Genomic DNA, 115,343 nt, shown 5'->3' with positions numbered 1-115,343 from the left:
TGATGAAGCGTATGCCTTACCTGAATACGAAGGCGATGAAAGTTCTGAATCAAGAAGTGAAGTAAATACTGATGATTTTGACCAGTTACTTCCGGAAGCAGCGCGGTTAATAATCACCCATCAGCAGGGAAGTACGTCACTCATCCAACGAAAAATGAAACTGGGTTATAACCGTGCCGGCCGTATTATGGATCAGCTGGAATTAATCGGCGTTGTTGGTCCATTTACGGGCAGCAAAGCTAGAGACGTTATGTTCCACGATTTAAGCCAGCTGGACGATCACATGAGGTCCATGGGTATCAGCGGATAAATTGACACAAATAAGAAAAATGACTTTTGGTATCGTGTTGAAACGCATGTATATCAAAAGTCGTTTTTGTTTTAATGGTAATATTAAATTTTATACCTAAAAGGAGTAATATCAGTAAACAATCTCCATTGTATACTTTTGATCGGATAGCTTCATACTGTATTCCTAACCGATAAATACTTGATGCAAAATAAATTCTGTCTGACTGTGTTTTTATTTTCAATAAGTATTTTGTCTTTTGGGCAAAATAAAGAATCTCATCTCCCTGATGCTCTCACCCTGAATAACGGTACCAAAGTCACATCTGTAAAACAATGGAATGATCGGAGAGAAGAATTACTTCAGATTTTTCGTACCGGGATGTATGGAATTTCTCCCGGGCAGCCAAAAGACATGCATTTTGAGGTTTTTGATCATGACAAAAATGCCTTAGGCGGAAAAGCAACCAGAAAACAGATAACCGTTCATATCAGGGAAAATGGAAAGGAAGCGAAATTTGATATACTTCTTTACATACCGAATAAAGCCAAACATCCAGTTCCGGCCATCATTGGAATAAATTTTAGTGGAAATCACGCGATCAATGCCGACCCTAAAATAAAACTCAGCGAATCCTGGGTGGAAAGTAGTAAAAATTCGCCCTGCACGGAAAACGGAAAAGCTACTGACGCGTGTCGTGGTACAAATTCAAGTCAATGGCCCATTGACAGTATTATTGATGCCGGTTTTGCTCTGGCAACGATTTACAGGGAAGAAATTGCGTCGGATCGAAAAGAAGAATCTTTTAAAACGGGCGTCCATACTTTGTATCCTGAACTTCAAAACCAGGAAGATAATTTCAGTACCGTAGCTGCCTGGGCATGGGGTTTGAGTCGAGGAATGGATTATTTGGAAACGGATAAGGATATTAATTCAAAAAAAGTTGCTGTATTTGGCTTTTCAAGATTAGGTAAAGCCGCGCTTTGGGCTGGTGCAAATGATACCCGTTTTGCCATGGTGATCAGCAACGAATCCGGTGCAGGCGGAGCGAAATTATTTCATCGCGGTATAGGAGAAAACATCAGGAGATTGAACACCGTTTTTCCACACTGGTATGCCAAAAGTTTCAGGAAATATATGGATAAGGACACCTTACTTCCTTTTGATCAGCATCTTGTCATAGATTTAATAGCTCCGCGTCCCGTATATATAGCAAGCGCGGAAGGAGACAAAAACTCTGATCCGGAAGGTGAATTTGCTTCGGCGGTAGAAGCGGATAAAGTGTATCGTTTTTTAAAAACAGATGGCCTGCCAGTGAAGGAAATTCCGGAATTAAACAAGTCAGTAATGGGGCAAATTGCCTATCACATCCGGACAGGCGGGCATGACGTTACAAGTTTTGATTGGCATCAGTTTCTAATTTTCTCTAACTTACACCTCCAAAAATAAAAACATCTAAACAACTAATCTTACAATAAATAAAAAATGAGCTCAATTTCTTCGTCTGGTAGCGAACTTACCAAGGCTAAATTTACAGAAAGCCGATTTCTTGTCACCATCACCTTTGTAACATCGCTCTTCATGTTATGGGGGATTGCGATCACGATGGGAGACGTTTTAAACAAACATTTTCAACATACTTTAAGTCTTACAAAGACAGAATCTGCTTTCGTTCAATTTGCCATTTTTGGAGCTTATTTCGTCATGGGGATTCCTGCGGGTTTGTTCATGAAACGTTTCGGTTATAAAAACGGAGTACTTCTTGGACTTTCTCTTTTTGCGCTCGGTTCATTTTTGTTTGTACCGGCAGCCAATGTTGGCTCATTTATCCTTTTTGTATCTGCATTATTCATTCTGGGCTGTGGATTATCCACCCTTGAAACTGTTGCGCATCCATTTGTAGCTTCTTTGGGAGATCAGCGTACGAGTGACCAGCGTATCAACTTTGCACAGGCTTTTAACGCCTTGGGAGCAATTATCGGACCTGCAATCGGTTCATACTTTTTGCTTCGTAACAATGTGGAAGGGAGCACGGATCTGACGTCGGTGAAAGTTTTGTATATGGTCATTGGTGGTGTTATTGCTACAATTGCTATTTGTTTCTCTTTCGTGAAAGTGCCACCCTTAACAGACCCTCATGTTGAGGCCCTGGACCCGGATGCAGTTAACATCGATGTAAAACAAGGGAAAAAACTGATAGAGCACAGGCATTTTGTGTGGGCTGTAATTGCTCAGTTTTTTAACGTGGCGGCTCAGTCCGGTACCTGGGCATTTTTCATTAATTACGGTCATGAGAAAATGGGCTTCACAGATGAAGTTGCAGGTAATTACATGGTTCTTTTTATGGCGATGTTATTGGTTGGCCGTTTTGTAGGGACATTTTTAATGCGTTATATTAAACCTCATACATTACTGGCCATTTTTGCGATCGGAAATGCGATAATGTGTTTGATCATTACACAAAGTCTTGGCTGGCCGTCGTTTATCGCGCTGCTCATGCTGAATTTCTTCATGAGTATCATGTTCCCAACCATATTCAGTCTTGGATTAAAAAATCTTGGTTCACATACGCAGCAGGCTTCTTCATTCATCTCGATGGGCGTTGTAGGCGGGGCTCTTTTCCCGTTCGCTATGGGAATGCTCGCAGATCAAAATGTAGCAACAGCATATTACTTGCCGATCATCTGCTATTTTGTAATATTTTTGTTTGGTTATAAATTTTACAAAGTTCAATAGTATTAATGAAACTCTGGGGAATAGATTTAGGAGGTACAAAAATAGAATGTGCCGTATTGGATTCGGAAAATGATCTGGCCGTTGTCATCCGTAAAAGGCTGCCAACAGAGTCTGATAAGGGATATGAGCATATTTTATCTCAAATAAAAAAACTGATAGACTTAGTATCCGAAGAAATAGGAGAGCGGCCGCTTAAAATCGGTTTTGCCACACCTGGTGTTTCCGAGCCGGATACCAATCTGATGAAAAACTCAAATACAACCTGTCTGAATGGTAAACCAATGCAGAAAGACCTGGAAGATATCCTTGGCATTCCTGTAAAACTTGCCAATGATGCTAACTGTTTCGCATTAGCAGAAGCCTTGATGGGTGCCGGGAAAGACTATCCGGATGCCGAGGTTGTATTTGGTGTGATCATGGGAACAGGCGTTGGCGGAGGATTGGTTGTCAATAAAAAGATCATCGGCGGCCATCACGGAATTGGTGGTGAATGGGGTCATAATATTCTGGAAGAAAATGGCCAGGCTTGCTACTGCGGTAAAAAAGGTTGTGTGGAACAGGTTATTTCCGGGCCGGCATTGGAGAGATTCTACGAGCGTGAAAGCGGCGAAAAATTATCCCTGAAAACCATTCTAGAAAAATATCATGCAGGAACCGACGGTCACGCAACTTCAACGATCGATCGTTTGCTGGAATATTACGGACGTGCAATTTCTACACTGATCAATGTTCTGGATCCGGGTTTGATCGTCATCGGCGGTGGTGTTGGAAACATTGATCTGCTGTATAACGAAGGTTACGAAAGGATCAAAAAATACATTTTTAATAATGGTGTGATTACAACGCCGATACTCAAACCAAATTTGGGAGATAGTGCCGGTGTTTTTGGTGCTGCATTATTGTAAAGTTAATAAAAGAAAAAAGTCCTGACCGTATTGTTCAAAAGCCGTAAGGCCGAACATGCAGTCAGGACTTTGCTTGTAAATTTAAACCATTCTCTCACATCTTTGTCTAAATTTGCGTACCGTATAAACCTGGCATACTTTTTAGAGAACCTAGTTAGAATTAAATTATTCATTATGAAAAAATCAGGAATTATCTCATTAGCATTATCAGTCGTTTTGTTTTCTACGACAATATTCAACTCAGCGCAAGCGCAGGGGGATAAAAAATCAACTGCGATTCTGGATGCTATGAGTAATAAATATCAGAAGATAAAATCATTCAAAGCTATTTTCACCTATACGCCAGACGGCGGGAAACCATTAAAAGGTGACGCTACTGTGAAAGGAACCAAGTTTCGTTTGAAAATGGCCGGACAGGAGATCTTCAATGATGGAAAACTGATGGCGACTTACATCAAAGAAACGAATGAGGTAAACCTTCAGGATTTTGATCCTACCGCAGGTGGCGATCTTGATCCGACACGGATTTATTCTGCTTATAAAAAAGGATTTAAATATGCGTTTTTGCAGGAGAAAAAAGAAGGTGCCCAGACTTTCGATGTTGTTGAGCTGACTTCAACTGGCAAAAATAGCCAGGTTGATAAAGTGCAGATCCAGGTTAATAAAGCTGACAACTCTATCAACAGCTGGAAAATATTTCAAAAGAACGGACAAAAAGTAACCTATAAAGTAGAGCAGTTCCAACCTGATGTGGCTGTTGCTGATAATTTTTTCACTTTTAATGCAAAACAATTTCCTGGTGTAGAGGTTGTAGATCTACGGTAATACCAGAGTATCTTGTAAAAAGAAAGAAATATTGGGAGAAGAAGGTGTTACAGCTTTCTTCTCCTTTTTGTTATCTGGAATATAACAAACTTCAATAATTTGACATTATTGAAAAGAAACATGCAACATTTGCAGCGTAACTATGTTTTAAGATAATATTACAGACGTTGAAAAATTGCTTTTCAGCTTCTTCATTTTAGTTGAGTACATGTTGTTTCTTCAAATTTCTAAAATAGTGAACCCGATTTTTTCAAAATTGGACAAATGGTTTGACCTCGGTATAGGATTCGTACCGAACATCATAATTGCTATTTTATTGCTTGTGATTTTCCGATACCTGGCGGGATATGGCGGCCGGTTAATGTCCAAAGGTCTAAGCCGGGCTTCTCAAAATGAAGCATTGGTAAGTCTGGTTTCTTCTTTGACGCGCATTATAATCTTTACAACGGGTTTATTCTTTGCGCTTGGGATTTTGGGTCTTGACAAAACGGTAACTTCTCTTGTTGCAGGTGCCGGCGTATTGGCATTGGCGATTGGTTTTGCTTTTCAGGATTTGACAACCAATTTTATTTCCGGCGCTTTTATCGCGATCCAGCGGCCAATCAAGGTTGGTGACGTTATCGAGACGAATGGATTTACGGGAAAGGTTAAATCCATTAACCTCCGGTCTGTTATTATTGACAATCTGGCCGGCCAGCAAATTGAGATTCCAAGCAAAGATATTTTTCAAAAACCAATCACCAACTTTACGTATTCTGGTGAGCGTAGAGTTCAGATAGAATGCGGGATTTCATTTAACGAGGATCTTGCGCTTATTGAAAAAATAAGTCTGCAGGCAATTCAGTCCCTTGGGTTTTTAAGTACAACCAGGCAAGTTGATTTTAGTTATACTAAATTTGGTACAACTACAATTGATTTTCAGATTCAGTTCTGGATTGATCAGGTGAAAATAGGGCCGGGATCGGCGAAAAGCGAAGCGATTAAAGCTTTGAAAGCTGCTTTTGATATTCATGGGATTATAATTCCGATTCGTCCGGCGGAAGTTGTGGGGGAAATTAAAAAAGAATAGCGGGAAGATTCTTGATTTGAAACTAATAATATCAGGCCAAGGTTATGTCACCCTTTCAGGGTTTTGCCAAATTCAGGGGTTTTGTTTCACTATAATACTGCCATCCCTTCGGGATTATTTGGTTGTAATTAAGGATATATGATTCCCACAATCCCTTCGGTTGTAATTCGAATTAGGTTTCTTATCAGCTAAAATCCCGAAGGGATGATATTATTATAGAAAAAACGTTTGATACGCCATATTTCAACCCTGAAAGGGCGGCCCGCGCAGGGCGGCCCGCGCAGGTGGCATAATAATCTCCAAAAACTCCTACCCGCCAAAATCAAAAATCCCGGCCCGAAAATAATTTCCGAGCCGGGATTTCAAGCTAAAAGCCAATCGCTGAAAGCTATTACCTAAAACAAATTAATATCTGTAAATATCTGCTTTGTAATGACCTTCCGTTGGAAATCAGTTACCCAATTTATTTGTTTCAATTCTGATAGTTACCTATCGGCGGCAATCCCGAAGGGATCACATTATTGTAGAAACCATCTAATCTTAAAGTGCTTAACCCTGAAAGGGCGGCCAGCGCAGGGTGGCATAATAATCTCCAAAAACTTCTACCCGCCAAAATCAAAAATCCCGGCCCGGAAATAATTTCCGAGCCGGGATTTCAAGCTAAAAGCAAATCGCTAAAAGCCAATACCTAAATATTAATATCTGTAAGTATCTGCTTTGTAAGGACCTTCCGTTGGAACACCGATGTAAGCAGCTTGTTCATCAGAAAGAACTTCAAGTTTCGCGCCAACGTGTGCAAGGTGGAAAGCAGCAACTTTTTCATCCAGAGCTTTTGGAAGAACGTATACTTTTTTCTCGTAAGCAGCAGTATTTGTCCAAAGTTCGATCTGAGCCAAAGTCTGGTTTGAGAACGAGCATGACATTACGAAAGATGGGTGACCCATAGCGCAACCCAGGTTCACCAAACGTCCTTCTGCAAGGATGATAATATCTTTTCCTTCTACTGAATAGATATCAACCTGTGGTTTGATCTGAGATTTTGTAGAACCATAAGCAGCGTTTAACCAAGCCATATCAATTTCGTTATCGAAGTGACCGATGTTACAAACTACTGCCTTATCACGCATTTTCAGGAAATGTCTTTCAGTGATGATACGGAAATTACCAGTTGCTGTAACGATGATGTTAGCACGCTCAACAGCTTCGTCCATAGTCACAACTTCAAAACCGTCCATTGCGGCCTGAAGCGCACAGATTGGATCTATTTCAGTAACCAAAACACGGCATCCAGCACCACGAAGAGATTCAGCAGAACCTTTTCCTACATCACCATAACCTGCTACTACTGCAACTTTACCGGCAAGCATCAAGTCAGTTGCACGACGGATCGAATCTACAAGTGATTCGCGGCAACCATATTTGTTATCAAATTTAGATTTAGTAACCGAGTCATTTACATTGATTGCAGGCAAATGAAGCGTACCATTTTTAAGACGATCGTACAAACGAAGAACACCCGTTGTAGTTTCTTCTGAAAGACCTTTAATGCCTTCGATCAATTCAGGGTATTGGTCAAAAACCATGTTGGTAAGGTCACCACCGTCATCAAGAATCATGTTCAAAGGCTGACGATCTTCACCGAAGAAAAGCGTTTGTTCGATACACCAGTTGAATTCTTCCTCGTTCATACCTTTCCAGGCATATACAGGGATACCAGCTGCCGCGATTGCCGCTGCTGCGTGATCCTGTGTTGAGAAAATGTTACATGAAGACCAGGTAACATCTGCGCCCAAAGCTGTAAGTGTTTCGATCAACACGGCAGTTTGAATTGTCATGTGAAGACAACCCGCAACACGTGCACCTTTCAAAGGTTGTGACGGACCATATTCAGCACGAATGGCCATAAGACCTGGCATTTCAGCCTCTGCCAATGTAATTTCTTTGCGACCCCATTCGGCCAGCGATATGTCTTTAACCTTGTAAGGAATGTACGTTGTTTCTGTTGACGTAGCCATTTTCTAGTTTGGATTTTGTTATCTTTTGAATGGTACAAAATTAAGTAGAAAAACCATCAGGATTGATATTTGTAGATGTTTATTGGGGTTTTGATTTAAAAATCAGATATTCTATCTATAAAAAGAAGGGATTGATAGATTTTAAAGCAATTGATGTGGTTTGAATCTGTAAGTGTAGATATTTTGTCTACTGTTCGATAATATTCAGAAACTGATAATTTATGTTAACAGCCAATAATTATGACTTTACAGGCTGAATATTATTGATAATCAGTGAAGTAACTATAAAAGTAAAGCGTCACCTTTCGGGCAACGCTTTTATATAGAAACATCAAATGGCTAGCGCCAGAATTGACGGGAAAATTAAATAAGTACGGTAAAACTTTTGAAAATCGCACCGATACGTACCGCATCAAAGATTCTCGCCTGCGTTCCACCATGATTTAGTACCGATTGTTCATGAGAAGTAACACACATTTCACAACCATTAAGTGCTGAAACAACCAGACTTAAAAGTTCAAAGAATTCTTTACCCAGCACAGGATTAACCATTATGCTCATTTTAATTCCCGCAGGAGCGTTGTTGTAAAACTCTTTGTCCATAAAGTGTCTGAAACGATAGAACACATTATTGGCATTCATCAAAGACACGCAGGCAGTAACTTCCGCAAGTTCTTTTTCGTCAGCTCCTTCTGCGATGGCAAGTTCTTCAACAGCAGAAATAAGCGCTGTGTTTTTCTCATTGATAGCAACAGAAAGAGCAATCAATAAGGCTTCCTTGCGGTTGATGTTCTGAGATTTTAAGACGTTACCTATGTTGATTTTCAGATCTTTAAGGTAACGGTGATCTAAGGCTGCCAGCTTGTTGATAAGCACGCTTTCAAATGCGGCAGGCAGATTGATTTCTTTATACAGCGAATCTTTCGTATTCCCTGTGGCTGCAAATGGATACATTTTAATGAGATTGGAAGTGGAAGATGAAGCAGTTAGTTCACATCGAAGAGTTCATCTTAGTGCTGTTTGTTACAATTTCAGCAAATAATTAAAAGATCTTTCAACCATTTGCTGAAATTGCGACTGTTCGCTAAAAGCTAAAAGCTAAAAGCTAAAAGCTATGCTAACGTAGCTTCTCCTTTAACCCAGTTGCAAGGGCAAAGTTCGTCAGTTTGCAAAGCGTCAAGTACACGAAGAACTTCGTCAACGTTACGGCCAACTGCAAGGTCATTTACAGATACCCAACGAATAATTCCTTGTGGATCAACGATGTAAGTTGCGCGGTAAGCGATTTTTTCGTTTGCTTCAAGAATTCCTAATTCTTCTGCAAGAGATTTAGATGTATCAGCAAGCATTGGGAATTGAAGATCACGAAGGTCGTCATGATTTTTTCTCCAGGCCAGGTGTACGTTTTCACTATCTGTTGAAGCACCGATAAGGATTGCATCACGGTCGGCAAAATCAGAAGTTTTTTTGTTGAATTCAGCAATTTCAGTAGGACAAACAAAAGTAAAATCTTTTGGCCACCAGAACATCACCATCCATTTCTCTGCATTGATATGATCCTCAGAAGTGATATCGTAAAATTCGTTTCCTTTTTCAAGAGATACTACCGAGATTTTTTTGAATTCGGGGAATTTCGATCCTACGGATACAATTGTATTTTTCATTGTTGTGATTATTACTGTGGTTTGTATTATTTCTGGTTACAAAACTAGTCACAACAGTAACCCAAGGCAAGATTTGGTGTAGTACAATTCCGGGCAATGCTTGAATTAAATAAATGAATTTATGTTTTCTATTGAAAATGTATTTTGTATAAATTCTGTCTATATATCTATCAATTTGTACTATATGATTATATTGACAAAATAGATAATTATACAAATCTAAGATTGCTACTGCGCCATCACACTCAAAACCGACTCCAAAGCCATTCCTCTTGATCCTTTAATCAATATTAAAGTCTCATGCTGCGGATTGTCCATCACCCAGTTATGCAGCGAAAATTTATCAGGGAAATAATAGGCTTTCGGTAATGCCGGCAGAGCGGCCTGCATATGTTTTCCGGTAAGAATTACGAGGTCAAATTTTGCGTCCGCAACCAGTTTCCCCAAAGCCAGATGTTCCTCTTCCGAAGCATCACCCAGCTCAAACATATCACCCAAAATGACCATCTTATGTTTGGCTTCCATGTTGGCAAAATTGGTAATAGCGGCAGCCATGGATGATGGGTTCGCGTTGTAGGCATCCATAATGACCGTATTTGTTCCGCGTTTCACAATTTGAGAACGGTTATTATCCGGCTGATAATTGGCCACAGCTTCATACGCGTCATCGTCGGTTACGCCAAAATGATTCCCAACCGCAATGGCCGCGCACATGTTGTCAAAATTATATTGTCCTGGAATATGCGTGGTGACGATTTTTCCTTTATTTCCTTCAAAAGTAATCACCGGACTTTCCTGAATTAATTTCGGGTTTACCGGACTGCTTTCTGTGCAGTAAAAAACAATTTCACCAAAAGCTCTGCGCTTGCTAACCATTTCCATGACAGCTTCGTTTTCTACATTGACAAATACAGTTCCTTTCTTTTTAGACAAATAATCCAGAAGTTCACCTTTGCCTTTGATAATACCCTTTACACCGCCAAAACCTTCCAGATGCGCTTTCCCGATATTTGTGATCAAACCGTGTGTGGGCTGCGCGATACTGCTCAGTAATGCAATTTCCTCCTGGTGATTTGCTCCCATTTCCACGACCGCCATTTCATACTTTGCCGCATCAATGGACAGCAGCGTTAGCGGTACACCAATGTGGTTATTAAGATTTCCTTTGGTAGCATAAGTTTTATATTTCATCGATAAAACCTTGGCGATAAGCTCCTTGGTCGTCGTTTTTCCGTTTGATCCGGTTAGTGCAATGACAGGAAAAGTAAAAGTCTTTCTGTGATGCCTTGCCAGATCCTGAAGAGCGGTTAATACGTCATCAACCAATAAGAATTTACCATCCGTTGCTATATCAGAATTATCAACAACGGCATAAGCAGCTCCTTTTTTCAGTGCTTCCGGGGCATAAGTGTTGCCATCAAAATTATCTCCTTTTAAAGCAAAAAAGATACAGCCAGGGGTGATTTGGCGCGTATCGGTACTGATTGTATGGCCTTTGAGATAAATATCGTAAAGCTGTTCAAGAGAGGTATGCATATCAATAATCTGACTTGGTAAAATCTGTAAATAAAGTTTGAAGGTTCCGCTCAATCAAATGCTTCGTAATTTCGTTACGTTTACGAGCTAATTGCTGACCGGATTGACTGACAAAATTAACAGATTATTATTCAACGATGCGTACGAAATTTACCTGCCTCTTATTCTTTATATTTTCCATACTCTTTCTTTCCGAAAGCCGGGCTCAGCAGTCGTGGTTTAAACTGGATACGGTAACGGTACTTTCGTCGGGTGGAAAAGCTTTGTTAAATCCATGGGCAGGCGGTTTGAATGCACCGCAGATAACCAAGATGGACCTGAATGGGGACGGAACTGAGGATCTGGTTGTTTTTGAAAGAACCAGTGGTGATTTGACAACTTTTCTGGCTTCAACGGACCCAGCGAATGCGCAGAAAAAGGTTTTTCTTCATGCCCCTTCCTATGAATATCTATTCCCAAAAATTGATAACTGGCTTATTTTAAACGATTATAACGGCGACGGGTTGAAAGATCTTTTCACCTACACGGCACTTGGAATTACTGTTTACAAGCAAGTGAAAAACGGCAATAATTGGTCATGGCAACTTGCAAAAGATGCTTTGTACACAGATGGATTATCCGGAAATGTAAACCTTCAGGTATCAAGTCAGGATATTCCCGGCATTACAGATATTGACGGTGACGGTGACCTGGACGTAATCACCTTTGATTATTCGGGTGTTTTCATAGAGCTGCACCAGAATATGAGCATGGAGCGGTATGGTGTGCCGGATAGTCTGGTTTATAAAAGAAATGGGCTTTGCTGGGGCAATTTTCAAAAAGGTGATGGTGAGGATTTTGTACTTGGTGGAGATTGTGGAGTTGTACGCAATCCGGATGCCAGCCGTATTTTACACCAAGGGAATTCAATTATGCTGCACGATCTTGATGGTGACGGAAAAAAAGATCTGCTGGTGGGTCATATCAGCAATGACCATATGTCTTTCCTGAAAAATACGGGCGAAAACCTGATTGCTGATTTTTCAAGTTTCACGCATATTTATCCACCGGCTGAGCCTGTTGTTTTTTATATTTTCCCTTCGGCTTATTATGAAGATGTTGATTTTGACGGGGTTAAAGATTTGATCGCCGCGCCCAATGTGTCGAATAATGACGGAAACCTGATGGACTTCAAATCGTCCAACTGGTATTATCACAATGCCGGTACGAGCGATAACGCAAATTTCAAACTGGTACAAAAAAACTTCCTTCAGGATCAGATGCTGGATGTGGGCGAAAATGCCACACCTTCTTTTTATGACATTGATGGCGACGGTGATCTTGATATGATCGTTGGAACCGGCGGAACGCGAGACGGGAATAATTTCAGGGGAAGATTATGGCTTTTGAAAAATACCGGAACGAAACAATCGCCTGCTTTTGAAATTTCTTCGGACAATTTCCTGAATATTCCGGCAACGCTGGATATGTACAATCTGAAAACCCAGTGGGCAGATTTTAATAGTGATGGAGTTCCTGATCTGGGATTTGCCGGAACAACGACCAAAGGTCTGGAATATCATTACATTCCAAACAAAGGCGGGCAAGGTCAGGCTGCGCAGTTGAATGTGGAAGATATGGTCGCGATCACGATGCCCGCTGAATCGCAAATTACCGATTACCCGTTTTTTTACGATACCGATGGGGATGGTGATCTGGACTTAATTGTGGGAAAACCGCAGGGAAATATCATTTATTATCAGAACACAGGATCGGGCAAACAACCGGTTTTGACATTGGTTACAGAAGCATTTGCCGGTATCACTTTAAATTATGAAGGCAGAAATGTTCAGCCGTCGGTCGCTGATATTGATCTGGACGGGAAACCGGATTTAGTAACAGTAGACTTTTCAGGAAAACTGAAAATTTTTCACAGTGCCGAATGGGGAAAATGGACTCAACGCGAAACGCTCCTTGTTGATCATAACGGTATTGCGACTGATCCTTTGTTTGGTGGATATTTATATGCTTCCGTTGCAGATTATAACGGTGACGGAAAACCGGATGTAGCGATTGGAAACAGTACTGGTGGAATTCGTTTGCTTCAGAATGTTTTGCCAATCAGTATTACGCCGGTTGAACCGCCTATCGAGCAAAGTGTAAAAGTTTTCCCAAATCCTGCCGGTGAGTATATTAAAGTACTTTCAACAGAAAATGCATCAATCACAGTATTCAATGTGGCAGGCCAGACTATTCAATCCAATATTATCATAAGAGCGAATATTGAAAAGGAAATTGTAACCTCAAAATGGACGCCGGGACTCTATGTTTTTGAATTTCAAACCAGTCGGGCAAGAGTTACCAAGAAAATTGTGATTCGCTGATTGTTTCAACTTTGGATTAAATTATTACCGGACAAATCACTAAAAATTATAAAATTGCTCTGGTAAGAGTAAATACTATCCCTCAATTACTTAGGAGTTAGTGTCCGCGGAATTATTTAATTTATAATTCGAAAAGACGTATTTCAGGCAGTACGGTACAGGATGCGCTATTTCTGTACGCATGGCAACTTACAGGTTAAATATACAATCGGCTATTTAACCACTGAACATTAAACCCTAAAACCTCATGCAGGCACTTCTTGGTGTACTTTTTCATTTCATTGGCGGTTTTGCTTCCGGCAGTTTTTATATCCCTTACAAGAAAGTAAAAGGTTGGGCCTGGGAAACTTACTGGATCGTAGGTGGTTTGTTTTCGTGGTTAATTGTTCCGCCACTTGCTGCTTATCTTACCATTCCAAATTATACTGAAATTATTGCGCATACGGATGGTAGTGTATTATTTTTAACTTATTTCTTTGGCGTACTCTGGGGTATTGGCGGTTTGACTTATGGCCTGGGTGTAAGGTATCTGGGTGTTTCACTGGGTAGTTCGATCATCTTGGGTTTATGCTCTGTTTTTGGTGCGCTGATCCCTTCGGTATATTACGAATTTAATCCTAAAACAGGTAAAGATGCCATTTCAGATCTGATCAATAGCAGCTGGGGACAAATGGTTTTGCTTGGATTGCTGGTTTGTGTGATTGGTATTATTATATGTGGAAAAGCAGGTGCGATGAAAGATAATGACCTGAAAAAAAGCGGAATCATTTCAGAAAGTAACACCGAATTTAAAATAGGACTTGGGTTGACCGTTTCTATTATTTCAGGTATCCTCAGTGCCTGTTTTGCCTTTGGAATTGATGCCGGAAAAGTAATGGCAGAAGAGGCAAATGCGACCTGGCAGGCGGCAAATCCGGGTCAGGGAAATTTTCTTTTCCAAAACAATGTAACCTACATCGTGATTTTGCTTGGCGGTTTGACAACCAATTTTATCTGGTGTATGCTGCTGAATGCCCGTAACAAAACTTTCTATAACTACACAGACAAAAGCACGCCGCTGCTTTCAAATTACATTTTTTCAGCCCTTGCCGGTACTACCTGGTTTCTTCAGTTTTTCTTTTATGGTATGGGAGAAAGTAAATTGGGCAATGGTGCAAGCTCCTGGATACTGCATATGGCCTTTATCATTTTAATTGCCAATACCTGGGGTTTGGTTTTGAACGAATGGAAAGGTGTTGCTAAAAAAACGCTGACGACCATTGTTGCCGGTATTTTGGTTATAGTGCTGTCTGTTCTGATTGTGGGTTATGGTAATTATTTGCATGAATAAGTTGAGCGCATGAAATAAAAATAAAAACATTCCTGAACCACCTGATAATCTGAAAATATGAATTACATCAAATATGCTCAATTGTTTTGTTTCGCCCAGATTTTACTGGCAGGAAGTTTTGTAGCCGAGGCGCAAAAAAAAGTTTCCGGCGGAGTTTTCAAAAAGTATGAGGTAACACCTGATTTCATAGCCGAAGGCGCGGCTATTGGGGATGTGAATAAGGATGGTAAAAAAGATATTCTTGCCGGGGCATTCTGGTTTGAAGCGCCAAACTGGACGAAACACGAGATTATGCCTGTAAAAGCTTTTTCATGGAAAGACGGTTACAGTGACTCATTTCTGGATTTCAGTTCCGATGTAAACCAGGATGGCTGGGTTGATCTGATCAGGATTGATATTGCCGGAAATCCGGCGGTCTGGTATGAAAACCCTAAAAACAAAGCCGGACATTGGACGGCAAGAGCAATTCACCCATCGATCGGGAATGAGTCGCCGGTTTTTGTTGATATGGACGGAGACGGACGTTTGGATCTTTTGGCCAATGATCCGCAGAAAAAACAGGTTATCTGGCTAAGTCCGCCAAAGAAAAAGGGTGATACGGAATGGGAGAATCACATCATCAGCAGCGATGAGAAAATTGCTACCGATAAATATACCCATGGTCTGGGTTATGGAGATATTAATGGCGATGGGAAACCTGACGTTCTGGTCAAAGATGGCTGGTGGGAGGGAACAGCTGATCCTAAAAAACCGGACTGGAAATTTCATCCGGCCAAATTGAGCCAGGATTGTGCGCAAATGTATGTGTATGATTTTAATCAGGATGGATTAAATGATGTTATCAGCTCTTCGGCGCATAACTATGGAATATGGTGGCATGAACAAGGAAAAGACGGATCGTGGACGGAACATGAAATTGCCAGAGATTTTTCCCAATCACACGGTCTGGGTTTTAAAGATATCAATGGTGACGGATTTCCTGACCTGGTTACCGGGAAACGCTGGTATGCGCATAATGGCGGAGATCCGGGAGCAGAGGATGCGGCTGTGACGTACTGGTATGAATTTAAACCTGGAAAAACGCCGACCTGGATTGCACATAAAGTTGATAATGAGGCCGGAGGCGGTTTGCATGTCGAAATTGAAGATATGAACAAGGACGGTCTGCCTGATTTTGTGATGGGGGATAAAAAAGGAGTCCATTATTTTGAACAACAAAAGCAGTAATTTCGCTTACCTTTAATACGCACTTTCAATCATCCATTCATGAAATTCGGTATCAATACCTATTTATTTTCCTCTCCCTTCACCAACGAGAGCATAAGCTTTTTTCCAAAGTTTAAAGAATGGGGTTTTGATTTTGTTGAAATTGCTGTGGAAGATCCTTCCAATATTAATGCTGTTTTGATTAAAAAAGCATTGGATGATCATGGTCTGGAATGCCGGTCGGTATGTGCCGCAACAGGGCCGGGGCGCGACTTACGTGGAAACAGAAAAGAACAGGTTGTGGCATTGGAATATGTTAAACAACTGATCGATATAGCACCCGTTTTAGGAAGTTCGTTGGTGGCCGGTCCGATTTATTCTGCTGTTGGCAGAGCAGATTTGGTTCCTGAAGATGAAAAAACAAAGCAGTGGATTACCGTTGTGAAAAGTCTTCAGATACTTGCTGCTGATGCTGAAAAAGCGAATATTAAACTAGCCATTGAACCGCTAAACCGATACGAAACGGATTTGATCAATACCTGCGAACAGGCGATGAATCTGATTAAGGATGTTGGAAGTGATGCACTTCGGATTCATCTGGATGCGTTTCATATGAATATTGAAGAAAAAGATCCTGCTTTGGCTATACTTAAAGCCGGAAGCAAATTAGCACTATTACATGCATCCGGCAGTGACAGAGGTACACCTGGCGGTGATCAGATCAACTGGGAAAGAATTTTCGTCGCACTTGACAAAATTGATTATGCCGGTGATATCGTGATAGAATCTTTTACACCGGATGTGAAAATTATTGCCAAAGCAGCTTCAATTTGGCGGAAAATGGAACCTTCGAAAGAAGCAATTGCCGTAGACGGACTCAAATTTCTTCGATCTTTAAACCTGTAATCACCGTCCGAAATTATCTTTTGAAAAAAAATAAAAGATAATACTTGCACAGGAAAAAAATATAATACAACTTTGTCTATCAAAATAGTAGATTTATAAAGAACGAAGGGAGAGGTTAGGCTCAATGATCTTCTGGCAACCTATGACTAATAAGGTGCCCCAACCTAATTCTAATGATAAATCTTTAGAATCCACTGAGTAAAAATTGTTGCCCGAGATATTACGTTGAGGGAATTTGTTGTCTTACTCTGAAAAAGAGTGATTTATTTGAATTTTTAATTTATCGGTCTAGTTAACTGGTAGAGAATATATACTTTATATTATTTAGATTTAACTCCTATGAAAATGAATCGTTTTTTATTTGCAATTTTTTTCTTGACAACCGTCGCTATTTCTGCGGAAGCACAGACCAGACAACTTAAAGAAGGTATCTGGCGGGGCGTGTTCAAGGTGGGCGAAACGGATGTCCCTTTTAATTTTGAAGTAAAGAAGAAAGAAGGAAACCAACTTGTGCTAACAGCAATCAATGGCGACCGGCGTGATGATTTTAACGCAAAATACTATTCGACAGATTCGTTGCAGGTAACGATGAATACTTTTGAAGCGGCATTTTTTGCAAAAATACAAAACGACGGAAGTCTGACCGGTGTGCATAAAAGTCTGGTGCCAGGTGTGAACAGAGCAATTCCTTTTACAGCTCAGCCTAATAAAAATTACCGGTTTGTGGAACCTGGCAAAGAAATTAAACCAGGTGCTGATATTACTGGAAAATGGCTTGTGAAAATCCAGTCGGATAAACCTGTTGCTGACCGTGTGGCTGTATTTGAGCAAAAAGGAAATAAATTGAATGGTATTATATTATCCATAACCGGCGACAGTCGTGAATTGCAGGGAAATGTGCAGGGAGAAGAATTTTTGCTTTCAGGTTTTACCGGATCAAGTCCTTCCTATGTTACCGGAAAAATTATAGATGGAAAATCAATTGAAGGTGCTATTGGTTTTGGTCCGAACGCTACGAAGTTTAAAGCTGTAAAAGACGACAATGCTGCTTTGGCCGATGCTTATTCACTTACTTTCCTGAAACCGGGTTATGACAAACTTGATTTTACGTTCCCGGATCTTAACGGGAAACAGGTTTCATTAAGCGATGATAAATACAAAGGTAAGGTGGTGATCATTGAATTAATGGGAAGCTGGTGCCCGAATTGTATCGATCAGGTATCTTTCATGGCACCGTGGTACAAGGAAAATAAAAGCAAAGGTGTCGAGATTATCGGTTTGGCTTTTGAAGCTAAAGATGATTACGAATTTGCAAAACGCACCCTGACAAAATTGAAAACACGTTACGATGTGCAGTATGATCTGCTTTTTGCCGGCAAAAATGATAAGGATGAAGTAGCCCGAAAACTGGTTGCGCTCAAAGAATTCATCGCCTTTCCAACGACGATCATTGTTGGCCGTGACGGAAAAGTGAAAGAAATCCATACCGGTTTTTCGGGAAAAGGAACAGGACAGTTTTATGATGAGTATGTCAAAAAATGGAATGCAGATCTTGCTAAACTGATTGCTGAGCCCTTACCGTAACTTCTTCTTCAATTAAAAGATAACAGACTAAAATTTAAATTATGGAAATTTATTGTGATAGCGCTGCAACGACGGCCATTGATCCTGAGGTAATTGAAGCAATTTTGCCTTATCTGACAACCAATTTTGGAAATCCTTCATCCAGCCATTGGGCAGGCAGGAAAGTCCGGGAAATGATTGACAATTCCCGTAATACCATTGCCAGATTACTGGGTGTAACGGCTGAGGAAATATTTTTCGTCTCAGGTGCTACGGAAGCCAACAATCTTGCTTTGTCAGAATCGATCAGGGAATATGAGTTGACGCACGCCATCACAAGTAAAATCGAACATAAAGCGGTTTTGCAGCCTTTACTGAAGCGTGAAAAGGAGGGTGATATCGAGATCAGTTATGTAAAACTGGATAAAAAGGGAAATGTCGATCTTGAACATCTTGAACGTTTATTAGCAGCCAATCCGCAGACGCTGATCAGTTTGATGCACGCTAATAATGAAATTGGTAATATCACCGACATTGAAGCCATCAGCAGATTGGCGAAAAAATATAATGCCATTTTTCACACCGATACCACACAAACGATTGGTAAGGTAAAAATTGATCTGAATGAATTTCCGGTTGATTTCCTGGTGGGATCTTCCCATAAGTTTCACGGTCCAAAAGGCGTTGGATTTATTTATATCAATAAAAAACATAAGTTAAAACCGCAGATTTTAGGCGGAGCGCAGGAAAAAGGGCAAAGAGGAGGGACGGAAAATGCGATTGGTATCGTAGGTCTTGCCAAGGCACTTGAAGTTGCATACCGCGACTTTGACAGTATACATGAAAAAACCGCAGCGCTTAAACAACGATTGATTTCCCAGCTTGAAAATCGCGGTATTGCGGAAATTGGTTTTAATGGCGAAAGTAAATCTGAAACAAAAAGTTTGAGTTCTATCGTGAATGTTTCTTTTCCTTGTTTGCAATCTGGAAGTCTGGTTAATAGTCTGGATACATTCGGTATAGCGGTATCCGGTGGGAGTGCCTGTTCGAATTTGGGTAATGGTGGCTCTCATGTGATTTCGGCGATTCAACATGAAAGTAATAGGGAAAATGTTCGTTTTTCTTTCAGCAAATTTAATACGACCGAAGAAATAGACCATATTGTCAACACGATTGTAAAGATATATGAAGTTGATAATAGCATAGCCGAGGATACTGCTAGCGCCCAACATTCTTTTAGCCTGGCGCTGTGACCGGGCCTGATTGCGGTTTAATGTTGTAATACCTTTGATATTCACCGTTTTAGTTAATAAATATTAAAACTTTTCTAAAACGGTGAATATCCGGTTTTGAGTTTTGATTGATTTAATATATTGCTTACATTGTATGAGGTATTTGTTTAAGTATCAATGCAATAGTGTTTTAGATAATGATGACGGTAAACATGATTTCAAATGAAAGCCACGTACCAGATTAAAATTGCATATCGCAAAAACCTTAGTCTACATAAAATAACTTCGCTGATCGAATCGGTGAAAGGTGTGAAAATTAAACATCTCAATCTGATCAGCAAAGGAAAGAGTTTTGTTGGTGTGCTTGCATTGGAAGTTTCACAAATAGTTGACCTCGATTCAGTGGTTACACTCATTCGTAAAAATCGTGATGTATCTAATGTTGAAAAGATAAATCCTGTTCACTTATCTTTTAAGACTGACCTTTCTTTATCAATTTAATTATCCTGAAAACAATTCTTTCCAGGGTTCCCAATAAAGTGTCTGCTCTCTGATCAATTTTACAATTCCTTTTATTTAATTTCTGTCGAATCTGTTTGTAAGAATATTTCTGATGTTTTGCAATTATGTAGTCAACTACATATATTTGTTGATAAAAAAGAAATATATGATAAACCGACCTCAAATTGCTCCAATAGGAAATTCACATGCTGCACAGGTTATAGATCTGATACTTCCCATTCAGCAGATAGAATTTGGTGTTCCTATCACTTTGAAAGACCAGCCGGATCTTCTTGATATAGAAACCAGTTATCATGCAACGGGAGGTAATTTCTGGGGCGTGATTTACGATGAAAAAGTAATCGGAACTATCGCTTTGATCGGTATAGGAAACGGGCAGGGTGTCATCCGGAAGATGTTTGTCAACAAAGATTTTCGGGGTAAAGAATTTGGTCTTGCCAAGCAATTGCTTGACAATCTGATTGAATACTGCAAGTCAGAAAACATTACAGATCTTTATCTGGGAACAGTTGATCTATTGAAAGCTGCGATGCGTTTTTATGAAAGAAACCATTTTATGAAAATTGAAAAGAAAAACCTGCCGGCTGCTTTCCCGATCATGTCGGCCGACAATGTTTTTTATCATTTAGAGATTGAAAAGTTATGATGAATAGTATCGATCAATCCGGAATTCTAGCCATTTCCACGCGATTGCAACGGATTAGCGATCGTTTAAGGAAGGACGGATTACAAATCTATAAAGAAAACGGCATTGAGTTTGAGCCCAAGTGGTTTCCGGTTATATATACTTTACAACAAAAAAACGCGCTCAGTATCGGCGAACTTGCAACTGAAATAGGATATGCCCATCCGTCAACGATTAGTTTGTTAAAAGAACTCGAAAAGGAAAAACTGATTATTTCAACAAAAGATAAATCGGATGACCGCCGAAGACTGATTTCATTGACGCCAAAAGCCGAAGAATTGATTGGTAAAATGAAACCTGTCTGGGAAATCATGGTAGCCGCCATAACCGAGCTGACTGATACGACTAATAACATCATGCTGGCTATTATTGAAGTTGAAGCGGCTTTTAAAAGAAAGAGCTTTTTGGAAAGAGCACTCAGCATTATGGAAGAAAATAAAGACGCAAAAGTATCTGAAAATAAAATTGAAGTAGTAAAAATTTCAAATCCCGAAGATCTGAAAACGGCATTCGCTATCAGACGCCAGGTATTTGTGATCGGTCAAAATGTGGATGCGGTGGCAGAAGAAGATGGAAATGATATAGCGACGCATTATCTGGCCAAAGTAAATGATTTGCCTGCCGGAACGGCAAGATGGCGAAAAACTGAAAATGGATATAAACTCGAACGGTTTGCAGTGCTAAATGCGTATCGTGGAAGTGGGGTAGGTGGTGCGCTTGTACAGGCCTTGCTATCAGATTTGCCGGAAGGCGCGCGGGCATATTTACATGCGCAGGTCAGAGCTGCTAAATTTTATGAAAAAAACGGGTTCTCAAAGTTCGGTGAATTGTTTGTGGAACAGAATATTGAACACGTGAAAATGGAGTTGTTTAAATAAATTTGGCGGTTAGCCAGTCAGTTTATACCAACTGGCTAACCGCCAAAAGCTAACCGCTATTTACAGTGTAAAGGAAACTCTGGCGAACAGAAATCTTCCATTAAAACCGAATTGCTGTCCGGTTCTTGAATAAGGAAAATAACCGGCTCCGGTATTTCCGCCAATCGTTTTGTCAGGATAAATATCCAGCAAGTTATTAGCCCCAAGTGTAAAACGGACACTGCTGGCAATGTCATAACTTATTGCAAGATCGGTAATGACCTTACCACCAAAAGTCTGAGCATCGGCATCTACGTTGGTCGCAGCATCAACCGGGCCGAAGTACACATTCCTAAAAAACACACCGAATTTATTAATATTATAACTTAGCGTCAGATTACTTTTAATACGTGGCACCGCAGATTCAAAATAGGTTCTGCTTGCTTTGTCGAAATAAATATTTTCTTTTCCAATAAGTAAAGGTGATGCCTTGATTGGTCCCACCACATTTGTTTTAACAAAAGTACCGGACAAGTCTGCACGGAAACGTCCTTTTCCTACACGTTCCGAATAGGTAATTACAGCGTCAATTCCTTTGGTTTCGGTATCAATGGCGTTTGCAAAAAAACGTGCAGTTTGTGCATTTGCCTGGTCCAGTAACTGGTAAATTTCTTTATCCTGAGCAGATGCTGTCGCACTATTGCTGCCTGTGAAATTTCCGGTATAAATAACCCGGTTATTAATTCTTACATAATATCCGTCAACAGTCAGTTTGAAATTTCCGAAACTGCCCGTTACACCCAAACTATAATTTTTAGAAGTTTCCTGTTTCAATGCCGGAATTCCAAGCAATTGCGCAGGTCGGCTGTCATTTGTAAAAGTACCGGACTGAATGATTTGTCCATCAACAAACAAACTTGACGTAGCACTAAAATAACGTTGGTGCAAAGATGGAGCACGGAAACCCGTACTGGCAGCTCCACGAATGGCCCAGGTTTCGCCAAGTTTGTAACGTGTAGACACTTTCCAGTTTAAAGTCGATCCAAAATCAGAATAGTTCTCAAATCTTAACGCACCATCTACAAGCCATTTTTCTGTAAAATTCAGTTCAAGATCCGTATAAGCAGCAACAGAAGTTCTAGAAACGTTGACAGCATTTTCCGGACGGAAACCTGGAAAGGCTTGCGCACCTCCGCCATACGGGCTGCCATTTTGAGCTCTGCGAACCTGCAAATTTCCGGTGATGTCCGGAATCAGAATATCTTTGCCTGCTCCATCGGTTCCTACTTTGATCGCGCGGCCATAATCTGCATAAGAATTTTCTTCACCTTCCACAATTTTGTAGTTTTCAAAACGATGCTCACCACCAAATGCGACGTTTAGGCCACTAAGTACATTCTCGAATTTCCGGTTTAAATCTATATTCGTTGTATTTTGTGCAAACCGGTAACCTCCATCTGTAAAGCTGGTTGGTGAGGCTTTAAGTAAAGATGCATTCAGAGAATTTGTTGTTGTAAAATCAATTTGATTCCGGCCAAAAGTATTACTAAAATCAGCATTCCATTTTCCAACTTTTCCTCTGATACCGGTTGCAAAAGACTGGTCATAATTATCAGTACCGATCAAAGGCAGATATCCCAGTGGATAAATTTCCTGGATATTCTGCGTGATCTGAGCCGGTTGGCGACGGAAAGCTGCCGATTCCCCGCTTCTGTAATTTAATCCGCCAAAAGCATAAAATTCGGCTCCTTCGCTTAAAGGAATAATACTATTGAACATAAATGAACCGCCGCGACCGGATGCCTGGCCTATACGGGAATTGAAATCAGAACGGGTCATCCCACGTCTTTGCAATTCAGCATTGGTAATATCAACGCCGGTTGGATTTGGGTAAAGTGAAGGATTGTTATAATCACTAAAAATCACACCGGTGAATTCTTTCATACGGTTTGTTGGATTCCTGAAATCAAAAGATCCCGCCAGATTTAAAAAACCTCCTTTGGCCCCCAACGCCAACCCATAGTTCAGATTTGCCTGAACATTTTCTCCGTCGATGGTGCCTTCCGAATTTTTTGATACATAACCACCCGTTGTAATATTGGCACGTAACTCATTGACATTATCTTCCAAAATGATGTTTATTACCCCGGCGATTGCATCGGAACCATATTGAGCCGCAGCACCATCTCTCAAAATTTCAATTTTCTTGATGGCCGAAGTTGGAATCGCATTTAAATCAGTACCAACAGATCCTTTCCCGAAAGTCCCGTTTATATTGACCAGCGAGGTAGTATGCCTGCGTTTTCCGTTGATCAAAACCAAAACCTGATCCGGGCCTAAACCGCGAAGTGAAGCCGGATCAATATGATCCGTTCCGTCGCCCAGCACCTGCGTATTGGAGTTGAAGGAAGGCGCAACATAATTTAAAATCTGGTTTAGTGAAACCTGACCAACATCTTTGACGATTCTTTGTACGTCAATTACATCCACCGGCACAGGCGTATCGAGTTGCGAGCGTGGTTCTCCGCGAGAACCCAATACAACAAGTTCATTCAGGGAAGTAATTTGTAAATCAAAATCCAGTTCAAGTGTTTGTCCGCTTGTGAGCGTAACCACTTTCTGATTGGGAGCAAAGCCGGTAAAACTTGCAGTGATAGTGTAAGTCCCCGCCGATAAAGATAATTTATAAAAACCTTGGGCATCGGTAATTACACCGGAACCTTGGCCCTGAATATATACAGATGCTCCCGGCAATAAATCCTGTCCATCTTTCACGCTGCCCTGGATTACGGACTGGGCAAAAGTTATATTGGCAGTCAGAAAAAACAGAAAAATAGTGGCTTTCAGATTTTTTAGAAGTAATGTAATTTTCATAATGGTAATTGTTTGATGAATAATAAATGGTTTGCAAACGCAAATCACCATGGCGGCGTCAAACGCTTGTAAAAAGTAGATTCCGGAACGAGAAAACTGATTTAATTTTAAAGTTAGAATTAGACTTTTAAGAATGGCAAAAGAAGAGATTCATCGTTCAGGAAGCATGCCAGTTAGCGATACTAATCAGGTTTAAATTGTAACATCAGGTTAACAGTATAAACCTCAATATTCTCTACTAATCTGGTAGACAAAAGTAATTTAGTTTTTGTTAAGTCCAAATGCTGTTTAAATCAGCTACCCGCAGCTTACAGGTTTTTCGCATTCTTTTCATTTAAGTATTGATATGATAGTGAGCCTTTTAACTCTCTATTTATTATAAATATACTATTTGTAATAAATATAATATTTATCCATAAAAAAATAAAAGTTATGATTTAGTAGCATGAAGATTGGCATATCTCATATTTGAATATCCCTTAAATGTATTAGGAGTAACTAAGGTATTGAGCATACTTAAATGTGACTTAAATTCTCCCGGGCACTTTTTAATGTACTGTTAATGAACTAATTTTAGGGTTCCTGACCAAAGTTTATATTTTAAAAAGCTCTCACCGTCAACGTTAAATGGTAAAATTATATCTCCTCAGATTTATTCTGATGTTTAGAAGGAGAGGTATTATCGTCATGGCGATATTGGCGTTGTGCTGTTTAAATGCCTGTGAAAACTCAGATTTAATTAAAACGGATCACACCGCCTATGTAGATTCGATCCGTGAGCAAGCTAAGCGTATCATGGATAAAGGAGAAAACAAAAAGGCACTGGCTTTTTTTGATTCTGCTTATCAGGTTATCAGTAATCCCGGAATTGGAGACGAAGTCAGGAAATTGAGCTTTAAAGGCCAGGATTATTTTCCGAAAACGGGAGATAATTATAAAGGAATCGTACAGCTCGATAGCATATTTTTTCTATTATCTACCGAAGAATTAAGGAAAAAATACATCCGGGAATACTCCACGGCTCTTTTTCAAAAAGGAGATCTTCTTTTTAAAATCAAACGTTATAGTGACGCGTATCAGTTTTATTACCGCGGAAAACTAATTGCGCAAACCATCATGGACCCATGCGCGGTCAGCGAATATACCTATCGGCTCGGAATGGTAAGTTATAAACAGTCCAAATATTCTGAGGCTGTGAACAATTTCAGGCAGTGTTTTGAAGATGCCGCTTTCTGCATACATGATTTCCGGAATTTAGCCTTTCGGCAGGAGTTACTTGCCAATATTGCGTTGAGTTATAGTAAGTATAACATGACGGATAGCTCACTATTTTATAGTAACAAAGCCCTGGTTTTTCTCAATGAGGAAGGTAAGAAATTTCCTGAACGTAAGGATTATATCAAAATGGCGGAAGCGGTAATTTATGGAAATCAGGCTGGGGAATATTATAAAAAGGGGGATACACTTGCTGCTGAGAATTTATTAAAGAAAAGTATCGCTACGAACCGCAATAAAGGATTTGACATTGCAGATTCTCAGGTTTCGATGGTAAAGCTGGGAGAGTTGTATATAGAAAAACGAAGACTGGAAGACTCACATGAAATAGCCGCACAGTTAAAATCTTCACTTGATTCAAATTATAATCTGTATGCTGAAATTGGTTTGAATAAGCTGAACTGGAAGTATTATGATAAAACCGGCGAAACGGAAAAGGCATACGTTTCTTTGCAGCATTATATGTTTTTGAAAGATTCGCTGGACCGTGAAAATAAAAATCTGGTTACCGCGGATGTGGACAGAGAGTTTCAAAGTCTGGAACAGCAATACAATTATTCGTTGCTTAGCAAAGAAAATGATCTGAAAAAAAATTACTTGTACGTAACGCTGCTTTTTTCGCTGATGGCGATTGCCATTTTGTTATTGTTATTTCAAAACTGGAAAAGCTCCAAATTAAATGTTTCTGCACTTACAAATCTGAACAAGCAAATAACATTTCAGAATAAACAACTGGAACAGACCCTGGACGATCTCAGGCAGAGCAATAAGGATAAGGACAGGATTTTAAAAGTAGTGGCGCACGATTTAAGAAATCCGCTTGGTGCAATATCTTCCATTGCTTCTCTTTTACTCGAAGAAGTTGACTTTTCACAAGAGCACATGGAATTTGCGAGATTGATGAAAACATCAAGCCTGCATTCCATGGAAATGATTAATGATTTGCTGGCGGCAAATTTTAACTACCGGCCGGAAGAGATGAAAAAGGATGTAGTAGACATGCGAATGCTGCTTCGTGAATGCATTGAACAATTAAAATTCAAAGCTGACGAAAAGGATCAGAAAATAAAGCTGGAAATTACCGCAGATATTGTGGTATTAGCCGATAAAGAAAAAATATGGCGGGTTTTAAGTAACCTGATCGTTAATGCTATCAAATTCAGTCCGTCAGGATCTGTCATTGATGTGAAATTAATTGAGCGCAATCAGAAAATGGAATTATCAATTAAAGATCAGGGAATAGGTATTCCGGACGAACTAAAGGATAAGATCTTTGATGCCTTTACGGATGCAAAAAGAAAAGGAACTTCCGGTGAGCAGCCATTTGGATTGGGGCTTTCAATTTCAAAACAGATCATAGAAGCACATGGGGGTAAAATATGGTTTGATAGTATCGTGAATAAAGGAACAACATTTTACCTGGAATTACCGGCTGCCAAAGAAAAGTCTGCATTTGCTATGTCTCCTACCTTAACAGATTAATGTTTTGGTATATCAATAAAGGAAAAAGCAGATTATAGAAATAATCTGCTTTTTCCTTTATAACGATATTGAATTCCTTTATGCCAGTATTTCCTGTTCTTTTTTTGAAGCACTTAGTTTTAAAACCTGAGTAGTTCTTTCACGGGTTTTGGCTGCAAGTTTAACATCCTCCGCTAATGAACTTCCAAAAGATGGGATCAGTTTTTGTAATTGTTGCTTCCATTCCGCCGTAGCAGCCTGATCTTTAAAACAACGCTGAATCAGTTCAAGCATGATGGAAACCGACGTAGATGCTCCCGGAGATGCACCCAGCAAAGCTGCCAGCGAACCATCCGAAGCCGTTACCATTTCTGTTCCAAATTCCAGGACACCACCTTCTTTTTTATCTTTTTTGATAACCTGCACACGCTGACCGGCTTTTTCAAGTTCCCAGTCTTCCATACGTGCCTGTGGCATGTAATCTCTCAGTGCCGCAAGTCTGTCTTCAGGCGATTGTCTAACCTGATCAATCAAGTATTTGGTCAACGGTATGTTATGAATACCAGCGGCCAGCATAGGCTTGATATTGTTAAATTTAATGGAACGCGGAAGATCCAGGTAAGATCCGTTTTTCAGGAATTTTGTGGAAAAACCTGCGTATGGACCAAATAATAATGCTTTTTTTCCGTCTATTACACGTGTGTCCAAATGTGGAACTGACATAGGAGGAGAACCAACCGCTGCTTTTCCGTAGACTTTTGCCTGATGGCGTTCTATAATTTCCGGGTTATTGCAAACCAGCCATTGACCGCTTACCGGAAAACCTCCAAATCCTTTTCCTTCTGGTATATCTGATTTTTCTAAAAGTGGCAAAGAACCGCCGCCTGCTCCGATAAACACAAAAGGCGTACGCACTTTCTGTGTCTTGCGTGTTGACAAATCTTTAACATCGATTGTCCATGAACCATCGGATTCATGTTTGAAATCGTCAACTTCATGATTCAGGTAAAGATTAACACCTTCCTGAGTTTCCAGATAATTAAATATGGTTCTGGTTAAGGCCCCGAAATTCACATCCGTACCCAAATCCATGCGGGTCGCAGCAACGGCCTCAGACGGATCTCTGCCATCCATAATTAAGGGTACCCAGTTTTCAATTTCAGCAGAATTTTCAGAATATTTCATACCCTGAAACAAATGATGTTTTGTCAGCGCATCAAATCTTTTTTTCAAATAGTCAACATTGTCCTCACCCCAGACAAAACTCATGTGAGGGATATGGCGAATGAATTCTTCCGGCGCCCCGGTAATTTTATTTTCTACCAGATATGACCAGAATTCCTTTGACACTTCAAATGATTCAGCAATTTTAATCGCTTTATCAATAGCAACGGAACCATCTTCTTTTTGTGGCGTATAATTCAATTCACAAAAAGCCGAATGACCGGTTCCTGCATTGTTCCATGCATCAGAACTTTCAGCAGTCACCCTGTCCAGTCTTTCAAAAATAGAAATTGTAAAAGCAGGATTCAGCTTTTTAAGCAAAATCCCAAGCGTTGCACTCATGATACCTGCGCCAATCAGCACGATATCGGGAGTACTTGTTTTTATAGACTTTTTGGTACTCATTGTGTAAGAAAGAATTATAGTTCATTAGGCCATCAGCCCGGAAAAATCCAAAATCTCTATAATGAACAATAGTGCTTGTACTAATTGTTTCCAAAATAAGCCAATTGAAAAAATAAATGCACCAAAAAACTGAAAGTTCTTTTTATCGCCCAACAAAAACCTCGTTTCGTGCTATTAATTTAGATGTTTAAAGAATAAGAATTTTATTATCAGTGGAAATAAAAAATGTTGCCAGAACGAATCCGGCAACATTTTCTATTTTTCAGATTTATAAGTCACCAAATATCTATAAAGTTGAGACTTACTTTTTCACAATTTTAAAAGTTTCTGTATTAACCCGGATAACATATAATCCGGCAGGGAATCTGCTCATATCTACTTCTAATGAATTCTGCTTCACCACATTGGATTGTAATTTTACGCCAGCTGAATTTATTATTTCAACTAAGTTTATTTCAATTTCAGATTGAATAGTCATTTGATCTGAAACAGGGTTCGGGAAAATACGAACGGATAATTTATCATTGATTTTTACACTAATTACCCGGCTATAATGGAATGAATCGTCCAGATCAACCTGTTTCAAACGATAGTAATAGATACCTGCCGGTATTGAAATATCCTGAAAGTTATAACGTTCGGTGGTTGTAGAGTTTCCGGCAGCAAGTTGTTTGGTAATTGTCCTGAAATGAATTGCATCTGTGCTGCGCTCCAACTCAAAATACGCAGAATTTGTTTCTGCACTCGTTTCCCATTCCAAAGCCGCGGCTGAACCTTCCTGATTCCCTTTAAAATATGTCAAAGTAACTGGCAGTGCTGTGTTGGAAGTTCCCAGAAAAAATCCTCCTGTATTGGTCATATCGAAACTGACTTCCCAGCTGTTCAAAGTCGTATTCCAGACAATGGATGACGGCGTAATTTGTGTACGGCTTCCACTATAACTATTTTGAGCACCAGTATTTCCGGTAGAACTTCCACTAATCTGATAGACACGTAAATTATTTTTACCGTTTTGATCGGATGGATTGCTTGGAATATCAGTACTGCTGACCTGATTGAATGCGTCAAAATCGCTTTGAAGGAAAAATAAAGTGATCCTGGCAGCAGGATTAGTACTCGCAGCATTCAGACTAATATCAAAATGTCGCTGCACATAAGGAGCATTCTGATAGGTTTGAACAGTTCCGTCTACATAAGTTTTTGCTGACAAAGTCTGACTGATCATTGTAGAATTTGCAGCAGGCGTTATTTTTCCAAGAATCCGGCAGTCGTTAATAAGCAGATTATTAGCGGTGTTGGTAATAATCTGCTGGCTTACATCCAGATTTTTGGCAATTGAGGCAGGGGAAATGCTTGATGGCACTCTGATTATTGGAGATAAAACAACGTTATCAAAATTATCTGTCGCTTTCAAACGATAGTCGCCAGAAGCAATAGTCCATTGCTGACTGCTTGCAATACTGTTATTACAATTGTCGCTCGAAAGCCAGTTGTAGGTTTTCGCACCCGACGGCGCCTGTAAAGTCACATCGGCAGTTTCTGTCCGGGAAACCGTAATGTTTGGTGGTGGTGTAGCTAAATATGGTGTAGAATTTGTAAAAAAATCGGTATCCATTTTCTTAGTCCACCATCCGGCCAGGGCTAACAGGCCGTTTCCTGTAAAGTGCACCTGATCAGCATTTCGATAATTAGTATCGTAAAAATCATCTGTTTCCGGACCGGGAAATACATTAGCCAATTTGTAATTTAAATCGTTACCGTGACTTCCTAAACCAATTACATCATTTTGTGCGTCAATAACAGGCTGCCAAGTCCGTGTGCTTCCGTTTACGTTAAAGCGCGAAGCTCTTGATACTACCCACGCCAGATTAGCTTTTCCTGACAAATCACGTGTTGCATTGATCACATCCCTGATGTCAGATAAATAAGCTTCCCGGGTGCGGCTCGCCAAATTGTCGGTTTCGCCCTGATGCCACAAAACAGCCCGCACACCCAATTGGGCTATGTAGTTGTTCAGTGTAATTCTCATGTGTCCGAAGGGTAATCCGGCAGGAAACTGAAAACCAAAATCACTTACTGTCAAGGCATTTCCCGGAATGGATTCTTTCCAGTTTCGTATCCCTGTACTTGACCAGCCGGCATTAAAAATCATAACCGGGACCTGTATTTTTTTTACCAGGCTATCTCCAAAAGCGCCCCAGCACCACGCATAATTTCCAAACGGGGATGTTTTTGTGAGTGCATCAAGGTGAACAAATTCAGGACAAGGCAATTTGATATCAGCATAAGCTGCAATGGAAGGCGTGTTGGCAGCATTATAATTCTGAAAGTCTACACTGCTGACCCTGTCGTCGTTAGCACCTGGCCCGTTGGTGTTGCCATCTCCGCCGGTTGCGTTGGATTGGCCTGCCACAACAAAAACTTCACCAACGCCAACACGCTCAACGGTGGTAGTGACCGTTGCTGCGTTGTCTACAATAACCCTTACTTCAAGTTTATACCAGCCTCCGGTAACGGTCATGGAACCATAAAAGTTACCGCTTCGAGGATTTTCCTGAACCGTTGCCCAGCCGCCGCCGGCAGGGGCAGCTACACCTTGTCCGGTCGCTCTTGGAACAAAACGAGCCTCGATCCGGTCTGCGCAACCGGCAAAATAACCTGCGATAACGACAGAAGCATGATTGGCATTATCACGCTGAAAAACGATTCTATTAGCTGGATAAGTAACTGTTACCTGGGCAGAACAAACTGTTGCAAATAGGATAAAAAAAATAATAACTCGTAGAGATTGTTTTCTCATAAAGTATAGTAGAAAGATGAAATGATAGAGAGGTATAAATCTGAAATATGTGAAAATTCAGAATATAGGACAAAACTAAGAAATTTTGCGTTAATATGGAAGTATATTAACGTTAACTTATTTAATGGACAAAGACTTGTAATGAAATATTATTGACTACTAGTTACTTATAAGAAGTTAAAATTGGATTTATAGGTGATGGGAAAGAGGTGCAGCCTTTCTCCATCACATTGGCCTTGCCATATCCTCCTGTTGAAACCACGGCTTTACGGATTTCTGAGTAGGGGCCGGGACAAACAATCAGGTTGTGACTATCGGTTAATGATTGTGAAAGTTGAGCGTACCCGGCCTGGCTAAGTTTGGCAATTCCTTTGGGAATGAAAATTCGGTTTTTGAAGTTATTTGTCAGATTTACAACGTTTGTGAGAGAGTTGGGACCCAACAATACCTTTCCTTTTTTAGAATTCAATAATAAGTTGCCAATATCTGAAATGCCGTTGTTAATGAAAATGGAATTTTTTCCTCCAAAATTAAAAACGGAAGATCCCCAGTTCATTTTGGCGTCCGGGCCATTGTTAGCTATGCAATTGTTGGTATGGTTTAGTGAAACGTCTCCTGTAAATGTTACAGATCCACAATTAATCAGTGACGCGTTTCCATTAAATTCAAGAGCGGGCAAGATGGCTGATGCTTTTTTGGCAACGACAATACTGCCTTTAAGAATTGTCAGTTTTTTGATTTTCATTTTTCCTGTAACTAACAATGTACCTCCATCCAGGATCAGTTCGTTCAGCATTCCGGTGCCTGAAAAACATCGGGTTTGCCCTCTGGTAAGAATAGAATTATCAGAAACAGGCTCGTATTTTTTTTCATTGAAGTCACTGACAGGTAGCTTCAAATGTTGTGAAACACCAGAGTATGAATTAAAAAAGCATGACAGCAATAGAAGTATAATACTTCTGGCGCACAGAGATTTCATAGACCGCTTGAATAGAAGATGATTTTGAAAAGGATGTAGAGAACTTATGAGTATCTCGGCCTCAACGCGTGTCTGTTAATAAATATGAGCAGGATAATTGCTTCAAGAGGTATGTACAACTCAATAGAAAAGAAAAATTACTGAGGATTGCGGATTTTATGTTATAAAAACCGCCGGATGCGAAAAATCTTTTTAAATACTTAAAAAGATTTACAAGAGTGAAGTTGTAAAATGGTTTCATTTTATTTTTGAGTAAGGAGGGTATATAAAATCTCTGCAATAATACATTTTGATTTTATTATTTACAATGAAAATCAAAATGTTATAGTGTGTGCACAGGTGAATAGAGGTGGTAGTATATTATTGTTTCCGTTATCGTCAGGATAAATATAAGCTGGCAGCCATTACACCACCAGCCGTGGTTATATGCCTAATTTTGCAAGGCTGATCGAGGAGGATTTCTTAGTTGGTAACAAAACCCGAATGATATCAATAGTTTTGCTGATATATTAACCAGGAATGTCATTTAGAAATTATTTGAAGCAGCTAAATTCAGCTTCTTAGCGATATCAAAATTAGGGGCATAAATTAAGGGAATCAATCACCCATTTTGGGGGATTTTGTAGTAGTACTTATTTTAAAACATCAAATTGACCTGAAGCTGTTTAATTTTACAGTGTCGACAACATTCGCATGATACGTGAAAAGCTGATTAATTATTTTTTGACACCTGAACTGCGAAATAAATTGCATCCGGAGTATGATCAGGTGCGTACAATCGTGAGCGGTACAATCGTAGCTACCACTTTGCTGCTTATTTTACCTATACCTTTGTTCTTTTTCCCTCCAACGCTTATTGGATATTACATTCTGGCAGGTCTGGGGATTTGTACCTTATTTTCTCTGAAAATATACGGCATCTACTGGCCTCCGTTACTTCTGGGATTGGTGACAAGTTATGTGGTCATTGTGAATGATACACTGGAAACTGGTGGAATTGATTCTCCTGCCGTAACTACCTTATATCTTTTGCTGCTGACAGGCTTCTGGTTTAATCGAAGAATTGGCCTTCTAATGATTTGTTTTAATATTCTGGCCATCATTTATTTGTTTTATTCTGTTCCGGAAGTAAATGATAAAAATCTGTATGCCGTTGTTTCTCATGTCGTTCTGACGATTTTTTTTGGTGCTTTTTTCTGGTTTGTTCAGGAGCAACATGATGCAGCACGTTTACAGATCAGGGAACAGCAGCATATCCGGATTGATTTGCTGGATAGAGCGGTGAAGGATCGTACGCAGCAATTGTCAACAATGAGGCAAAATCTGGCCAGCGATTTTCACGATGAAACAGGAAATATGTTGTCAGCCATTACCCGGCAAGCTGCTATTTTGGAATTGAAATTAAAAGATCAGCCCACAGTACTGTCGGTTGTTGACAACATCATTATGAACAGCGACAAACTATATGCCTCCAGCCGTGACTTTCTTTGGAGTGTTAATAATAACAGCGATGATCCTCAGGAGCTTTTTGCGTACCTGACTTCATTTGGCCAAGTTTTTTATAACCAGTTTGATATTGCTTTTTCTGTTAAATCAACGGTTCATACCATAGTAGAATCTGTTCAATTACAGGCATTTGCCTCTCGTCATATCATTTTTATTTTTAAAGAAGCCATGACAAATGTTGCCAAACATTCCGGTGCAAAGGAAGTCCTTATGGAAATGGCAGTTTTTAAGGATTATGTTTCCATTTCCCTGCAAGATGACGGCGCGTGGAAGGAGCCTAGTAAAGTAGAGCCTCATAACGGGCTCCATAATATGGAAAAGCGTAGTAAGGAAAATGATTTCAGATTTAAAGTTTATGGTAGTTCACAGGGAACACGGCTGCAAATAGATGCTCCGGTACATTTTACTATTGTTGCGTTAGAAAAGTGATTTATGAAAAAACGGATTATAATTGTTGAAGATAATATTTCTATCCGGGAAGGATTCAGGGCAGTACTGGAGACGATCGAAAAATATGAAGTAATGAATTTGTACAGCAATGTTGAAGAGGCCTTGGAACATCTGGATCAGGATCTGCCCGATATTGTATTGATGGATATTGAACTGCCAGGGATGGATGGTATTGCAGGCACAATCAGAATTAAAAAGCTATATCCGGACTGTATCGTTTTAATTATCACAGTTTTGGAGGACAGCGAAAAGGTTTTTCGCTCACTTTGTGCGGGTGCCGGCGGGTATATTGTCAAAAATTCCAATATTTCTGAAATTGTCCAGAATATTGATGAAGCCCTGGCTGGCGGAGCGCCCATGAGTTTATCTATCGCCAAAATGGTGGTGCAATCATTCCAGCAACAACAGAATTCTCCATTGACCGAACGGGAAACAGAGGTGCTTCAAAGTATTGCAGAAGGGAAAAGCTATTCAAAAATTGCGCTGGACTTATATGTTAGCAAGGAAACCATACGAAGCCACATCAAAAATATTTATCGGAAACTTGAAGTATCCAGCAAGGCAGATGCAATAAAAGTGGCAAATTCTAACAAGTGGGTGACGGGAAGAGCTTTGTAGACTGGGTAGTGTAATTGTTCCTGACAATAAAGAAGTCATTTATTGTCAGGTTTTGTCAAGACATAGTCATTTGATTGTGGGATTACGCTGCAATTGCCTGACGTTCTTCGAGATATTCAACCAGACTTTTAACAGTTATTATCTTTGAATAATCATCATCAGGGATAGCAATATTGAATTCCTGTTCAAGCTGCATCATCAGATCCACTGTATCCAGACTGTCAAAGCCAAGATCTTTCATGAAATTTGCGTTGTCAGAAACCGCATTTTTATCAATGCCGAAGTTGTTCAAAATTTTAATAATACGTTCTTTCATGGTCTGGCTAATATATAAGATTTACAATTTTTGAAGAATTCCGTTTTGGATAAACGAAATTTACGTAGAAATAGTACCATTAAAAAGTCCAAAACGTTCCGCCATTAGCATATATTTTATATTTACCTCATTATGAAATTGTTAAATCATATTAAAATATTTTAATATGGAATTGATGTTGGAATGTAAATTGGATTAGTGATGTTGGCGGAATCTTGGTCTATGTAATTTGTAGTGAATGGAAATATAATTATTTGATGGAGAAAAGCATATAAATATTAATGCCACTATCGTGTTACTTATGTATCAAAACACTCGTCATAGCACAAAGATGAACTGATTTATATTCAAAATAGGGCAGGTTAATATTTCAGGTTAATATTTAGTGCTATTTATATTTTATTAATTTGTAGAGATGTTGAAGTTGTTGTAATTTCAACGTTAATTTATTAGGCTGATGAATTTGGGATAACACTTTATATAGTAGTATATTAGTTGTTATAAATATTCACATGGTTTAGTGAAATTTTGAAAATTAAAATATCGTAACTATAATCTAATTTGCACTATGCACAAAAAATTTACTTTATCGATTAGGAGATTGGTCTATATCACTGCATTGACAGTTTGTGGATTAATACTGCAGGCATCAGAAACTATTGCTCAAACTTCTTGGAGTGGTGTTTATGGTAATGAATGGATTGATTATACAAAAAGGTATGTGAAAATACCTGTTGCTGTGAAAGGACTTCACAAAATTCCTTTTGCCAATCTTCCAAATGACTTTCCAAAGAATGAATCTGATTTTCAATTATGGCATAGAGGTAAGGAGGTAGCAATCATAAGTACATCCAACAATGAAATCCTGTTTTACGGTGAACCTAATGACGGAAAATCTGATGAGCTTATGTTTCGTCCTTCACCTGCTGCTCGTCTTAATCCATATGTGAGTCTATTTTCAGATTTAGGAGCATACTTCCTTACATCTAAATCAGGCACCAAACGTGCCATATCTGTGGATGGTACTTCATTAACAGGAGCAGCGGAGCAATATCATTTTCAGACTGATGTAACGAAATTTGCCAGCCAGTTTGCTTCATCTACTGAGGCTATTGCTTCACCTTTGAATCACAGTTACTATGATGAGTCAAATTCGTGGACAGGCCCTTCAATTTTTGGTGCGTTCACTACTGGTGCTAATAAAATTTCAAATAATTCTTTTCAATTAAAAAACTGGGTAAGTACGGCATCTGATCTACCTGTTTTGGAGCTATTGATTAACGGCCTGCATAATGGTAATCATGCTGTTAATATTTCGATAGGTAAGACAGATGCTGACGCTGATCAGGGTAACGTCACATTATTTAATTTTTCAGGTTTTGGAGGGCGTAAAGTATCTAATTTTAATATACCAGCAGACAAAATAAGTCCGTCGGGTACAGGTATTATCCAACTAAAATCCAATACCACTTCTGACAATACTACGGATAGATTTGCCCTAAGCTTTTATGCCATAACATATCCTCAATTAACAGATATGGCTGGATTAAATTCTGTACAATTTAATTTTAAGGCATCCAGCCAGGCAATACATTTGAGTATTTCAAATTCTCAAAGCGGTATCTCATTATACGATATATCAAATATTGATGAGCCTAAAATTATTTCTGGTAATCTTTCAGGGTCCACTTTTGAAGCCATGGTACCTCGTACAAGTGCTAGCGATGTTAAAGTATTCGCTTCACTACCGGCAGATATAAAGACAATTGCAGCTAACCAGATTACTGATGTAACGTGGACTCCTTATCACGCTTTACCGACAGTATCAAATGTGAATTCTGCAATAGACCCGGCATCATATGATTATTTGATTGTTACGAATAGTACACTAAAACTGAAAGCAATAGATTATGCTTCTTATCGCAATTCATCTGCGGGAGGTAATTATAAAACCCTGATTTATGATGTGAAAGACATATACAATCAGTTTAATTACGGAGAACCTAGTGCCGTTGCTATCAAACGTTTTGTCGATTACATGACTAAAAGTGGTATCAGGACTAAACATAATTTAGTTCTCATTGGAAATAACGTAACCTTACCAAGCAGATTACAAAAAGAGATGCCGGACGAAGTCCCAACATTTGGTGACCCTGGTTCTGACGTTTTGTTGGTAACCGGATTAAATGGATTTAATCAGGATGTTCCATCTATTCCGGTAGGACGTATTCCTGCTTTTTATGATTATCAGATTACTGCTTATCTTGAAAAAGTTAAAACATATGAGTCGGAAACCAGCGGTCTTTCCTGGAGAAAAAAAGTCTTACACATTGCAGGTGGAAAGACAGTAGATGAGCAAAATGATTTTGTAGCTATTTTAGATGATGTAGCTCCAATTGTTAAATCTGATAATTCTCGTAGCGTACAAAATTTTACAACAGCTTCGCCCAGTACGAATATAACTCCCGCAAATATTACTACAAACGTAAATAATGGTGTTGGTATGATCACATACTATGGACATGGAAGCCCAAATGAGACGTTATTGAACGTTGGATTAGTATCCAAACCTAGTGGCCCTACCAATAATTATAGTAGCACTGGTGATACATATTCAAATACCAAGTACCCAATAATGTATTTTAATGGTTGCGGTGTAGGTAATTTATTTAGTCGTAATAGTCAACAAGGTGATGTGCTTTCAAGAGATTGGTTACTGACAAGCGGAAAAGGATCCATTGCCATGATAGCAAGTTCATTCAATAGTTATGTCTCCCCGACAATCACTTATCTGGAAACTTTATATGGTCAGTTGTTTGCGCAGAAAGAGGCGACTATGAAAACAAAAACCATGGGTCAGATTCATAGGAATTCAGCTAGCTTAATTATAACAGGATCCGCTGCAGGAAGAGTATTGGCTGCTAATGACTACGATATTACAAACATACATCAAGCCAATTTAATTGGTGATCCAGCTATTGTTGTTTTAAATTCATTCAACCCCTTACCAGTAGGTTTCATTAATATAAGTGCAAAATTAAGTGGAACTAATCAGGTTACGATAGACTGGCAAACAGCTTGGGAAATAAACAATAGCCATTTTATAATTGAACGTAGCTACAATGCTAAAAACTTTGTAAGCATTGGTTCTGTTGAAGGTAAAGGTGATGTTTCGACTCAAAGTGATTATAGCTTTGTTGATAATCAGCCTCTGGAAGGTCTTAATTATTATAGAATCAGACAAGTTGATAGAAAAGATGGATCTGCTCCTTCCTCAGAAGATAGTTTTTCCAGAATTGTTTCTATTAAAACAAGTGATATTGAGCAATCAGTTGTTTATCCAAATCCAACTAAAAATGTTGTAGACATTAAATTAAACACGCCAACAACGTTGAAATCTTGGTCCATACTAAATAATTCAGGAAAAGTCCTAGGAAGCGGAACAAAGTCACATTTATCATTACAGAACTATCCAACAGGTGTCTACATTCTTGATATTGTTACTGAAAATGGAGACGTTTATCATAAAAAAATTGTAAAAGAATAACACTTAAATTATCTTGATTGGTGTCTAAACTTAAAAAAGTTTAGACACCAATATTTTAATAACATGCTATGTTGGTCAGAACTTTCCGAAAATACCTTCTCTTAAATATTTTATTACTTGGCACCGTGACATCATGTTTCGCGCAATGGAGCGGTGTTTATGGGAACGAATGGATAGATTACACAAAAAAATACGTAAAAGTGAAAGTATCTTCAAAAGGAATCCATAGGGTTCCTTTTGCATTATTACCTGATGATTTTACTAAGAGTTCAGAAAATTTACAGCTCTGGCACAGGGGAAAAGAAATTAGTATCCTAAGTACGGCCAATAATGAGGTTTTGTTTTATGCAGAACCTAATGACGGAGCGATAGACTCTTTACTGTTTAGACCTACCACTGCTAGGCTAAATCCATACATTAGCTTCTTTTCAGATTTAAGTTCTTACTTTCTTACCGTTAACACAGGTACTAACAAACGGGCAGTACTCATAGGCAATTCTCCTTTAACAGGAGAAGTTGAGCCATTTCATTTTCAAAAACTAATCAAAACATATACGACACAATTTGCTCAGTCTACCAGTGCAATTGCTGCACCCATGAACAATAGTTTTTATGAAGATATGAATTCATGGACCGGGAGCACAATATATGGACAGAGTGCAAGTGGCACAACTTCTTCAAATTCAGTTTTTACGGAGACTTTTAAACTAAAAAATTGGATAAGCAGTGCAGATAAAAAACCTCAATTTGAGTTTATGGTTAATGGATTGCACAATGGAGCTCATAACGTTCAGATATCCATTGGCAAAACATTGGATAATGCAAGTTTGCGAAATATCTCGACCGTAAATTTTGTTGGATTTGGGGGTAGAAAAGTAAGTAAAATAGAGCTTGGTGCAACTGATATATCGTCAGATGGTAATGGTGGAATTAAGGTAATTTCAAATTCCAGCGATGCTAATGATCGATTTGCATTATCTTACTATTCTATAATTTATCCTCAAAAAACGGATATGTCAGGTGATTCATCGGCATATTTCTATTTTAAAGGAACTGGATCATCTTCAAGTAGAGTGAAAATCACTGGTGTGCCAGGTGATAGCAGAATATATGATGTTACTAATGTTGATCAACCAAAAATCCTCACTTACAACATTACTGATTCTTCTGTGGAAGGAATGATTCCTCGCACAGCAAATAATGATCTGACATTATTTATATCCTCCTCTTCGAAAATCAAGACAATTTCAAATGACAATATTTCTACGGTAGATTTTACTCCTGCTTATACGAGCGATAGTAATTTTAATAAGCAAAAAGCGATTGATCCGGGTAAATTTGATTATCTGATTATAACGAATAAAAATCTGCTTGAATCTGCAAAAAAATATGCTCAGTATAGGAATTCTCTGGAAGGAGGAAATTATACATCGGTTGTTTTTGAAATAAGCAGCATCTATGATCAGTTTAATTATGGAGAACCTAGTGCGGTAGCCGTTAGGCGCTTTGTTGATTATATGTTAAAAACGGGTATCCGTGCAAAACATAATTTGTTTCTTATCGGTAAATCAATAACTCTTCCCGATAGAATAGTTAAAGAAATGCCTGGTGAAGTTCCAACCTTTGGCGATCCTGGATCTGATGTGCTGCTTGTTGCCGGGCTTCAGGGGAAAGGTGAAAATGTTCCTTCTATTCCGGTTGGACGTATCTCTGCATTGCAGCCGATCGATGTATTAAATTATCTGGCAAAGGTGCAATCGTATGAAAAACAAATAGTGAATATTGGCTGGCGCAAAAATGTTTTGCATGTAAGTGGTGGAAAGACTGCTTCTGAAATTAACCAGCTTCGTGATATCTTAAATGATTTGGTACCAGAGGTGTCTTCTGGTGAAGTTGGTGGAAAGGTTATACCATATGTCAAACAAAGTACAATTGAGGTTGAGGAGGCTAATGTTTTTCCTGATGTTAACAAGGGGGTAGGCATGATAAGTTATTTTGGCCATGGGTCTCCGACAGTGACTGATTTAGATTTAGGTTTTGTCTCTGATGCAAGCAGAGGATATTCAAATCAAGACAAATATCCTCTTATGTATTTTAATGGATGCGGAGTTGGTAATGTTTTTAGTAGAAGAGATGAAAACGTCTTAGCAACGGATTGGCTTGTTACTCCCAATAAAGGAGCAATAGCAATTATTGCAAATTCATTTAATAGCTATGTTGCTCCAACCACAACGCATTTAATCCATTTGTATGATGAAATATTCGGGCAAACTCACGAAACCCCTCCAACAATCGGGCAAATAATGCAAGCCGTTGCAAGTAAAATTTCGAGCCAAAGTAGCAATATCTATGATATAGGAAATTTACATCAATCATTAGTGCATGGAGATCCAGCCATACAAATTATTAAGCTTAAAGATTTGGATTACTCCGTGGATTCAGGGGGAGGTATCTTGCTGTATTCGGAATCAGCAGGTAAGAATATTGGAAATTCTCAAAGTCTAAGAGTAGCCACTATATTATCAAATCTGGGTAAATATGATAAAACCATTACTATTCCACTTCAGGTCAAGATATTTTATTCAGACGGCACTATTGATATAAAGAACTTAATAGTACCATCTATTGCATATCAGGACACTGTATTTGTATCTCTAACAAATAACAAAAGTATTCAAAGTATTAAAGTTGATATCGATCCTGGTGAAACTTTGAAGGAGTCAAATATAAGTAATAACACAGCTGAGCTTTTAATTGATTGGAATGTAGCAAAAGAAGAGACTGTTTATCCCAGAGGGTTACAGAAGGATTTAATTGCGCCATTACTTACTGTTACTTTTAATAACCGCATCTTAAAAAATGACGAAGTAATAAAGCCATCTCCTAAAATTCAATTATTGTTAATTGATGACAGGGCAATAGATGTGGATAGTTCATACATGAATGTGTATCTTAAATCATGTGGGGATAATAGTTGTAATTTTAAGCGTTTAGCTTATTCCAATGGCAAATTAAGGACTAGTCAGGTTTCAAATAAATCGCTCATGATTGATTATTTTGCGGATAATTTAGTTGATGGAGTCTACGAGTTAATGGTTGAAGCAAAGGATAGTTCAGGCAATTCAACTCTTCAGCCGTATACGATTAGATTTTCAATTGATAAGGAAAATGTGGAACTGCCAGTCGTAGTCAGTCCTAATCCAGCCTCATCCTTTGTTCATTTTGAAGTAAATATTGATGATGCTAAATCTTTCAAATCAATTGAATGGCTTATTTATGATTCACAAGGAAACATTCTAGAGAAGAATCAAATAGACTCTTTATTCTCGGGATTAAACGAGTGGTACTGGAAGCCTAATTCTGCTTCAGGACTGTATTTCTACAATGTAAAATTTATTAATTTAGACGGTAAAGAAAGCAGAAATACTGGTAAAATTGTTATTGTGAAATAAGGTCAATAAACAGGAATCGGATAATCAAAAACGCTTTTAGTTAATAAGATCTCTATGAGGCGTTTTATTAACTAAAAGCGTTTTTGATTATAAAAGTGTAACCAGATAGTCAAATTCATAGTTCTGTTAACAAAGAACAGCATCCTGTTATAAATATATCTTGGCTGATTTTCAGTCATAAGAAGTTTAACAGCTTGTTGAAATAATGATTTATCAACGTAATCCCATACCTGACTAGAATCTGTTAAAAAATCTCTGCCTTCTACATATAGTCTTATTGCAGCTTGCCTGGCATAAATTCCAAAAATTCCTTTATCTGTCCTTAATCTTATATTTTCTGGTAAAACTCCATTCATGGCATTCCGGAGTTGTCCGCGACCTCTTGCATTGTCAAATTTAATTTTTAACGGAATTGCTAAGTTTAATTCAAACAAGTCTTTATCATAAAAGGGATATCCTAAATTGATACCATAATGATTTCCTAAATAATATCTTTCTTCATTTATAGCAATGGCTTGATTGTAGAAAACGTCCTCAAAAGAAGATAGGTAACCGGAAGATAAGTTTCTAATAAGTGATTGAGGTGCTTGTAATAAAGATTCTTGGGCAAAGTTTAAATGTTGTACTGATTTTCTGCTAATAGATGTTGGTAGTCGAGTGGAATGGGCAATACTATTTTTTAATGAATGAGCTACTTTTCTAAGTATTGAGCCAGGTGATACATTGAAATACTTTGAAGCTGAAGAGATCAGTGATAACGATTTTAATAAGGATCTTTCATGAAGACTTTGCGCTAATTGTTTGTAAAAATAGTCAATATAAACAAATTGCTTCTTTTTATCCATGTCTAAAATAGCCCAATCTTTGCCTGCATCAACGGGCTTTCGATTAGTGGCCATGTCTTGTAGACCTTCTAGTAAAGCTATCCAATTGCGATTATCAGTAAGCTGTTGCAAATATTCAAAGCCATGACCTACAATGCTGTCACCATCCGAACCAGTCATCAATATATCACAACCAAACATTTGGGCCTCAGTCATTAAACTTGATTGAAGGGCAGAGCCAATAACCATTTGTTCTGGAAAGCCACACAGAGCGGTATGCTTTATAATTGTTTCCAGATCGTGATTAGAAGGTATTACAACGTGATGCCTTGCAGAAATACTAACAGCGGCTTCAAGAGCAAGATGTCCTTCGTTGGTAGATTCCGTAGAAGTGTCAGCATAAAACGTGTGAATGACCTTATTAGGAGCAGAGACTCTACACATGCAACTTACAGAAGAAGAGTCAAGGCCACCGCTTAAATGAGATCCGATAATAGACTTATTCCGAAGAAGGGTTCCCACTGATTTTTCAAAAAGATCCCGAAAAGCGATTCCATAGTCATCTACTGTTTTAAGATGGTTCCATTTTCCGGGATTGAAATCGACGTAAGGAGTGGAGTTAACCGATTCTTTTGAAACTTCCAGAACATGACCGGGAAGAACACTTTTAATGTTTGCATAAAATGTATTCTTATTATATGGTGAACCGTCATTCATCCATTTCAAATAACTGGATATACGGGTAATATCAATGTCGGAATACGACCTGACTTCCGGGATATTAAGTAAAAAAGTTAATTCTGTTGAAAGCGCAAAAAACTTAAAAGGAATGTGGATATAGTATAGAGGTATAAGGCCAAATAAGTCACGATTTATTTTTATTGTATCGTCGTCAGAATTGTAATATAATGATTGAATTAATCTGTTTTCTGATGCTATTTGTTTTTGAAACCTTCTCAAAGCAAAAACGGTATCAAAAGAAAAAATTTCTTTTGATACCGTTTCATTTTGACATTTTACCTCATTAATATCTAATAGACTTTCGAAAAAAAATCTGTTTTCAAGATTTTTACAGTCTTCTGATAAAACATATCCTTTTGAAAAGGAAATATGTAGGTTGCTTTTATTGTATTCTAAATTTGAAACGATATTATCGTATGAAAAGAAGATACTTATCAAGACTTATCAGATTGGATTGAAACCGCCTTCGCCGTCATTATCAGATCCAGTTTTACGAGTTAGCTTGCTAACTTTGCCTAATTTGTTCAGAACCGGCTTTTTGTACGATTTCTTCGTCTGTGTAGAGTGCAATCTAGTCATTTGCGTGTTGTTTTAATGTGTTTACGTTATATCCGATGTAAAATTAATGGGATTTTTTTAATATCCAAATCTAAAAGTGAAAGAAATTATATAAAAGTGGTCTAGCAATCGAATAATGCATAAAAGTTATAGTGATTTGGGGCCGTACTCAATAATCTTTCTGGTTTTTTTGGAGCCTGAATCTATGATTCCTTGTCCAATGCAGGCAGCCGTTGCCTGGCAATATTCATAAGAAGTTTGTTCGTCATAAATAAGTCCTACACCAATCGCGAAGCGTTTTAAGCCGAGGTTATAATCAATAACGGAAGTTGTATCTCTTATTTCAACCAAAGTTAATGTCTTATCAAAAGATAAGCTACCTAATGTAGAGGGCTGATTGATTTCTTCATAATGATAATCCTCCGCATCCAGGGTATTATACATATTTCCATTCCAGGTAATTTTTGAATCTATCGGAAAAACAAGAGGGACAGTACTTTGGTTGTCTATATTGAATATCAGCTTATCAGGAAATTGATTGATACTATACTTCTTTGTTTTGACCCAATAATCTGCGGAGGTGTTTCGTGATGAACGGGATACTATGTAGGTTGAACTACCATCTGTGTTTACTGTTACACTGCTAATTTCGTCTTTTTCCTGATAAGCCTTTATAACAGGATTCGCTTGTCCGGATGAATAGACGGCTTCGTTTACATCATAAATCATATAATGACCTACCGTTAAAGGGAAATAGTCATATGTATTTATTGGATCAGTTGTGCTGTCATTACAGGATTGAATGGCTAGCAACGGAATTATATAAAGAAATGATTTAAGTATATTCCAGTTCAATTGTATGTTTCTGGTAAAATTATATAGAGCCATTGAAGATATGATTTGTGTGTTCTTTAGATAAAATTAATTATTTGAGTACTCAATAAGTCTTTTAATTCTTTTCTTTCCGGAACTTATGACTTTGTAACCTGATAGTTCGCCATTTACCTGTAAATATTCCAAGTCTGCCTGTTGATCCAGGATCAAACCTACATTATTTGCATAATGTTTTGATGCAAAATTGTATTTTGTTAAGCCGGAAGTATCAACCCGCTCCACAACTTTTATTGTTTTATTAAAACTGTTTACTCCTGTATTAAAAGGTTCGCCAACATTTTCATAAGTGAAATCATATCCATAGCGGTTGTCCGTATTATTCAAATTTAAATACATAAATCCGTCCCATGTTGTGTTTTTATCTATTGGAAATATCATTGGAACGACAGCCTCATTATCAATATTCTGGACAATTTTATCCGGATAAAGCTCGGAGGTATATTGTTTTATTTTTTGCCAATAATCACTGGAAGTATTTCTTCGGTATGTTGATATCAGATAGGTCGAAATTCCCGCGGAATTTATACTTACTGAATTTATCTCATCTTTTTCCTGCCATTTATTTGTTACAGGATCTTTTAGACCTGCTGAATATACAACTTCTGTTATTTCATAAATAGAAAATTGTCCAACTTCCAGGGGATAATATTTATATTGATCTGCTGGTTCGGCTCCATCATGCTGGCATGATAGTAAAAAAGTAATCATCAAGAGCATTGCAGCCATGATAATTTTCAACTTAACAAGTTCTAAATAAGGCGTAAAATTTGTCATTTTTCCTTAATTATAATAAGTACACTGTAAGATGATTTACTTTACATTAATCCTCTTCTCATTTCCGCTCTTCCAGTTTCTTTTTCAAAAACCCAACCAAAACATCCAGTCCGGTATCAAAACGCGTGTTGTTATTGATGATCATATCCGCTTCTGAGCGCAATGGCAAAATGTATTTGTCATAAGTAGGTGCAACGTGATGTTCCCAACGGTAGAGTACATCGTCCAGGTCGTAACCTCTTTCGTTATTATCACGAATAATCCGACGCTTGATTTTGACATGTTCTTTCGCGTCTACAAAAATCTTAAGATCGATAAGACGGGCAATGTCCGGGAAATAAAGAACAAAAATTCCTTCTACAATGATGATCGGGCGAGGCTCAAAAACCAGAATTTCCGGCTTGATCAGCGGATTGTTGAAGGTATATTCTTTTTGATGTACTTCGCGTCCTGCACGTAACACGGCAATATGTTCAGCAAAAAGGTGATGATCTATTGTTTCAGGCAAGTCAAAATTTTCAACTCCGTTTTCATCACGTGGTATTTCATGAATCGGGCGATAATAATTATCCTGTGAAATGCGGCAAACGTCTTCCGCTTTGAAGGAATCAATCAGGCATTTCATGAAAAACGTTTTGCCTGATGCGCTTCCGCCTGTTATACCAATAATGAAAGGTGGTTTTTCGTGGGGTATCATTTTATTGTTTTTGATATTTTATCAGGTACAAAGGTATATGTCTGATTTCGATAATTGTTTATGATCAGGTTGTTTCTAATTAATGACCGCCAGTTTTCCTGCCATTTTTTCACTTCTGTCAGAGGACACAATGATAATCAGATAAATTCCACCCCTGACTCTTTTTCCTGTGTAGTCATTTAGATTCCAGGATGCTGTGCCGCCCTGTGAACGGGTTTCGTAAACGAGCCGACCGGAAAGATCTGTAAATTTAACGGTAGCGTTATTCATAAGGCCTTTAACACCCAGAACACCATCAAAATTTGGTCTGACAGGATTTGGAAAAACCGTAATCGAAGACAGATTTTCACTTGGAGCACTGGCGTCGCTGCGGTAAGAAACCATTCCGTTTGGTGTGTCAACAAATAGTAAACCAGATGCCCCTTCAAAATTTAAAGCTGATATCTTACTGGATGGTAAAGGACTATCCGACGCAGTAAACTGTCTTATCAGTTCTGTGCCATCGGTTGTAAATAGAAATAATCCGTTGTCTGTGCCGATCCACTTCCGGTTTCCGGGTTCTACGGAAATGGCGTTTGACCGCTCGCTTGAAAACAGTTTTCGTTGCCCGTAAATGGGTAATATTGCATTAACAGCTGATCCTGATAAAATGTCATCAGTAATGAAATAACCCACACCACGTTCACTGGCAAACCATATGTATCCGTCCGTATCTATTGCCAGGCTATGGATTATTGAGGATGGTAAGCCGCCATTTCCAATAGAGGTAGTAAGAATTCGCTGTTTATTGGTCTGAACATTTTTTACAGAAATTCCGCCACCCAGATAATCCGGTAATCTTGACCAGGTTAATCCATTTAAATCAGTAACGGTAGAATCTGCTCGGGGAGATATTGTAGTGTCTGCATCTACGGGACTGTAAGACCGAAATGCTCCGTCTTTATTACTTAACAATCCCTGCTTTGAATCGGCACTCCAGAAATAGGAGTTTATACGTAAAGATTCCTGAAGATTGATAAAAACCGGATTTTGATAAACGTCAGTTTTATTCGGGTTTAAAACTAAAATCCGGTCAGAAAGTGTTACCAGATTATTGTGGTCAGAGAATGAATAGGTCTGACTGGTTGATTTATATATCGCTTCCCATGCCGTATTATTCCTTTTATAAACTCCGTTTCCCGAGAATCCTGCATATAAATTCCCGTTTTGAAAAGATACCGAAATGGCGTTATAAGGTGTTGGTACGGTTTGCCAGTTGGCAAAGTATTGCTTGTTTATGGTAGAACTTAAAGATGTCGCCAGAAGTCCCCGCGAAGTCGCCGCAAATAACGAATCTTGACTAAAAGTAATATCGGTTACGGCCACTTCCAGACCGGCAGGACCAATATAACGGTATGTTTCCTCAATCTCCCGCAGTTTTGGATCCAGTTTTATAATTCCAAAATTGGTACTGAGGTATACTTTATTTTCCCGAAATGATATTTTGGAAACCTGTTTATTGGCTGGCAGATCAGTAGCATCGGCCAGAAATGGCCAGTAAATAATTTGATCTGGTTCCAGATTCTCATTCAGATATAACAGATCGAGATTGCCGCTCCGGTATGCCAGCATGATCAGATTTTCGGTAGAATCATAAGCTATAGCACTTATTCCCACTTCGCTCAAACCATTTGTTTTGGAGTAATTTACAATCTTATTATCAGATTGATCAATACTAAACAGACCATTGTGGGAAGAACAAAAGATTTTGTTCCGGACTTTGATAATATGTTTTGCTGAACGATAACTAAAATGCGATTCCCAGGAACCCAGCGGAACATTTTGTCCATGCGCAGTACTGGCCGGAATTCCCCAAAGTAAAAGCAGTATTATATTACGTATCATTTCGCTTTTACTTTGGGGTTGAAAATTATTTATCGACAGTTACAATTGCCGACCCTGTACCAATGCCTGTTCCGCAGCCACTTTTCAATGAGCTGATGGTATATTCAGTTGTGGCTGCAGGTGAAACGGTAATCAGGTATGGATTCAGAAATGTTCCGTTCACAGCCGTTCCGTCAGATAAAGTAAATGACCAGGGAGGTAATCCATTTTTAAATTTCAGCTGAATCCGGGTTGATCTTCCGGCAGCAATAAATGCTTTCCCGGTCACCTCTCCAATCGCTTTATTATTTGGAATCACTTTTATTTCTTCCACTTTACTGGATACAGCTGGCGAAGAGGAAATAATTCTGATTTTTTGTGCACGGATGGTATCTCCCGGAGAAACCGCAGAGGTGACTTTTGCCGTAAAAGTGGTTGCAGACACAGTTGTTGGCAAATCTACAAACCTTCCGTTTTTATCCGTTATCTGCACAACAAACCTATTGGTAGCAGAATATCTCCCGGCAGTTTTATATGGGATTTCGATGCTGCTTCCGGCACAAACAGTTGATTGCGGAAGCTTTTCCATGGTGATACTTGCAGGTGGCGTCGTGACACTAACCACAGCGCGACCTGAAAATTTTCCAACACCGCAAAGTCCGCCGGCGGAAGTGATCTGGAAGTTCGTATCGTAATAAGGTTTCACCGTGATTTTATGCGGAGAATCCATAATGTTATTTTCGTAAGTTCCATCAGATAAAAGCACAAACCATGGGCCCCCGCCATCAAAACGTACTGACAAGTCTCCTGAGCCATTTTCAGGTAAGTGCAGGGAATCTCTTTGAAGCGTAGCGACTGTTGGTGCTACAATCGTAATATTGGCAAACTGACTTACCAGATACGGCGCAGAAGAAGTCACACGCAGACGATAATCTCCCGGTTTGTAGGTTGAAGGAATTTGTGTAGCAATATATCCTGTTGTGTCCGGGGAGGAGATCGTTTTATAATTACCTGAATGATCCGCGATTTGTACCACAAATTTATTTCCCGCTTTAAATCTTCCAGTTGCGCTGAATGGAACCTGGAAAGGAATACCTGTACACACCCGGACCAACTTGTCAACTTCTTTCAGTTCAAGTTTTGGTTCGGGATTATCATCAACATTAATAATCGGCTCTCCAGTGCTTACACCGCTTCCACAAGCATTGGACACTCCAATAATCCGGTATGCTTTCACATGCGATGGTTTTACGGTCATGTAATAGGGATTTGACATGGTTTGAACCGTGGTGCTATCAGAAAGTCTGAAAGTCCATGGTGCACTCCCCTGTAAATTGATGCGTAATTGTGCTTCTTTTCCCGGCATAATGCGGACGGCTTGCGTACCATCAGCAACTTCAATTCTTGCAGTAGGCGTTTGAAGTAATCGAATTGGCACTTCCTGACTTTTTACAACCGGGATAGTACTTAATATCTGCAATCTGTAAACTTCTCCGCCAATTTTATATGAAGGAATAACGGCACGGATAGGGCCTTTTTTTGATGGCAAAGAAATAGGGATTGACTTGCCGGCCGGGTCAATAATGTGAACAATAAAATTATTGTCTTCATCAAAGGGACCTTCCGTAGTAAAGGGCAAAGTTATCGTAGTCCCAGGGCAGACCTGCATGTAGGACAGATCATCAGCAATGATTTTGTAAGCATAAACGGTATCTCCGGCAGCTTTTGCTGCTTTCACGACTTGCTCCTCGGCTGCTTTTTCTGTCAAAGTGTCTCCGGAGACTTCTTGCAAAGTATCCGCTACAACTTCTTTCGCTTTAATGATTTCTTTCGCGGCCTTGTTTGGTAAAAGACTATCTGATTTTGGCTTGGTCACAACCGCAGGCTTATTGATGGTTGCAGGCTTGGCGGCAGAAGACTTAGGCTTGGAAACTGTTTTTGCCTTGGAAGGACTTTTCTGTGCGTTCACCGAGGTGATGCTCAGCAGCAATCCAAAAAAAGCAATGATGAAGAACTTTGACATGTATAGTTGTTGAAACTTATTTTACAAAAATATTGAACTGGCTAGTTCATAGCTACCAGTGTTGTCCCTCTTAAAACCGGAACCACGTCATAAAGATCTTTTTGTAAACAATAAGAAATATCTTTATGAATACCCAGACGCTGTAATCTTCTTACGTGTGAAGAGTTGGAAACAGCAGAAAGTAAATTATCACTACTCTGATTATAAAGTCTTTGTGCCATCAGCGTGCCGTCTTCTCTCAACATAAACTGATCTTTCAAAGCATCGGCCAAAGCACCGGCAAATAAGGTATCTTCCAGGTTTGGTCTTCCTTTCCAGCCTGCACAAAGTACAAGCACATCATATTGTTCAGATCTCAGATGATTGGCCAATGCACCAAGATTCAAAAATGCGCCAACCATTACTTTCACAGCAGAAGCTCTTGCTTTTGCAATGGATAACGTTCCGTTGGTAGTAGTCATTGCAATTTCAGATCCAATTAATCGCTCGTTCATATAGCTGAACGGAGAATTATCCAGATCGAATCCTTCCACTTTATGTGCATCACGTTCTGCGGCGGCAATAAATCCTCTGTCCTGTAAAAGTTTACATTCTTCTACGGTGGCCACTGGTGTTATACTTTTTACGCCATAAGCAAGGCCGGTTACCATACAGGAAGTGGCGCGGAAAATATCGGCAACAACTACTATTGAATTATCAAGTTTATGTAAATGCAGCAAGTCAGGGGTAAGGCAGACGTCAAGGTGTTTCATACTTATTACTAAACAGAATTTTGGTATTACGATTTTGAGACAAAAATAGATTGCCGAACTGAGAAATCAATTCGGCAAGAAAAAGTATATCAACCTTTTACAAAAGGTAATTTTACAACCTTTGCTTTCAAAAGGCGGTCTCTCACCTTGACGAAAATTTCTGTTTCAGGTTTGCTGTATGCGGTTGGTACATAACCTAAACCAATTCCTTTTTGTAAGGTAGGAGATTGTGTTCCTGATGTAACATCACCCAACTTATTTCCTTCGGCATCACAAAGTTCGTAATGACCACGCGGAATTCCACGGTCGATCATTTCAAATCCTACGAGCTTATTTTTTAAACCAGTTTCTTTCTGACTTTTTAAATCTTCTGAATTGATAAAATCTTTCGTGAATTTGGTAACCCAGCCAAGGCCGGCTTCCAAAGGAGAAGTTTTATCATCAATATCATTTCCATATAAACAAAAGCCTTTTTCAAGACGCAAGGTATCACGTGCACCAAGTCCGACAGGCTGTATATTGTATTCTTTCCCAGCCTCAAAAATGGCTTCCCACATCTTTTTGGCTTCCTCATTTTTGATATAAATCTCAAATCCGCCTGCGCCGGTATAACCTGTGGCTGAGATAATAACGTCATCAATTCCGGCCATTTGACCAACCTGGAATGTATAATAATCCATCGCAGCCAAATCAACACTTGTCAGTTTTTGCAAAGTTGCTGTTGCGTTTGGTCCCTGAACAGCCAACAGACATAATTCATCTGAAAGGTTTTTCATTTCAACACCTTTCGTATTATGGCTCTTGATCCAGTTCCAGTCTTTTTCTATGTTGGAAGCATTGACAACCAAAAGATATTCCTCTGCACTGTAACGGTAAACAAGCAAATCATCGACCACGCCGCCGTCTGCATTTGGCAAATAGCTGTATTGTACTTTTCCATCAAAAAGAGCCGAAGCATCATTGGATGTTACTTTTTGTATCAGATCCAACGCTCCCGGACCTTTAATACTAAATTCCCCCATATGCGAAACATCAAAAACACCTACGTTATTGCGGACTGTATGATGCTCTTCCATATCAGAAGAATAGCGCACTGGCATCTCAAAACCTGCAAAGGGTACTATTTTGGCACCTAACTCAACGTGGACCTGGTGTAGGGGAACGGTTTTCATAAAATGGTTTTTGGTTCTCTGTAAACTACAAAAGTATGAAAAGCAGACCAAAGCGACGCAAAAATGTATGTTTTGAAATGCAACAGGTAATGTTTTTGAAGTATATTGTGAAAAAGTAGGCTTTATGGCCTGATCCTGGCATTGAAATTGAAAATTGATCTATGAAAAAACAAATATTATCGTTCGTTATCATTCTGCTTTTCCATTTAAAATCTAACAGCCAGACGGCTACGTTCAAGGGGGAAGTGATTGATAGTGAAATCAGCATTGGTTATGGGGTAACAACGGGTGATGTGGATGGCGATGGAAAACCTGATATTTTGCTGGCAGATAAAACTGAAGTTGTCTGGTATAAGAATCCGGGAGAAAAGTCTGGAAAATGGGTACGTTACGTGATTGCCAAAGACCTTACTGAGCAGGATAATGTCTGCATAGCTGCCAGGGATATTGATGGTGACGGAAAAGTGGAAATCGCGGTAGGTGCACAGTGGAATCCGTCAGAGACAAAAAATAACAAACAATCGGGGGCGGTATTTTATTTATCCCCAACCGAAGACAGGACCAAACTTTGGGAGCCAACACGTTTGCATCATGAAGTTACAATTCATAGAATGCAGTGGGTAAAAAGAGAAGACAATACTTTTCAGCTGATCGTATTACCGCTGCATGGCGAAGGAAACGTAAACGGAGTGGGAGCAGGCGTGAATTTGATTGCCTTTGACGTTCCTGAAAATCGTAAAGGTTTATGGGGTTATAATTTGATTGAAACAAATATGCATATGACGCATAATTTTCAACCGATGGAAGTTCCGGGAAGATTTGTTGGTTTAGCTGTGGCTAGTAAGGAAGGTGTTCAGGTTTTTTTAAACGGTGTGGATGGTTGGGCACCTTCGGGAAACTGGATGGTTCCGGGCCAGGGTGTAGGAGAGATCAGAATGGGGACTTTGGGGAAAAATCAGCTTTTTTCTGCTACGGTTGAGCCGATGCACGGAAATTCCCTGGTGGTGTATTCAAAAGACAACAGAACTGTTTTGACGGATAAAATGAAAGAAGGACATGCATTGGCATGCGCTGATTTTTTCGGACAAGGCCGGGATCAGATTGTTGTGGGCTGGCGAAATCCAAATGTTGCAGATCAGATGGGCGTGAGAATGTTTGTTGGTATGGACGCGGAAGGGAAAAAATGGCAGGAATATTCGCTGGATGATAAAATCAAAATCGCTTGTGAAGACTTAACAACAGCAGATCTTGATGGAGATGGAGATCTGGATGTTGTGGCTTCCGGTCGTTCGACTCATAATGTTGTGATTTATTGGAATCAGCGGAAGTGAGTTGAATTGATTTAAGCTACTGCAAGTCTTTGTTCCACCCAACTAATAATTTTTTCAGCTTCTTGCAGACCCATAGCTGCAATTTTGGCATTGCTTAAACCGTCATAACCCATGGATAAATGAAGTACATCGTAAACGTCGGCAAATGATCCACTGATTTTTTTATCTCGATTTGATAATTCTGACCGATACCATTCGACACTCTTTCTGGTTGATTTTTTCTTGTTGCCCAATAAAATATCCAAAGCTAATAATACACCAGTATAGGCTGTATGCCCAGCCATCTTTACATATTTTTTATCCTGATAACGGCCATCTTCCTTTTTTGCCTTTTCACTTAATATCTCTTTGGCGTTTGCAATATGGCGGCGGGCTTCTGATATTGAATCCATTGATTACTTACGAGATTTTAATTTTATAGTGGATGTTGTAAAACAAATATAACCAAACAAAAAAGAGAAGCCAACCCTTTACTAGCTGACTTCTCTCAATATTCAAACTTTGATTAAAAATCAAATTAATCTCTTCTGCCCATCAAAAGTGTTACATAATAAAGCAATGTCGCTAATGAACCGATTGCTGCAACCAGGTAAGTTCTTGCTGCCCATTTCAAGGCGTCAGCAGCCATTACATACTCTCTTTCGTTCACCACTCTGTTTTGCTGGATCCAGGCCAAAGCTCTGTTACTTGCATCATATTCAACAGGAAGTGTAATGAAAGTGAAAAGTGTAGTTACGGCAAATAAAGCAACACCAATTGTCAATGGAAGTGGCGTTGTGTTCAATAACAAAATACCACCTAAAATTACCCACTGCATGTAACGTGATGATACACTTAAAAACGGAACCATTTTTGAGCGGAATTGCAGCCATTTGTAAGCTGTGGCATGTTGGACAGCATGACCACATTCGTGGGATGCAACCGCAGCTGCCGAAACACTTCTGCCGTGAAACACGTCAGGACTCAGGTTCACCGTTTTATCCTCAGGGTTATAATGGTCCGTCAGTTGGCCTTCAACAGAAACAACGCGAACGTCATAAATTCCACTATCTCTAAGCATTTTCTCAGCGATCTCGCGGCCGCTCATTCCATTGCTTAATCCTACTTGTGAATATTCTTCAAACTTACTTTTTAACCGCCATTGCACGTAAACACTTACGAGCATGACAAGTATACCGATAACATAGGCACCCATCATATCTTTTTCTCTTTAGATTTTTATGAAAAATTAAAATTTCAATACTTAAACGGAGCTTTTGATATTGGTCACTTGTATGAAATTTTCTTTTGCTCAATATCCTTGTTTAATCTTTTCAATTACCGCAGATGTTGAATATCCTTTTACAAGTGCTATCGTTTTTACCTCTCCTCCATTAGCAAGGACAAAATCCGCGCCAGCGATATTTTCGACTGTATAATCGTCACCTTTTACCAAAATGTCAGGTTTTAGAGCCTCTATCAGCTCACTCGGGGTAGGTTCGTCGAACAAAATGACAGCATCTACAAATGACAATGCTGACATCAAACGGGCACGTGCATACTCATTTACAACGGGGCGAAGTGGGCCCTTCAAACGGCTTACAGATGCATCTGTATTAAGCCCAAGTACCAGCCTTCCGCCCAATGCATGTGCTTTTTCCAGATAATCAATATGGCCCAGATGTACAATATCAAAACAGCCGTTGGTGAAAACAACTTTCTGGCCTGCTCTTTGCCAATCTTCAATCAGCGTTTTTGCTTCATCTATACGTACGATCTTACTTTCTGTCGGATTCATTCTCAATAATATTTTGGTATAAGAAAAGATGAATTAAGGATTGGTAACTGCCGCCACAGGTTCGTCTGTTGCCTTATTCTGAACTAGTACGAACAAAAATGCCAAAGCGCCTACTACCAGCATAAATAACATTTGCGTACCATGAATAAAAGTTGCCAGCGTTATCCCATCTTTTTGGGTTAAACCATACAAAACCATCACACTCCCTACCAATAAATGATAGGCTCCGATACCTCCCTGCGTAGGTGCTGTCATACCAATTGAACCTACGACAAGCAAGGTAAGTCCTGCCAATAATCCGAGTTGAGAAGTTTCCGGAATACAAAAGAAGAGCACATAAGAAACCAGATAGTATAAGATCCAGATCATTGCAGTGCTCAGAAAGAATAAACCTGGATTTTTCAATTTTCTCACACTCAGTAAACCTTCAAGCATACCTTGTAAAAATCCGGCGATCTTTTGAATAACTGCATTCTGCATCAGTTTATCCCGCAAAGAAGCACTGCGTAAAACGACAATTACAGCAATGATTCCAACCAGGAATACAATACCTCCAATGATCAGAAAAAGATTTGGACCCGCCGCAGGCTGTCCGTTTCCAGAGATTTTACTTTGAAACATTTCTGTAAAAAAGCTACTGAGGCGGTCAAATTCCAGTATGAAGTTCAAACCAATAAGTCCTAAAAGAATGATCACATCAAAAATCCTTTCCGCAACCACTGTTCCAAAACTTAGATTTACAGGAATTTTTTCCAATCTGTAAAGTGTTCCGCAACGGGTAACTTCACCCATTCTCGGGACAATATAATTGGCAAAATATCCGGTCAATACAGAGATTGTACTGTTTAACAGATTTGGTTTATAGCCAAGCGGCTCCATAAGCATTCCCCAGCGCCAGGCCCGGGTTATGTGCGCTCCTATTAAAAGAACACAGGAAAGCGCCATCCAACGCCAATCGGCCTGAGCAAATCTTTTAAGCATATCGTCAAGATTGATATCCTTAAAAACGAACCAGATCAGACCACCCGCAAGTCCCAGCGAGATAATATAGCGAAGTGCGCTTTTCATTTTTGGAAAATTTCGTTTGTGAGTAATAAGACAATCGTCAACAGCAAAGCTAAGCTACAAGCTGGTTGTTATGATCAGGGAAAACGACAAGAGGTTTGTAAGTTTTTGCTTCTTCCGGCGTCATACTTGCATACGATATAATGATGATGATATCGCCAATCTGCACCCTTCTGGCTGCGGCGCCATTCAGGCAGATCATGCCGGTATTGCGTTCACCTTTAATAACATACGTTACAAAACGTTCGCCATTATTATTGTTGACAATATGAACTTGTTCATTTTCAAGTAATCCGGCAGCATCCATCAGATCTTCATCAATGGTGATACTCCCTACGTAATTTAATTCTGCCTGAGTCACCTTAACGCGGTGAATCTTGGACTTCATGATGGTTAGTTGCATTACTCAGCTAGATGAGTGAAATTTTATTGTGAATGCGTGGAAATTCCGCAAAGTTAAAGGAATTATACACAGCCTTCAAAACATAACCGTTTTCGGCGTAGTTCCAATTTTGAATAGTATTCGAATAAGGCATATCTCCCGGCATTTTACCACCGAATTTTTATGGTCACCATACTATTCCGGAAAATAGTAATGGTGAAATAATAGGAAATAATAGTACTATATATCCGAACGTTGTTATATTTAAGCGCTGATTGTTTCCGTTCAGTATGATTTAGTGCAAACACGCTTTTGACTATTATTAATCTTATTTAAGACCAAAACCCGATGAGTACAGAGAATAAACCGAGCGGCGTGACGCGCCGTGACTTTCTTCAGAAAACGACCGCGGCCGCAGTGGGAAGTTTTTTTATCGTTCCAAGAAACGTGCTGGGCAAAGGATTTATCGCTCCGAGTGATAAATTGAATATTGCCGGTATTGGTGTTGGCGGTAAAGGATTTTCGGATACCAACAACGCCTGGAACAAAGGCGCAGAAAATCTGGTAGCGCTTTGTGACGTTGACTGGAATCAGGCAAAAAAGAATTTTGAACTTCATCCTGATGCCAAGAAATATAAAGATTTCAGACGCATGTTCGATGAAATGGGTAAGGATATAGATGCAGTAACGGTTTCAACAACGGACCATATGCACGCGATCATCGCGATGGCGGCCATGCAAAGAGGGAAACATGTGTATGTGCAAAAGCCTTTGACGCATGATATCTACGAAGCGCGTATGCTTACCGAAGCTGCGAGAAAATATAAAGTGGTGACCCAGATGGGGAATCAGGGTGCTTCCAATCCTGCGCAAACGCAGATGAAGGAATGGTTTAACAAAGGTTTGATTGGGAATGTTCATGAGGCACACGTATGGACAAACCGTCCGGTGTGGCCGCAGGGAATTCCTGTTCCAACTGCAAAAATGCCAACGCCGGAAGGTCTGGATTGGGATCTATGGGTCGGCTCTGCTCCATGGGTTGATTATAACCCTGCTTGGCATCCATTCAAATGGCGCGGATGGTGGAACTTCGGAACTGGTGCTTTGGGCGATATGGGATGTCACCTGATTGACCCTGCTTTCAGAACATTGGGACTCGGTTATCCAACAGAACTTGAATGTAGTGTTGGACAAGTATTTATAAAGGATTGGGATGCTGAATACATTCCTGAGGGTTGTCCTCCTTCCGCAAGAGTTCAGCTGAAATTCCCGGCTAATAAAGTGAATAAATCAGAAGTTACACTGACATGGCATGATGGCGGGTTGCGTCCATTCCACCCGGATTTGATTCCTGCAAATGATCCGCTCGGAGAGCCGGACAGCAGTAACGGTGTTTTATTGATCGGAGAAAAAGGTGTAATGACTTGTGGAACTTATGGTAAAGCACCAAAAGTTTATTTGAAAAATGGTACCAAACTGGAATACAAGGAAGGTAATTTTGGAAACAAATACACGCCAATGCCGGAATTCGGTCACCATGTTTCCTGGTCTGATGCCTGCAAAGCAGGTTTTCAAAGCAAAGAACACAAAGCACTGACTTCATCGTTTGACTACGCCGGACCTCTTACTGAAACAGTAATCATGGGTAATCTGGGTATCCGTAGCTATACGCTTCGCCAGGCGAGAGCTGACGGAAAAGGTTTTGACTTCCCTGGACGTAAGAAATTGCTATGGGATGGTACCAATATGAAAATTACCAACTTTGACGAAGCGAATCAGTTTGTGAAACGCACATATCGCGGGGACTGGAAATTGGAGTAGAATCCATTTATATATAAAACAGAAAAAGCCTCGGAAGAGGCTTTTTCTGTTTTATAGCAAACCGGAATTAAAAAATGATATTGTCAATTAACCTGACCGGACCTAAAAAAGTAGCAATGCAAAGTGCCGTAGTACCGGCAGCGCCCAGCGTATGTATAGGTTGCAAGGTTTTGATATTGACAACTTCAAAATAATCAAGTTCAAAGCCGGCAAGGACCAAAAATTCGCGTTGTACGGCTTCTTTTGTTTCTTCTATATCAACTCCGCTTAAAATTTTCTCTTTCGCGTCCACGAGTATTTTGTAAATAATCGGCGCATGTGCTCTTTCTGCTTCGTTCAGTCTTCTGTTTCTTGATGACATCGCCAGGCCGTCATTTTCTCTGACAGTCGGACAAACGATTAATTCAAGATTGAAAGACAAATCTGCAACCAGTCTTTTTACAACCGTTACCTGTTGTAAGTCTTTCTGGCCAAAATAAGCTTTGTGCGGCTGAACAATATTGAAAAGTTTGGAAACTACAATTCCCACGCCGTTAAAATGCCCAGGTCTCGAAGCGCCCTCCATAACCGTTTCAAGCAAACCAAAATTCATGGTAAGCATTGTTTGCTCAGGATACATTTCATCGACCGTAGGTGCAAAAACGGCAGAGCAGCCCGCGGTTTCTAACATTTTGCAATCTTCTTCCAGCGTCCTTGGATATTTCGCCAGATCTTCCGGATTGTTGAATTGTGTAGGATTTACAAAAATGGTGCAAACGGTGATGTCATTCTCAGTGCTTGCCGTTTCAATTAATGATATGTGTCCTTCATGCAGCGCACCCATGGTTGGAATCAGTCCAATACTTTTATTTTGGAGGCGTTGAACAGAAAGGAAATTTTTAAGGCTATGAATTGAAGTAAAAACTTCCATGAAAGGTATTTATAGATGTGAAGACGCCGGATTCGTTACAGACTGACTTTTTCAGTATTGCTGGTAAAATATGCTGATTCCGGCCTTTTCGCGGGGGTTTGTAAAATATTTGGCATAAATACGGCCAAACTCTGCGCAATATTACAATTAGTTTTTAACTTCTATTGAAATCCCGGTTTTTTTTATGTAATTTTGCAAAACTTTTTTTCACAAACTGCTAAATATCTAATGGACAAACTACGAATTTTGTATGTAGCCAGTGAAATCAATCCTTTTCTCCAAACCACAGATGTTGCGGATTATGTTAGAAGATTACCGCAAGCAATGCAGGAACGTGGCGCGGAAATCAGGATTTTGGTACCTCGATTTGGTCTAATCAATGAGCGTAAAAACAGGCTTCACGAAGTAGTTCGATTGTCAGGAATTAATATTACGGTTGGCGATGAAGAAAAACCGCTGATTATCAAGGTAGCCTCCATTCCAAACGCCAAATTACAAGTTTATTTTATAGATAACGATGACTATTTTCACCGTAAATCGGTATTCTTTGATAAGGAGAATAATTTTTACGATGATAATGATGAGCGTGCGATTTTCTTTTGCAAAGGTGTTCTTGAAACTGTGAAAAAACTGGGATGGGCACCGGACGTTGTACATTGCAACGACTGGATGACTGCTTTAATCCCGATGTATCTAAAAACTACGTATCGTAACGATCCGATGTTTAAAGATACAAAAAGTGTATTTACAGTACATAACAACGCTTTTGACTATAAATTTGATGCTGATTTGATGAGCAAGGCAAAAGCAATTGATGTTAGTGATGAGGCACTTTCGCATCTTCACTCAGCAGATTTTGAAGGTTTTGTTAAAATCGGATGTGCATATGCTGATGCTGTTGTCAAAGCCGAAGAGCATTGCAGCGACAGCCTTAACCAGATTTTCAACGATGCACCAAAGCGTGTTGAACTGGATGAGGAAGACGAAAAATTCTCTGAATCTTATTACAATCTGTATACAGATTTGATGAGCTAAAATAGAAAAACGAATTGTTAGATGGCGACCAGTTTCTGGCCGCCATTTTTTTGTGCTTTAATTTTTTGATTCAGTTGACGGAAGGCCACATACAGGGAAATTTCCAGATCATCACGGAATGTTTATATACTGATTTTTTAATAAATTTTAAGATTAAATCCTTCATTATGAATAATATAGTGTGTGTTCGAACACTCTATTAAAATTGGATAATTTTTAGGATTTAGTTTGTTATCTAGTTCAGCTTCTTATTTATTTGCACTCAATACTATACATACATCCAAAATAAATTAAGAGAAAATATGTGCGGAATTGTTGCTTATGTTGGAAGCAGAGAGGCCTATCCATTAATTATTAAGGGCCTTAAACGTTTGGAATATCGTGGTTATGACAGTTCCGGCGTTGCCTTGATGGAAGATGCAGAATTGAATATTTATAAGAAAAAGGGAAAAGTGACTGATCTGGAAAGTCAGTTGAATGGCAAACAATTAAAATCAACAATCGGAATTGGGCATACGCGCTGGGCAACGCATGGTGAACCCAACGATGTCAATGCACATCCGCATTTTTCAAACGATCACAAACTTGCCATTATTCACAATGGTATCATTGAAAATTACGCTTCGATCAAACAAAATCTTTTAAGCAAAGGACATGTATTTCACAGCGCCACGGACACAGAGGTACTGATTCATTTCATTGAAGATATTCAAAAGGAAACGGGGAAATCTTTGGAAGAAGCTGTCAGACTTGCACTTTTGGAAGTTGTCGGGGCTTATGCGATTGTTATCATGTCGGTAGATTTTCCGGATCAGTTAATAGCTGCAAGAAAAGGAAGTCCTTTGGTGATCGGAATCGGAGAAGATGAATTTTTCTTTGCTTCGGATGCAACACCGATTATTGAATATACAAAAGATGTGGTTTATCTGGATGATTATGAGGTTGCTGTGATTCGTGATGGCAAACTAAGCATTCAGAATCTGGACAACACCCAGAAAGTGCCTTATATCCAAAAACTTGAAATGGAACTGGAAACCATCGAAAAAGGTGGTTATGATCATTTCATGATAAAAGAAATTTTTGAACAGCCGCGCTCCATTGCGGACAGTATGCGTGGGAGATTGAGTGCTTCCGATGCACATTTACAGCTTGGCGGTCTGGCAGATTATATTGATGAACTGGCTGCCGCAGACAGGATCGTTATTGTTGGTTGCGGAACTTCCTGGCATGCCGGCCTGGTGGCGGAATATCTTTTTGAAGAACTTGCAAGGATCAATGTAGAGGTAGAATATGCTTCTGAATTCCGTTACAGAAACCCGGTTATCAAAAAAAATGATATTGTAATAGCCATTTCTCAATCCGGTGAAACGGCTGATACCCTGGCTGCGATCGAACTGGCAAAATCAAAAGGCGCGACTATTTTCGGGGTTTGCAATGTTGTTGGTTCTTCCATTGCCCGCGCTTCGCATGCAGGTGCTTACACACATGCCGGGCCGGAAATTGGTGTGGCGAGCACAAAAGCTTTTACCGCTCAGGTAACAGTTTTGACATTAATTGCCATCGCGGTTGCTAAACGAAAAGGCACGATCTCGGAAGAAACTTATCAGCAGCTTTTGAATGAACTGGAAGGTATTCCAACGAAGGTTGAAAAGGTTTTTGAAAATGCGGCCAAGATTAAGGAGATCGCTTTTATTTTTACTTATGTCCGGAATTTCATTTATCTGGGTCGTGGATTGAATTTTCCGGTTGCGCTTGAAGGAGCATTAAAATTAAAAGAAATCTCTTACATCCATGCAGAAGGATATCCGGCTGCGGAAATGAAACATGGCCCTATTGCGCTGATTGACGAAGATATGCCGGTGGTTTTTCTGGCTACAAAAGATGGATCTTATGAAAAAATAGTTTCCAATATTCAGGAAGTGAAAGCGCGGAAAGGTCGTGTGATAGCGATTGTTACAGAAGGAGATACGTTAATTCCGGGTATGGTTGATTTTGTGATTGAAGTACCTGAAGTTCATGAAATTCTTACTCCGTTGGTTTCGGTTATTCCTTTGCAATTACTTTCATATTATATCGCGGTTATGCGTGGAAGAAATGTTGATCAGCCAAGAAATCTTGCAAAATCGGTTACGGTTGAATAGCAATAAATTGATTTTCAGTTAATTGGAATAATAAAATAAGAAGCTGTCCTGTCTGGCGGTTTCTTATTTTTGTTTTGGAATCATACGTAAAATCAGTAATCCAAAATATTGTTTAGCTCTTTTCGTTAGCTTTGCGTGCTAAATTTCTGCTGAAAGAAATCAAATAAATCAATGCAAAACCGTTTCCCTCTCATTATTATTCTTGCTTTATTTTCGTCATTTCTTGTTTCCTGTGGAAATGATCAGCAGTCTTATGTTCCAAGACCGAAAGGTTTTAACCGTATTGACTTACCGGCTCAGACTTATCAAAAGCTGACAGAAAAACATCCTTACACTTTTGAATATTCCCGATCTGCGAGAATAATGCCGGATACTTTTGCTAACGCACAAAAAGACTGGATCTATATTTATTATCCTCAATTCAAGGCCAATATTCAGCTGACTTATAAAGATATCAATAATGATCCAAAACGTTTGCAGGATTATATTAATGATTCTTTTAAATTGACAGGTAAACATCAGGTTCGCGCTTCTTCAATTCAGGCGCAAAAGCTGGTTACGACAAATGATCTGACTGCGATGATTTTCAAGATTGAAGGCGATGTCCCAAGTCCCTATCAATTCTATACGACGGATAGTACCACGCATTTTTTACGCGGTGCGATCTATTTTTCTACCGCCACTAAAAATGATTCTTTGGCTCCGGTAGTAAATTTTATTCAAAAAGATATGGTACATCTTTTGAACACATTGCAGTGGAGATAAAGTGATTTTAATCTTGTAGCGAATACAGGAAGAATGTATCTTTGAAATAAATATTAACACTTCTTCATAAAAATGGCCAGAAAGCAAATCAAAAATCAGCTCCCACTTGATTTCTCAGTTCGTGGAAATAGAATTATTCTGCATTTAGGTCAGGTGGAAAGCCAGAAATTTGCTAACCAGCTTTTTGATGGATTGGTCAACGGCGACTGGGTTATTGAGCCAGCAGGCGAGGTTGCCGATGTATCTTACGCTCAGGATATCGTTCATCAGATCGGTCATAAATTACCTTATCCCGAAGGAATTAAAATTGCTCAGTTACATAATATTGATACAACCTTCAAAGGTTTTGCCTGCATGTATCATCAAAAAGGCTGGGTATTTGTGAATGCTGCATCAGAGATTAATGAACGGAATTACCACATTCATTTATTGACGGTATCGCTTGGTCTGCATAGTATGTATTCGAGTCCGGCCTCTTTGGCAAATCGTTCGGAGCAATTGATTTTTGATGCATTGTTGCCCTACAAAGATGTTGAAAGTTTTTTCCGTGATGATATTTCCAAAATCCCGGGTTTCCTTGCTTCTGATATTGCCAACTTTTTTAAAGTGCCATTCCCTATGGTTTTGAAAAGAGCAATGCAATTAAGAATTATCACAGACGAACAATACCGCACCTTCATGACGGTTAAACCAGCTGCTTCAACAAAACCAAGAGAGCTTTTTATTTCGAAGGAAGGAAATATTGATGATCTGGAAGCGCAATTGTTTGCAGAAGGATCAGGTGAATGATTTCTCCCAGCCCTAGGTATCCAGATTGCTCAAATCCGGCAAGGGACTAACCGAAGTCCATCCGCCATCCACTATCAGACTTTGCCCGGTAATATGCCCTGATGATGGCGAAAGCAGGAATAACGCTGCATTCGCAATGTCTTCACAAATTGCAGGCCTGCCCATGGGAGTAATTCCGGACCATATTTTTGGGTAAGTCGGATCGGTTGTTAACGTTCTTTCTGTTAACGTAGCACCTGGCGCAACTGCGTTAATTGTGATTCCGTAAGGAGATAATTCCAGTACAAGATTTTTGGCAAGCATTTCCAGCCCGGCTTTCGTCATCGCATAAGCACCCAGAAATTTATGTGATTGATGACCAACAACAGACGACATCAGCAAAACCCTCCCACCTGATTTTTGGGTCCGCATTTGCCTGGCTGCTGCCTGAGTCAGTAAAAATGATCCCATCAAATTCACCTCCAAAACCTTTTGAAGATTTTCTTTTGGGTAATCGAAAAAGTCACCAAAGAGAGTAATACCTGCATTGGCAACAGCTATGGTTAACTTTCCAAAACAACTGACGGCTTCTTCCACCATTCCGTCGATGATATCAGATTGCGAAGCATCTCCTGCAAATGCAATACATTCTCCGCCCATTCCCCGAATGGTATTGGCAGCCTGAGTGGCAAGATCTGCATCAAAATCGTTTAAAATTACGCCAGCTCCTTTTAATGACAATTGTTTGGCAATCTCAAATCCAATTCCTTGTCCGGCACCTGTTACGATGGCAACCTGGTTATTAAATATGTCGGTATTCATAATTTTTGTGGGTTAGGTTTATTTGCCGGTCTGGAAAATTGATTTTATTAACCATTCCGACTTTTATAACCCGTCGGACGGCCGAAAAAGCCGTCCGACGGGTCGCTCGCTCCAAAATCAGGCTATGTGCCACCGGTACGACTGTTTTTTCTACCGTCCAACCGGGTTATAAACTATTTCAGATTCAAATAGTGATTGTACTCTATCACAGAGTTATCAATTAGTTAATCACTTCGACTTTTTATAACCCGTCGGACGGCCGAAAAAAGCCGTGCGACGGGTCGCTCGCTACAAAATCGCTATGTGCCACCGGTCCGACGGTTTTTTCTACCGTTGGACCGGTTTAAAAACTATTTAACAGCGAAAAATACAGTATCACTAAAATATCCTCTCAATCATTTCCTCAGAAAGTACCTGTCTCGATAGTTCCAAAAACTCATTCCCATCCTCTGAAATATTGAACAGCAACCAGGCCTTTTCTTGGTTACATAACTTTTCATTTCTCAGCAAAGCATATTCCTTTGCAGAACTAAATTCCCACCTTTCAATTTTCTTTACCAGACCTGCCTTCAAAGGATTTTGATGAATATAATGAAAGCATGTTTCAGCGTATAGTGGATTTTTTGTTTCCAATACCTTCGCTTTTGTGTGCTGTTGAAATAACGAACCAGTTCTGTTTTGTTGTTTATTAACAGCCTGGGAATATGAACTTAATATGATTTGAAATGCTCTGTTTATCTCCTTTTCCTCCGATTTATCTTTTGATTCAATTAAAAAATGAAAATGATTTGGCATGAGACAATAGGCTAGCAAGTCGCAATGAGGCAAAAGATATTTTTCTACTTTTTTAATGAAATAAAGATAATTACCATAGTTGAAAAATATCTTTTCCTTGTTATTGCCTCTGTTGTACACATGGTATAGTGTGTTTGGTTTAAATTCCATGAAGTGTGTTAATGTGTGTTGTGAATGAAAATTTAGCAGTTTGTATCCTGATTCTATATTTTCTGATTGTTGACACTTTTATAACCCGTCGGACGGCCGAAAAAAGCCGACCGACGGGTCGTTTGCTCCAAAATCGCTATGTGCCACCGGTCCGACGGTTTTTTCTACCGTCGGACCGGTTTAAAAACTATTTCAGATTCGAATAGTGATTGTACTCTATTACAGAGTGATCAATTAGTTAATCACTTCGACTTTTTATAACCCGTCGGACGGCCGAAAAAGCCGTCCGACGGGTCGTTTGCTCCAAAATCGCTATGTGCCACCGGTCCGACGGTTTTTTTTACCGTCGGACCGGTTTAAAAACTATTTTAGATTCGAATAGTGATTGTACTCTATTACAGAGTGATTCATTAGTTAATCACTTCGACTTTTTATAACCCGTCGGACGGCCGAAAAAGCCGTCCGACGGGTCGCTTGCTCCAAAATCGCTATGTGCCACCGGTCCGATGGTTTTTTTACCGTCGGACCGGTTTAAAAACTATTTCAGATTCATAGAATATTAAATTATATCAATGCGAATCCCTCGTCACCTTATCCCCGGAACCACCTCTCAAAAAGTCCAGATCAGCACCAACGTGCGCTTGCATGACGTGATTGATATGAAGATTAACGTAACCGCGGTTATAACCCATTTCCAGAGGTTTCCACAAAGCGCGTCGTCTTTCCAGTTCTTCATCCGATACTTCCAGATTTAACTTTCTGTTTTCGACATCCAGTTCAATATAATCGCCATCCTGCACCAATGCCAATACGCCACCCACAGCGGCTTCCGGAGAAATATGCAAAACAACAGTTCCGAAACCGGTACCGCTCATCCGGCCATCAGAAATACGGACCATATCAATGACACCTTTTGCCAGCAATTTTTTTGGTAAAGACATATTCCCAACCTCAGGCATACCTGGATATCCCTTTGGGCCTACATTTTTCAAAACCAGAATACTGTTTTCATCCACGTCCAGATTCGGGTCATCCAATCTTGCTTTGTAATCATCTATATCTTCAAAAACAACTGCTTTTCCACGGTGTTGCATAAGTTCCGGTTTCAAGGAAGCCGACGGTTTTATTACCGCTCCGTTTACACTCAGATTTCCACGAACAACAGCCAGACCTGTAAGATCCTTAACGGGTTCTTCCAGAGTCGCAATTACTTCACTATCAAAACATTCTGCGGAAGCACAGTTTTCTGCGACTGTTTTTCCATTGGCTGTAATTGCGTTTTGGTGTAACAGGGAAAGCATTTCCTTGATCACAACCGGCAGACCGCCAGCATAATAGAAATCTTCCATAAAATAACCACCAGAAGGTTGGAGGTTCAGCAGGAGCGGTATTTTTTCGCACAATGCGTTAAAGTCATCCAGAGAAAGATCGACACCAATACGACCGGCTATCGCCAGCAAATGGATCACAAAATTTGTAGAACCGCCAATGGCTGCATTCAGCATAATTGCGTTTTCAAAAGCTTCTCTGGTTAATATTTGTGAAAGACGCAGATCATCTTTCACCATCTGCACAATCCGGCGACCGGATAAATGCGCGATCACTTTTCTTCTTGAATCGGCTGCCGGAATTGCAGCGTTTTCAGGCAAAGTCAAACCAAGCGATTCAACCATACAAGCCATGGTTGAAGCTGTTCCCATTACTGCACAATGTCCCTGGCTGCGGCACATACAAGCTTCCGCCGTAGTCAGTTCTTCCTGAGTGATTTCACCTTTCCGATACATTTCGCTGAACCGCCAAACATCACTGGTACCAATCGTTTTTCCGCGGTAACGGCCTGTCAGCATAGGTCCGCCTGAAACCACAATAGTAGGAATATCCACACTTGCTGCGCCCATAACCAAAGAAGGAGTTGTTTTATCACAACCACAAAGCAATACCACTCCATCAATCGGATTGGCGCGGATCGATTCCTCAACATCCATACTGGCCAGATTTCTGTACAACATGGCCGTAGGTTTTATCAAGGTTTCACCCAGCGACATAACCGGAAATTCCAGTGGAAATCCGCCTGCTTCCCAGACACCCCTTTTCACAGATTCGGCCAGTTCACGGAAATGTCCGTTGCATGGCGTCAATTCCGAAAACGTATTACAAATACCAATTACAGGGCGTCCTTCAAATTCGTCAGCCGGATAACCCTGATTTTTCATCCATGCTCTGTATATAAATCCGTCTTTTCCTTCTTTTCCAAACCAGCCTCGGCTGCGCAATTTATTTTCTTCCATTAGTCGCCATTGTTTATATTCGATTAGTAAAGGCAGTAAGTTGTTAAATATAATTCCATCCGCCCTTTAAAAAGTAAAATATAGTATCTTCGTCTACCACGTGGCTGCTATTATACTATGATTTGTCCAGATATTTTTCGGTTGCCTTTTTCCATCCTATTAACCTGCTTATTTATCAGCGCGACAGCCCTGCCATCTATGGCTCAGATTCATAATGGGCAGTTTCTTGAAAAATTGCTGAAAAAACATTCGACTCATTTAGCCAATGTTCTGGATAATCCGGATAAATATGAGGTTCAGATTTTATATACCAAAATTGATCGTAACAATAAGAATGAGCCTCGTTTTACTACATATGGATATCATGTCAATAGCTCAAAATATTTCTATCCCGCCAGTACAGTAAAACTTCCGGCCGTGCTTTTGGCTTTGGAGAAATTAAACAAACTTGGCATTGACAAGTATACGCCGATGTTTACCGGCGCAGACAGACCGGAGCAGACTGCTGTAAGTTCTGATACAACAGCCGAAGATAAATTACCATCAGTGGCACATTACGCAAAAAAAATATTGCTGGCGAGCGACAATGATGCTTTTAACAGATTGTATGAATTTATCGGGCAAAAGGATTTTAATGATTCTCTGCATGCCAAAGGGTATAAGGATGTGAGAATTTCTCACCGGCTCGAATCTCCGGTTGGTACTGAAAATAATCGTTATACCAATCCAATCCGTTTTGAAAAAGATGGAAAACTGGTTTACGAACAGCCAGGAAAATATTCAGATCAAAAATTTATTTCACCTGATCCGATTAAAAGAGGAAAGGGGTATATCAAAAACGGAACGCTTGTTAACGAACCGTTTGACTTTACAGAAAAGAACTTTTTTGCGCTTGAAGATCAACATAAACTTTTAAAGGCACTATTCTTCCCGGAAAGTGTTCCGGCAAAGGAACGCTTTAATCTGACGAAGGAAGATTATCGTTTTGTATACCAATATATGTCACAATTTCCGGTTGAAACGGAATTTCCAGCAAATTATACGGATGATTATTACGACGGTTACGTCAAATTTTTACTGTTTGGAGGAACAAAAACACGTTTGCCCAGACATATTCGCTTATTTAATAAATGCGGTGATGCTTATGGATATTTGCTCGATAACGCTTACATCGCAGATTTTGAAAAAGGAATTGAATTCATGTTGACGGCCGTTATTTATTGTAATGAAGATCAGATTTTCAATGATAATAAATACGATTATGATGAAATCGGGTTACCTTTTATGCGTGATCTAGGAAAGGCAGTTTTTGATTATGAACTTGAAAGACATCGTACAAACCGTCCTGATCTTGGCCGTTTTGAGGTTCGGTACGACAAATAAATCAGGAGATTTTTAACTTAATCCTTGGAGCAATCTGGCAGATGTAGAGATTGATAAAATGGCCGGCAATCAATAAGATTGATCCAATATATCCCAGCCAATGAAATATATAATGCCTTCCTTCAAAAATAAGTGAGACTGCAAAGATCAATAAAGCTCCCCATAGCAGCATTTTCAATAGAATCGATTTGTGATCTTTTGTTGCAAAATATACTGCAATCCCATTGATCAGTATAAAAATATAATCAAGCGAAATAAAACCGATGTATGTGTGATGGTTATCCGTAAATGCTGTTCCCATCGCAAGGGCAGGTACGGCGATGCAATGGATTATGCACAAAACGGACCCGAGTATTCCTATATAATCTGCTTTGTTGTGTGAATGTGTCATTACTGATTTTGAATGATAGGGGTACAAAAGTAAAACTTCGCACTTTTAAATGCAACAATGTTGCAAAATATTTTGTTGATTATTTTGAAGCATAAATGAAAAGAATTTGTCTTTATGACGATTTTCGTGAACTTCGAACTTAACTTTGGCAGGAAAGGTTTTTAAGGTAGCCAATACCAGAATAGAATTTAAATTGGTACATAATGGAGCAATTGAGGGAAACATTGAAAGGTCATCATTTACGTACAACAACGTGTCGTGAGGATGTACTTTCTGCTTTTATAAATAAGAAAAATGCGCTTTCACATGGTGATCTGGAAGGAGCGTTAGGAGAAAGCTACGACCGTGTAACAATCTATCGTACTTTAAAAACTTTTCTGGAAAAAGGTATTATTCATAAAGTGCTGGATGATGAAGGCTTGCGTTATGCACTTTGTTCACAGCAATGTTCGGAAGAAAAACACCAGCACGACCACATCCATTTTAAATGCAGTGCTTGTGGTAAAACAAATTGTCTTGAAAATTTACACATCCCGAATGTTACTTTACCACAGGGATATCAGCCTGCAAGTTTCAACTTGCTTATTCAGGGTACCTGTCCTGAATGTGTTGCTGAATAAATATAAAAAGGGGAGGCCGGTAAAAAACCAGTCTCCCTTTCTCATTACTTCCACCTATTTCACTTTCAGATTAAAATCAAGGTTTACATCATCGCTGCCAGGTGTGATGGTTCCGTTTTTAGCATTTGGCTGATGACGAAGCTGCACTTTTAGTGTACCTGTGCCGGCTGCTCCCGCTATGGCAGTACCAGTTAATCCAATCGGATAGCCATTTGTATCCTTATCTCCGTAAGTATAAGTCAAAAGTGTTGTAGGATTTGGCGTATAAACCAATAAATGCTCAAATGCTTTTTCCTTGATTTCTGCTGTGATATCGTCAACCGGCGTTTTACTTTCATCCAGGAATGCGGGTGTCAAAGTATAACTTGTATTTGCTTTCAATGAAATAGTATCAAATTTGGTTGGCGCATTTCCACCATCTCCATCAGGATCTTTGTAAGCAAAAGTGGTTACCGTTCCGGTCCCAACTTCGGTAAATGTGAGCGTAACGGATGTGATCAGCTCATTTTCATCATCGGCTTTCACCTCATCGCCTGAGTCTTTACACTGCGTGAATAATGTGGTAATGCCAAAAAGTAACATCCAGGTTAATTTACGATTCATGTTCATTTATTGTTTTGTTAAATAAAAAAAGGATAAGATCTTTTCAGGCTCCGAATGTCCATTTGAGGCGTAGCGAAGCATTTCGGCCAATGTCGTCAGCATAATAGCGGAAGCGGTTCATGTAATCCCGGTATACGGTGTTGAATAAGTTTTGAACAGAAAGTCCGATTTCCAGTTGTTGTTTATTGGACAAATGGATGGTGCCGCCGGCCTGAATATTCCAAAGTGAATAAGCCGCAGGCGGGGGCATAAAATCACTGTTCGGTGGAACAAGTTTCTGGCGCGCTACCCACAGATTTCCAACAGAAAAAAAGACATTATGAAAGTTTGCCAATAAAGGAATTTCATATTTTAACTGATTATCCAACCGGTTTGCAGGAATCATCACCAGATAATCATCATTGCGGGTATCGTAAGCTTTCAGGTAACTTAGCTTGCTGGTTACGGTGATGTTTTTGACAAACTGCCAGGCAGCAGAAACATCAATCCCCTTAAAGGATGCATCTGTTTGTGTGTATTTGAAATAGGGGAAAGCACCTCTCACCGTCAAAATCGGTTCTGGCTGAGGTTTCAGATAAATAAAATCCTTGATATAATTAAAATAACCACCGATTTCAATCGTAAGTTTTTCACTTGCGTATTTTATACTGGCAATCGAGTTGAAAGCTTTTTCAGGATGTAAAGTAGAATCTCCTTTTTCATAAGCCGCGGCTCCATGATGCACACCGTCGCTGAACAATTCACTTACGTTTGGTGCGCGCCAGGTACTGCCGGCGTTGAGACGTGCCGATAAATTTTGTGTTAAATTCCTGGTTGCTCCCACAGTCCCGGAGGCATTGTGGAAATCAAAATAATTTGAAATTTTCTGGCGGCTCGCAATCCTGTGCGTACTCAAGGTGCGGTAATCATAGCGAACACCGGCTTCAAATTCCCAGTCATTTTTGATATACCTTTCAATCCAGAAAACGCCGATATTAAATTGGTTGAAATTCGGGATCAGCGGCCGGCCCGTCATCAGATTATACTGGTATAATGTACTCAAACCAATTTGTCCCGAGATTTTTCCGGCGATTGGTTTATGATCCCAGATCACATCATTCGTCAGTGTATTAAGTTTGAAAGTTAATTCCGGATGATTCAATGCCGCTATCGAATCATTTCTCGGGACGTGTAAATCATATTCATTCCGGTTGTTGACCTGTTGCGCAATGGTCCATTGCAAACGGTTTCCATCCTGAAAATTATAATGCGCTTCTGCTTTGAGCAGATCATGCGTTACGTTTTGATCGGGCCTTCCGATCTTGTAGCTAAATCCTGATTTAACGAAAGGTTCGCCATTTTTTATCACGTTAAGTAAATCGGTCACACTGCCAATATGTGAGCCTGAGAAGATGCCGATTTTTGTATCAAAACGGCTGTAAAAAAGATCAATTCCAAAACCTTTGTGACGGTAGCCGGCACCAAGAGAAAAATTCTTTTCACTGATTCCGGTGTTATCAAGGAAATAATTCGGCGTACGAATATTTCCACCGCGTTTGATAGTACCCTGTGCACGCCATCCAAAACCGGATAATCCTTTTATTCCTCCCTGTATAGTCGAAGAAACAACACCTTGCCGACCGTTTGTAAAACCAACGAGATTCACTTCACCGCTTAACGGTTTGTTAAAAGGCAATTCCTCCGGTTCAACCAGAATCACACCACCAATAGCATCCGAGCCATACCGCACTCCGGCTGCGCCTTTAATAACAGAAAGGCGTGTTGCAACAAAAGGATCGATTTCCGGTGCATGTTCAGAACCCCATTGCTGACCTTCCTGCCTGACGCCATTGTTCAGGATCAAAATCCGGTTGCTATGCAAACCATGTATAACCGGTTTTGAAATCGATGACCCGGTTTGCATGGAAGTCACACCGGAAATCCCTTTTAAACTTTCACCTAATGTTTGTCCTCTGGTTTGTTCAAGATCATTTCCAGAAATCATGGTCAGCGGCTGCGATGATGGTGCATCTGTCCGTTGTGCTGTGATCTCCACATCTTTTAAATGAACTTCCTGTTCCAGAAGTGTGAAATTCTCTTCGTGCCCGGTTTTCAGATCGATGGATTGTTTATAAACACTATATCCTACAATCCGCGCTTCGAGTGTGTAAGCTCCGGGGCATAAATCCTTGATTTCGTATCGTCCTTTATCGTTCGTAAAAACACCATTCGTTGTACCTGTCAACAAAACAGTTGCTCCTGCAATGGGCTGGCCGCTATGCTGGTCGCGAACAAATCCTTTGATAAAACAGGTACAAGAAGGGTTTTGTCCATGGCTAATAGATGAATTAATAAGGATCAGGAATAAGAAAAAATAACTTTTCATCTGTTATTAAAAAGGAAGTATGTCATGAAGAGCTGATTTCAGAATGAAAAATTTCTTCACCAACATTCACCGGATTATGTTCAAGATTAGGAGTGACGAGTCAATAAACGGAATTTGTTTTTGCCACAACGTTGCAAAAGTATTATATATGCAACTATGTTGCAATATAAATTCTGATTTTTCTTCCCGGCTTTTATTTTTTAGCTTGTAAATTTGGGAACTGAATGTTGTCAAAAAGCCCTCAGCTAACCGTAAATCCAGATAAAGTGCCGGATCTTCTACTGATTAAAATTTTATTAATGCCACCGCTAATCGCTGGTGTGACACTTTCCGTGCGAAAATGGGGAGAGGGATTTGGTGGCTGGGTGGGAGGATTTCCCTGGATTGCAGGCCCGATTTCGATTTTTATAGCCCTTGAAAACGGCGCAGATTTTGCGGCTTCCACAGTACCATCCGCTTTGATGGGATCAATCGGTACTACCTTTTTTGCTTTAATTTATTCTATTGCAGCACCAAGAATGCATTGGCTTCCGGCATTGTTACTCAGTTATCTGGCATTTTTTATTGTTGCACTGGCGTCATTGGGACGAACACCTTCGCTACCTTTTGCAGCCGTTTTAAATTTGATTGTGCTGACAGGCGTCTTGTATATTTTTCCAAAACCAAAGGACAAGCCAGAATATAAAAAACACCCTTTTTATGATATTCCGTTGAGAATGTTTGTAGCAACATTATTTGTGGTTTTATTAACCCAGCTTGCAGAAAAGCTAGGTCCTACATGGAGCGGAATTCTGACGCCATTTCCAATTATGACCTCGACACTTGCCGTTTTTACGCATATACAACAAGGTCCACAAGCCACAGCCAGAATTCTTTTTGGATTACTCTCTGCAAGTTACGGTTTTGTACTTTTCCTTATCGGTGTATGGTGGCTCGTACCGGTAATGCCGGTTGCAATTGCATACGGTATCCTGGCTATACTGACAATGGCGGTAAATGCGTTGGCTATAAGATTGATAAAGAAACAGGATCAGTTGGCATCTTAAACACGTTCCAGTTTCACCGGATATGTTTTCTTCGCATTCCACTGGCAAACGTAAATGTTTTTGTCCTGATCTATACAAACGTCATGACAGTGCATAAATATTGGTTTGTCCTGAACCATAAGCTGCAATTTTCCATTGACATACTCCGGTTTAGTACCCCCGGGATTGGATATTACTTTGTTGTTTTTGTCAAGAATTGTAACAAAACCCGAATCTGGTGTCTGGTTTAAATAGCGCAGACGAGACCAGCAAACACCGGAATATAATGTGTCGCCATCGAATACCGGACGACATACATATGCACCCGGCAAAAAGATCGTCGATAAATATTTCCCGTCTAATGTGAAACGTTTGAATGCGTTATGGGCGCGGGAAGTGATCAACAGAGTAGGATTGGCTTTGTCACGCGTGTCAATCGCGATACCGTGTGCCGTAGAAAACTGACTGTCTTCGTCGCCCGGGCCGCCAAATTTATCTATGAATTCACCTTTTGGTGTATATCTCAAAATCCATTGCGAACCATATCCGTCCGCAATATAGATTGTCCCATCAGGGCCAATTGCCGTTTCGGTTGGTTTAAAAGCATCTGCTTCTTTATACGCTCCAACTTTTGAAGGATGCTCAATAGTCATCAGGATTTTCCCTTTCAGATCTGTTTTAAAAACTTTTCCTATATTAGGATCACATATAAAAAGGAATTCCTCTCCATTGGCATTCCAAAGCGTGAGCCCATGTCCGCCAGGGAAATCGTGGCCCCAGCTATCCAGTAATTTACCGGAACGATCATAGATCAATATATTATTCTTCACCTCGTCGCCCACCATAATCAAACGCCCTTTGCTGTCTTCAACCATTTCATGGCAGTTGTTAACCGGAAATTTGGACGCATCCAGATTCCCCCAACCCTGATGTACCCGGTAGCGGTGTGTTCCATGACCGATTATTTCTCCGTCTGCTTTTGGTTTGGCGTTAAGGATATAAAATGGTTTGAAAGTAAGTGCGGCGGCGGTTACGGCTGCAACTTTGGCGAATTGACGGCGGGATTGATTATCGTTCATGAAAAGAGGTTTTTCAAGAAAAGACGGAGAATCTGATTTTCTATCTATTTTCTATAAAAAAGACCTTGCAATTTGTGTTTGCAAGGTCCTGGATTCTTTGGTAAATGTAATGAATTTGGGAGAAATTATTATGTCACCCTTTCAGGGTTGGTTTATGGCTAAGTCAGCCTCCTCTATAAAAATGTCATCCTTTCAGGATTGGTGGAAATTAGAGATCTTTTATAAAAACTTGATTATGAATTTCCTGAATAACGCTTTCCGTAACGGTTTAGCCAATCCATCAATTTATTCACGTCCTGCATTTTAAATAATTCACTACCCGAATTCATTGTAGCGGCTGATCCGCAGGCAACGCCCATTCTTACGGCTTCACGCAGAGATTTTCCTTGTGAAAGTGTCCAGACAATGCCAGCTACCATACTATCCCCAGCACCAACAGCACTTTTTTTCTTAACGGGTGGTGCGGGAATATGTTCAACCTGATCTTCTGTAACAAGCATGGCCCCCATAGCACCCATAGAAACCACAACCACTTCACATTGATTACGGATAATGAGCGCACGTGCCGCATCATCCACATCATCCATTTCCAGTTTGTCAACGCCAACGAGCTGGCTTAACTCTGTAATATTTGGTTTTAACAAATAAACACCTGCTTCCGTCGCGGATTTGAGTGCGTCACCTGAGGCATCTGCAATAAACCGGGCACCTTGTTTGTGCGCAATCTTTGCAATTTGTCCGTAAAAATCATCAGGGGCACCAGGCGGCAAACTACCGCTGGCTATGATATAAGAAGGTTTGGGATCAAATTCTTCTATGGTTTCCAGAATAGAGCGGACTTCGGTTGGCATCAATTCCGACCCCGGAACACCAAAACGATATTGAAAACCAGTACTGGTTTCTAAAACATGGAAATTTTCACGTGTCCATTGTTTTGTTTCAATGACCAAAGTTTCTACGCCTTCGCTTTTTACCAGTTTGTGCAAACGTTGTCCGGTTGGACCACCAATTGTAAAAATCGCTGTTGGATTTCCACCCAGCCGGTGTATGGCTTTTGCTACATTAATACCACCTCCGCCAGCTTCAAAATTAGGCGTGTCGCAACGCAGTTTATTTTCCGGGACTATGCGATCTACGTTCGCACTTTTATCCAGAGCCGGGTTAATGGTTAGTGTTACAATAGGTCCGGTAGCCATATTTTTTGTAGTAAATTTATATTAAATAGAAACCAGTTGTTAGTAATGCATTTATATGAACCAAATTACGATAATATAAACAGAAAAGTAACCGTCAGTTCTCTCATTTTCTTTTACAAATTGTCATACAGACAATTTTAAGCATCAGCCTTCTGTCAGATTCCAGCCGCCATCAATGGTAAGTGTTTGGCCGGTTGTAAATTTGGAATAGTCCGACATGAAATACACAGCCGATCCGTCCAGATCAGCTGGCAATCCAAACCGGCCGCCATTCAGTGTTTGTTTAGCACTGATAAATTCTTCGATCTGCTGGTTTTTATTTTCCGGATTTTCAATAATAGAAGGAGCTATCACGTTGATCCGTATGTTATTTGGTGCATAAGTAGCAGCAATAGACCGGGAAAAACCAATCACCGCAGATTTTGCAGTGGCGTAAGCATGCGCAGAAAAATGTCCTGGAAAAGGAGTGAAGTCCAGTGCAGAACTCATATTTAAAATAGCACCGCCTTTTCCCATACCAAGAAATGCCTGAACGGCAGCTTGATTTGATAACATCAAAGAAGTTAAATTTAAGTCCAGCGTACTGTTCCAGCCACTTAACGTTAATTGATGTAAGGGGCCGTCACCGAATTTTTTTCCGCTGCCACCGGCAACATGATAAAGCCCGTCAAAACTACCAAACTCCCTGATGCACAATTGAATGGCTTCCAAAGAAGTATTGGCCTGGGTGGCATCTCCTTGTTTGGCGCGGGCCTGGCTTCCTAGTTGTAATTCAGCGATGAGGCAATTTTCCGGATTTCTCCCAACCACCACCACATTCGCCCCATGCTTGACAAAAGCCTTGGCAGCAGAAAATCCCAAACCCGTTGTACCTCCGATAATTACGATCGCTTTATTTGTCAGCCAGTTTTCCATACGTTCCATTTTTTATGCAAAATAGAACTATTACCATAGAATGTAAAATAAAAGCACCTCGCCGCTCTGAAAACAGAAACAACAAGGTGCTTTTATTTTGAATATAAATCCTTAGCCTAAGCTACCGAACGGAGCAAAGACATCGATGATTTGCTGAATTTTTCCTGAGCATAATCTAACGTCATCGTAAATTCCTTCACATCTTTTTGTGAGGGTAGATCAAACATGGCGTCTGTCATGATTGATTCACAAATGGCACGAAGTCCGCGGGCTCCTAACTTGCAAAGCATAGCCTGGTCTACGATGAAATCAAGCACTTCTTCAGTAAAGTGGAGTGTAATGCCTTCCATCGCAAAAAGCTTGCTGTATTGTTTTACCAATGCATTTTTTGGTTCTGTCAGAATGCGACGTAAGGTTTCACGGTCAAGCGGATCCAAATGCGTAAGCACCGGAAGGCGGCCGATCAATTCTGGAATCAAACCGAAAGATTTCAAATCCTGAGCTGTTACGTAACGCATTAAATTGCCCTTGTCAAAAATTTCGATGATCCGGTTATCTCCTGAAAATCCGATCGGGCGCGTATTGATACGTTTTGCGATATGGCGTTCAATACCATCGAATGCTCCTCCGCAAATGAAAAGAATATTTTCTGTATTAATCGTAATCATTTTCTGATCCGGATGTTTACGACCTCCTTGCGGTGGAACATTAACTGACGAACCTTCCAATAATTTCAAAAGCGCCTGCTGAACACCTTCGCCGCTTACATCACGTGTAATGGATGGATTATCCGATTTACGGGCAATTTTATCCATTTCATCGATATATACAATACCTCTTTCTGCTGCTTCAACATTATAATCAGCTGCCTGCAAAAGACGTGTCAAAATCGTTTCAACATCCTCACCAACATAACCTGCTTCCGTTACAACGGTTGCATCGGCAATGCAAAAAGGTACCTGAAGAATACGTGCGATTGATTTAGCAAGATATGTTTTACCAGTTCCGGTTTCACCTACCATGATGATATTCGATTTTTCAATCACAACGTCATCGTCAGTGACCGCCTGGTTCAGACGTTTGTAATGGTTGTAAACTGCCACAGCTAACGAACGCTTGGCATCATCCTGACCTATCACATATTGTTCAAGAAAACGTTTGATCTCTGTCGGAGGAATCGATTTGAGTTTTGGCAACTTCGTTTTCTTATCTTTTTTATCGTCTTTGGAGTTTAGCTCTTCGGTAATGACCTGATATCCCTGAGCAATGCAATGATTGCAGATGTGGGCATCAATACCTGAGAGTAAAAGTTCTACTTCATTTTTTTTGCGTCCGCAAAACGAACAACTTACTTGTGCCATCGGAGAATATATACAGTTATTGAATTACTATTTAAGCACATACCCATGTTTTGGTTATGTGAAAATCACTATAATAGAATATGGGTTTATAACAAAAGGATCAGGCGCATTGTTTCAAAAGACTGAATTACTGTTTGATGCTTTTAACAATACCGGTTTAAACATATTTAAAACAAATCGTGCCACAATGAATAAGCAGAAAAATTCGCAGTGAATAACTTAACCTTAACACATTGAAATATAATGATTCCGTAAAGTTCGGGCTTTTTAAGTTTGTTACAAAATTCAGTTTATACCATAAAAGAAAAACCACCCGTAAGTTACTTAACGGGTGGTTTTTGTAAAGAAGATATTTTGAAAACTTATTTATCGCGCGTCAAAATTTCGTCGATAAGTCCATATTCTTTTGCTTCGTAAGCACGTAACCATTTGTCGCGATCCGAATCAATACTGATCTGCTCAGCAGTTTGTCCTGTATGGTTTGCAAGGATTTCGTAAAGCTCATGACGAAGTTTTACGATTTCACGGGTTGTAATTTCAATATCAACCGAAGTTCCCTGTGCTCCGCCGGATGGCTGGTGAATCATCACACGTGCATGTGGAAGTGCTGAACGTTTTCCGGCTGCTCCACCTGCAAGTAATACAGCACCCATAGAAGCAGCAAGACTTGTACAAACCGTAGCTACGTCCGGACGAACATACTGCATGGTATCATAAATTCCCAAACCAGCATAAACAGATCCACCAGGACTGTTGATATACATCAGGATATCTTTTTTAGGATCAGCTGACTCTAAAAACAACAATTGAGCAACAATTATATTGGCTATATTATCATCAACACCTGTTCCCATAAAGATGATACGATCCGCCATTAATCTTGAAAATACATCCACTTCACGAAAGTTCATCGGACGCTCTTCAATTACCGAACGGGTCATGTTTTCAACAGTGTGGTTCATATAACCGTCAACTGTAAGGCCACTCATTCCAAGATGGTGAACGGCATATTTTCTAAATTCATTTCCGTGATTCATGAATAAACTTTAATTTAAAAATAATATGTAATGGATAGAGTACATCTTTTAAAGAACAAAAAGCCGCACTGCTTAGTTTCGAATATGAAAAAGCTGATTTCTTTCTTTGTCCTTCACAAAATTGATTATTTCCATCAATAATCCTTGTCTGTTTCGGTTATAATTTATCGAAAATTGCGAGAAGCGATTCAATGAATGCTTTTTAACTTGCATTTGTTATCAGTCAAAAGCCAATAATACGAGTAAAATTTAGTCTTTCAGAAAATCAGTATTAAAATTTATTCTGTCAATCAGACTATGAACAATACGAACAACCCATCAGAAAAAATACGGCAGCTGCGCCTGCAAAAGGATTTGTCGCAGGAAAATATGGCCGATATGCTCGGGCTTTCCACAACGGCCTATGGTGATATGGAGAGAGGAAGGACAGAACTTTCCTTTTCACGCCTTGAAAATATTGCCAAATTATTAGATGTTTCCTTACCGGAACTACTAGGTTTCGAATCAAAAACACTTTCAGAAACAGAATGGCTCCGTCAGGAAAATGAAAGATTATTATCGACCAACGCCAAACTGCAAAATGAACTGGATCTGTGGAAGCAACGGTTTGGTTCGTTGGTAACTTTGGAAATTGGAAGACAAGTACAGCAGCATCGGGAGCCGATTGGGTTTTGATGTTATGCTTTCGGCTATCAGCTTTCGGCAATCAAACCGTTAGCCCCAATTTTACGACACCAAAAAGACAATGGGAATATTTGACATTATTAAAAAGCCAAACAACGGAAGTAATCCCAAAACGGCTGAACAAAGGAAAAAGCAAACTGAAATACTTTTAAAATCTTTGAATATTACGTTCATTGACCACTTGCCTTTAATTGAAGAAGAAAGTGAAGTAATAATTAGAACAGCACAACAAATTGCTGAAAGAATTTTAATTTTAGTTTATTTAGCTTACGTTTCCGAAGTTCCTGACGAAAGAGAAAATGTAATTGAATTTTTAAAAACAAATTTGCTTTGGGACAAAGTTTCGCCAGACGAGAAAGAACTCTTTCAAAAAGAAGAACTGACAGACCAAGAGACCGCAAATATTTCTTGGCGTTCAGAAGGAGTATGGTTATTACTTTGGACAATCAACAAGGTAGACAAATTAGAATTACCGACGGAACAAGTTGAAATACCAGAAATTGTATTAAGGCTTCCTGAATTTCTAACTGCCCCAAGTGAATTTATTGAAAATGCAATTGTTAGACCAACAACAGAAATACTTGACCAATCAGACTTAATTTATAGACTACATTGGGCAACAAGAAATGCTGACTTAAATAATCAACCAATGCCTGCAAATTTGGATTTCAGCATAATAATGGAAAGACACTATGCAATAAATTGGGTAACATTTTACGCAGACGAATGGGACGAAATATCAACGGATACATAATAAAAACTGGTGCAACAAGGGTTTTGCGTCAGGCGAGCTGAAGTGCAAAAGTCAACAGCAGTTTTTCTATTGAACATTAGTAATAAAACCAGCATTTGTGCTTCGATTTCCCGCCCGAACGCAAAGCCACAAAACGTAGAAAAACCAAACGAGGTCAACTTCCGAAAAAGTTGACCTCGTTTATTATATCAAAAATGAAATACTTAAAATTTAAGCAACTTCACCTTTTGCAAGTTTTTCAAATTCAGCAACATCAATGGTCTGCTCATCCGTAGCAACCTGGCTGCGAACGATATCGATGATTTTGTTATCAAAAACCTGATTGAAAATCTGAGAATAGTTGTCACGTTCTTTGTCTGCAAGGTAACCTTGTGCAACGCGGTCGATTGTATCGCCCATGCTGTCGTCGTCACCGTACATTCCAAATTGTCCGCGAACCATTTGTTTTGTGAATTCAAGGATTTCAGGATATTCAACCTTCACACCTTGTGCATCAGCAATTTTGTTTTTGATCAAACTCAATTTCAATGATTTCTGGAAATCTTCAAATTGTTCTTCGATCTGCTCACGCGTAAATTTGCCTTCGTTGGTACGTTCCAACCAGTCTTTAAGGAAATCTCCCGGAAGATCAATCTGGATTGAATTAATTAAAGCAGTTTCAAGATCACGACGAAGCAATGCTTCTGTTTCGCGCTCGTAGTTTCCTTTAATTACTTCAGTTACTTTTTCATTGAAAACTTCCTCGCTGTCCGCAACGCCTGGTCCAAGTACTTTATCAAAAAATTCCTGGTTAACCTCTGCCGGTGCAGAACGCGTGATATCTTCAACGATCAAAGTGTAGTCACCTGAAAGCTCGCCAATATCTTCTTTTTTCTTTCCAGTAACGTGCGCAATAGCAGCCTGGTCAGCAAAAGTGTTTTGAATATCAAAAGTTACAACGTCATCTTTTTTCAAGCCGATAAATTTAGCCTGATTTTCTTCTGCAACCTGTTTTGTAGGGATGGCAGTCCGGGTTGTAAATTCAGTTGATTCCTGTTTCAATTCTCCGAAGATCATATCACCCAGTTCGCTTACTTCCGGATGAGTGCTGTCAGAGAATCTCTCACGAAGACTGTCAACCGTTTTGGTCAACTCTTTTTCGTCAGTTTCAATCGTGTAACGTTTTACAGCCGGAATCTCAGAAAGATTAACTTCGAAATCAGTAGCAACACCAAGGTCGTAGCTAAATTCAAAATCACCTGGTTTGTCCCAGTTTGCTTCTTCTGCTTTTTCACGGTTAGGAATTGGATCCCCAACAACCTGTAATTTATTTTCGCGGATATAAGTGCTTACTGCATTGCTCAAAAGACTGTTCACTTCGTCAACCAATATGCTTTTTCCATACATGCGCTGGATTACATGGGATGGTACTTTGCCAGGACGAAAGCCTTTTAAATTCACACGTTTCGAATAATCCTTGATAGACTTATCAACTTTTGGCTGATAATCATCTTTGGTTAGCGTAACTTTAAGAGAGGCCAATGTTGGCGAATTCTTCTCTAATAAAACTTCCATGCTTATTGCTATTAGTAAATGTGCTTTTTTAGGTAAAACGCAAAACAAAAATGCCCTCAAAACAGTGTCCTGAGGGCATTTGACGGGTTAATTCGGAGCAGTTCATCTTCTTATTTCAGATAGGAAACATGACGCCCCGTCAATCCCTTGTTAGTTGTACGGGCGGAGGGAATCGAACCCCCACGCCTTGCGGCACTAGATCCTAAGTCTAGCACGTCTACCAGTTCCGCCACGCCCGCTCTTATTTTTCGTCCCATCCTTCAACCCTTGTCGTTGGTTGGGAGTGCAAAGGTAGCAAAGTTTGTTTTAGATGTGCAAACTTTTAGAAAAATATTTTTGAAAAAATTATTTTGTTGAATAATCTCGCTAAAATTTGTTATTTTGGTGAAGCGTACTAATTACTATTAAGCATTGGAGCAACTCGTTGAAACCCTGAACATAGATCTGGAGCAGGAGCGTAAGGATATCCTCAAAAAATATCGCAGGTTGTTACGAACAGCCAAGCCTTTTTTGAAGGATAATGATGCGAAATTAATCAAAAAAGCCTTTTATACATCTGTCGAGGCGCATAAAGATATGCGTCGCCGGTCTGGGGAGCCGTACATTTATCATCCGCTTGCAGTAGCACAAATTGTAGTTGAGGAGATTGGATTGGGTACGACCGGCATCGTTTCCGCATTATTACATGATGTGGTGGAAGATACAGATATGCGTATTGAAGATATTGACCGGTTATTTGGGAAGAAAGTCGCAAAGATCATCGACGGACTTACCAAAATCTCCGGAAGATTTGAATACGGAACTTCGCAGCAAGCCGAGAATTTCCGGAAAATGCTGCTTACACTTTCAGATGATGTTCGTGTAATTCTGGTAAAGCTGGCCGATCGTCTGCATAATATGCGGACACTTGACAGTATGCCGCGTGACAAGCAGCTGAAAATCGCTTCGGAAACTATTTTTATTTACGCGCCGCTGGCACACAGACTTGGCCTTTACAGTATCAAGTCAGAGCTGGAAGAATTATATCTGAAATATACCGAGCCGCAGGAATACCGTGCGATTTCAAGAAAACTAAGAGAAACCAAAAGCTCTAGGGATCGTTTTATTTCCAAATTCACAGAACCAATTGCAGAAGATCTGGAAAAAGCGGGTTTAAATTATATCATCAAAGGACGTCCAAAATCGATTTATTCGATCTGGAATAAAATGCGCAAGCAGAATAAGCCTTTTGAAGAGATTTATGATTTGTTCGCGATCCGTATCGTTTTGGAATCCCCGCAGGAAGGCGACCGCGAAAAAGCACTTTGCTGGCAGGCATATTCCATCGTAACGGATCACTACAAACCCAACCCTGATCGTCTGAAAGACTTTTTAAGTACACCACGTGCGAACGGATATCAATCCCTGCACTCGACGGTTATGAGTAAAAGCGGACAATGGGTAGAGGTGCAGATCCGCACGTCACGCATGGATGAAATTGCTGAAAAGGGATATGCGGCACATTGGAAATATAAAGGAAATGATACCAAAGTTCGTGGAAATATTGAACAGTGGATCAGTCAGGTAAGGGAAACTTTGGAGACAGGTTCTGGCGATAAAACGGCTGCGATCGAGTTTCTGGATGAATTCCGCACCAATCTTTTCAATGAGGAAGTTTTTGTTTTTACACCAAAAGGAGAACTGAAAGTATTGCAGAGTGGTGCAACGGCACTGGATTTTGCTTTTGATATTCACTCGGAAGTGGGCGTGCATTGCATGGCAGCCAAAGTAGGAGGGATTCTTGTTCCGATCAGTTATGTGCTTAGCAATGGTGATCAGATTGAAATTATAACTTCAAATAAACAAAAACCAACCGAGGACTGGCTTCGTATTGTACGTACTTCAAAAGCGCGGGCAAGAATAAAAGATTTCTTAAAAGAAGATAACAAACGTTACGAAACGGATGGTCGTCAGCTGGTTGAGAAAAAACTAAAAGTGCTTGGTATTGAGCTGACAGCGGAAGTTGTGAACCAGCTTAGAGCATTTTTTGAAAGTAAAACAGCCGCCGATTTCTTTTACAAAATCGGGAAAGGATATGTACAGTTTGATGAATTAAAAAGATTCAAACGGGACAAAGAGGCGAAGGAAAGAAAAGCTGTAACGGCTGCTGTCATTCCGCCGATTGAAGGTGCTGATGGTAAAACTTATACCAAGCTTCTTAAAAATATCCATGGCGACCGCGCCGATAGCGATACGCTGCTGATCGGGGATGACATGGATAAAATTGACTACAAACTGGCTCCCTGCTGTAATCCGATTGCAGGAGATGATGTTTTTGGATTTGTGACAATCAATGAAGGGATCAAAATCCACAGAACGACCTGTCCTAATGCTGCTGAATTGATGTCCAAACACGGTAACCGCATCATCAAAGCGAAATGGGAATCAAACAAGGACGAAGCATTTTTGGCAGGTTTATACATTTCCGGAACGGATCGCGTCGGATTGATTAATGACGTGACCAGGATCATTTCCAATGAGCTGCACATCAATATGCGCGGGCTTACGATTGATACCAAAGACGGAGTTTTCAATGGCGATATCAGGCTTTACGTTCAGGATACGCGCCATTTGGACATTCTGATCAGTAAATTGGAGCAGGTCGAGGGAGTTTATAATGTACAAAGGTTTGACACGAACCTGACAGGAAGCGTTTAAATATTGAACCAATATTCGTATGACTTGTTAATCAATTGGTTCATATAATATGATTGTCCTGATAATGGGCAATACCTGAAAGCTTCAAATGACAACCGCAGCATAATTACTACTGTGATTTAAGAAAAAAAGCACGTAATTTGCGCAAGATTTTCAAAAGATATGCCACAAGCCAGCAAACCAAATTTTGAAGCCGCCAAGAAAATTCTTACGGCTTACCTTGAAAATAAAGGACTTCGCAAGACCCCTGAAAGGTTTGCGATATTGGAAGAAATCTATACCCGTGAAGATCACTTTGATGTGGATGAGCTTTACATCAGCATGAAAAACAAACGTTATCGTGTGAGTAGGGCAACGGTGTATAATACCTTAGACGTACTTGTAGATTGTGATCTGGTAACCAAACATCAGTTTGGAAAGAACCTGGCACAATTTGAAAAATCGTACGGAAACAAACAGCATGATCATTTGATTTGTACGGACTGTCACAAAGTAATGGAGTTTTGTGATCCAAGAATTCAGTCCATCCAGAATATGGTGGGTGAAATGCTGAATTTTAGCGTACTTCATCATTCCCTTATATTTTATGGCAACTGTACCAAAGAAAATTGCCAGAACAGAAAGGAGCATGCAGAAGAAGTAGCCGTTGGTCACGAAATAAGAGAATAGTATCGATGAGGCGTAACAGACATTTTATGGTTTGTTACGCCTTGTCATTTTAGCAAATAATAGTTTTTAATAACCATTTATTGGATGAAAGTTGACGTATTGCTTGGTCTCCAGTGGGGAGATGAGGGTAAAGGTAAAATCGTGGATGTACTTGCACCACGTTATCAGGTAGTAGCAAGATTCCAGGGCGGTCCTAATGCAGGGCACACTTTGGAATTTGATGGTATTAAGCATGTTTTGCACCAGATCCCATCCGGTATTTTTCGTAGTGATATTCAGAATATTATCGGAAACGGTGTTGTTTTGGATGCTATTGTTTTCAAAAGAGAGGTTGAAAATTTAGCTAAATATAATCTTGATTTAGCCGGAAATTTATTCGTTTCGAAAAAAGCATCGTTGATTTTACCAACGCATGCGTTGCTTGATGCAGCTTACGAACGCTCAAAAGGTGATTCGAAAATCGGTTCAACACTTCGTGGAATCGGACCAACTTATCAGGATAAAATTGCTCGTTTGGGACTTCGTGTTGGTGACGTTTTGTCTCCTAATTTTGCTGATAAGTATAAAAAACTTGTTGATGCCCATAAAGTTATCCTTGACTTTTATTCTTTCGATTACGCATCTGTTCTTCCTCAGGCTGAAGAAAATTTCTTTGCTGCGATTGAATTTATGAAGCAATTCACAATGGTTGACAGCGAGTATGTTATCAACGAAGCAATTGCTGAAGGAAAAACGGTTTTGGCAGAAGGAGCACAAGGTTCTTTGCTTGATATCGACTTTGGTTCATACCCTTTTGTTACGAGCTCGACAACCATGGCAGCCGGTGCTTGTACTGGTCTAGGTATTGCGCCAAGTGCGGTTGGAGAGGTTTTTGGTATTTTCAAAGCATATTGCACACGTGTAGGAAGCGGCCCTTTCCCAACAGAATTGCTTGAAGAAACGGGTGAGAAAATGAGACAGGAAGGTCGTGAATTTGGCGCTACTACCGGTCGTCCGCGTCGTTGTGGATGGTTAGATTTGCCAGCTTTGAAATATGCAATTATGATCAATGGCGTTACGCAGCTGATCATGATGAAAGTTGACGTACTTACTATTTTTGACACAATCCGTATTTGCACACAATATCGTTTGCCAGACGGAACGTTAACAGATCAGCTTCCATATGATTTGTGTGATGATACGGTTGAACCAGTTTACAAAGATTTTGCAGGATGGCAGCAATCACTCGACGGAATACGCGATTTTGATGCAATTCCTGAGCAATTGATGGCTTATGTGAAATTCCTTGAAGCTGAACTTGGATTGCCAATTACCTTCATTTCAACAGGTCCTGACCGTGAAGCATTAATTACGCGCGAAACGACGGCTCTTCTGAATTAAGATAAAAATACAGGAAAAATAAAATCCGCCTGGAACATGAAGTTTCAAGCGGTTTTTATTTTGTATGGTACTATAAAATATTTTGACAAGATTATTCTAAAAGTGACAAAACATCTTCTCGTGACAGCGATTTTATAAAACCATCTTCATTAGAAATTAAATCATCAGCCAATTGTTTTTTCGTTTTCTGTAAAGCCAGAATCTTTTCTTCAACCGAATTTTTTGTAATAAACTTATAAGTGAAAACAGTTCTGTCCTGACCAATTCTGTGTGCTCTGTCTACTGCCTGTGCTTCAATAGCCGGGTTCCACCATGGATCTAAAATAAATACATAATCCGCAGCAGTAAGATTTAGCCCCAATCCTCCGGCTTTCAGAGAAATCAGGAATATTTTAACGTTCGCATTATTCTGAAAATTTTCGACTTCGGCCTGGCGGTCCTTGGTTGAGCCATCCAGATATGCATAGGTAACATTTCCCTTATCCAGATAAGCACGGAATAAATCAAGATGTTTGATGTACTGACTGAAAATCAGAATTTTATGATTTTCACTGATGGCGGTTTCCATTTTATGGAGCACGTCTTCGAATTTACCTGAGCCATCGGTATATTCCGGGTCAACCATTTTTGGATGATTGGCCAATTGTCTCAATTTCGTTAAGCCTTGCAAAACAACGAGCTGAGATTTATTAATACCGTCAGAATCTATACTTTGTAAAATCAGGTTGCGGTAATAAGCTTTGGCTTCTTCATAACCTTTTTCCTGCTCTTCCGACATTTCACAGTATTGAATACTTTCAACCTTTGCAGGAAGATCCGTTGCTACCTGTGATTTGTGCCGGCGTAGAATAAATGGTTTGATCAGATTATACAGACGTCTGGACTTATCCTCATCACTTTTCTTTTCAATAGGAATCTGGAATTCATCCCTGAAAAAAGTTTGGCTTCCTAAAAGTCCCGGATTCACAAAGGACATCTGGGACCAGAGATCCATCGTACTGTTTTCAATCGGCGTACCAGTCAATATCAGCCTATTGGCAGAATTGAGTCTGCGGACAGCTTTTGTGATAATTGAAGACGGATTTTTAATCGCCTGTGATTCATCCAGGATTACGTAATTGAACCGGAATGACTGGATCAGATCAATATCAAGCCTTACAATTCCATAGGAGGTAAGGATCAGATCAAAACCTTCAAACTGTTTAGTATCTTTTGCCCGGTAGGTGCCGGTGTATTGCATAACTTTTAACTTCGGAGTAAATCTTTTTGCTTCAAGCGCCCAGTTGTACAAAAGCGAAGTGGGCATGATCAGCAAAGAAGGCTCTTTAATTCCAGCTTCTTTTTGAGATTGAAGTAACGCCAGCGTTTGTACCGTTTTCCCCAAACCCATATCATCCGCAAGACATCCACCAAAACGATACTGATTTAAAAATTGCAGCCAGTCGTAACCTGCTTTTTGGTAAGGACGAAGCGTTCCTTTGAAATGTTTCGGTGCTTCACTTGGATCGATCTGGTTAAAATCCCGAAGTCTTTCAAGTTTGTGGCTAATAATGGCAGTAGCCAGGCTTTCCTCTTTTAATTCCTGTACAAGCGCCAAATGGTGCATCCGTAACCTTATTCCATCGGTATCCTGATCATGTTCAGAAAAAGCAAAAAGCTCTGAATATTTTGTAAACCACCATTCCGGAATTACCGCTATTTCACCATTTGGAAGCATGAACTCCTTTTTTTGATGCAGAATATAATTCCTTAATTGAATAAACGGTATCTCAAATTCTCCAAACTGGACTTTGGCATTAATATCAAACCAATCACGTCCTTCTTCAATTGAAACATCCAGTGAAGAGTAGCCTAAGAAATATCTTTTTGCATCAGCATTATTCTGACGAAGGATAAAACCATGTTCCGATAGTGTTTTGGCTTTGCTTTGTAGCCAGCCAAACGCTTCCGATTTTGGCATCAAAACGGGCCCCTCCTTTATGGCAAGCCCCCATTCTTTCAGCTGGTTTAGATTATGCCGTTCAGCAGTCGTATCACGTTTTACTTTATAAAAAGTATATTCCTCTGCTTTTTTATCAATAAAAACACTAGATGAAACTGCAAAGCTGTCGAAGGGGAAAGTGTAGTGGCCATACTGGAAAGCCATGCCAAAGGAAACCTCACCATCTTCTGAATTAATCGGAGATGCATCATCTCCGCCTGGTTCTGCAAATAATAAAGCAGTAGCGGTTTTACCTTTTATACTTACATCTGCAATTGTGAGTATAGGTTTAGGAACGGTTGAAATATTTCTTATATCGAAACCTTTCGAAACTACATCGTAAGAAGCGATAAGGGGAGCCACAAATCGCTCATAATACTGCTCTTCCATTTTACGTGGAATAGCAATGAATTTTTTTGCGAGAAACGGCTTTATTTTTTTTCCGTCAACATTTCCTTCAAAATGGTACAAATGCCCATCAACAACCAGCCAGGCTGGTTCTTCACAAAGAATGATCGCATTTTTATATTGAAAATCAAGCTTCTGTTTATTGTGGCGAATTGTTGGGAAGTAGTGCGTATTATCTTCGTTCCGCATAAAATAAAAACGGATGGTAGCCTTTTCCTTTTCCCATTCGACATGTTTCCAAAGCGGATTCCCATCACTGCCCATAATGAAAATTTCTTTCCCCGAAAGTTTTTCAAGAATTCGCGCCTTACTGTTTTCCAGATAAGCTGTTATTGCTTCCTGAATAACTTTATCACCTTTTTGAGGGTCATATATTTTCAAGAAGAAATCGACCGGAGAAAGCTTTTTTGTGTTGAATTTCTTTAAAATAGTATCCTGCTGGATATCATCTACCAAACTTACCAATTCAAAATCCGTTGCATCAAGTCCCGCACTGAATTCCTCTATATTTTTAGAAGAGATGTTTTGTATCTGAAAGGAAAAATCGCCCTGACTGTTTAATTGAACAACAAAAGACTCGAATATGTAGCCAAGATACTCATGATCCAGAATGGAATATACAATCTTAAAGGGTTCAGAAGGAGATACTTTCATGACAGTTGTTTCACAAAACGATGATGCAGCGTTCGAAAGCTATCCATTCACGAGATAGTTCGCTCCGTTGGAATTTGAAAAATATCAAATATAGGTGAAAGAGGGGCAAAAAAAAAGTCTAGACCTGTTCGTAAAGGATCTTACGAGTCCGTAGCAGGGGATGAGTTAATAGAAATTTGTAGCTTTTAATGAAAGAATAATTTTTCATCATCTTCATAGATGACAAATACAATTTCATTTTTAGTAGTGTAACTAAAAATGAAATTGTAAAGATTTAAATGTATGTAGAAATTTGAAGCAGTCTGGGCTTTGTGAAAGAAAGATGGTGAAGACTATTTATCCGGTTGTTTTTATTACATAGTTTCCCAGCAGGCTTAATTCTGCCCCGGCATCAATCTGAATATTCCTTACTGTAACATTTTGTCCTAAGGTTACTGTATGGCCCGGATTGATCTTGACATAATCTTTTGGTCCTGGCATACATCCTGCGGACCAGATATTCCTATCGGGCCATGCTCCTGATGATACAGTCTCGATGACGTTGGAAAAAAGCGATGTAGTTTTAAAATTTTTAAATAAAATTGAATCAGTACTCGAGGATTGAGTCCCAAACCAGTCATTTAGTATATCTGAGTATATTCTTCGGAAATCGATCTGCATTTTTATGTCCTGATTGTTAACGACAGGAGTTGGTTGCAAGGGTACTAAATCATTGACTAAATCAGGATTAGATCCTACGACCTGTCTTTTGATATTTGTTCCAAAGACAAACATCGGCGCCGCAACACCGTGGTCGGTTCCGAAAGAACCATTGGAAGTGGCTCGCCTTCCAAAGTCAGAAAAGGTCATTCCTATAACCTTATCTTCTGTTCCCTGAAGTTTTAAATCATTTTGAAAAGCAGAAATACTTTCAGAAAGTCTTGTTAATAAATTAGCATGTAAACCCACAGAAGGATCAGAAGAACTGACCTGATTTGCATGGGTGTCAAATCCATACATTTCAACAAAATAAATTTTTGTTTTTAACCCTCCATGTATCAGTCTGGCCACTATTTTCAGCTGTTCGCACAAGTCATTTGCAATCGTAGCTGCCGGATATGTTGCCATATTCGTACCCGCATCGGCGGCTCTTTTTACTTCGCCTGCAAAAGCTTTATTTAAAACCTGCTGCTGCCTGCAAAACTTGATCAATTCTCCAGCATCACAACATGGGAGATCATTTAAACCTGCATAAGAATTTGCACCTAGTAAATTATAAAAACTGGTAGGATTTTCCAGGGTTATCCCCATATTTTGAGTACCTCCAGACAGAGTCGGCGAATTCATGAATCCTATTTGAAGTGCAAGCGGATCTTCCATATCTGTATTTGGGAAGTCTGAGGGATAGCCAGGATAACGGGTATTCAGATATCTTCCGGCCCAGCCGGTATCAACAGATTTATCGGAATCAACTGCTGTCATCCAGATATCGGTTGCTCTTACGTGCGACTGACTTGGATTTGGATATGAAACGGAATGTACCATAGCCAGTTTACCTTCGTCGTACAGGCTTTTCATTCCAGACATAGCCGGGTTAAATCCCGTTAAATCGTTTCCGTTAAGTTTTAGGATCTTGTTTTCTGGAATGGCAATATTGCTTCTTAATGAGTTGTAGGCGGAGTATTGATCAAGTGGAATTAATGTATTTAATCCATCATTTCCTCCGTTTAAATATATTATTACCAGAGCCCGATCGGATTCTAATGCTACCGTTTTGCTTAAAGACTGTACTAACGCCGAATTTTTGTCAAATGACCTAAACCCAAATCCGTTTACAGCAAGTGGCAGAACTATTCCGGATGCAGCCGCTAAAAAATCTCTCCTTTTCATAAGTAACAAATCAAAATATGTTATACTCGGCCATCTTTAACAGGTATGTGAAAATGTTATAGCAGCAATGTAAAGCCGCTCCGTTTGTTTGATCTTCTCTGTACCAATTCCAAAAAGTTATCCAATAACTCCGGTTACGCCCCTCCAGCATAATGGTATCTATTAAATAATCCTTTTGAGACTGACTAAGATCAACAGCGTATAGATTTTCAATGAGTGCATCCAGTACAACTTCGCATGCAACAGCGGGAGTGCCCGCTACATCGCTGAAATTAGGTTGAAGAGTTCTTACCCATGCCAAAATATCAACCCCCAATATATAGCCAGGATAGATTTCGATGTTGGGATATATAAATACATCCATATGAGAGGAACGATGCATTAACGTTGCGCCGTTAATCCAGTTTTTCGAATATCCAATTTGGTAATAAGGCGGAAAGCCAAATACTGCTGGTTGGTCTAAAAATGCCATTTGCATCGCTACCATCCCCCAATGAACAAATTCCATGTATTTTTTGTATCCCTGCGTTTGCGTGGTTACATCTGGAACCGGTTGGTTAAAGAATCGTAAAGCTCCAATCAGAAATTCAGAAGGAGCTTTCATCATAGAACCAATATTGGCGTTATCATAAAATATCTGACTGGTCAGTAATTTTTTTAATACTGGCTGGATCTGAAAATCGTTTTGAGGACTTGCGAAAAAATTGGCAAGAGGTATGATGACGTTATTTTCTATATCCTGGGTAACATCCGTATTCACATACCATCGATATAGTTTTCTGCAAATAAATTTCGGTGATTCAGGATGGGCAAGGAGCATATTTACCAGATCGGCAACTTCTGCATCACCGCCATCAGGAGTTGATCTGCCCTGGATTACTGTGTTATTATATTTGGCAGAAAATGTTTTGTTTGAAGTGTCGTGCCTGGATACAGAAAAGGTAACGCCATTTGCAGGCGGTGTTCCCACCCAGTTGGTATTCACCTGCCAACCGGTCAAAACTTTTGAGGCCGCTTTTACATCATCTTCGGTATAGTTGGCATTTCCAGCAAAGTCTTTTTGACCTACGGTAAACAATTCCTGAAGTTCTCTTGCGTAATTCTCATTGGGATGATCTTTTTCATTTTCATTACCACTTTGATATAAGAGCATCCCGGCATTTTTGGTCATGTCTACGGTCATATTTCGAAAACTTCCCAGACAACCTTTCCGGAGTAAATCAAGATATTGGAATAGTAATCTGTATTCTCCAATAGTGCTGTGCGCCACAACAAAGTGGTTTTGCCAAAATGCAGCTAATTTTTCAAGAACTGATGGTGCATTATTTTGTTGACACATTAAAGCTATCCACCAATATCTGACCATATAGCCCATCTCGAATTCCCTTTCCCGCATGTGAGGCAATTCCAAATAGGGTTGACGGTAAGTTGCGCTACCAGGGTTTAGATCGACAGGGGGTGGAGGTGATATGGTTAGGCTGACATTGCTTATCAGCAGGTCGACGGCTTGCGTTGCAGTAAGCCCCTTGAAATTCGTTATTTCCTGCTGTGTAGGGCCAAAGGTTGCCCTCCGTAACAAATGGGCAGCAGTTTTCGCTGTTAAGGGTGTAGTATAGGTATCTAAATATGGCATTGTAACTTATTTTTTAATTCACTCGAGTAAGCACTGTTCTATTATCTTGCTATTAATAGCTTACGGACTATCTGTTGTCCATCGTTTGTATCTATGCGAATAATGTATGATCCGGCAGATAAGGCTGACACATTGATACCGTCCGTCGTAAAACTTGCGTTTTCTATCATCTTTTTACCACCAACTTCAAATAATGAGATTTTTGACCCAACTTGCGATACATTGGAAAGGTAAAATTTGTCAGTAGCTGGATTTGGATAAACAGTAATATCGAAAATGTTGTTAAAGCTGATTTGGCGGATCTGGCTATATGCAAATGTCCCGTCTGTATCTATCATCTTCAAACGATACAGGTTGTTGCCGTTTAAAGGCTCTCTGTCAGAGAATGAATAATTTTGCGTTGCAGCGTTGATATTTTTCGTGAAAATACTACCAATACTTGTCCAGGACTTTCCTAAGTCACTTCGTTCAATTTCAAATCTGTCACTATTTATTTCAGAAATAGTGCTCCACGAGAGTTGGCTGGTTCTTTCAATGGCTTTAACTTCAAAATTTACCAGTGTAACGGGCAAAGGCCCTCCTGGTGCAGACGCTAGGGTATAAACGGAATAATTATCTGGCGAAAAGGCCGAGGTTGTAGTAATGGATCCGTTTTGAGTCGTACTGGAACCACCTAATATGGATACCTGATCGTAAGTAGCAGGAATTTTAGTCCACTTCGATCCATTCCATCCAACAATCATAAGTTTAGAGAGGTCACTGCTGCTTAAAAGGGTAGCGACATTGCTTACGGGGCTCCATGTCAAAGTGATTTTTCCACTAAAACTACCATTGATGTCCCATAACTCTGTTGGGCTTACTGAACCAATATCAACGTCTTTGGAAGATCGGGGAAACGGGCCACCCGGTATTTCATTCACGCTATTATCAACTGATCCGAAGAAATAAGCACCTGTAATACCGTTTGCATCCGCAGCAAAGGGACGGTAATATCCGCCATTTCCTACTGGGTAAATGAATTTGGCAGTTCCCATTTTTTTTACGTACCCGTCTATATATTTCCCTGACTCCAAACCGCTGGATGTAACCTGGGCTGAGTAACTAAGAACTCCAATGCTACCCGTTCTGGCGGTAATAATTGTATTGCCCTGCTGAGCATAGACAGCAATGTTTTGCAGGGTGAAATAAAAAACCAATATAATAACAGAACAAAAAAGATACTTCTTGCTTCTGCAAAGTCTTAAATCTCTCATATAACGCGAGCTTTCATCCACTAAACTATTTATCGATTAAAACTAATTCATATTGTAAATATATAGTTAGTTTTACAATATAAATAAAAATAAATCTACAAAATAGAATCAAATAAATTCTACAATTGATGTAATATTTATTATTTATGCTGATTCGAAGCTTTGAGGACATACTAAAACTTAAACTGATCTGGTTTTTGTAGCCTTTTGAGGCACAAAAAAAGGAGTTACGAAAAGATCGTAACTCCTTGACAGTGATGTACCGGGGACGGGAATCGAACCCGTACGAGCCTTACAGCTCACAGGATTTTAAGTCCTGCGTGTCTACCAGTTCCACCACCCTGGCATTAACCCACCTTCAAACAAGTTTGTCGGTTTTTATGAGAAAAAGCACCGTTTCCGGTGCTCTGTATCTCTGAGCAGAAGACGAGGTTCGAACTCGCGACCTCAACCTTGGCAAGGTTGCGCTCTACCAGCTGAGCTACTTCTGCGTGTTGTCTGGTGCGTTATTTGATTAACGTGGTGCAAAGGTATTCATATGACCTATGCGGCGCAAGTGTTTGATGAAAATATTTTTGAAAAAAAATGAAACAATTTATTAACAAATTGTAAATCATAATAGTTAGCAAAAATAAAATTTTTACATTTTTTTCAACATCATCTTAAATGATTCAACTGTGGCCTGAAATATGAAGTTAAGGCCACAGTTTTTAGACATATATGAAAAGTAAAATATTGATAAACTTATTTTTAGTAATTAACCATACTTCACTGATTTTGGTGAGGAAAGATTATACTTACAACCGTTTGTCCAAATAGCCTCCGGCCCTTCAATTTTTGATTACCTTTGTATCGTATCGACTATGGAGTAAAGCTCCCCGGTCACATCACTCATCTCTGTCGTTGGTCAGGTTTAAAAAATAAATTTTCATGTTTTCGAACGAAGTACTGTTTTTTGGAGGATTCCTTTTAGTAATTGGTGTAATGCTCCTTTTGGATTTGGGAGTTTTTAACAAAAAAGATCACGTTGTAAAATTTAAAGAAGCTGCCGCCTGGACTGTTGCCTGGATTTTATTGGCACTCGTATTTTACGTGGTCATTAATACACATGGCGACTTGGTTCACGGTGTAAATAACTATGACGAGCTTGCCAGTATTCAGTCCAAATATGCACCGCACTTAAAACTGATTCCTGATAACTTCGAAGCCAGTCTGGAAATATACCGGAAAAATATGTCTCTGGAATTTATTACAGGCTATTTGCTCGAATACGCACTTTCAGTCGATAATATTTTTGTGATCATATTGATTTTCGCCTCCTTTGGTGTACGTCCTAAATACTACAAAAAGGTTTTATTCTGGGGAGTTTTGGGTGCCATCATCATGCGTTTTATATTCATTTTTGTAGGTTCCGCTTTAATCCAGCGCTTCGAATGGATCATTTATCTGTTTGGTCTGCTGCTTGTATATCAGGGTGGAAAGATTTTCTTTCAGGGCGACGAAGATGAAAAAATTGATCCGGCCAAACACCCTGTTGTTAAATTTGCTTCAAAATATTTCTCCGTTTTTCCTCGCTATGTCTACGAACATTTCTTTGTAAAGAAAAAAGGGAAATGGCTTGTCACACCTCTTTTTGTTGTTGTTCTTATCGTTGAATTTACGGATTTGATCTTTGCTGTGGATTCAGTTCCAGCTGTTTTCTCGGTAACCAAGGATCCATACGTAGTTTTCTTTTCAAATATTTTTGCGATCATGGGCCTTCGTTCCATGTTCTTCTTTTTAAGTAATATCATGGGGCTTTTCCGCTTTCTTAAATATGGACTGGGTGTTCTTCTGGTGTTTATTGGTGGAAAAATGCTTGCACATGTTCAACTTGAAGAGATGGGTTTCAAGACTGTTTATTCCCTTTATGTAATTCTTGGGATCCTGGCAGTTAGTATTCTTGCCTCAGTTATTTTTCCTGAAAAAAAAGAAGTAAAAGAAATCGCATCCAATAGTTAATTCAGGGATCGTTTTAAGTCTATGAACCGCATCCTAAAAGCCTATTTAAAACGACTGACTAACCTCAGTACACGCAACAAGTCACTTTTATTAACAAGTCTTCCGGCTGAACAATTTCTGGATTTAAACGAAACCGATTTTCTTCTTGGAAAATCTTCTTTCGAATTTATTCAAAATCTGATTCAACGAAAGAACCGGATCGCTGTTTGCGATATACAGGATCCTCGTTATGAAAAAGTAAATGAGATTAGTAAAAGATTACGAAAAATAGCGCGTACGGAGCATTTTATTGAAGAGGAGCGGGGATCCAGAGATTTATATGTTGGCTATCCTTTTGTCCGTGGAAAACTTTCTGATGGCACGCCCATTCATGCACCCCTTTTATTTTTTCCGGTAACGCTTCGGATTGATCGGGAGCAATGGTGTCTGTTTGAACGTGATGATATTGGTATTACATTGAACCGGAGCCTGGCACTGGCTTATGCGCATTTCAACGAAGCCATAATTTCAGATGAAATACTTGAAAAATCTTTCGAGGATTTTTCAAAAGATATACTTGAATTCAGGACCCAGCTTTATGAGTGGCTGAAAGAAACGCCGCTAAAAATTAACTTCAATCAGCAGCTTTTTGAGGATAAACTCAGTCCATTCGATATTCAAAAAAGTGCAGATTTACAGCTTTTAGAAAAAAATGGTGAACTGAAACTTTATCCCGAAGCAGTTTTAGGAATATTTCCACAGGCCGGTTCCTACCTCGTGCCGGATTATAATACTTTACTGGATTTATCTGAGCAGGAAAACTTTAAGATGCCTCTGGTTCATGAAGAAATTGATGAAAATTTTCAACCACAAGAAATTTCGGAGTTAATAAACGTCGAATCTCAGGCGGTTCTGCGTGAAGAACAAATATTGACACCTTTTGCCATCGATGAGTCACAGGAAGGCATTATTCGTGCGGTAAAATCCGGGAAATCTGTTGTGGTACAAGGCCCTCCGGGAAGTGGAAAGTCCCAGTTGATATGCAACTTAATGGCAGATTTTGCGGCTCAGGGAAAACGAGTTTTACTGGTTTGCCAGAAACGGGCGGCACTGGATGTCGTTCATCAGCGGTTGAAGACCGTTGGTATGGATCCGTTTGTTGCACTTATTCACGATTTCAAAAATGACAGGGCAGATTTATATCGACAATTTGCGACGCAGATCGAACTGGTAGAAACCTATCGTCAGCAAAATTATAGCCTGGATGCTGTTTTTCTGGAAAGGCAGTTCAGCCAGGAAAGTCGTCAGATTGATCGTACGGTTACTGAACTTGATGTTTTCAGAAACGCGCTGTTCGACGAAACTGAAAGTGGGGTTTCTGTAAAAGAATTATATCTGACCTGTAATAGTAAAGCCGAAGTTATCGAAGTAAAAGATCTTTACCGGTTTTTTCGTCTTGATCATTGGGATGATTTTAAGAGAAGACTAAAAATTTTCTCCGGTTATTATCTGCGCTTTAATGAAGCGCATGCGTGGTTTAACAGGAAAAGTTTTGCCAAATATGGCATCGGAGATTTACGGAATATGGAAAAAATGCTGTCCGATTGGCCGGAAGCATACAAACTTCAAAGTCATAAATTTGAAAGAATAGCAGGGAGACCTTTTTCCATTGATTACATTCAAAATAGAAATGAAATACTTGAACGATTAAACGATATCTCCGACCTTATTCAAAAGGAAGTTACCTATAATCTCTTCAAAAAATATATAAGTTCGGATAAAAATTCGTCCGAAAGGCTGGCTTTTATCCGTCAGACTACGGATTCACTGGAAGGTTTTGCGGAGGATGGGATTGAGTCTAATTTAAAACCATCGGAACTAATAACTTTTCGTGCGCAATTGAAAAAAGCAATTGATGCAAAACAATCCTTCGTATCCGGTATCTGGTGGAATTTGTTTGGAAACGAAAAGGCAGCAGTAACCGATATTGCAGCGAGGAATGATCTTACCACTTCTTTGGAAGATCTGGGTAAACTTGAACTTCGGCTTCGCAACAGGATGGAACTGGAAAACTGGACCCAAAGTCCATTGCTGAATTTTGACGAAAAATATCTTGAATTTAATGCTTCGTTTGAGCAGCAATATATTCACTTTTTTCAGGATGCTGAAAAAGCTGCGGATGCAGTTTCGCGTACTGTGTTAAAGCCGTGGAAGGAGATAATTATACATTTGGTCTCGCAATCTGAAAACTTGAACGATTTCCGGGATTATATAAATAAATTGTCTGGTTGGATTCAATCATGGGGAAGGCTGGAAGAGATGATGAGTCCCTTTTTAACTCCCCAACAAATTGAAAAACTGGTTTTAGACCCTGAAAATTATAGCAGGGAATTACATTCCTCCCTAAGTAAAGATTTTGATTCACTTGCAGAGATGGATAAAATCGTCTTTGAAATGAATGCAAATGAGCAAACCGTTATAAAACGCATTACATCAAAAGCACAGAAATCCGGTTACAAGCAATCTGATGAATTTCTTGCTTTATTTGAAAACAGTATTTCGCTCGAATGGATAGAACATATTGAAAATAAATTTCCGGAATTAAGGGCTGTCACTTCACTGAAAATGCAGCAATGGGAAGAGCAGTTGCAGGGCAGTATAGGACAAAAGCAAAATTTAAGTCGTGATATAACGGGAATAAAACTGAGGGAGGCAACTTATCAGGATATCGAAAAAAACCGTCTGGGATATCGCGTGACCTACCGCGAATTAAATCATCAGGTAACAAAAAAGCGGAAAATCTGGCCGATACGTAAACTTCTGGAAAATTACGCGGATGACGTTTTTTCGTTAATTCCATGCTGGATGGCGTCTCCTGAAGCAGTCTCGGCAATATTTCCAATGCAGTCGAATTTATTTGATCTGGTTATTTTTGATGAAGCTTCACAATGTTATGCAGAATATGGATTGCCGGCGGCCTATCGAGGGAAGCAGGTTGTGGTAACAGGTGATGCCAAACAACTTTCTCCAAGTGATTTATATAAAGTCCGGTATGAAGAAAAACCTGATGAAGAAGAAGTTTCAGTAGCACTCGAAGTAGTTTCTTTGCTTGATCTTGCTGCCCAAAGTCTTGATCAGTATCAGCTATCAGGACATTACCGTAGTCTTTCCCTTGATTTGATTGGTTTTTCTAATCAGCATTTTTATAAAAATTCTCTGCGTCTCTTACCTGATTTTAAATTAATAAATGAACAGGTACCGGGGATTTCTTATGTCAAAACGGACGGTGTCTGGAAAAATAACATGAATCTGATAGAAGCTGAGAAAGTGGTTGAGCTTATCCGTGAGCTGGGCATAAGTGATAAAACATTTGGCGTTGTCACATTTAACTTTTATCAGCAGCAGTTAATTCAGGAAATTCTGGAAAGGGAAAAGGTAACAGCTCCTGATTTATTTGTCAAAAATATTGAAAACGTTCAGGGTGATGAACGTGATATAATCATCTTCTCAATGGGTTATGCTCCGGATGAAAAAGGGAAAATAACAATGAATTTTGGTAGCCTGAATATGCAGGGCGGTGAAAACCGGCTAAATGTTGCTGTAACCCGTGCGAGAGAAAAAATTTATTTTGTAACAAGTGTATGGCCTGAGCAATTGCAGACTGAGCAAACGGCGAACGAAGGGCCGAGATTATTAAAAGCATACCTTCAATATGCCCGGCAAGTTTCTGACGGCGATTATCAGCCAAAACCGTTAGCCACGGATCGTTTCAGATCAAACTGGCTATTGAAAGATAAGCTGGCAAAACTGAGACCCGATCTTCACAAGGAATTACCATTTTCTGACCTTACAATAAAGGAAGAAGGGGTATATAAAGGTCTGATTCTGACGGACGATGATTTGTATCACCGAAGTAAATCGTCGAAGGAACCACACGCTTATTTACCCCTTCTGCTGCGACTGAAAAACTGGCCTGTCAGACGAATTTACAGCCGCGAATATTGGGCCGGATCGATGAACTTAGATGATTAAAGTTCTTTAATCCGGATATTTTTAAAGGAAACTTTATTTCCATGATCCTGCAAGGCAATTTTACCTTTTTGAGATACACCGAAACCATCCCATGTTTTGAATTTGCTGTTTGCAACAAGCTTTTCCCATTCAGGGCCCATGGTAGAGAACTCAACCAGTTTCTTGCCGTTCAACCAGCTTTCGCCATGGCCATCTTTTATAATGATCTTCGCTTTGTTCCATTCACCGGCAGGTTTTGTAGCGGCGAAATCGCTTGGAGGAAGCATATCATATAAAGAAGCTGATTTGTGATTTCCATCTTTTCCCGCTTTTGCATCCGGGTGTTTCACGTCATCAAGAATCTGAATTTCCGGGCCTGTTGAATATGGACAGCAGTATTTCTTGTCTTCAATCACGTGATAGATAATTCCGCTGTTGCCACCTTCACTGATCTTCCAGTCAAGTTCCAGTTCAAAATCACCGTATTCTTTATCTGTAACCAGATCTTTTCCACCTTTGTCAGCAAGTACGATCGCGCCGTCTTCAACTTTCCATTGAGGTAAAACCGAAGATTCCTGCCAGCTATGCCATCCGGTTATTGTTTTTCCGTCGAACAATTTCACCCATTTCCCTTTTTGTGCCTGCGCTTCGTTTCCAAGAAGAGCCATTGAAAATAAGGCGATTACAGCTGTTTTGCCATATCCTTGCCATTTTGTCAAATTCATATCCTATTATTTTAAAAGTTTGGATCACAATATTAAGTACTTTTAAGAACGGAATTACTTAAAATCTTATTAAAGTTTAAGTAATTCGTTTAATAGTTTTGTCAGATTTAAAAACCAAAACAAATAATGGCTTCTATATTTTCAAGAATTGTCAGCGGAGAAATACCTTCCCATAAAATCGCTGAAAATGAAGAATTTTTAGCTTTTCTTGATGCATTCCCTATCGCCAAAGGACATACGTTGGTTATTCCAAAGAAGGAAGTTGATTATATATTTGATCTCGACAATGATACTTACACCCGGCTTTTCCTTTTTGCAAAAAGTATTGTTCCTGCTCTGGAAAAAACAGTACCATGTTTGAGGATAGGTGTGAGCGTGATCGGACTGGAAGTTCCGCATACGCATATTCATTTACTTCCATTAAACAGTATGTCCGATGCTGATTTTAGTAAGAAAATAAAGATGTCGCAGGAAGAACTGGCTGATTTGGCACAGGCGATTCGTAATAATTTGTAAAAGGAAAGTATCCACTAAAAGTAATTTGATGGTCACTTTTATGGGAAATGTTACTTGCTCAGTAGTCCTTCTTTTCTTAAACCAAGCGTAAAGCCATAAGTATCGGCATATAACTTGCCTAAATCCGCAGCAACTGATCCTTTCAGGATTGTTCCTCCAAAAATGTTGATATTACCTTGCATGGTTATCAAACCAGAAAATTGAGTAGGAGAGCCTACGAAAGGCACATCGTATGTTCCTGAGTTACTTGAATAGGATAATTTTGTAGTCCATAATACTTTCTGTAATAATGTTCCTCGAAGCCCCATATGAAATACACTCACGCGGTTATTACTTGTAAAGCTATCCGCGTAGTTGGGCCACCTTCCTTTGGTGTCTGAAGTTGGCGTAATAAATGGCGTTCCGATGGTCCTGTCATAATAGGACCAGCCATCCCGGACCTGGGCATTGTTGAAATAATTATCTTTACCCAGGTTTTGTCTTATGCCAGTCTGAATGTCATTCAATGGACCTCCCTGATTTTTAGTATTTAAAAATTCCAGAACGATATGTCTGATCTGGAAGTTAGAGCCATAAGAATTTTTTAACTTAATTGTTACACCATTTAATCCGTCCTTGATATTGCTCAACCATGCAAGAGATCCATCTTCATACAAACTTTGGCGATAGAACATGATGGTAGCTCCGTATGTCTCTATTTCCAGGCCGAAATCAACTGATCCAAGGTGGTTGCCAACTCTTCCGGTCGAGTCCTGGGCAGTCGGGTTATCAGTATGTGCTTTGCCAGTTACAACATTAATATAATTCTTAAATCCCTTTGGCATTTGCCCATCTTTGGTGTAATAGGGGCTTTTTCCGCCCCATTGCACTTGATGATTAAATCCCCCGTACAATTTTACTCTTGATGTTTCTTTGCCCAATCGGAAATATATTGCCTTTTGATGAAGTTTAAGCTGGCTTGTAATGGGCCTGTTGCTCTCAAAAACCCCATCTGAATAAAATCCATTAAAAGAGATCCAATCTTTGGTAAATGGCAATGAAACAAATCCATTTGTCCCCAACTGGATTTTTGGAATTGGCAACGCATTTCCCGACCAGGCATATGATCCCGTTCCCAAACTGGAATCGGCCAATCCGACCCATTGCTTTTTTCTACCTACAAATAATTCCCATTTTTTGTATCGAATACTACCAAATGCCTGTGGTAGAAGAAATTTATTTTCTTGCTTTGTAATATTTCCAACGGCTTCTGCACCGAAACCTACCCGCCAAGTATTTATTCCTGAATCTGACATCTTCCAGAAATGTTCAAAACCAGCCCGAACACTACCAGCAGGGCTTGTACGAGGAACAATTCCAAATTGGTTGGCCTGAAGCCAAAACGGCGTTCGTGAGGTAGAAGCTCCTAATCCAATAATTTCAATATATGAGGATGTGGAATCAGCATAATTATTGTTTAATTGTACTGACTGTGCATAGCTCTTGCTAAAATTAATTAATGCAAAAAAGGAAACAACTGTTATGCAAATTGATTTCATAAGCTACTTTCAATGGTTTTTTTAGTGTGTGTCATAATATTAAAATGGGAGGGCCTGCTTGTAAATAGATATTAATTCGTACAATAAAAATTATTAAATATTACACTTTACATATATCACTAACTATAAAAAACCAATTTTACGGTAGCCAAGTACGAAGCTTGAAGAACTTGGATATAGTGAGCCAATATCGGAATAAAAACTGGCAATAAAACTTCCATTTCTCAAAAATTTCATTTTTTTGGATGCACTTAATTGCATAGAGAATTGTTGGACCGCAGAATTAAACGGATTTATGTAAGTTCCGAAATTGCGGGAATATGTACCCCTGAACTGTAAATCGGTATTTAGCCAGGAAGCTTTTACACCTGAATGGAAGGCCCAAATTCTATTATTATTTGTAAATTTTGTGCTATTTCTAGGTAATACTTTGTCGGTCAAATCCTGGTTTGGGTTGAGTGCAGTTCCAATTTCTCCCCCTTTAAAAGAAAGCCCTTGAGAATAAATATAAGAATTGTAATAATCGCCCTTATCGAAAAGAGCCAGACCGGATAACGGGGAGTTGTTTGTTTGATTTTTTGTGCCAACGACTTCAAAAAGGAAAGAATTAACATCAAAATAAGTTTGATCCTTCATTAAAGGTTTATTGCGTCGTATACGAATACCGTTTAGTCCGTCTGCAAAATTAGTAACTTTGAAAAGAGAGCCGGTCTCATAAATATTTTGGCGATATAAAAGATATGTCCATGCTTTTGCTGTCCATTCCCCGGCAATATCAATCGTTCCAAAGTGCGATCCGATTTTTCTATAATCGAATGTTTTTCCTGAAATTACGTACCAATATGCATTTATCGTATTAAGCTTACTTACAGGAGATATTTCACTTTCGCCACCCCATCTGGCCTGATGATTAATTCCTGCAAAAATCTTTATTCTGTCGGAAGGCTTTCCAAAACGAAAATATAGAGATTTTTCATGAAAATACGTAGAAGGTACAGATGGTACACTTCCATAAGATATATTGCTGGGACCAAGCCTTCCATCTCCAAAAGATGCTTTAACTGAGATGAAATAATTGGTAAACGCCAAAGGATAAAATGAAGGAATTGAAATCTGAAATCCAGGAATTGGCCTTGCATTTCCAGAAAATGACAGTGATCCCGAGGTTAAGGTAGTATCCATTAACCCGGTTACATGTTTTTTTTGCCCAACTAATATTTCAACAGGTCCAATTTTGCCAGCTGCGTACAGATCGGTGAAAAAATAGTCTGATCGTCTTCCATATCCCGATTTTCCAAAATTTGCTATCAACTCTGCACCTGCCGACCATTGAAATATTCTTGGATTATTTGTATTGTAGTTTTTGTAGAGGCCAAACTGTCCCAAACCAAACGTTCCGTTTCCGGGGACAACGCCATTCTGATTAGCACGAAGCCAAAACGGAGTTTGCGCAGTAGACGCAGCCAAAGAAATCGCGGTACTATAAGTTAAAGTGGAGTCTTGCGCGTTAGCAAAAGATGAAAGTATACTAATGCAAAAAAGAAAAATGTATTCACGCATAAAATGATATACAGGCATTTAAATATTTCAAAATGCACAGATGATTGTCAGCTTATTTATTTAACGAATAAGGCCAATTTTTCGCCATCCGATGTTGAGAGCAGAATTGGATGGGTACAATTTACCAAAATCACCTGATAAGCTAACATTTAAAAAGCTGCCATTTAAAAAAGACACTGGTCTTTCCAAACGAAGGATCACCGAGGTTTGGCTGAGAGAAGGGGAGAAGGGAGAATTATACGTTCCGAAGTTTCGGGAATAAGTTCCTTTAAATAAGAAATCTATTTTTTTCCAGGAAGCTGTTAATCCCAGGTGAAATGCAGTTATACGATTATTTCCGGTAAATGAAGCGGTATCTCGGGGGATATCATTCCTATACATATCTTGTGGCGCAACCAGCGGAGTTCCGAGTGCGTTGCCACGATAAGACCACCCCTGTGAGTAAACATAGTGATTGAAATAATTATCATTACCAAAAATCCCCTTGTCGTAATCAAAAACACTACCTCCCTGCTCTTTGGTGTAGACAAATTCCAATAGAATTGTATTTAGTTTAAGTGATTCGTCGGTTTTATCAATTTTTGTTCTTTTAAATCTTAAGCCATTCAAACCATCAGCAATATTAGTTAGTTTTGCCAAAGACCCATCATCAAAAATATTTTGTCGGTATAGGAAAATATTCCAGTTATTTCCTCTCCATTCCGCTGCAAAATCAATGGTTCCAAAATGGTTCCCAACTCTGCTGTTGGCCCAGGGTTTTCCAAAAATCACATATCTATATGCTTCACTTTTCTTAAGACCTCCTGTGAAAATCTTATCTTCGCCTCCCCACATAGCCTGGTGGTTTATTCCTCCGTACAAGCTAAGTTTATGATTTAATCCTCCAATGCGGAGATAAAATGACTTTTGGTGCATGTAAGTATTAGGTACTTCTTTAACATTACCATAAATAACTGCAGCTGATCCTAATATTCCGTCGGCGTAAGAAAGTTTAAATGACAAGATATCATTTTTTGGAATAATGTTAACAAAATTAGGTGTTGATATCTGGATACGTGGGAATGGACGTGCGTTCCCTGACATTGATATGGAACCTGAGGTCAAAGTTGTATCAGTCAAGCCAATCATTTCTTTCCGTTGTCCGACACTTATTTCAACTGGTCCGACTTTGCCGGCCAGGTATAAATCTGTAAAGAAAAGAGAACTTGACTTAGCCGCATTTGTGATTAGCTGCGCTCCGGCAGACCACTGAAAAAATCGTGGATTACCCGGATTGTAGACTTTGTAAAGTCCCCATTGTCCTGATACAAAAGAGCTGTTTTTTGGGATTACACCATATTGATTCGATTGAAGCCAAAATGGTGTATTCCCACTAACACCAGCCGCTTGTAAATTTGCAGAGAAATAAAAAGTGGAATCCTGTGCTTGGACTATACTTCCAGTTAAAAGTAAAAAGAGAATAATATTAACTGTAAGTAATTTGTTCATTATGATAGACTGGAAATTATATGAAGTTTTAAATTTAATGACTAGAGTCCCTTTCTTCCAAGTATAACCCAGATTGTCAATAAGATAATCTTCAATTCCAATTGAATACTCCACTTTTTGATGTAATAAAGATCGTACATTAACTTATGCCGTGCGTCATTAACCCCTGCACCATACGGGTACATAACCTGTGCATATCCGGTAATCCCTGGTTTTACGTTATGTCTGATGCTATAATACGGAATGGTCTCGTCAAATGTCTCTGTAAATACAGGCCTTTCAGGTCTTGGCCCAATCAGTGAAATATCCCTCCTGAAAATGTTGATGATTTGCGGAAGTTCGTCGACCCTGCTCGCGCGCATGAAAGACCCATAGGAAAAGATTCGGGAATCTTTTTTCTTGGAAAAGCTGGCACCGTTAACTTCTGCATCCAGACGCATTGACCTGAATTTTATACAACCAAAATTTTTATGATCCATTCCGACCCTTTCCTGAAAGTAAAATACAGGCCCTGGCGACTCCATTTTTATTCTAAAATAACTCAATATCCAAAGAGGCAAACTAAGCATAAAAATTGAAGCCGAAATTGTTACATCAATAATTTTCTTAGGATAACGGACTCTTCTTCCAAAATTAAGATTAGCACTGATATTGGGGTTGTTTTCTGAAACATTGAGAGGGATATATACTTTTTTGAGCACTGTCTCACAAAAATCATAAACAGTGCTGATTCTTATAGATTTGTTTCTACGAACTACCAGTTCATAGATCACACTATAACGGCTATCATGTTGAGGATTTGTAACTAAGTGTATCTTCTCAAATTTGTCAAGAAGAGGACTTACTGCATGATTTAAAAGGTAATCATCGTCTGTTGAAGGGGGAATCAAGGTAATTTCCTTATAGTTTTTCAACAATAAGGCCAGATCATATTTTTGAAGGAAATAATCATAACTCGTAATTATAAGAACCTCGTTGCTGGTAGCCGTCTTACTTCGAAGGCGATGGATACTAGTTCTATCAGTGATAAATGTTTTGTTCATGTGTGTAATTGATTATAGCGGTGTATGTTATGCAAATTTGTACATAATTTATCAAATATAATATTTTTAAGATTGATACAAAAAAAAATTACATATTTTGAATTTATGAATTGATTATTTCTCAATAAACCTTGTCTCAACTATTTCAGCGATGGGTTTACAATAAATTTAAGATTATAAATTTCGGCATCGGGCATAAGAAATGCGATATTAGCAGGTCAGTACTATTTTAATCGTGGAATTCTATATCATACATTATTAACCGATACATATCCTTTGCCTATTCTTTAATTTTTGACAAGACAAATAAACAATACGATCATTTTTTACAGTGTTTTTATAACTCTGGCCGGATTTCCTGCAATAATGCAATTGGACGGGACATTTTTGACTACTACCGACCCGGCACCGATTTTAACATTATCACCAATTGTGATAGGCCCAATAATACATACATTAGACCCGATATCAACGTTATTGCCAATTATAGGACTTGCCGAATATATACCTTCAGATAATTCCTTGTTACCAATTGTAGTGGAAGGCCTGAGGGTACAATTGGAACCAATAATTGTTTCACAATTGACTACCAAAGCCTGTCCATGAAATATAACCAGACCTCTGCCTGCAACAGTTTTGAAGGGAAGTTCACAGCAAAAAATCCACTCCACCCAAAGTCTGTAAAACATATTATAAGGAAGAAGAAGAAAAAAGTATAATTTATTAAGAGATGCGAGATTGGCTATACGAAATAAGCACAAAATGAATCGTGCCTTATTGTTCCCTTTATTACGCTCCCAGTCCTGAAAAATGTTGAAACTTCTTTCCATGTAAAATTCTATTAAATTAATTATCTCATTTTCGCATAAAAAGCCTGTACAGATTAATTGTTTGAGATTTTTTAATGCACGTATCCTGCAAAAGTGCAATAATTAGTTACAATTTCATCCGGCTTTTGTACAGGTTTTAACAGAATTTGTTTTTAAGACATGTCTTGACCATATCTTCGTGAGGCGTGATTCTAATTTTTTTGATGACAAGATACGAGAACAAACGTTTCTATCTGGAAATATCATACGAAGTCACCTGGAGATTCTTCCGGAAGGGTTTTTTTGTCTTGAATTCTGAAATATCTTGGTTTCGTATATTGCTATCCTACTTTTTCTTTTCCATGCACTTGATCCACCTTGGTCGAAACCTTTTGTTTGGAAAGAGATTTTCTTTTGGAAAATGAGAAAACCACTGGTTGGAATTTTTGTTCCAGGAGGTAACTTAAAAATAATATTAAAACAATCTTGAATATAATTGTGAAGTATACATTATCTAAAATAAGAATATTAAGCCATAGGATTGGATAATGTATGATATACATGGCAAACGAAACAGGAGCAAATATTTTAAAATAACCAAATATCATATCAAAATATCTTAATTTGAAATTCCACCAGATCAGTCCAGTTATAATAATAACAAACGCAGAACCGTAAAAATGAAGATGAGTACTATATGGAATTATAGAATTTATTTCTGATAAACTTTTGTGTTCAAACATTATACCCTTAATTACTGGAACGGCCAGTATACAACTCATTATTAAAAGGCTCACTAAAATTGGAAATAAACCAGTAAGACCAAAAGTATTTTTAGTCGTGTAGATTCTTGCCGCTTCAACCCCGCACCACCATAATAAAAAGTATGCCGCAATTAAAAGTAAGTGATTCGGATATACCAGATACAAGAGCCAACCAATAATGGAGAAGATCAGAATGTAATAAATCGAATTCTTTATCTCTTGTTTATCAAAAAATTGGATGAGTGGATAAAACATCAAATAAAACCACCATTCATAGGATAATGACCATAACGGATAGTTTTTAAGAAATGTTAATACAATTATTCCTGGATTAGAGCCCAGATCCTGAAGCATTAGCAAATTGCCAAAAAAGTCAATAACATCTGAGGTATGAAAAATATCTTTGTTGCACAATAATACTGCGATGGAAAGAATAAAAGAGGCAATTGTAATCGGGAAAATTCTTAGCCAACGTTTTTTTGCGTAATCGTAAAATGTGATATTCCCGTTATTATAAAATGATAAATAGATTACAAATCCAGATAAGAGGAAGAAAACCAGCACCGCTTCCTGGGCGTGGTAAAAAAACGAAATTAAAATCTTAGGTGTTTTATCAGTTTTGTAAAATTGAATAAAGTGAGTAAGCATTACATACAATGCCACGAATCCACGAATGGATTCCAGTTTGCCGATTTTCATAAATGATAGTGTTCGCTCTTTATTAGGGTGTAAGTGTGGTAATTCGGCTGTTTCTCAGGTATCAAAATAGCATTAGCGAATCTAATAATTTTATTATAAATTTTCTCATAAATATTTTACTTTTTCAAATTTCGAAATCTTTTGATATGAATTTTATTGTTATGGTGACTATAATTCAGGCCAGAAATGGGGAAGTAAGATTAAACAGTTCCCTGATCCAACCTTCGATGGAGTAATTGAATTTGATTTGAGGATCAATTTGTTCATAGCAGGTTTCAAAAAACGATTTATCAATTTTTGGATTATTTCTGTCCAATATAAAAATATTTTTAGCGTTGTAGAAATCGTAATTTTTAATATCTGTATTTGTTGTAATAATTTTTCTATTGGCCCCAAGCATTTCAATTGTTCGCATAGTCAACCCTGTCTGACTTGGATGTTGAATATCCAAAATTACTTTGGCATCTTTAATATATCGTGTGATTGAATCCTGAGATAGCGATTTAAATTTAAACTCTTTAAATTTTGCGTGACGAAATCTTTTGTCAGATATTTTTTTGTAAAAAAATAATTTAGAGCTAGGGAAATACATGTAAAAATTATTTTTAAGCTGTAAGGCATCAGACTGATTTTGTACCTCCTTGATCAAATTATAACGATCACTATGGATGGTACCAATGAAGCAAAGATCAATGCTGACTGAAAGATGTGAATCCTGCGAAATCTGATCATATTTATCAATAAAGAAAAGTGGCCTGAATTTAATACCGGGTATTTCCAGTGCGTCACCTTTATCAAAGGAAAATATGTGGTCAAAAAATGGTAAACAAAGCGACGCGTACTTTTTGTTTTTCAGGGAATCCCACATATAGACGATTAATACGGCATTGGGATGCTGTATTTTTAATGCTTCCAATGCAGAAGGCAACATCGCTTCAAGCCCAACTACAAGTATATAATCATATTTTTTCTGTGCAACAGACCTGATAATGCCTTGATAGTAATTATTCAGCTTTTTAAGAATAAGATTGCGATTAACACGGATACTGGCTTTGGTAATAAAGTCATTTTCCGGGCGTTCGTCGAAATAATCAACGCGGGCTCCCAGCTGTTTTAATTTTTGCGTTATTGCCGCTTCATATCCAAAGAATGTCGGTGCAAAAAATAGAATGTTTTTATCCTGTAAGTCTTTCATTAGCGATATAAGCCGCGATTTTTCATTTCTTGTATAGAGTGTGCATAATTATCTTCTGCAATTTCTTGAAAATTAACCCAATCAGAAAATAATCTTATTCCTTGTTCAAAAGAGAATTCAGGCTCGAAACCTAATTTTTCTTTTATTTTCCTCATGTCAGCATAATTATGTCGAATGTCACCCAAACGATAATTACCACTGACATTGACCGGTACTTCAATACCATAATTTTTGACCAAAGTAACCGCAACGGTCAAAACATCAGTTGGAACACCAGTCCCGACGTTAAATATTTCTGAGTTTGCTTCGTCCTTTTCAATTCCTAAAATTGTGGCAGCTACCACATCTTTGATATATACAAAGTCTCTGGTTTCTTTTCCATCCTCAAAAATGTTGATGGGGTTACCATTTTTAATTTGGGTAGAAAAGATAGAGAGAATACCCGTATAGGGATTTTTTAGCGATTGTCCTGGACCGTAGACATTTTGATATCTGAAAGCAACCGGATGAATACCAATCGTTGGACAGACGGTCATTATCATCTGTTCCTGATTTTGTTTGGTGATCCCGTATATTGATGATGGGTGTATTTTGGACTCTTCATCTGTCGCCAATAGTTCCAGATCCTCATTGCAACCAGGATATTTAACTTCAAAATCACCTGTGTCCATATGTTCAGATAGGCGATGTTTTGGATAAACAATGCCTAACTCATTGCTTTTATATTTTCCTTCACCATAAATTGACCTGGAAGAGGCAATCACTACTTTTTTGACCTGATGTGGTTTGTTTGCCAATAAATCCAGCATGATGGCTGTACCATTTACGTTCACGTCCACGTATTTTTGAATTTCATACATGGACTGGCCCGTTCCGGTTTCAGCAGCATAATGAACAATTACATCCTGTTCCTGAATGGCAGTTTCCCAGTCGCTCTGATTTGTAACAGAGCCGTGGATAAAGCGAACCTTATCTTTTATACTTTTATATAAAGGAGAAGAATCGGCGGGATTATTACCATGTATTTGTGGCGACAAATTATCCAGTATACTGATATTGTAACCTTTGGAAATTAATTCCAGAGCTAAATTACTCCCTATAAAACCGGCCCCTCCGGTAATCAAAACATTTTTCATATCAGATAATTTCCCAAATATTACTTTCAAAATTAAATTTTTTTATGACTTTGGCCGGGCTTCCCACAGCGATACAATTTGGCGGTATACTTTTGGTAACAACAGACATAGAGCCAATAATTGAACCTGAACCAATAGTTACCCCAGGTAAGACGCAAACAAACTCGCCAAGCCACACTCTTTCCTCAATTATTACTGGTTTGGAAGATAATGGCCTGTCAACAGGCAGGGTAATCGGACTGTGATGAATATTGTCTTTTCCATAACTACCATGATTCAAATCTGAAATGAAAACTTTACTCGCAATAAGAACGTCATTACCTATAACCACCTTTTCTGACGCCACTATATGCACGGAATCATTAATTTGAACACGGTCGCCAATAATCAGACAGCTTTCCTGCTTGTTTGATTTAGGATGTGCCTCCAGCCGGCAATATCTTCCGGTTGTAAAACCCTTTCCAATTTTAATATATTTCTTATTACGAATTTCAAAAGGAAAACGAATCAGTCGTGCTGAGGAGAGCAACAACTTTGTCCTGATAAGATCCGATAATAAGCGAATTGTTCCAAGAAACCCATACCTGCGAATAATCTCCATATACTATTTAATTGGTGTTTGGGTTACATTGCCTAATCGGTTCGATTGTAGTTGTATCGACATATTTTTAAAATGGTAATTATTTACTGAATGATATTTAGCTCTTCGTTACAAGTGATACAGATAATTTTTTTCATAGTTTGAGCTCACGCTGTCATTAAATTGCATATATCTAGGTATTGCCGGGCTCTTTCGGTTGGGGTAGGGAGTTTGTTAAGTACTCTTTTCCCGTTATCTATCAGTTGATTTCTTAAACCCTCATTTTGTTGAATTTCCACTAGTGTTTGCGCTATTTCCACTGCATTCAGAGGGTCAAAGTAAACTGCTGCATCCTTACATATAGTAGTTGCAAATGATAGATTTGATGTTAAAATGGGTTTTTCCATAATCATCGCTTCCGGATAATTGGCAGAAAAACATTCAAGAAGAGTAGGGAGAAATACTGCATCGCATTCAGAATATAGCTGGGGGCAATCCCTAACGTCTATTCTTCCTAAATTAATGATTCGGCTTTTTGCTTCGGGCGTGAAGTTTTTTTCCAGGATTAACGGATCAATTGTCAGAACAAACTTCAATTCATGAGCAGGATAGTTTTTATCTAGAATAGGAATGATTTTGTTAAGAATATCAAGATTTTTATGGACAGAATAGGTACACAATGATAAAAACCTGAACTCATTTTTGAGTTTCTCCGGTAGTATTCTTTTTTCTTTATTGAATTGAAACTGTAAAAAGTAATTATTGCAGGTATTATTTACTGTGAAAAAATGACTCCTTTTGTTACTTATTAATTGTTCAAATCTATCACT

Annotated in this window: 87 protein-coding genes, 3 tRNA genes and 1 riboswitch (2 of these 91 cut by a window edge); of the genes, 37 read left to right on the top strand and 53 right to left on the bottom strand. The window is 39.2% G+C overall.

Going from position 1 to position 115,343, the window contains the following annotated elements; translation table 11 throughout:
- From LXL81_RS21675 to LXL81_RS21650, 6 genes are all read left to right on the top strand, one after another.
- Nucleotides 1–310: the end of a DNA translocase FtsK gene (locus tag LXL81_RS21675; protein WP_234648854.1), read on the top strand. 2,258 nt of this gene lie to the left of the window's left edge; the window shows 310 of its 2,568 coding nt (coding positions 2,259–2,568); the start codon falls outside the window, past its left edge; its stop codon occupies nucleotides 308–310.
- Nucleotides 311–493: 183 nt separating this feature from the next.
- The gene (locus tag LXL81_RS21670; protein WP_234648853.1) at nucleotides 494–1,738 is read left to right on the top strand and encodes a S9 family peptidase; all 1,245 of its coding nucleotides are present in this window, start codon (nucleotides 494–496) and stop codon (nucleotides 1,736–1,738) included.
- A gap of 36 nt (nucleotides 1,739–1,774) precedes the next feature.
- Nucleotides 1,775–3,025, top strand: a complete 1,251-nt coding sequence (fucP, locus tag LXL81_RS21665; RefSeq protein WP_234648852.1) for an L-fucose:H+ symporter permease — start codon at nucleotides 1,775–1,777, stop codon at nucleotides 3,023–3,025.
- 5 nt (nucleotides 3,026–3,030) lie between these two features.
- Nucleotides 3,031–3,930, top strand: a complete 900-nt coding sequence (locus LXL81_RS21660; RefSeq protein ID WP_234648851.1) for an ROK family protein — start codon at nucleotides 3,031–3,033, stop codon at nucleotides 3,928–3,930.
- A 174-nt stretch (nucleotides 3,931–4,104) separates the two neighbouring features.
- Nucleotides 4,105–4,755 (top strand): outer membrane lipoprotein carrier protein LolA, encoded by a 651-nt coding sequence (locus LXL81_RS21655; RefSeq protein ID WP_234648850.1) that lies wholly within the window; start codon nucleotides 4,105–4,107, stop codon nucleotides 4,753–4,755.
- Between the two features lie 235 nt (nucleotides 4,756–4,990).
- Nucleotides 4,991–5,824, top strand: a complete 834-nt coding sequence (locus LXL81_RS21650; RefSeq protein ID WP_234648849.1) for a mechanosensitive ion channel family protein — start codon at nucleotides 4,991–4,993, stop codon at nucleotides 5,822–5,824.
- A gap of 695 nt (nucleotides 5,825–6,519) precedes the next feature.
- Here LXL81_RS21650 and ahcY read toward each other — a convergent pair.
- From ahcY to murF, 4 genes are all read right to left on the bottom strand, one after another.
- Nucleotides 6,520–7,839, bottom strand: a complete 1,320-nt coding sequence (gene ahcY, locus LXL81_RS21645; RefSeq protein WP_234648848.1) for an adenosylhomocysteinase — start codon at nucleotides 7,837–7,839, stop codon at nucleotides 6,520–6,522.
- A gap of 363 nt (nucleotides 7,840–8,202) precedes the next feature.
- The gene (locus LXL81_RS21640; RefSeq protein WP_234648847.1) at nucleotides 8,203–8,793 is read right to left on the bottom strand and encodes a carboxymuconolactone decarboxylase family protein; all 591 of its coding nucleotides are present in this window, start codon (nucleotides 8,791–8,793) and stop codon (nucleotides 8,203–8,205) included.
- A 158-nt stretch (nucleotides 8,794–8,951) separates the two neighbouring features.
- Nucleotides 8,952–9,503 (bottom strand): peroxiredoxin, encoded by a 552-nt coding sequence (locus LXL81_RS21635; RefSeq protein ID WP_194123129.1) that lies wholly within the window; start codon nucleotides 9,501–9,503, stop codon nucleotides 8,952–8,954.
- A gap of 228 nt (nucleotides 9,504–9,731) precedes the next feature.
- Entirely contained in the window at nucleotides 9,732–11,039 is a 1,308-nt protein-coding gene (gene murF, locus LXL81_RS21630; RefSeq protein WP_234648994.1) for a UDP-N-acetylmuramoyl-tripeptide--D-alanyl-D-alanine ligase, read from the bottom strand.
- Nucleotides 11,040–11,176: 137 nt separating this feature from the next.
- On the opposite strand from murF, the gene LXL81_RS21625 reads away from it, so the two are divergent.
- From LXL81_RS21625 to LXL81_RS29180, 9 genes are all read left to right on the top strand, one after another.
- Complete coding sequence (locus LXL81_RS21625) at nucleotides 11,177–13,402, top strand: FG-GAP-like repeat-containing protein (RefSeq protein WP_234648846.1); 2,226 nt, start codon at nucleotides 11,177–11,179, stop codon at nucleotides 13,400–13,402.
- A gap of 247 nt (nucleotides 13,403–13,649) precedes the next feature.
- Nucleotides 13,650–14,732: an L-rhamnose/proton symporter RhaT gene (gene rhaT, locus LXL81_RS21620; RefSeq protein ID WP_234648845.1), complete on the top strand. Its 1,083-nt coding sequence runs from the start codon at nucleotides 13,650–13,652 to the stop codon at nucleotides 14,730–14,732.
- 57 nt (nucleotides 14,733–14,789) lie between these two features.
- Nucleotides 14,790–15,959, top strand: coding sequence for a VCBS repeat-containing protein (locus LXL81_RS21615; RefSeq protein ID WP_234648844.1), 1,170 nt, complete (start codon nucleotides 14,790–14,792; stop codon nucleotides 15,957–15,959).
- Nucleotides 15,960–15,998: 39 nt separating this feature from the next.
- Complete coding sequence (locus tag LXL81_RS21610) at nucleotides 15,999–16,844, top strand: sugar phosphate isomerase/epimerase (RefSeq protein WP_234648843.1); 846 nt, start codon at nucleotides 15,999–16,001, stop codon at nucleotides 16,842–16,844.
- A gap of 90 nt (nucleotides 16,845–16,934) precedes the next feature.
- Nucleotides 16,935–17,027, top strand: a riboswitch (SAM riboswitch).
- A gap of 162 nt (nucleotides 17,028–17,189) precedes the next feature.
- Nucleotides 17,190–18,428 carry a peroxiredoxin gene (locus tag LXL81_RS21605; RefSeq protein ID WP_234648842.1) on the top strand — a complete coding sequence of 413 codons (1,239 nt, stop codon included), beginning with the start codon at nucleotides 17,190–17,192 and terminating at the stop codon, nucleotides 18,426–18,428.
- Between the two features lie 41 nt (nucleotides 18,429–18,469).
- Nucleotides 18,470–19,660, top strand: coding sequence for a cysteine desulfurase family protein (locus LXL81_RS21600; RefSeq protein WP_234648841.1), 1,191 nt, complete (start codon nucleotides 18,470–18,472; stop codon nucleotides 19,658–19,660).
- A 201-nt stretch (nucleotides 19,661–19,861) separates the two neighbouring features.
- Complete coding sequence (locus LXL81_RS21595; RefSeq protein ID WP_234648840.1) at nucleotides 19,862–20,140, top strand: ACT domain-containing protein; 279 nt, start codon at nucleotides 19,862–19,864, stop codon at nucleotides 20,138–20,140.
- 166 nt (nucleotides 20,141–20,306) lie between these two features.
- Entirely contained in the window at nucleotides 20,307–20,807 is a 501-nt protein-coding gene (locus LXL81_RS21590) for a GNAT family N-acetyltransferase (RefSeq protein WP_234648839.1), read from the top strand.
- Nucleotides 20,804–21,724, top strand: coding sequence for a bifunctional helix-turn-helix transcriptional regulator/GNAT family N-acetyltransferase (locus LXL81_RS29180; protein WP_310589606.1), 921 nt, complete (start codon nucleotides 20,804–20,806; stop codon nucleotides 21,722–21,724). The genes LXL81_RS21590 and LXL81_RS29180 overlap by 4 nt, the downstream gene beginning before the upstream one ends.
- Nucleotides 21,725–21,784: 60 nt before the next feature.
- On the opposite strand, the gene LXL81_RS21575 is transcribed toward LXL81_RS29180, so the two are convergent.
- Entirely contained in the window at nucleotides 21,785–24,577 is a 2,793-nt protein-coding gene (locus LXL81_RS21575) for a TonB-dependent receptor (RefSeq protein WP_234648838.1), read from the bottom strand.
- A gap of 660 nt (nucleotides 24,578–25,237) precedes the next feature.
- Between LXL81_RS21575 and LXL81_RS21570 the strand changes: the two genes are divergently transcribed.
- Nucleotides 25,238–27,334 carry a HAMP domain-containing sensor histidine kinase gene (locus LXL81_RS21570; protein WP_234648837.1) on the top strand — a complete coding sequence of 699 codons (2,097 nt, stop codon included), beginning with the start codon at nucleotides 25,238–25,240 and terminating at the stop codon, nucleotides 27,332–27,334.
- A gap of 78 nt (nucleotides 27,335–27,412) precedes the next feature.
- Here the strand turns inward: LXL81_RS21570 and LXL81_RS21565 are convergent, their stop codons facing one another.
- From LXL81_RS21565 to LXL81_RS21555, 3 genes are all read right to left on the bottom strand, one after another.
- Complete coding sequence (locus LXL81_RS21565) at nucleotides 27,413–28,942, bottom strand: malate:quinone oxidoreductase (protein ID WP_234648836.1); 1,530 nt, start codon at nucleotides 28,940–28,942, stop codon at nucleotides 27,413–27,415.
- Nucleotides 28,943–29,243: 301 nt separating this feature from the next.
- The gene (locus tag LXL81_RS21560; protein ID WP_234648835.1) at nucleotides 29,244–31,742 is read right to left on the bottom strand and encodes a sialate O-acetylesterase; all 2,499 of its coding nucleotides are present in this window, start codon (nucleotides 31,740–31,742) and stop codon (nucleotides 29,244–29,246) included.
- A 163-nt stretch (nucleotides 31,743–31,905) separates the two neighbouring features.
- Complete coding sequence (locus LXL81_RS21555; RefSeq protein WP_234648834.1) at nucleotides 31,906–32,721, bottom strand: hypothetical protein; 816 nt, start codon at nucleotides 32,719–32,721, stop codon at nucleotides 31,906–31,908.
- 693 nt (nucleotides 32,722–33,414) lie between these two features.
- Here LXL81_RS21555 and LXL81_RS21550 point away from each other — a divergent pair.
- Entirely contained in the window at nucleotides 33,415–34,656 is a 1,242-nt protein-coding gene (locus LXL81_RS21550) for a sensor histidine kinase (RefSeq protein WP_234648833.1), read from the top strand.
- 3 nt (nucleotides 34,657–34,659) lie between these two features.
- Entirely contained in the window at nucleotides 34,660–35,295 is a 636-nt protein-coding gene (locus LXL81_RS21545; RefSeq protein ID WP_234648832.1) for a response regulator transcription factor, read from the top strand.
- A gap of 82 nt (nucleotides 35,296–35,377) precedes the next feature.
- On the opposite strand, the gene acpP is transcribed toward LXL81_RS21545, so the two are convergent.
- Complete coding sequence (gene acpP / locus LXL81_RS21540) at nucleotides 35,378–35,611, bottom strand: acyl carrier protein (RefSeq protein WP_234648831.1); 234 nt, start codon at nucleotides 35,609–35,611, stop codon at nucleotides 35,378–35,380.
- A 568-nt stretch (nucleotides 35,612–36,179) separates the two neighbouring features.
- On the opposite strand from acpP, the gene LXL81_RS21535 reads away from it, so the two are divergent.
- Both LXL81_RS21535 and LXL81_RS21530 read left to right on the top strand, forming a co-directional pair.
- Nucleotides 36,180–39,158: a C25 family cysteine peptidase gene (locus LXL81_RS21535; protein ID WP_234648830.1), complete on the top strand. Its 2,979-nt coding sequence runs from the start codon at nucleotides 36,180–36,182 to the stop codon at nucleotides 39,156–39,158.
- Between the two features lie 68 nt (nucleotides 39,159–39,226).
- On the top strand, nucleotides 39,227–42,610 hold the full coding sequence (locus LXL81_RS21530) for a C25 family cysteine peptidase (protein WP_234648829.1): 3,384 nt from the start codon (nucleotides 39,227–39,229) through the stop codon (nucleotides 42,608–42,610).
- 71 nt (nucleotides 42,611–42,681) lie between these two features.
- Here LXL81_RS21530 and LXL81_RS21525 read toward each other — a convergent pair whose 3' ends face one another.
- From LXL81_RS21525 to gcvT, 8 genes are all read right to left on the bottom strand, one after another.
- Nucleotides 42,682–44,613 (bottom strand): asparagine synthase-related protein, encoded by a 1,932-nt coding sequence (locus LXL81_RS21525; protein WP_234648828.1) that lies wholly within the window; start codon nucleotides 44,611–44,613, stop codon nucleotides 42,682–42,684.
- A 267-nt stretch (nucleotides 44,614–44,880) separates the two neighbouring features.
- Nucleotides 44,881–45,621 (bottom strand): hypothetical protein, encoded by a 741-nt coding sequence (locus LXL81_RS21520; protein WP_234648827.1) that lies wholly within the window; start codon nucleotides 45,619–45,621, stop codon nucleotides 44,881–44,883.
- Nucleotides 45,622–45,654: 33 nt separating this feature from the next.
- Nucleotides 45,655–46,401 carry a hypothetical protein gene (locus tag LXL81_RS21515; RefSeq protein ID WP_234648826.1) on the bottom strand — a complete coding sequence of 249 codons (747 nt, stop codon included), beginning with the start codon at nucleotides 46,399–46,401 and terminating at the stop codon, nucleotides 45,655–45,657.
- 58 nt (nucleotides 46,402–46,459) lie between these two features.
- The gene (locus LXL81_RS21510; protein WP_234648825.1) at nucleotides 46,460–47,098 is read right to left on the bottom strand and encodes a uridine kinase; all 639 of its coding nucleotides are present in this window, start codon (nucleotides 47,096–47,098) and stop codon (nucleotides 46,460–46,462) included.
- 75 nt (nucleotides 47,099–47,173) lie between these two features.
- Entirely contained in the window at nucleotides 47,174–48,982 is a 1,809-nt protein-coding gene (locus tag LXL81_RS21505; RefSeq protein ID WP_234648824.1) for a two-component regulator propeller domain-containing protein, read from the bottom strand.
- 25 nt (nucleotides 48,983–49,007) lie between these two features.
- On the bottom strand, nucleotides 49,008–50,984 hold the full coding sequence (locus LXL81_RS21500) for a hypothetical protein (protein WP_234648823.1): 1,977 nt from the start codon (nucleotides 50,982–50,984) through the stop codon (nucleotides 49,008–49,010).
- Between the two features lie 41 nt (nucleotides 50,985–51,025).
- Nucleotides 51,026–51,736: a 2-phosphosulfolactate phosphatase gene (locus LXL81_RS21495; RefSeq protein WP_234648822.1), complete on the bottom strand. Its 711-nt coding sequence runs from the start codon at nucleotides 51,734–51,736 to the stop codon at nucleotides 51,026–51,028.
- Nucleotides 51,737–51,825: 89 nt separating this feature from the next.
- Nucleotides 51,826–52,908, bottom strand: a complete 1,083-nt coding sequence (gcvT, locus tag LXL81_RS21490) for a glycine cleavage system aminomethyltransferase GcvT (RefSeq protein ID WP_234648821.1) — start codon at nucleotides 52,906–52,908, stop codon at nucleotides 51,826–51,828.
- Nucleotides 52,909–53,069: 161 nt separating this feature from the next.
- On the opposite strand from gcvT, the gene LXL81_RS21485 reads away from it, so the two are divergent.
- Nucleotides 53,070–54,239 carry a VCBS repeat-containing protein gene (locus tag LXL81_RS21485; RefSeq protein WP_234648820.1) on the top strand — a complete coding sequence of 390 codons (1,170 nt, stop codon included), beginning with the start codon at nucleotides 53,070–53,072 and terminating at the stop codon, nucleotides 54,237–54,239.
- Between the two features lie 11 nt (nucleotides 54,240–54,250).
- On the opposite strand, the gene LXL81_RS21480 is transcribed toward LXL81_RS21485, so the two are convergent.
- The 5 genes from LXL81_RS21480 to panD form a co-directional block, all read right to left on the bottom strand.
- Entirely contained in the window at nucleotides 54,251–54,631 is a 381-nt protein-coding gene (locus tag LXL81_RS21480) for a DUF5618 family protein (RefSeq protein WP_234648819.1), read from the bottom strand.
- A 125-nt stretch (nucleotides 54,632–54,756) separates the two neighbouring features.
- A complete protein-coding gene (locus LXL81_RS21475) occupies nucleotides 54,757–55,437 on the bottom strand; it encodes a zinc metallopeptidase (protein WP_234648818.1) in 681 nt (226 codons plus the stop codon).
- Between the two features lie 93 nt (nucleotides 55,438–55,530).
- On the bottom strand, nucleotides 55,531–56,016 hold the full coding sequence (gene rfaE2, locus LXL81_RS21470; protein ID WP_234648817.1) for a D-glycero-beta-D-manno-heptose 1-phosphate adenylyltransferase: 486 nt from the start codon (nucleotides 56,014–56,016) through the stop codon (nucleotides 55,531–55,533).
- A 33-nt stretch (nucleotides 56,017–56,049) separates the two neighbouring features.
- Nucleotides 56,050–57,084: a lysylphosphatidylglycerol synthase transmembrane domain-containing protein gene (locus LXL81_RS21465; protein ID WP_234648816.1), complete on the bottom strand. Its 1,035-nt coding sequence runs from the start codon at nucleotides 57,082–57,084 to the stop codon at nucleotides 56,050–56,052.
- A gap of 49 nt (nucleotides 57,085–57,133) precedes the next feature.
- Nucleotides 57,134–57,484: an aspartate 1-decarboxylase gene (panD, locus tag LXL81_RS21460; RefSeq protein ID WP_234648815.1), complete on the bottom strand. Its 351-nt coding sequence runs from the start codon at nucleotides 57,482–57,484 to the stop codon at nucleotides 57,134–57,136.
- A 327-nt stretch (nucleotides 57,485–57,811) separates the two neighbouring features.
- Between panD and LXL81_RS21455 the strand changes: the two genes are divergently transcribed.
- Entirely contained in the window at nucleotides 57,812–59,284 is a 1,473-nt protein-coding gene (locus LXL81_RS21455) for a Gfo/Idh/MocA family protein (RefSeq protein WP_234648814.1), read from the top strand.
- 67 nt (nucleotides 59,285–59,351) lie between these two features.
- Here LXL81_RS21455 and panC read toward each other — a convergent pair whose 3' ends face one another.
- The gene (gene panC, locus LXL81_RS21450) at nucleotides 59,352–60,194 is read right to left on the bottom strand and encodes a pantoate--beta-alanine ligase (protein ID WP_234648813.1); all 843 of its coding nucleotides are present in this window, start codon (nucleotides 60,192–60,194) and stop codon (nucleotides 59,352–59,354) included.
- A 228-nt stretch (nucleotides 60,195–60,422) separates the two neighbouring features.
- Here panC and LXL81_RS21445 point away from each other — a divergent pair, with 228 nt between their 5' ends.
- From LXL81_RS21445 to LXL81_RS21430, 4 genes are all read left to right on the top strand, one after another.
- Complete coding sequence (locus LXL81_RS21445; protein WP_137339094.1) at nucleotides 60,423–61,229, top strand: glycogen/starch synthase; 807 nt, start codon at nucleotides 60,423–60,425, stop codon at nucleotides 61,227–61,229.
- A 302-nt stretch (nucleotides 61,230–61,531) separates the two neighbouring features.
- Nucleotides 61,532–63,370: a glutamine--fructose-6-phosphate transaminase (isomerizing) gene (gene glmS, locus LXL81_RS21440; RefSeq protein ID WP_234648812.1), complete on the top strand. Its 1,839-nt coding sequence runs from the start codon at nucleotides 61,532–61,534 to the stop codon at nucleotides 63,368–63,370.
- Nucleotides 63,371–63,541: 171 nt separating this feature from the next.
- Nucleotides 63,542–64,135 carry a gliding motility lipoprotein GldD gene (gene gldD / locus LXL81_RS21435; RefSeq protein WP_234648811.1) on the top strand — a complete coding sequence of 198 codons (594 nt, stop codon included), beginning with the start codon at nucleotides 63,542–63,544 and terminating at the stop codon, nucleotides 64,133–64,135.
- 72 nt (nucleotides 64,136–64,207) lie between these two features.
- Nucleotides 64,208–64,924 carry a hypothetical protein gene (locus tag LXL81_RS21430; protein ID WP_234648810.1) on the top strand — a complete coding sequence of 239 codons (717 nt, stop codon included), beginning with the start codon at nucleotides 64,208–64,210 and terminating at the stop codon, nucleotides 64,922–64,924.
- A 12-nt stretch (nucleotides 64,925–64,936) separates the two neighbouring features.
- On the opposite strand, the gene LXL81_RS21425 is transcribed toward LXL81_RS21430, so the two are convergent.
- The 3 genes from LXL81_RS21425 to LXL81_RS21415 all read right to left on the bottom strand — a co-directional run bounded on the left by LXL81_RS21425 (nucleotide 64,937) and on the right by LXL81_RS21415 (nucleotide 68,958).
- Entirely contained in the window at nucleotides 64,937–65,725 is a 789-nt protein-coding gene (locus LXL81_RS21425; RefSeq protein ID WP_234648809.1) for an SDR family NAD(P)-dependent oxidoreductase, read from the bottom strand.
- Between the two features lie 378 nt (nucleotides 65,726–66,103).
- Nucleotides 66,104–66,670, bottom strand: coding sequence for a transposase (locus tag LXL81_RS21420; protein ID WP_234648808.1), 567 nt, complete (start codon nucleotides 66,668–66,670; stop codon nucleotides 66,104–66,106).
- 569 nt (nucleotides 66,671–67,239) lie between these two features.
- The gene (locus tag LXL81_RS21415; RefSeq protein WP_234648807.1) at nucleotides 67,240–68,958 is read right to left on the bottom strand and encodes an IlvD/Edd family dehydratase; all 1,719 of its coding nucleotides are present in this window, start codon (nucleotides 68,956–68,958) and stop codon (nucleotides 67,240–67,242) included.
- 198 nt (nucleotides 68,959–69,156) lie between these two features.
- Here LXL81_RS21415 and LXL81_RS21410 point away from each other — a divergent pair, with 198 nt between their 5' ends.
- Complete coding sequence (locus LXL81_RS21410; RefSeq protein WP_234648806.1) at nucleotides 69,157–70,341, top strand: serine hydrolase; 1,185 nt, start codon at nucleotides 69,157–69,159, stop codon at nucleotides 70,339–70,341.
- A 1-nt stretch (nucleotide 70,342) separates the two neighbouring features.
- Here LXL81_RS21410 and LXL81_RS21405 read toward each other — a convergent pair whose 3' ends face one another.
- On the bottom strand, nucleotides 70,343–70,732 hold the full coding sequence (locus LXL81_RS21405; RefSeq protein WP_234648805.1) for a MerC domain-containing protein: 390 nt from the start codon (nucleotides 70,730–70,732) through the stop codon (nucleotides 70,343–70,345).
- A gap of 203 nt (nucleotides 70,733–70,935) precedes the next feature.
- Here LXL81_RS21405 and LXL81_RS21400 point away from each other — a divergent pair, with 203 nt between their 5' ends.
- Nucleotides 70,936–71,352, top strand: a complete 417-nt coding sequence (locus LXL81_RS21400; RefSeq protein WP_234648804.1) for a Fur family transcriptional regulator — start codon at nucleotides 70,936–70,938, stop codon at nucleotides 71,350–71,352.
- Between the two features lie 54 nt (nucleotides 71,353–71,406).
- On the opposite strand, the gene LXL81_RS21395 is transcribed toward LXL81_RS21400, so the two are convergent.
- Nucleotides 71,407–71,955 carry a hypothetical protein gene (locus LXL81_RS21395; RefSeq protein ID WP_310589605.1) on the bottom strand — a complete coding sequence of 183 codons (549 nt, stop codon included), beginning with the start codon at nucleotides 71,953–71,955 and terminating at the stop codon, nucleotides 71,407–71,409.
- 43 nt (nucleotides 71,956–71,998) lie between these two features.
- A complete protein-coding gene (locus LXL81_RS21390; RefSeq protein ID WP_234648802.1) occupies nucleotides 71,999–74,320 on the bottom strand; it encodes a TonB-dependent receptor in 2,322 nt (773 codons plus the stop codon).
- A 299-nt stretch (nucleotides 74,321–74,619) separates the two neighbouring features.
- Between LXL81_RS21390 and LXL81_RS21385 the strand changes: the two genes are divergently transcribed.
- Entirely contained in the window at nucleotides 74,620–75,366 is a 747-nt protein-coding gene (locus LXL81_RS21385; RefSeq protein ID WP_234648801.1) for a hypothetical protein, read from the top strand.
- On the opposite strand, the gene LXL81_RS21380 is transcribed toward LXL81_RS21385, so the two are convergent.
- The 5 genes from LXL81_RS21380 to LXL81_RS21360 form a co-directional block, all read right to left on the bottom strand.
- Entirely contained in the window at nucleotides 75,363–76,424 is a 1,062-nt protein-coding gene (locus LXL81_RS21380) for a 6-bladed beta-propeller (RefSeq protein WP_234648800.1), read from the bottom strand. The genes LXL81_RS21385 and LXL81_RS21380 overlap by 4 nt on opposite strands.
- A gap of 233 nt (nucleotides 76,425–76,657) precedes the next feature.
- On the bottom strand, nucleotides 76,658–77,620 hold the full coding sequence (locus tag LXL81_RS21375; RefSeq protein ID WP_234648799.1) for a 1-phosphofructokinase family hexose kinase: 963 nt from the start codon (nucleotides 77,618–77,620) through the stop codon (nucleotides 76,658–76,660).
- A gap of 144 nt (nucleotides 77,621–77,764) precedes the next feature.
- Entirely contained in the window at nucleotides 77,765–78,535 is a 771-nt protein-coding gene (locus LXL81_RS21370) for an SDR family NAD(P)-dependent oxidoreductase (RefSeq protein WP_409013945.1), read from the bottom strand.
- A 116-nt stretch (nucleotides 78,536–78,651) separates the two neighbouring features.
- Complete coding sequence (gene clpX, locus LXL81_RS21365) at nucleotides 78,652–79,896, bottom strand: ATP-dependent Clp protease ATP-binding subunit ClpX (RefSeq protein WP_234648797.1); 1,245 nt, start codon at nucleotides 79,894–79,896, stop codon at nucleotides 78,652–78,654.
- Nucleotides 79,897–80,258: 362 nt separating this feature from the next.
- Complete coding sequence (locus tag LXL81_RS21360) at nucleotides 80,259–80,933, bottom strand: ClpP family protease (protein WP_234648796.1); 675 nt, start codon at nucleotides 80,931–80,933, stop codon at nucleotides 80,259–80,261.
- A gap of 297 nt (nucleotides 80,934–81,230) precedes the next feature.
- Here LXL81_RS21360 and LXL81_RS21355 point away from each other — a divergent pair, with 297 nt between their 5' ends.
- A complete protein-coding gene (locus tag LXL81_RS21355) occupies nucleotides 81,231–81,608 on the top strand; it encodes a helix-turn-helix domain-containing protein (RefSeq protein ID WP_234648795.1) in 378 nt (125 codons plus the stop codon).
- A 70-nt stretch (nucleotides 81,609–81,678) separates the two neighbouring features.
- Nucleotides 81,679–82,371, top strand: coding sequence for a DUF4272 domain-containing protein (locus LXL81_RS21350; RefSeq protein ID WP_234648794.1), 693 nt, complete (start codon nucleotides 81,679–81,681; stop codon nucleotides 82,369–82,371).
- A gap of 210 nt (nucleotides 82,372–82,581) precedes the next feature.
- On the opposite strand, the gene tig is transcribed toward LXL81_RS21350, so the two are convergent.
- Together tig and LXL81_RS21340 are read right to left on the bottom strand one after the other, a co-directional pair.
- Nucleotides 82,582–83,925, bottom strand: coding sequence for a trigger factor (gene tig / locus LXL81_RS21345; protein WP_234648793.1), 1,344 nt, complete (start codon nucleotides 83,923–83,925; stop codon nucleotides 82,582–82,584).
- Between the two features lie 157 nt (nucleotides 83,926–84,082).
- Nucleotides 84,083–84,164 (bottom strand) — tRNA-Leu (locus LXL81_RS21340).
- Between the two features lie 172 nt (nucleotides 84,165–84,336).
- Here LXL81_RS21340 and LXL81_RS21335 point away from each other — a divergent pair.
- The 3 genes from LXL81_RS21335 to LXL81_RS21325 all read left to right on the top strand — a co-directional run bounded on the left by LXL81_RS21335 (nucleotide 84,337) and on the right by LXL81_RS21325 (nucleotide 88,671).
- A complete protein-coding gene (locus LXL81_RS21335; RefSeq protein WP_234648792.1) occupies nucleotides 84,337–86,622 on the top strand; it encodes a bifunctional (p)ppGpp synthetase/guanosine-3',5'-bis(diphosphate) 3'-pyrophosphohydrolase in 2,286 nt (761 codons plus the stop codon).
- 162 nt (nucleotides 86,623–86,784) lie between these two features.
- Complete coding sequence (locus LXL81_RS21330) at nucleotides 86,785–87,291, top strand: Fur family transcriptional regulator (protein ID WP_234648791.1); 507 nt, start codon at nucleotides 86,785–86,787, stop codon at nucleotides 87,289–87,291.
- An 84-nt stretch (nucleotides 87,292–87,375) separates the two neighbouring features.
- Nucleotides 87,376–88,671 (top strand): adenylosuccinate synthase, encoded by a 1,296-nt coding sequence (locus LXL81_RS21325; protein WP_234648790.1) that lies wholly within the window; start codon nucleotides 87,376–87,378, stop codon nucleotides 88,669–88,671.
- 91 nt (nucleotides 88,672–88,762) lie between these two features.
- Here LXL81_RS21325 and LXL81_RS21320 read toward each other — a convergent pair whose 3' ends face one another.
- The 6 genes from LXL81_RS21320 to LXL81_RS21295 form a co-directional block, all read right to left on the bottom strand.
- Complete coding sequence (locus LXL81_RS21320) at nucleotides 88,763–91,714, bottom strand: DEAD/DEAH box helicase (protein ID WP_234648789.1); 2,952 nt, start codon at nucleotides 91,712–91,714, stop codon at nucleotides 88,763–88,765.
- A 336-nt stretch (nucleotides 91,715–92,050) separates the two neighbouring features.
- Nucleotides 92,051–93,583: a DUF1501 domain-containing protein gene (locus LXL81_RS21315; RefSeq protein ID WP_234648788.1), complete on the bottom strand. Its 1,533-nt coding sequence runs from the start codon at nucleotides 93,581–93,583 to the stop codon at nucleotides 92,051–92,053.
- A gap of 10 nt (nucleotides 93,584–93,593) precedes the next feature.
- Entirely contained in the window at nucleotides 93,594–95,216 is a 1,623-nt protein-coding gene (locus LXL81_RS21310; RefSeq protein WP_234648787.1) for a DUF1800 family protein, read from the bottom strand.
- 41 nt (nucleotides 95,217–95,257) lie between these two features.
- Entirely contained in the window at nucleotides 95,258–96,469 is a 1,212-nt protein-coding gene (locus LXL81_RS21305) for a T9SS type A sorting domain-containing protein (protein WP_234648786.1), read from the bottom strand.
- Between the two features lie 260 nt (nucleotides 96,470–96,729).
- Nucleotides 96,730–96,815: transfer RNA gene (locus LXL81_RS21300), tRNA-Leu, on the bottom strand.
- Between the two features lie 72 nt (nucleotides 96,816–96,887).
- A tRNA-Gly gene (locus LXL81_RS21295) sits at nucleotides 96,888–96,960 on the bottom strand.
- A 439-nt stretch (nucleotides 96,961–97,399) separates the two neighbouring features.
- Between LXL81_RS21295 and LXL81_RS21290 the strand changes: the two genes are divergently transcribed.
- Nucleotides 97,400–98,470 (top strand): TerC/Alx family metal homeostasis membrane protein, encoded by a 1,071-nt coding sequence (locus LXL81_RS21290; RefSeq protein ID WP_234648785.1) that lies wholly within the window; start codon nucleotides 97,400–97,402, stop codon nucleotides 98,468–98,470.
- 21 nt (nucleotides 98,471–98,491) lie between these two features.
- A complete protein-coding gene (locus tag LXL81_RS21285) occupies nucleotides 98,492–102,481 on the top strand; it encodes an AAA domain-containing protein (protein WP_234648784.1) in 3,990 nt (1,329 codons plus the stop codon).
- On the opposite strand, the gene LXL81_RS21280 is transcribed toward LXL81_RS21285, so the two are convergent.
- Entirely contained in the window at nucleotides 102,478–103,185 is a 708-nt protein-coding gene (locus LXL81_RS21280; protein WP_234648783.1) for a DUF1080 domain-containing protein, read from the bottom strand. The two genes, LXL81_RS21285 and LXL81_RS21280, sit on opposite strands and share 4 nt — an antisense overlap.
- 126 nt (nucleotides 103,186–103,311) lie before the next feature.
- Between LXL81_RS21280 and LXL81_RS21275 the strand changes: the two genes are divergently transcribed.
- Complete coding sequence (locus LXL81_RS21275) at nucleotides 103,312–103,701, top strand: HIT family protein (protein ID WP_234648782.1); 390 nt, start codon at nucleotides 103,312–103,314, stop codon at nucleotides 103,699–103,701.
- A 50-nt stretch (nucleotides 103,702–103,751) separates the two neighbouring features.
- Here LXL81_RS21275 and LXL81_RS21270 read toward each other — a convergent pair whose 3' ends face one another.
- The 10 genes from LXL81_RS21270 to LXL81_RS21225 form a co-directional block, all read right to left on the bottom strand.
- Entirely contained in the window at nucleotides 103,752–105,239 is a 1,488-nt protein-coding gene (locus tag LXL81_RS21270; RefSeq protein ID WP_234648781.1) for a capsule assembly Wzi family protein, read from the bottom strand.
- A 123-nt stretch (nucleotides 105,240–105,362) separates the two neighbouring features.
- A complete protein-coding gene (locus tag LXL81_RS21265; RefSeq protein WP_234648780.1) occupies nucleotides 105,363–106,817 on the bottom strand; it encodes a capsule assembly Wzi family protein in 1,455 nt (484 codons plus the stop codon).
- A 42-nt stretch (nucleotides 106,818–106,859) separates the two neighbouring features.
- Nucleotides 106,860–108,287 (bottom strand): capsule assembly Wzi family protein, encoded by a 1,428-nt coding sequence (locus LXL81_RS21260; protein ID WP_234648779.1) that lies wholly within the window; start codon nucleotides 108,285–108,287, stop codon nucleotides 106,860–106,862.
- Nucleotides 108,288–108,328: 41 nt separating this feature from the next.
- The gene (locus LXL81_RS21255) at nucleotides 108,329–109,330 is read right to left on the bottom strand and encodes a sugar transferase (protein WP_234648778.1); all 1,002 of its coding nucleotides are present in this window, start codon (nucleotides 109,328–109,330) and stop codon (nucleotides 108,329–108,331) included.
- A 326-nt stretch (nucleotides 109,331–109,656) separates the two neighbouring features.
- A complete protein-coding gene (locus LXL81_RS21250; protein ID WP_234648777.1) occupies nucleotides 109,657–110,160 on the bottom strand; it encodes a serine acetyltransferase in 504 nt (167 codons plus the stop codon).
- 320 nt (nucleotides 110,161–110,480) lie between these two features.
- The gene (locus LXL81_RS21245; RefSeq protein WP_234648776.1) at nucleotides 110,481–111,602 is read right to left on the bottom strand and encodes an acyltransferase; all 1,122 of its coding nucleotides are present in this window, start codon (nucleotides 111,600–111,602) and stop codon (nucleotides 110,481–110,483) included.
- Between the two features lie 175 nt (nucleotides 111,603–111,777).
- Nucleotides 111,778–112,797: a hypothetical protein gene (locus LXL81_RS21240; protein ID WP_234648775.1), complete on the bottom strand. Its 1,020-nt coding sequence runs from the start codon at nucleotides 112,795–112,797 to the stop codon at nucleotides 111,778–111,780.
- Nucleotides 112,797–113,963 carry an NAD-dependent epimerase/dehydratase family protein gene (locus LXL81_RS21235; RefSeq protein ID WP_234648774.1) on the bottom strand — a complete coding sequence of 389 codons (1,167 nt, stop codon included), beginning with the start codon at nucleotides 113,961–113,963 and terminating at the stop codon, nucleotides 112,797–112,799. The genes LXL81_RS21240 and LXL81_RS21235 overlap by 1 nt, the downstream gene beginning before the upstream one ends.
- Nucleotides 113,935–114,534 carry a hypothetical protein gene (locus LXL81_RS21230; protein WP_234648773.1) on the bottom strand — a complete coding sequence of 200 codons (600 nt, stop codon included), beginning with the start codon at nucleotides 114,532–114,534 and terminating at the stop codon, nucleotides 113,935–113,937. The genes LXL81_RS21235 and LXL81_RS21230 overlap by 29 nt, the downstream gene beginning before the upstream one ends.
- Before the next feature lie 146 nt (nucleotides 114,535–114,680).
- Nucleotides 114,681–115,343, bottom strand: the 3' portion of a protein-coding gene (locus LXL81_RS21225) for a glycosyltransferase (protein ID WP_234648772.1). 471 nt of this gene lie beyond the right edge of the window; 663 of the gene's 1,134 nt are visible here — the last part of the coding sequence; the start codon falls outside the window, past its right edge; its stop codon occupies nucleotides 114,681–114,683.

Origin of the sequence: Dyadobacter sp. CY356, assembly GCF_021440195.1 — a bacterium.
GTDB lineage: Bacteria > Bacteroidota > Bacteroidia > Cytophagales > Spirosomataceae > Dyadobacter.
The sequence above is the reverse complement of the archived record's forward strand: the minus strand, read 5'-3'. Positions and strand labels throughout refer to the sequence as shown.

Coding starts and splice junctions, on each gene's coding strand:
- LXL81_RS21670 (WP_234648853.1), top strand. CDS start 494: ATGCAAAATAAATTCTGTCTGACTGTGTTTTTATTTTCAATAAGTATT.
- fucP (WP_234648852.1), top strand. CDS start 1,775: ATGAGCTCAATTTCTTCGTCTGGTAGCGAACTTACCAAGGCTAAATTT.
- LXL81_RS21660 (WP_234648851.1), top strand. CDS start 3,031: ATGAAACTCTGGGGAATAGATTTAGGAGGTACAAAAATAGAATGTGCC.
- LXL81_RS21655 (WP_234648850.1), top strand. CDS start 4,105: ATGAAAAAATCAGGAATTATCTCATTAGCATTATCAGTCGTTTTGTTT.
- ahcY (WP_234648848.1), bottom strand. CDS start 7,839: ATGGCTACGTCAACAGAAACAACGTACATTCCTTACAAGGTTAAAGAC.
- LXL81_RS21640 (WP_234648847.1), bottom strand. CDS start 8,793: ATGTATCCATTTGCAGCCACAGGGAATACGAAAGATTCGCTGTATAAA.
- LXL81_RS21635 (WP_194123129.1), bottom strand. CDS start 9,503: ATGAAAAATACAATTGTATCCGTAGGATCGAAATTCCCCGAATTCAAA.
- murF (WP_234648994.1), bottom strand. CDS start 11,039: ATGCATACCTCTCTTGAACAGCTTTACGATATTTATCTCAAAGGCCAT.
- LXL81_RS21625 (WP_234648846.1), top strand. CDS start 11,177: ATGCGTACGAAATTTACCTGCCTCTTATTCTTTATATTTTCCATACTC.
- rhaT (WP_234648845.1), top strand. CDS start 13,650: ATGCAGGCACTTCTTGGTGTACTTTTTCATTTCATTGGCGGTTTTGCT.
- LXL81_RS21615 (WP_234648844.1), top strand. CDS start 14,790: ATGAATTACATCAAATATGCTCAATTGTTTTGTTTCGCCCAGATTTTA.
- LXL81_RS21610 (WP_234648843.1), top strand. CDS start 15,999: ATGAAATTCGGTATCAATACCTATTTATTTTCCTCTCCCTTCACCAAC.
- LXL81_RS21605 (WP_234648842.1), top strand. CDS start 17,190: ATGAATCGTTTTTTATTTGCAATTTTTTTCTTGACAACCGTCGCTATT.
- LXL81_RS21600 (WP_234648841.1), top strand. CDS start 18,470: ATGGAAATTTATTGTGATAGCGCTGCAACGACGGCCATTGATCCTGAG.
- LXL81_RS21595 (WP_234648840.1), top strand. CDS start 19,862: ATGAAAGCCACGTACCAGATTAAAATTGCATATCGCAAAAACCTTAGT.
- LXL81_RS21590 (WP_234648839.1), top strand. CDS start 20,307: ATGATAAACCGACCTCAAATTGCTCCAATAGGAAATTCACATGCTGCA.
- LXL81_RS29180 (WP_310589606.1), top strand. CDS start 20,804: ATGATGAATAGTATCGATCAATCCGGAATTCTAGCCATTTCCACGCGA.
- LXL81_RS21575 (WP_234648838.1), bottom strand. CDS start 24,577: ATGAAAATTACATTACTTCTAAAAAATCTGAAAGCCACTATTTTTCTG.
- LXL81_RS21570 (WP_234648837.1), top strand. CDS start 25,238: ATGTTTAGAAGGAGAGGTATTATCGTCATGGCGATATTGGCGTTGTGC.
- LXL81_RS21565 (WP_234648836.1), bottom strand. CDS start 28,942: ATGAGTACCAAAAAGTCTATAAAAACAAGTACTCCCGATATCGTGCTG.
- LXL81_RS21560 (WP_234648835.1), bottom strand. CDS start 31,742: ATGAGAAAACAATCTCTACGAGTTATTATTTTTTTTATCCTATTTGCA.
- LXL81_RS21555 (WP_234648834.1), bottom strand. CDS start 32,721: ATGAAATCTCTGTGCGCCAGAAGTATTATACTTCTATTGCTGTCATGC.
- LXL81_RS21550 (WP_234648833.1), top strand. CDS start 33,415: ATGATACGTGAAAAGCTGATTAATTATTTTTTGACACCTGAACTGCGA.
- LXL81_RS21545 (WP_234648832.1), top strand. CDS start 34,660: ATGAAAAAACGGATTATAATTGTTGAAGATAATATTTCTATCCGGGAA.
- acpP (WP_234648831.1), bottom strand. CDS start 35,611: ATGAAAGAACGTATTATTAAAATTTTGAACAACTTCGGCATTGATAAA.
- LXL81_RS21535 (WP_234648830.1), top strand. CDS start 36,180: ATGCACAAAAAATTTACTTTATCGATTAGGAGATTGGTCTATATCACT.
- LXL81_RS21530 (WP_234648829.1), top strand. CDS start 39,227: ATGTTGGTCAGAACTTTCCGAAAATACCTTCTCTTAAATATTTTATTA.
- LXL81_RS21520 (WP_234648827.1), bottom strand. CDS start 45,621: ATGGCTCTATATAATTTTACCAGAAACATACAATTGAACTGGAATATA.
- LXL81_RS21515 (WP_234648826.1), bottom strand. CDS start 46,401: ATGACAAATTTTACGCCTTATTTAGAACTTGTTAAGTTGAAAATTATC.
- LXL81_RS21510 (WP_234648825.1), bottom strand. CDS start 47,098: ATGATACCCCACGAAAAACCACCTTTCATTATTGGTATAACAGGCGGA.
- LXL81_RS21505 (WP_234648824.1), bottom strand. CDS start 48,982: ATGATACGTAATATAATACTGCTTTTACTTTGGGGAATTCCGGCCAGT.
- LXL81_RS21500 (WP_234648823.1), bottom strand. CDS start 50,984: ATGTCAAAGTTCTTCATCATTGCTTTTTTTGGATTGCTGCTGAGCATC.
- LXL81_RS21495 (WP_234648822.1), bottom strand. CDS start 51,736: ATGAAACACCTTGACGTCTGCCTTACCCCTGACTTGCTGCATTTACAT.
- gcvT (WP_234648821.1), bottom strand. CDS start 52,908: ATGAAAACCGTTCCCCTACACCAGGTCCACGTTGAGTTAGGTGCCAAA.
- LXL81_RS21485 (WP_234648820.1), top strand. CDS start 53,070: ATGAAAAAACAAATATTATCGTTCGTTATCATTCTGCTTTTCCATTTA.
- LXL81_RS21480 (WP_234648819.1), bottom strand. CDS start 54,631: ATGGATTCAATATCAGAAGCCCGCCGCCATATTGCAAACGCCAAAGAG.
- LXL81_RS21475 (WP_234648818.1), bottom strand. CDS start 55,437: ATGATGGGTGCCTATGTTATCGGTATACTTGTCATGCTCGTAAGTGTT.
- rfaE2 (WP_234648817.1), bottom strand. CDS start 56,016: ATGAATCCGACAGAAAGTAAGATCGTACGTATAGATGAAGCAAAAACG.
- LXL81_RS21465 (WP_234648816.1), bottom strand. CDS start 57,084: ATGAAAAGCGCACTTCGCTATATTATCTCGCTGGGACTTGCGGGTGGT.
- panD (WP_234648815.1), bottom strand. CDS start 57,484: ATGCAACTAACCATCATGAAGTCCAAGATTCACCGCGTTAAGGTGACT.
- LXL81_RS21455 (WP_234648814.1), top strand. CDS start 57,812: ATGAGTACAGAGAATAAACCGAGCGGCGTGACGCGCCGTGACTTTCTT.
- panC (WP_234648813.1), bottom strand. CDS start 60,194: ATGGAAGTTTTTACTTCAATTCATAGCCTTAAAAATTTCCTTTCTGTT.
- LXL81_RS21445 (WP_137339094.1), top strand. CDS start 60,423: ATGGACAAACTACGAATTTTGTATGTAGCCAGTGAAATCAATCCTTTT.
- glmS (WP_234648812.1), top strand. CDS start 61,532: ATGTGCGGAATTGTTGCTTATGTTGGAAGCAGAGAGGCCTATCCATTA.
- gldD (WP_234648811.1), top strand. CDS start 63,542: ATGCAAAACCGTTTCCCTCTCATTATTATTCTTGCTTTATTTTCGTCA.
- LXL81_RS21430 (WP_234648810.1), top strand. CDS start 64,208: ATGGCCAGAAAGCAAATCAAAAATCAGCTCCCACTTGATTTCTCAGTT.
- LXL81_RS21425 (WP_234648809.1), bottom strand. CDS start 65,725: ATGAATACCGACATATTTAATAACCAGGTTGCCATCGTAACAGGTGCC.
- LXL81_RS21420 (WP_234648808.1), bottom strand. CDS start 66,670: ATGGAATTTAAACCAAACACACTATACCATGTGTACAACAGAGGCAAT.
- LXL81_RS21415 (WP_234648807.1), bottom strand. CDS start 68,958: ATGGAAGAAAATAAATTGCGCAGCCGAGGCTGGTTTGGAAAAGAAGGA.
- LXL81_RS21410 (WP_234648806.1), top strand. CDS start 69,157: ATGGCTCAGATTCATAATGGGCAGTTTCTTGAAAAATTGCTGAAAAAA.
- LXL81_RS21405 (WP_234648805.1), bottom strand. CDS start 70,732: ATGACACATTCACACAACAAAGCAGATTATATAGGAATACTCGGGTCC.
- LXL81_RS21400 (WP_234648804.1), top strand. CDS start 70,936: ATGGAGCAATTGAGGGAAACATTGAAAGGTCATCATTTACGTACAACA.
- LXL81_RS21395 (WP_310589605.1), bottom strand. CDS start 71,955: ATGAATCGTAAATTAACCTGGATGTTACTTTTTGGCATTACCACATTA.
- LXL81_RS21390 (WP_234648802.1), bottom strand. CDS start 74,320: ATGAAAAGTTATTTTTTCTTATTCCTGATCCTTATTAATTCATCTATT.
- LXL81_RS21385 (WP_234648801.1), top strand. CDS start 74,620: ATGCCACCGCTAATCGCTGGTGTGACACTTTCCGTGCGAAAATGGGGA.
- LXL81_RS21380 (WP_234648800.1), bottom strand. CDS start 76,424: ATGAACGATAATCAATCCCGCCGTCAATTCGCCAAAGTTGCAGCCGTA.
- LXL81_RS21375 (WP_234648799.1), bottom strand. CDS start 77,620: ATGGCTACCGGACCTATTGTAACACTAACCATTAACCCGGCTCTGGAT.
- LXL81_RS21370 (WP_409013945.1), bottom strand. CDS start 78,535: ATGGAAAACTGGCTGACAAATAAAGCGATCGTAATTATCGGAGGTACA.
- clpX (WP_234648797.1), bottom strand. CDS start 79,896: ATGGCACAAGTAAGTTGTTCGTTTTGCGGACGCAAAAAAAATGAAGTA.
- LXL81_RS21360 (WP_234648796.1), bottom strand. CDS start 80,933: ATGAATCACGGAAATGAATTTAGAAAATATGCCGTTCACCATCTTGGA.
- LXL81_RS21355 (WP_234648795.1), top strand. CDS start 81,231: ATGAACAATACGAACAACCCATCAGAAAAAATACGGCAGCTGCGCCTG.
- LXL81_RS21350 (WP_234648794.1), top strand. CDS start 81,679: ATGGGAATATTTGACATTATTAAAAAGCCAAACAACGGAAGTAATCCC.
- tig (WP_234648793.1), bottom strand. CDS start 83,925: ATGGAAGTTTTATTAGAGAAGAATTCGCCAACATTGGCCTCTCTTAAA.
- LXL81_RS21330 (WP_234648791.1), top strand. CDS start 86,785: ATGCCACAAGCCAGCAAACCAAATTTTGAAGCCGCCAAGAAAATTCTT.
- LXL81_RS21325 (WP_234648790.1), top strand. CDS start 87,376: ATGAAAGTTGACGTATTGCTTGGTCTCCAGTGGGGAGATGAGGGTAAA.
- LXL81_RS21320 (WP_234648789.1), bottom strand. CDS start 91,714: ATGAAAGTATCTCCTTCTGAACCCTTTAAGATTGTATATTCCATTCTG.
- LXL81_RS21315 (WP_234648788.1), bottom strand. CDS start 93,583: ATGAAAAGGAGAGATTTTTTAGCGGCTGCATCCGGAATAGTTCTGCCA.
- LXL81_RS21310 (WP_234648787.1), bottom strand. CDS start 95,216: ATGCCATATTTAGATACCTATACTACACCCTTAACAGCGAAAACTGCT.
- LXL81_RS21305 (WP_234648786.1), bottom strand. CDS start 96,469: ATGAGAGATTTAAGACTTTGCAGAAGCAAGAAGTATCTTTTTTGTTCT.
- LXL81_RS21290 (WP_234648785.1), top strand. CDS start 97,400: ATGTTTTCGAACGAAGTACTGTTTTTTGGAGGATTCCTTTTAGTAATT.
- LXL81_RS21285 (WP_234648784.1), top strand. CDS start 98,492: ATGAACCGCATCCTAAAAGCCTATTTAAAACGACTGACTAACCTCAGT.
- LXL81_RS21280 (WP_234648783.1), bottom strand. CDS start 103,185: ATGAATTTGACAAAATGGCAAGGATATGGCAAAACAGCTGTAATCGCC.
- LXL81_RS21275 (WP_234648782.1), top strand. CDS start 103,312: ATGGCTTCTATATTTTCAAGAATTGTCAGCGGAGAAATACCTTCCCAT.
- LXL81_RS21270 (WP_234648781.1), bottom strand. CDS start 105,239: ATGAAATCAATTTGCATAACAGTTGTTTCCTTTTTTGCATTAATTAAT.
- LXL81_RS21265 (WP_234648780.1), bottom strand. CDS start 106,817: ATGCCTGTATATCATTTTATGCGTGAATACATTTTTCTTTTTTGCATT.
- LXL81_RS21260 (WP_234648779.1), bottom strand. CDS start 108,287: ATGAACAAATTACTTACAGTTAATATTATTCTCTTTTTACTTTTAACT.
- LXL81_RS21255 (WP_234648778.1), bottom strand. CDS start 109,330: ATGAACAAAACATTTATCACTGATAGAACTAGTATCCATCGCCTTCGA.
- LXL81_RS21250 (WP_234648777.1), bottom strand. CDS start 110,160: ATGGAAAGAAGTTTCAACATTTTTCAGGACTGGGAGCGTAATAAAGGG.
- LXL81_RS21245 (WP_234648776.1), bottom strand. CDS start 111,602: ATGAAAATCGGCAAACTGGAATCCATTCGTGGATTCGTGGCATTGTAT.
- LXL81_RS21240 (WP_234648775.1), bottom strand. CDS start 112,797: ATGAAAGACTTACAGGATAAAAACATTCTATTTTTTGCACCGACATTC.
- LXL81_RS21230 (WP_234648773.1), bottom strand. CDS start 114,534: ATGGAGATTATTCGCAGGTATGGGTTTCTTGGAACAATTCGCTTATTA.